Source organism: Streptomyces sp. NPDC021224, assembly GCF_044332905.1.
Classification (GTDB): Bacteria; Actinomycetota; Actinomycetes; order Streptomycetales; family Streptomycetaceae; genus Actinacidiphila.
Genome location: NZ_JBIRPW010000001.1, coordinates 632,610 through 745,402 on the forward strand (window position 1 = coordinate 632,610; position 112,793 = coordinate 745,402).

Annotated in this window: 100 protein-coding genes, 4 tRNA genes, 4 pseudogenes and 1 riboswitch (2 of these 109 cut by a window edge); of the genes and pseudogenes, 49 read left to right on the forward strand and 59 right to left on the reverse strand. The window is 73.2% G+C overall.

Annotated features, from left to right (window positions below):
- On the forward strand, positions 1 to 380 hold the 3' portion of the coding sequence (locus ACH4PY_RS02790; RefSeq protein WP_398175177.1) for an HAD family hydrolase. 268 nt of this gene lie to the left of the window's left edge; the window shows 380 of its 648 coding nt (coding positions 269-648); its start codon lies off the left edge, out of view; it ends in the stop codon at positions 378 to 380.
- 60 nt (positions 381 to 440) lie between these two features.
- Here ACH4PY_RS02790 and ACH4PY_RS02795 read toward each other — a convergent pair whose 3' ends face one another.
- Positions 441 to 3,764, reverse strand: coding sequence for a discoidin domain-containing protein (locus ACH4PY_RS02795; protein ID WP_398175179.1), 3,324 nt, complete (start codon positions 3,762 to 3,764; stop codon positions 441 to 443).
- 226 nt (positions 3,765 to 3,990) lie between these two features.
- Between ACH4PY_RS02795 and ACH4PY_RS02800 the strand changes: the two genes are divergently transcribed.
- Together ACH4PY_RS02800 and ACH4PY_RS02805 are read left to right on the forward strand one after the other, a co-directional pair.
- Entirely contained in the window at positions 3,991 to 4,941 is a 951-nt protein-coding gene (locus tag ACH4PY_RS02800; RefSeq protein ID WP_398175181.1) for a class I SAM-dependent methyltransferase, read from the forward strand.
- Positions 4,942 to 5,084: 143 nt separating this feature from the next.
- Positions 5,085 to 6,497 (forward strand): serine hydrolase domain-containing protein, encoded by a 1,413-nt coding sequence (locus ACH4PY_RS02805; RefSeq protein WP_398176048.1) that lies wholly within the window; start codon positions 5,085 to 5,087, stop codon positions 6,495 to 6,497.
- Here ACH4PY_RS02805 and ACH4PY_RS02810 read toward each other — a convergent pair.
- From ACH4PY_RS02810 to ACH4PY_RS02830, 5 genes are all read right to left on the reverse strand, one after another.
- Positions 6,436 to 8,025, reverse strand: a complete 1,590-nt coding sequence (locus tag ACH4PY_RS02810; RefSeq protein WP_398175183.1) for a DHA2 family efflux MFS transporter permease subunit — start codon at positions 8,023 to 8,025, stop codon at positions 6,436 to 6,438. The genes ACH4PY_RS02805 and ACH4PY_RS02810 overlap by 62 nt on opposite strands.
- A 136-nt stretch (positions 8,026 to 8,161) precedes the next feature.
- Positions 8,162 to 8,674: a MarR family winged helix-turn-helix transcriptional regulator gene (locus ACH4PY_RS02815; RefSeq protein WP_398175185.1), complete on the reverse strand. Its 513-nt coding sequence runs from the start codon at positions 8,672 to 8,674 to the stop codon at positions 8,162 to 8,164.
- A gap of 85 nt (positions 8,675 to 8,759) precedes the next feature.
- Positions 8,760 to 9,266, reverse strand: a complete 507-nt coding sequence (locus tag ACH4PY_RS02820; RefSeq protein ID WP_398175187.1) for an NUDIX domain-containing protein — start codon at positions 9,264 to 9,266, stop codon at positions 8,760 to 8,762.
- 135 nt (positions 9,267 to 9,401) lie between these two features.
- Entirely contained in the window at positions 9,402 to 10,601 is a 1,200-nt protein-coding gene (locus ACH4PY_RS02825; RefSeq protein WP_398175188.1) for a cystathionine gamma-lyase, read from the reverse strand.
- Positions 10,598 to 10,975, reverse strand: coding sequence for a phage holin family protein (locus tag ACH4PY_RS02830; protein ID WP_398175189.1), 378 nt, complete (start codon positions 10,973 to 10,975; stop codon positions 10,598 to 10,600). The genes ACH4PY_RS02825 and ACH4PY_RS02830 overlap by 4 nt, the downstream gene beginning before the upstream one ends.
- A 78-nt stretch (positions 10,976 to 11,053) precedes the next feature.
- Here ACH4PY_RS02830 and ACH4PY_RS02835 point away from each other — a divergent pair, with 78 nt between their 5' ends.
- The 3 genes from ACH4PY_RS02835 (at position 11,054) to thiC (ending at position 13,774) form a co-directional block, all read left to right on the forward strand.
- Complete coding sequence (locus tag ACH4PY_RS02835; protein ID WP_398175191.1) at positions 11,054 to 11,371, forward strand: cupin domain-containing protein; 318 nt, start codon at positions 11,054 to 11,056, stop codon at positions 11,369 to 11,371.
- Positions 11,372 to 11,504: 133 nt separating this feature from the next.
- Positions 11,505 to 11,717, forward strand: coding sequence for a DUF5326 family protein (locus tag ACH4PY_RS02840; RefSeq protein ID WP_031512659.1), 213 nt, complete (start codon positions 11,505 to 11,507; stop codon positions 11,715 to 11,717).
- 150 nt (positions 11,718 to 11,867) lie between these two features.
- Positions 11,868 to 12,021: riboswitch (TPP riboswitch) on the forward strand.
- The gene (gene thiC / locus ACH4PY_RS02845; protein WP_398175193.1) at positions 12,014 to 13,774 is read left to right on the forward strand and encodes a phosphomethylpyrimidine synthase ThiC; all 1,761 of its coding nucleotides are present in this window, start codon (positions 12,014 to 12,016) and stop codon (positions 13,772 to 13,774) included. (Overlaps the previous riboswitch by 8 nt.)
- Before the next feature lie 79 nt (positions 13,775 to 13,853).
- Here thiC and ACH4PY_RS02850 read toward each other — a convergent pair whose 3' ends face one another.
- The 4 genes from ACH4PY_RS02850 to ACH4PY_RS02865 all read right to left on the reverse strand — a co-directional run bounded on the left by ACH4PY_RS02850 (position 13,854) and on the right by ACH4PY_RS02865 (position 18,436).
- Positions 13,854 to 14,213: a hypothetical protein gene (locus tag ACH4PY_RS02850; RefSeq protein WP_398175195.1), complete on the reverse strand. Its 360-nt coding sequence runs from the start codon at positions 14,211 to 14,213 to the stop codon at positions 13,854 to 13,856.
- Between the two features lie 142 nt (positions 14,214 to 14,355).
- Positions 14,356 to 15,252, reverse strand: coding sequence for a hypothetical protein (locus ACH4PY_RS02855; protein WP_398175197.1), 897 nt, complete (start codon positions 15,250 to 15,252; stop codon positions 14,356 to 14,358).
- A gap of 357 nt (positions 15,253 to 15,609) precedes the next feature.
- Positions 15,610 to 17,001, reverse strand: coding sequence for a metallophosphoesterase (locus ACH4PY_RS02860; protein WP_398175199.1), 1,392 nt, complete (start codon positions 16,999 to 17,001; stop codon positions 15,610 to 15,612).
- A gap of 328 nt (positions 17,002 to 17,329) precedes the next feature.
- Positions 17,330 to 18,436 (reverse strand): LacI family DNA-binding transcriptional regulator, encoded by a 1,107-nt coding sequence (locus tag ACH4PY_RS02865; protein ID WP_398175201.1) that lies wholly within the window; start codon positions 18,434 to 18,436, stop codon positions 17,330 to 17,332.
- Positions 18,437 to 18,885: 449 nt separating this feature from the next.
- On the opposite strand from ACH4PY_RS02865, the gene hisC reads away from it, so the two are divergent.
- The 7 genes from hisC (at position 18,886) to ACH4PY_RS02900 (ending at position 28,927) form a co-directional block, all read left to right on the forward strand.
- Positions 18,886 to 19,968, forward strand: coding sequence for a histidinol-phosphate transaminase (gene hisC, locus ACH4PY_RS02870; protein WP_398175203.1), 1,083 nt, complete (start codon positions 18,886 to 18,888; stop codon positions 19,966 to 19,968).
- A gap of 147 nt (positions 19,969 to 20,115) precedes the next feature.
- Positions 20,116 to 21,645 (forward strand): cytochrome ubiquinol oxidase subunit I, encoded by a 1,530-nt coding sequence (locus ACH4PY_RS02875; protein ID WP_398175205.1) that lies wholly within the window; start codon positions 20,116 to 20,118, stop codon positions 21,643 to 21,645.
- A 19-nt stretch (positions 21,646 to 21,664) separates the two neighbouring features.
- On the forward strand, positions 21,665 to 22,696 hold the full coding sequence (gene cydB, locus ACH4PY_RS02880) for a cytochrome d ubiquinol oxidase subunit II (RefSeq protein ID WP_398175207.1): 1,032 nt from the start codon (positions 21,665 to 21,667) through the stop codon (positions 22,694 to 22,696).
- 43 nt (positions 22,697 to 22,739) lie between these two features.
- Positions 22,740 to 26,360: a thiol reductant ABC exporter subunit CydD gene (gene cydD / locus ACH4PY_RS02885; protein WP_398175209.1), complete on the forward strand. Its 3,621-nt coding sequence runs from the start codon at positions 22,740 to 22,742 to the stop codon at positions 26,358 to 26,360.
- Between the two features lie 155 nt (positions 26,361 to 26,515).
- A complete protein-coding gene (locus tag ACH4PY_RS02890) occupies positions 26,516 to 26,806 on the forward strand; it encodes a DUF3303 family protein (protein WP_398175212.1) in 291 nt (96 codons plus the stop codon).
- Positions 26,807 to 27,039: 233 nt separating this feature from the next.
- Complete coding sequence (locus ACH4PY_RS02895; RefSeq protein WP_398175214.1) at positions 27,040 to 27,669, forward strand: DUF6344 domain-containing protein; 630 nt, start codon at positions 27,040 to 27,042, stop codon at positions 27,667 to 27,669.
- A gap of 448 nt (positions 27,670 to 28,117) precedes the next feature.
- Entirely contained in the window at positions 28,118 to 28,927 is an 810-nt protein-coding gene (locus ACH4PY_RS02900) for an HAD family hydrolase (protein WP_398176050.1), read from the forward strand.
- Positions 28,928 to 28,973: 46 nt separating this feature from the next.
- On the opposite strand, the gene ACH4PY_RS02905 is transcribed toward ACH4PY_RS02900, so the two are convergent.
- From ACH4PY_RS02905 to ACH4PY_RS02925, 5 genes are all read right to left on the reverse strand, one after another.
- Positions 28,974 to 29,756, reverse strand: coding sequence for a VOC family protein (locus ACH4PY_RS02905; RefSeq protein ID WP_398175216.1), 783 nt, complete (start codon positions 29,754 to 29,756; stop codon positions 28,974 to 28,976).
- Positions 29,757 to 29,994: 238 nt separating this feature from the next.
- On the reverse strand, positions 29,995 to 30,822 hold the full coding sequence (locus tag ACH4PY_RS02910) for an NAD(P)H-binding protein (RefSeq protein WP_398175218.1): 828 nt from the start codon (positions 30,820 to 30,822) through the stop codon (positions 29,995 to 29,997).
- 115 nt (positions 30,823 to 30,937) lie between these two features.
- A complete protein-coding gene (locus ACH4PY_RS02915) occupies positions 30,938 to 31,843 on the reverse strand; it encodes an LLM class flavin-dependent oxidoreductase (protein ID WP_398175220.1) in 906 nt (301 codons plus the stop codon).
- A 252-nt stretch (positions 31,844 to 32,095) separates the two neighbouring features.
- Positions 32,096 to 33,088, reverse strand: a complete 993-nt coding sequence (locus ACH4PY_RS02920; protein ID WP_398175222.1) for a MerR family transcriptional regulator — start codon at positions 33,086 to 33,088, stop codon at positions 32,096 to 32,098.
- A gap of 110 nt (positions 33,089 to 33,198) precedes the next feature.
- On the reverse strand, positions 33,199 to 35,145 hold the full coding sequence (locus tag ACH4PY_RS02925) for an SDR family oxidoreductase (protein ID WP_398175225.1): 1,947 nt from the start codon (positions 35,143 to 35,145) through the stop codon (positions 33,199 to 33,201).
- A gap of 186 nt (positions 35,146 to 35,331) precedes the next feature.
- On the opposite strand from ACH4PY_RS02925, the gene ACH4PY_RS02930 reads away from it, so the two are divergent.
- From ACH4PY_RS02930 to ACH4PY_RS02950, 5 genes are all read left to right on the forward strand, one after another.
- On the forward strand, positions 35,332 to 36,288 hold the full coding sequence (locus tag ACH4PY_RS02930) for an ABC transporter ATP-binding protein (RefSeq protein WP_398175227.1): 957 nt from the start codon (positions 35,332 to 35,334) through the stop codon (positions 36,286 to 36,288).
- Positions 36,275 to 37,225, forward strand: coding sequence for an ABC-2 transporter permease (locus ACH4PY_RS02935; RefSeq protein ID WP_398175229.1), 951 nt, complete (start codon positions 36,275 to 36,277; stop codon positions 37,223 to 37,225). Before ACH4PY_RS02930 ends, ACH4PY_RS02935 begins: the two co-directional genes overlap by 14 nt.
- The gene (locus ACH4PY_RS02940; protein ID WP_398175231.1) at positions 37,222 to 38,139 is read left to right on the forward strand and encodes an ABC transporter ATP-binding protein; all 918 of its coding nucleotides are present in this window, start codon (positions 37,222 to 37,224) and stop codon (positions 38,137 to 38,139) included. The genes ACH4PY_RS02935 and ACH4PY_RS02940 overlap by 4 nt, the downstream gene beginning before the upstream one ends.
- A 12-nt stretch (positions 38,140 to 38,151) precedes the next feature.
- The gene (locus ACH4PY_RS02945; RefSeq protein ID WP_398175234.1) at positions 38,152 to 38,931 is read left to right on the forward strand and encodes an ABC transporter permease; all 780 of its coding nucleotides are present in this window, start codon (positions 38,152 to 38,154) and stop codon (positions 38,929 to 38,931) included.
- 75 nt (positions 38,932 to 39,006) lie between these two features.
- Positions 39,007 to 39,819: a rhomboid-like protein gene (locus tag ACH4PY_RS02950; RefSeq protein ID WP_398175236.1), complete on the forward strand. Its 813-nt coding sequence runs from the start codon at positions 39,007 to 39,009 to the stop codon at positions 39,817 to 39,819.
- Here ACH4PY_RS02950 and ACH4PY_RS02955 read toward each other — a convergent pair.
- From ACH4PY_RS02955 to ACH4PY_RS02995, 9 genes are all read right to left on the reverse strand, one after another.
- On the reverse strand, positions 39,752 to 40,597 hold the full coding sequence (locus ACH4PY_RS02955; protein WP_398175238.1) for an HAD family hydrolase: 846 nt from the start codon (positions 40,595 to 40,597) through the stop codon (positions 39,752 to 39,754). The genes ACH4PY_RS02950 and ACH4PY_RS02955 overlap by 68 nt on opposite strands.
- The gene (serS, locus tag ACH4PY_RS02960; RefSeq protein ID WP_398175240.1) at positions 40,594 to 41,901 is read right to left on the reverse strand and encodes a serine--tRNA ligase; all 1,308 of its coding nucleotides are present in this window, start codon (positions 41,899 to 41,901) and stop codon (positions 40,594 to 40,596) included. Before serS ends, ACH4PY_RS02955 begins: the two co-directional genes overlap by 4 nt.
- A gap of 602 nt (positions 41,902 to 42,503) precedes the next feature.
- Positions 42,504 to 43,433, reverse strand: coding sequence for a prephenate dehydratase (pheA, locus tag ACH4PY_RS02965; protein ID WP_398175242.1), 930 nt, complete (start codon positions 43,431 to 43,433; stop codon positions 42,504 to 42,506).
- Positions 43,434 to 43,513: 80 nt separating this feature from the next.
- On the reverse strand, positions 43,514 to 44,737 hold the full coding sequence (gene efeB / locus ACH4PY_RS02970) for an iron uptake transporter deferrochelatase/peroxidase subunit (RefSeq protein WP_398175244.1): 1,224 nt from the start codon (positions 44,735 to 44,737) through the stop codon (positions 43,514 to 43,516).
- A gap of 290 nt (positions 44,738 to 45,027) precedes the next feature.
- A complete protein-coding gene (locus tag ACH4PY_RS02975) occupies positions 45,028 to 47,175 on the reverse strand; it encodes a copper resistance CopC/CopD family protein (RefSeq protein ID WP_398175246.1) in 2,148 nt (715 codons plus the stop codon).
- Between the two features lie 7 nt (positions 47,176 to 47,182).
- Positions 47,183 to 47,626 (reverse strand): copper chaperone PCu(A)C, encoded by a 444-nt coding sequence (locus ACH4PY_RS02980; protein WP_398175248.1) that lies wholly within the window; start codon positions 47,624 to 47,626, stop codon positions 47,183 to 47,185.
- A gap of 44 nt (positions 47,627 to 47,670) precedes the next feature.
- Positions 47,671 to 48,339 carry an SCO family protein gene (locus tag ACH4PY_RS02985; RefSeq protein WP_398175250.1) on the reverse strand — a complete coding sequence of 223 codons (669 nt, stop codon included), beginning with the start codon at positions 48,337 to 48,339 and terminating at the stop codon, positions 47,671 to 47,673.
- Between the two features lie 87 nt (positions 48,340 to 48,426).
- On the reverse strand, positions 48,427 to 49,212 hold the full coding sequence (locus ACH4PY_RS02990; RefSeq protein ID WP_398175252.1) for a YcnI family protein: 786 nt from the start codon (positions 49,210 to 49,212) through the stop codon (positions 48,427 to 48,429).
- Between the two features lie 378 nt (positions 49,213 to 49,590).
- The gene (locus ACH4PY_RS02995; RefSeq protein ID WP_398175254.1) at positions 49,591 to 50,349 is read right to left on the reverse strand and encodes a hypothetical protein; all 759 of its coding nucleotides are present in this window, start codon (positions 50,347 to 50,349) and stop codon (positions 49,591 to 49,593) included.
- A 239-nt stretch (positions 50,350 to 50,588) separates the two neighbouring features.
- Between ACH4PY_RS02995 and ACH4PY_RS03000 the strand changes: the two genes are divergently transcribed.
- On the forward strand, positions 50,589 to 51,080 hold the full coding sequence (locus ACH4PY_RS03000; RefSeq protein ID WP_398175256.1) for an ATP-binding protein: 492 nt from the start codon (positions 50,589 to 50,591) through the stop codon (positions 51,078 to 51,080).
- Between the two features lie 66 nt (positions 51,081 to 51,146).
- On the opposite strand, the gene ACH4PY_RS03005 is transcribed toward ACH4PY_RS03000, so the two are convergent.
- Entirely contained in the window at positions 51,147 to 52,601 is a 1,455-nt protein-coding gene (locus tag ACH4PY_RS03005) for an aminopeptidase P family protein (protein WP_398176052.1), read from the reverse strand.
- 99 nt (positions 52,602 to 52,700) lie between these two features.
- A complete protein-coding gene (locus ACH4PY_RS03010; protein ID WP_398175258.1) occupies positions 52,701 to 54,293 on the reverse strand; it encodes a PP2C family protein-serine/threonine phosphatase in 1,593 nt (530 codons plus the stop codon).
- Positions 54,294 to 54,977: 684 nt separating this feature from the next.
- Between ACH4PY_RS03010 and ACH4PY_RS03015 the strand changes: the two genes are divergently transcribed.
- Both ACH4PY_RS03015 and ACH4PY_RS03020 read left to right on the forward strand, forming a co-directional pair.
- Positions 54,978 to 55,667: a bifunctional DNA primase/polymerase gene (locus tag ACH4PY_RS03015; protein ID WP_398175260.1), complete on the forward strand. Its 690-nt coding sequence runs from the start codon at positions 54,978 to 54,980 to the stop codon at positions 55,665 to 55,667.
- A gap of 583 nt (positions 55,668 to 56,250) precedes the next feature.
- Entirely contained in the window at positions 56,251 to 56,460 is a 210-nt protein-coding gene (locus tag ACH4PY_RS03020) for a hypothetical protein (RefSeq protein ID WP_398175262.1), read from the forward strand.
- 456 nt (positions 56,461 to 56,916) lie between these two features.
- Here the strand turns inward: ACH4PY_RS03020 and ACH4PY_RS03025 are convergent, their stop codons facing one another.
- From ACH4PY_RS03025 to ACH4PY_RS03035, 3 genes are all read right to left on the reverse strand, one after another.
- Positions 56,917 to 57,900: a DUF5926 family protein gene (locus tag ACH4PY_RS03025; RefSeq protein WP_398175264.1), complete on the reverse strand. Its 984-nt coding sequence runs from the start codon at positions 57,898 to 57,900 to the stop codon at positions 56,917 to 56,919.
- Between the two features lie 216 nt (positions 57,901 to 58,116).
- Positions 58,117 to 58,752: an ATP-binding protein gene (locus ACH4PY_RS03030; protein WP_398175266.1), complete on the reverse strand. Its 636-nt coding sequence runs from the start codon at positions 58,750 to 58,752 to the stop codon at positions 58,117 to 58,119.
- Between the two features lie 423 nt (positions 58,753 to 59,175).
- A complete protein-coding gene (locus tag ACH4PY_RS03035) occupies positions 59,176 to 60,075 on the reverse strand; it encodes a glycerophosphodiester phosphodiesterase (protein WP_398175268.1) in 900 nt (299 codons plus the stop codon).
- Between the two features lie 166 nt (positions 60,076 to 60,241).
- Here ACH4PY_RS03035 and ACH4PY_RS03040 point away from each other — a divergent pair, with 166 nt between their 5' ends.
- Both ACH4PY_RS03040 and ACH4PY_RS03045 read left to right on the forward strand, forming a co-directional pair.
- Positions 60,242 to 62,026, forward strand: coding sequence for a S1C family serine protease (locus ACH4PY_RS03040; RefSeq protein ID WP_398175270.1), 1,785 nt, complete (start codon positions 60,242 to 60,244; stop codon positions 62,024 to 62,026).
- Between the two features lie 51 nt (positions 62,027 to 62,077).
- A tRNA-Ser gene (locus ACH4PY_RS03045) sits at positions 62,078 to 62,164 on the forward strand.
- A 167-nt stretch (positions 62,165 to 62,331) separates the two neighbouring features.
- Here ACH4PY_RS03045 and ACH4PY_RS03050 read toward each other — a convergent pair.
- Positions 62,332 to 62,727 (reverse strand): annotated as a pseudogene (locus ACH4PY_RS03050) (hypothetical protein); the annotation flags it as partial.
- An 83-nt stretch (positions 62,728 to 62,810) separates the two neighbouring features.
- On the opposite strand from ACH4PY_RS03050, the gene ACH4PY_RS03055 reads away from it, so the two are divergent.
- Positions 62,811 to 63,599: a GntR family transcriptional regulator gene (locus tag ACH4PY_RS03055; RefSeq protein WP_398175272.1), complete on the forward strand. Its 789-nt coding sequence runs from the start codon at positions 62,811 to 62,813 to the stop codon at positions 63,597 to 63,599.
- A gap of 5 nt (positions 63,600 to 63,604) precedes the next feature.
- Positions 63,605 to 64,390, forward strand: a complete 786-nt coding sequence (locus tag ACH4PY_RS03060) for a glycosyltransferase family 2 protein (RefSeq protein ID WP_398175274.1) — start codon at positions 63,605 to 63,607, stop codon at positions 64,388 to 64,390.
- A 58-nt stretch (positions 64,391 to 64,448) separates the two neighbouring features.
- Here the strand turns inward: ACH4PY_RS03060 and ACH4PY_RS03065 are convergent, their stop codons facing one another.
- The 3 genes and pseudogenes from ACH4PY_RS03065 to ACH4PY_RS03075 form a co-directional block, all read right to left on the reverse strand.
- A complete protein-coding gene (locus ACH4PY_RS03065) occupies positions 64,449 to 65,084 on the reverse strand; it encodes an SMI1/KNR4 family protein (RefSeq protein WP_398175276.1) in 636 nt (211 codons plus the stop codon).
- A gap of 138 nt (positions 65,085 to 65,222) precedes the next feature.
- The gene (locus ACH4PY_RS03070) at positions 65,223 to 66,455 is read right to left on the reverse strand and encodes an FG-GAP-like repeat-containing protein (protein WP_398175278.1); all 1,233 of its coding nucleotides are present in this window, start codon (positions 66,453 to 66,455) and stop codon (positions 65,223 to 65,225) included.
- Between the two features lie 222 nt (positions 66,456 to 66,677).
- A pseudogene (locus ACH4PY_RS03075) lies at positions 66,678 to 67,437 on the reverse strand (GntR family transcriptional regulator).
- Between ACH4PY_RS03075 and ACH4PY_RS03080 the strand changes: the two are divergent.
- The gene (locus ACH4PY_RS03080) at positions 67,376 to 67,819 is read left to right on the forward strand and encodes an ATP-binding protein (RefSeq protein ID WP_398175280.1); all 444 of its coding nucleotides are present in this window, start codon (positions 67,376 to 67,378) and stop codon (positions 67,817 to 67,819) included. The pseudogene ACH4PY_RS03075 and the gene ACH4PY_RS03080 sit on opposite strands and share 62 nt — an antisense overlap.
- 212 nt (positions 67,820 to 68,031) lie before the next feature.
- Here ACH4PY_RS03080 and ACH4PY_RS03085 read toward each other — a convergent pair whose 3' ends face one another.
- Positions 68,032 to 68,955 carry an FkbM family methyltransferase gene (locus tag ACH4PY_RS03085; protein WP_398175282.1) on the reverse strand — a complete coding sequence of 308 codons (924 nt, stop codon included), beginning with the start codon at positions 68,953 to 68,955 and terminating at the stop codon, positions 68,032 to 68,034.
- 105 nt (positions 68,956 to 69,060) lie between these two features.
- Between ACH4PY_RS03085 and ACH4PY_RS03090 the strand changes: the two genes are divergently transcribed.
- Together ACH4PY_RS03090 and ACH4PY_RS03095 are read left to right on the forward strand one after the other, a co-directional pair.
- Positions 69,061 to 69,621: a hypothetical protein gene (locus tag ACH4PY_RS03090; protein ID WP_398175284.1), complete on the forward strand. Its 561-nt coding sequence runs from the start codon at positions 69,061 to 69,063 to the stop codon at positions 69,619 to 69,621.
- A 390-nt stretch (positions 69,622 to 70,011) separates the two neighbouring features.
- Positions 70,012 to 70,236, forward strand: coding sequence for a DUF6011 domain-containing protein (locus ACH4PY_RS03095; RefSeq protein WP_398176054.1), 225 nt, complete (start codon positions 70,012 to 70,014; stop codon positions 70,234 to 70,236).
- A 4-nt stretch (positions 70,237 to 70,240) separates the two neighbouring features.
- Here the strand turns inward: ACH4PY_RS03095 and ACH4PY_RS03100 are convergent, their stop codons facing one another.
- The 3 genes from ACH4PY_RS03100 to ACH4PY_RS03110 all read right to left on the reverse strand — a co-directional run bounded on the left by ACH4PY_RS03100 (position 70,241) and on the right by ACH4PY_RS03110 (position 72,227).
- On the reverse strand, positions 70,241 to 70,675 hold the full coding sequence (locus ACH4PY_RS03100; protein ID WP_398175286.1) for a hypothetical protein: 435 nt from the start codon (positions 70,673 to 70,675) through the stop codon (positions 70,241 to 70,243).
- A gap of 214 nt (positions 70,676 to 70,889) precedes the next feature.
- Positions 70,890 to 71,099 carry a hypothetical protein gene (locus tag ACH4PY_RS03105; protein ID WP_398175288.1) on the reverse strand — a complete coding sequence of 70 codons (210 nt, stop codon included), beginning with the start codon at positions 71,097 to 71,099 and terminating at the stop codon, positions 70,890 to 70,892.
- Positions 71,100 to 71,747: 648 nt separating this feature from the next.
- A complete protein-coding gene (locus ACH4PY_RS03110; protein ID WP_398175290.1) occupies positions 71,748 to 72,227 on the reverse strand; it encodes an RrF2 family transcriptional regulator in 480 nt (159 codons plus the stop codon).
- A gap of 124 nt (positions 72,228 to 72,351) precedes the next feature.
- Here ACH4PY_RS03110 and ACH4PY_RS03115 point away from each other — a divergent pair, with 124 nt between their 5' ends.
- The 5 genes from ACH4PY_RS03115 to ACH4PY_RS03135 all read left to right on the forward strand — a co-directional run bounded on the left by ACH4PY_RS03115 (position 72,352) and on the right by ACH4PY_RS03135 (position 77,463).
- On the forward strand, positions 72,352 to 73,092 hold the full coding sequence (locus tag ACH4PY_RS03115) for an SDR family oxidoreductase (RefSeq protein WP_398175292.1): 741 nt from the start codon (positions 72,352 to 72,354) through the stop codon (positions 73,090 to 73,092).
- Between the two features lie 264 nt (positions 73,093 to 73,356).
- Positions 73,357 to 73,671: a hypothetical protein gene (locus ACH4PY_RS03120; protein WP_398175294.1), complete on the forward strand. Its 315-nt coding sequence runs from the start codon at positions 73,357 to 73,359 to the stop codon at positions 73,669 to 73,671.
- A 360-nt stretch (positions 73,672 to 74,031) separates the two neighbouring features.
- Positions 74,032 to 74,808, forward strand: a complete 777-nt coding sequence (locus tag ACH4PY_RS03125; protein ID WP_398176056.1) for a DUF1906 domain-containing protein — start codon at positions 74,032 to 74,034, stop codon at positions 74,806 to 74,808.
- Between the two features lie 356 nt (positions 74,809 to 75,164).
- On the forward strand, positions 75,165 to 75,689 hold the full coding sequence (locus ACH4PY_RS03130; RefSeq protein ID WP_398175296.1) for a SigE family RNA polymerase sigma factor: 525 nt from the start codon (positions 75,165 to 75,167) through the stop codon (positions 75,687 to 75,689).
- A gap of 121 nt (positions 75,690 to 75,810) precedes the next feature.
- The gene (locus tag ACH4PY_RS03135) at positions 75,811 to 77,463 is read left to right on the forward strand and encodes a long-chain fatty acid--CoA ligase (protein ID WP_398175298.1); all 1,653 of its coding nucleotides are present in this window, start codon (positions 75,811 to 75,813) and stop codon (positions 77,461 to 77,463) included.
- Positions 77,464 to 77,713: 250 nt separating this feature from the next.
- Here ACH4PY_RS03135 and ACH4PY_RS03140 read toward each other — a convergent pair whose 3' ends face one another.
- Positions 77,714 to 79,258: a PLP-dependent aminotransferase family protein gene (locus ACH4PY_RS03140; protein WP_398175300.1), complete on the reverse strand. Its 1,545-nt coding sequence runs from the start codon at positions 79,256 to 79,258 to the stop codon at positions 77,714 to 77,716.
- A 47-nt stretch (positions 79,259 to 79,305) separates the two neighbouring features.
- Here ACH4PY_RS03140 and ACH4PY_RS03145 point away from each other — a divergent pair, with 47 nt between their 5' ends.
- Positions 79,306 to 79,848: a carboxymuconolactone decarboxylase family protein gene (locus ACH4PY_RS03145; protein ID WP_398175302.1), complete on the forward strand. Its 543-nt coding sequence runs from the start codon at positions 79,306 to 79,308 to the stop codon at positions 79,846 to 79,848.
- A 33-nt stretch (positions 79,849 to 79,881) separates the two neighbouring features.
- Here ACH4PY_RS03145 and ACH4PY_RS03150 read toward each other — a convergent pair whose 3' ends face one another.
- Both ACH4PY_RS03150 and ACH4PY_RS03155 read right to left on the reverse strand, forming a co-directional pair.
- Positions 79,882 to 83,880: a PAS domain-containing protein gene (locus ACH4PY_RS03150; protein ID WP_398175304.1), complete on the reverse strand. Its 3,999-nt coding sequence runs from the start codon at positions 83,878 to 83,880 to the stop codon at positions 79,882 to 79,884.
- A 477-nt stretch (positions 83,881 to 84,357) separates the two neighbouring features.
- Positions 84,358 to 84,789, reverse strand: a complete 432-nt coding sequence (locus tag ACH4PY_RS03155) for an SSI family serine proteinase inhibitor (RefSeq protein ID WP_398175306.1) — start codon at positions 84,787 to 84,789, stop codon at positions 84,358 to 84,360.
- A gap of 303 nt (positions 84,790 to 85,092) precedes the next feature.
- Here ACH4PY_RS03155 and ACH4PY_RS03160 point away from each other — a divergent pair.
- Positions 85,093 to 85,186, forward strand: a tRNA-Ser gene (locus tag ACH4PY_RS03160).
- Positions 85,187 to 85,390: 204 nt separating this feature from the next.
- Positions 85,391 to 85,463 (forward strand) — tRNA-Arg (locus ACH4PY_RS03165).
- Between the two features lie 140 nt (positions 85,464 to 85,603).
- On the opposite strand, the gene ACH4PY_RS03170 is transcribed toward ACH4PY_RS03165, so the two are convergent.
- Positions 85,604 to 86,668 (reverse strand): hypothetical protein, encoded by a 1,065-nt coding sequence (locus ACH4PY_RS03170; protein ID WP_398175308.1) that lies wholly within the window; start codon positions 86,666 to 86,668, stop codon positions 85,604 to 85,606.
- Between the two features lie 43 nt (positions 86,669 to 86,711).
- Here ACH4PY_RS03170 and ACH4PY_RS03175 point away from each other — a divergent pair.
- A pseudogene (locus ACH4PY_RS03175) lies at positions 86,712 to 86,813 on the forward strand (short-chain dehydrogenase); the annotation flags it as partial.
- Positions 86,814 to 86,855: 42 nt separating this feature from the next.
- On the opposite strand, the gene ACH4PY_RS03180 reads toward ACH4PY_RS03175, so the two are convergent.
- Entirely contained in the window at positions 86,856 to 87,587 is a 732-nt protein-coding gene (locus ACH4PY_RS03180; RefSeq protein ID WP_398175310.1) for a flavodoxin family protein, read from the reverse strand.
- A gap of 175 nt (positions 87,588 to 87,762) precedes the next feature.
- Between ACH4PY_RS03180 and ACH4PY_RS03185 the strand changes: the two genes are divergently transcribed.
- Positions 87,763 to 88,731 (forward strand): LysR substrate-binding domain-containing protein, encoded by a 969-nt coding sequence (locus ACH4PY_RS03185; protein ID WP_398176058.1) that lies wholly within the window; start codon positions 87,763 to 87,765, stop codon positions 88,729 to 88,731.
- Positions 88,732 to 88,757: 26 nt separating this feature from the next.
- On the opposite strand, the gene ACH4PY_RS03190 is transcribed toward ACH4PY_RS03185, so the two are convergent.
- The 3 genes from ACH4PY_RS03190 to ACH4PY_RS03200 all read right to left on the reverse strand — a co-directional run bounded on the left by ACH4PY_RS03190 (position 88,758) and on the right by ACH4PY_RS03200 (position 91,534).
- The gene (locus tag ACH4PY_RS03190) at positions 88,758 to 89,828 is read right to left on the reverse strand and encodes an alpha/beta hydrolase (RefSeq protein ID WP_398175312.1); all 1,071 of its coding nucleotides are present in this window, start codon (positions 89,826 to 89,828) and stop codon (positions 88,758 to 88,760) included.
- Positions 89,829 to 90,005: 177 nt separating this feature from the next.
- The gene (locus ACH4PY_RS03195; protein WP_398175314.1) at positions 90,006 to 90,653 is read right to left on the reverse strand and encodes a DUF4291 domain-containing protein; all 648 of its coding nucleotides are present in this window, start codon (positions 90,651 to 90,653) and stop codon (positions 90,006 to 90,008) included.
- Positions 90,654 to 90,754: 101 nt separating this feature from the next.
- Positions 90,755 to 91,534 carry a class I SAM-dependent methyltransferase gene (locus ACH4PY_RS03200; RefSeq protein WP_398175316.1) on the reverse strand — a complete coding sequence of 260 codons (780 nt, stop codon included), beginning with the start codon at positions 91,532 to 91,534 and terminating at the stop codon, positions 90,755 to 90,757.
- Positions 91,535 to 92,023: 489 nt separating this feature from the next.
- Here ACH4PY_RS03200 and ACH4PY_RS03205 point away from each other — a divergent pair, with 489 nt between their 5' ends.
- The 9 genes from ACH4PY_RS03205 (at position 92,024) to ACH4PY_RS03245 (ending at position 102,292) form a co-directional block, all read left to right on the forward strand.
- Positions 92,024 to 92,695 (forward strand): TetR/AcrR family transcriptional regulator, encoded by a 672-nt coding sequence (locus ACH4PY_RS03205; protein WP_398175318.1) that lies wholly within the window; start codon positions 92,024 to 92,026, stop codon positions 92,693 to 92,695.
- 257 nt (positions 92,696 to 92,952) lie between these two features.
- A complete protein-coding gene (locus ACH4PY_RS03210) occupies positions 92,953 to 93,600 on the forward strand; it encodes a hypothetical protein (RefSeq protein WP_398175320.1) in 648 nt (215 codons plus the stop codon).
- A 142-nt stretch (positions 93,601 to 93,742) separates the two neighbouring features.
- Entirely contained in the window at positions 93,743 to 94,339 is a 597-nt protein-coding gene (locus tag ACH4PY_RS03215; RefSeq protein WP_398176060.1) for a histone deacetylase, read from the forward strand.
- Positions 94,336 to 95,214 carry a PhzF family phenazine biosynthesis protein gene (locus tag ACH4PY_RS03220; protein ID WP_398175322.1) on the forward strand — a complete coding sequence of 293 codons (879 nt, stop codon included), beginning with the start codon at positions 94,336 to 94,338 and terminating at the stop codon, positions 95,212 to 95,214. Before ACH4PY_RS03215 ends, ACH4PY_RS03220 begins: the two co-directional genes overlap by 4 nt.
- Complete coding sequence (locus tag ACH4PY_RS03225) at positions 95,207 to 95,704, forward strand: GNAT family N-acetyltransferase (RefSeq protein WP_398175324.1); 498 nt, start codon at positions 95,207 to 95,209, stop codon at positions 95,702 to 95,704. Before ACH4PY_RS03220 ends, ACH4PY_RS03225 begins: the two co-directional genes overlap by 8 nt.
- Positions 95,705 to 96,104: 400 nt before the next feature.
- Positions 96,105 to 96,944, forward strand: a complete 840-nt coding sequence (locus ACH4PY_RS03230; protein WP_398175326.1) for a response regulator transcription factor — start codon at positions 96,105 to 96,107, stop codon at positions 96,942 to 96,944.
- Between the two features lie 119 nt (positions 96,945 to 97,063).
- Entirely contained in the window at positions 97,064 to 98,686 is a 1,623-nt protein-coding gene (locus tag ACH4PY_RS03235; RefSeq protein ID WP_398176062.1) for an ATP-binding protein, read from the forward strand.
- A gap of 25 nt (positions 98,687 to 98,711) precedes the next feature.
- Positions 98,712 to 100,130 (forward strand): glycosyltransferase, encoded by a 1,419-nt coding sequence (locus ACH4PY_RS03240; RefSeq protein ID WP_398175328.1) that lies wholly within the window; start codon positions 98,712 to 98,714, stop codon positions 100,128 to 100,130.
- The gene (locus ACH4PY_RS03245; protein ID WP_398175330.1) at positions 100,127 to 102,292 is read left to right on the forward strand and encodes a glycosyltransferase family 39 protein; all 2,166 of its coding nucleotides are present in this window, start codon (positions 100,127 to 100,129) and stop codon (positions 102,290 to 102,292) included. Before ACH4PY_RS03240 ends, ACH4PY_RS03245 begins: the two co-directional genes overlap by 4 nt.
- Positions 102,293 to 102,331: 39 nt before the next feature.
- On the opposite strand, the gene ACH4PY_RS03250 is transcribed toward ACH4PY_RS03245, so the two are convergent.
- Positions 102,332 to 102,793, reverse strand: coding sequence for a PPOX class F420-dependent oxidoreductase (locus ACH4PY_RS03250; protein WP_398175332.1), 462 nt, complete (start codon positions 102,791 to 102,793; stop codon positions 102,332 to 102,334).
- A gap of 217 nt (positions 102,794 to 103,010) precedes the next feature.
- Positions 103,011 to 104,495, reverse strand: a pseudogene (locus ACH4PY_RS03255) (MDR family MFS transporter); the annotation flags it as partial.
- Between the two features lie 265 nt (positions 104,496 to 104,760).
- Between ACH4PY_RS03255 and ACH4PY_RS03260 the strand changes: the two are divergent.
- On the forward strand, positions 104,761 to 104,958 hold the full coding sequence (locus ACH4PY_RS03260) for a hypothetical protein (RefSeq protein ID WP_398175334.1): 198 nt from the start codon (positions 104,761 to 104,763) through the stop codon (positions 104,956 to 104,958).
- 57 nt (positions 104,959 to 105,015) lie between these two features.
- Here the strand turns inward: ACH4PY_RS03260 and ACH4PY_RS03265 are convergent, their stop codons facing one another.
- The 8 genes from ACH4PY_RS03265 to ACH4PY_RS03300 form a co-directional block, all read right to left on the reverse strand.
- Entirely contained in the window at positions 105,016 to 105,855 is an 840-nt protein-coding gene (locus ACH4PY_RS03265) for an RNA polymerase sigma factor SigF (protein WP_398175336.1), read from the reverse strand.
- A gap of 174 nt (positions 105,856 to 106,029) precedes the next feature.
- Entirely contained in the window at positions 106,030 to 106,869 is an 840-nt protein-coding gene (locus ACH4PY_RS03270) for an RNA polymerase sigma factor SigF (protein ID WP_398176064.1), read from the reverse strand.
- 220 nt (positions 106,870 to 107,089) lie between these two features.
- Positions 107,090 to 107,383 (reverse strand): Dabb family protein, encoded by a 294-nt coding sequence (locus ACH4PY_RS03275; RefSeq protein ID WP_398175338.1) that lies wholly within the window; start codon positions 107,381 to 107,383, stop codon positions 107,090 to 107,092.
- Between the two features lie 19 nt (positions 107,384 to 107,402).
- A complete protein-coding gene (locus ACH4PY_RS03280; protein ID WP_398175340.1) occupies positions 107,403 to 107,567 on the reverse strand; it encodes a hypothetical protein in 165 nt (54 codons plus the stop codon).
- 208 nt (positions 107,568 to 107,775) lie between these two features.
- Positions 107,776 to 107,862: transfer RNA gene (locus tag ACH4PY_RS03285), tRNA-Ser, on the reverse strand.
- Between the two features lie 41 nt (positions 107,863 to 107,903).
- Positions 107,904 to 108,350 (reverse strand): nucleoside deaminase, encoded by a 447-nt coding sequence (locus ACH4PY_RS03290; RefSeq protein ID WP_398176066.1) that lies wholly within the window; start codon positions 108,348 to 108,350, stop codon positions 107,904 to 107,906.
- A gap of 155 nt (positions 108,351 to 108,505) precedes the next feature.
- A complete protein-coding gene (locus ACH4PY_RS03295; RefSeq protein WP_398175342.1) occupies positions 108,506 to 109,048 on the reverse strand; it encodes a hypothetical protein in 543 nt (180 codons plus the stop codon).
- A gap of 279 nt (positions 109,049 to 109,327) precedes the next feature.
- The gene (locus tag ACH4PY_RS03300) at positions 109,328 to 109,513 is read right to left on the reverse strand and encodes a hypothetical protein (RefSeq protein ID WP_398175344.1); all 186 of its coding nucleotides are present in this window, start codon (positions 109,511 to 109,513) and stop codon (positions 109,328 to 109,330) included.
- 156 nt (positions 109,514 to 109,669) lie between these two features.
- Here ACH4PY_RS03300 and upp point away from each other — a divergent pair, with 156 nt between their 5' ends.
- Positions 109,670 to 110,305, forward strand: coding sequence for a uracil phosphoribosyltransferase (gene upp, locus ACH4PY_RS03305; protein WP_398175346.1), 636 nt, complete (start codon positions 109,670 to 109,672; stop codon positions 110,303 to 110,305).
- 345 nt (positions 110,306 to 110,650) lie between these two features.
- Here the strand turns inward: upp and ACH4PY_RS03310 are convergent, their stop codons facing one another.
- The 4 genes from ACH4PY_RS03310 to ACH4PY_RS03325 all read right to left on the reverse strand — a co-directional run.
- Positions 110,651 to 111,334, reverse strand: coding sequence for a LytR C-terminal domain-containing protein (locus ACH4PY_RS03310; RefSeq protein WP_398175348.1), 684 nt, complete (start codon positions 111,332 to 111,334; stop codon positions 110,651 to 110,653).
- 21 nt (positions 111,335 to 111,355) lie between these two features.
- Positions 111,356 to 111,652, reverse strand: coding sequence for a type II toxin-antitoxin system VapB family antitoxin (locus ACH4PY_RS03315; RefSeq protein ID WP_398175350.1), 297 nt, complete (start codon positions 111,650 to 111,652; stop codon positions 111,356 to 111,358).
- 91 nt (positions 111,653 to 111,743) lie between these two features.
- Complete coding sequence (locus ACH4PY_RS03320; protein WP_398175352.1) at positions 111,744 to 112,646, reverse strand: LysR family transcriptional regulator; 903 nt, start codon at positions 112,644 to 112,646, stop codon at positions 111,744 to 111,746.
- A gap of 61 nt (positions 112,647 to 112,707) precedes the next feature.
- On the reverse strand, positions 112,708 to 112,793 hold the 3' portion of the coding sequence (locus ACH4PY_RS03325; RefSeq protein WP_398175354.1) for a caspase family protein. 4,624 nt of this gene lie beyond the right edge of the window; only the last 86 of its 4,710 coding nucleotides appear in the window; its start codon lies beyond the right edge, outside the window; its stop codon occupies positions 112,708 to 112,710.

A 112,793-nucleotide genomic window follows, 5' to 3' on the forward strand; every position in this document is an offset into this window, starting at 1 on the left:
TGGACGGACTGCCCGAGGCGCTCGCGGCGATCGTGCTGCCGACCTGTGTGGCCTCCAGCGGCTCGCACGAGAAGATGTGGCACACCCTGGGACGTACCGGGCTCTACGAGCACTTCGCGGGGCGGATCTTCAGCGCCGCCGAGGTCGCCCGGGGCAAGCCCGCGCCTGACCTCTTCCTGCACGCCGCCCGGCGTATGGGGGTGGACCCCGCCGCGTGCGTGGTCGTCGAGGACAGTCGGCCCGGGGTCACGGCGGCGCGGGCCGCGGGGATGCGGGCTTTCGGGTACGCGGGCGGGCTCACCCCGGCCGAGCGGCTCGCCGGGCCCGGGACGACGGTCTTCCACGACATGCGGGAGCTGCCCGCGCTGCTCGCCGAATGACGGGACGCCCCCGCGGCCGCGGGGAGGCGGCTGCGGGGGCGTCGGTCGGCGGGGGAGGGATCAGGTGGTGGTCCAGACGAAGGTGGCCGAACCGGCGGCACCGGTCGTGGCCTTCGCCGTGACGGTGACGGTCCAGCTGCCCTTGGCGGTGGCCGCGCCGGTGAAGGTGCCGTCGGCGCTCAGCGTGATGCCGGGCGGCAGGCCCGTCGCGGTGTAGGTGTGGTGCGCGGCGGCGTCGGCCGGGTCGAAGGCCCAGTCGACGGAGGAGCGCACGGGGCTGCTCATGCCGTGCGGGTTGGGTACGGACAGCGCGCCCGCGGTCGCTGCGGGGGCGGAGTCCGCGGCGGCGGCCTGCGGGGACAGGGCCGCCGCGATGGCGCCGTTGACCGTGGTCGGCACGTTGAGCGTGCCGGTCACCGGCAGGCTGCGGGAGGAGTCGCCGACCAGGATCTGGTAATTGCCCGCGGCCGTTGTCCAGTTGTTGCTGCCGGTGCTCCAGGACGCCAGGTCATGGGTGCTGACGGTGAACGTCAGCGTCTGCGACTGGCCCGGGTTCAGCGTGACGCGCTGGTAGCCGCGCAGCTGGTGCGGCGGTTCACCGGACGCGGCCGGGAAGCCGACGTAGAGCTGCGCCACGTCGGTACCGGCCCGGGACCCGGTGTTGGTCACCGTGACGTGGACCGTCGCGTTGCCGCCGCTGAGCGCACCGACCTGGAGGTTGCTGTAGCCGAAGGTGGTGTAGGACAGCCCGAAGCCGAACGGGAAGAGCGGCTCGATGTTCTTGGCGTCGTACCACCGGTAGCCGACGTTCAGGCCTTCGCTGTACTGCACCTGACCGTTGGTGCCGGGCCACTGGGCCGGGGTGTTGGCGGGCACGTCGGCGATCGACTTCGGGAAGGTGACCGGCAGCTTCCCCGACGGGTTGACGTCGCCGAAGATCAGCGCCGCCATCGCCGTGCCGATCTGCTGGCCGGGGTAGAAGCCCTCGAAGACGCCCGCGACCTGGTTCAGCCACGGCATGTTGATCGCCGAGTTGTTGTTGAGCACCACGATGGTGTGCGGGTTGGCCGCCGCGACCTGCGCGATCATGTCGTTCTGCTTGACCGTGCTGCCGCCGTTGTTCGGCAGGTCCAGCGTGGTGGTGTCGTGCTCCTCGTTGCCGTAGTTGTCGCTCGCGAAGACGATCGCGACATCGGAGCCGCGTGCCAGCGACACCGCGGAGTCCAGGTTGGTGGCGTCGTTGTACTGGACGGTGGTGCCGGTGCCCGCGACCCGGTTCTGGATGCCGGTGATGGGCCAGACCGTGCCGGAGCTGGTGACGGTGGCGCTGCCGCCGCCGATGGACTGCACGCCCGCGCCGCCGTCCCAGCCGATCACCGCGATCGACTTGGTGGTGGCGGTGGACAGCGGCAGGATGCCGTTGTTCTTGAGCAGCACCGTGCCCTCCTCCGCGCCCTGGAGCGCGACCTGCACATGCGCCGGGGTGGTCACGGTGGCGTCGCGGTTGCCGCTGGGCGCCTTGTCGAACAGGCCGAAGGCGAAGTACTGCGTGAGCAGCCTGCTGACCATGGTGTTCAGCGTGGCCTGGCTGACCGTCCCGGCGGCGACCGCCTGGGCCAGGAAGTCCGCGAAGAAGTACCCGTTGGGCATCTCCACGGTGAGTCCGGCGTTGGCCGACTCCACCGTGGAGTGGGTGCCGCCCCAGTCGCTGGTGATGAAGCCGCCGAAGTTCGCCTGCTGGTAGAGCCCGGTGTTCATCAGGTCCGGGTTCTGGCACGCCGGGACGCTGTTGACGATGCTGTACGCGCACATCGCCGCGGCGGGCGCGCCCTGCTGCGCCGCCGCCTGGAAGGCCGGCAGGTACAGCTCCTGCATCGTCCGCTTGTCGACGACGACCGTGCCCGCCGGGTTCTCGATGTTGTAGACGGCCACATGCTTCATCTCGGCCATCACACCCTGGCTCTGGATGCCCTTGATGTCGGCGGTGGCCATCTGCCCGTTGAGGTACGGGTCCTCGCTGAAGGTCTCGAAGGACCGGCCCCAGCGCGGGTCGCGCACGATGTTGAGCGTCGGACCGAGCGCGACCTGCACGCCCTTGCCCGCGAACTCCTGGCCGATCGCGGCGCCGTACTGCTGCTCCAGCGCGTTGTCCCAGGTGGCCGCCGACAGGTTGGCCGAGGGCATCTGGGTGACGCCGCCGAGGCCGTCACCGACGCCGTGCGGGCCGTCCTGGAGGCCGATGGCCGGGATGCACAGCGAGGCGATACCGCTGATGTTGCCGATGTAGGGCGAGGAGTTGTTGTTGCCGTGCAGGATGGAGACCTTCTGCGCGTTCGTCATCTGCGCCATGACCTGGGAGACCCGGGTGGAGACCGGTGCGGTCGAGCCGACCCAGGGGCAGTTGCCGTCTCCGCCGCTGGGCGGCGGGGTCGTGGTGCCGCCGCTGCCGGGGGTCAGGATCGTGAACTCCCAGAGCGAGTAGCCGTACTGGGTGGCGCGGGCGGTGCCGTACATGCGCACGTAGCGGCCGGTGGCGGTGAAGGAGAGGTTCTCCACCCCGCCCTTGCCGGCGGTCGTGGAGTAGACGGTGTTCCACGTGGAACCGTTGTCCGAGACCTGGATCTGGTACGCCGTCGCGTACGCCGTCTCCCAACTGAGCTGGGCTCCGCACAGTGACTGCGACGAGCCGAGGTCGACCTGGACCCACTGCGGGTCGGAGGCCGCGCTGGACCAGCGGGTGCCCGCGTTGCCGTCGAAGGCGGCGGAGGCCGGTGTGCCGGCGTTCTCGACCGAGGAGGCCGTGGCGGGCTTGCCGAGCGCCGCGGTGGTGGTGCCGCACACGGCGGGCGGGGTGCCGCCGCCTCCCGAGCCGCCGTAGACCTGGAACTCCCAGAGCGAGTAGCCCCACTGGGTGCCGCGGGCGGTGCCGTACATCCGCACGTAGCGGCCGGTCCCGGTGACATTGAGGGTCTGGACGCCGCCGGTGCCGGTGGTCGTGGAGTAGACCGAATTCCACGTCGACCCGTTGTCCGACACCTGGATCTGGAAGGCCTTGCCGTAGGCGGTCTCCCAGTTCAGCACGACCTGGGTGATCGGCTGGCTGGAGCCGAGGTCGACCTGGAGCCACTGCGGATCGGACGCGGCACTGGACCAGCGCGTGCCGGGGTCGCCGTCGACGGCCGCGTTGGCGGTGAAGGCGTCCTGCACGGAGGAGGCGGTGGCGGGCTTGCCCTGGGAGAGCAGGACAGGGCCGGCGGCGTGGGAGGAGGACGCCACGATCGACAGATACGCCGATGCGATCATGACCAGCACCAGCAGGACGACGCCCTGCGGGGATCGGAAACGTTTACGGGACAGGGAGAGCCCTTGTGGGGTGACCCTCATGTGTCTGCTCCTGTGTGTCGACTGCACAACGGGTGGGGGGTGAAGCAGAGGCGGGGCACCAGGAGCCTGAGAGCGCTCTCTGGCAGGGGATGTCTACGCCCGGCCCCAGGGGGTGTCAACCTTTCTGGCAGGGCGGCGGGCGCGGAAAACGCTTGCTTTGCGCCGCCGTTGACATGGGAGCGCTCCCGTCCCCCCTGCACGCCCCCGGCGGTGGCAGCCTGGGGTCATGGACGAGCACGACGAGTGGGACGGGAACGAGCAGCACGGGCAGGGCGGGGACGACCGGACCGGGGACGGACAGGGCGGCGGCGGCGAGCGGATCAAGGTCGCGCTCGACGGTGTGCCCGAGACGCTGCTGTGGAATCTCTACCAGCGCTCGGTGGAGGCCGCCCGTCCCGAGGGGCGGGTGCTGGACGATCCCCGGGCGGTGGAACTCGTCGAGCGCATCGACTACCCGTTCTCCCGGTTCGGCGGCGCCGGGCTGGCCCAGTGGCACGCGCTGCGGATCGCCTGCCTCGACGCCGAGGTGCGCCGCTTCCTAGCCGCGCATCCGGGCGGCACGGTGGTGGCCCTGGGCGAGGGCCTGGAGACGCAGTTCTGGCGGGTCGACGACGGGCTGGTGCGCTGGCTGTCGGTCGACCTGCCGGAGACCGTGGCCGTACGCGACCGGCTGCTGCCCCCCGACCCGCCGCATCGCCGCACGCTCGCCTGCTCGGCGCTCGACCTGCGCTGGATGGACGAGGTGGAGCCCGGCATACCGCCGCAGAACGTGCTGGTGACCGCGCAGGGGCTGCTGATGTACCTGCCGCCGCGGGACGTCAGGAAGCTGATCGCCCGGTGCGCCGAGCGCTTTCCCGGCGGGAGCTTCCTCTTCGACGCCGTCCCGCGGGCGATGGTGGCCCGCAGTCAGGCCGTTCAGGAGCGTGGCGCGGAGAGCGGGGACGGCTACCGCGCCCCGGCGTGGCAGTGGGGGATGAACGCCGGGGAGTACCGCAAGGTGGCCAGCGCCTCGCCGCGGATCGCGGAGGTGCGGCGGCTCGTACTGCCGCGCGGCCGGGGGCTGTTCGCGATCGCCCCGGTCTCCCATCTGGTGCCCGGACTGCGCTCGGCGCGGATGTCGATCGTGTCGGTGCGCTTCGGCCCGGCCGACTACCGTAACGGGGTCGCGCGCGGCTGACAGCGGGCGCGTGGTGGGCAAAACAAAAGCAGCAGGGCGAGTTCGGTTCGGCGACGGAAGGACGTGGACGGGTGACGGTGGAAGCCGGGTCCGGGGAACGGTCGGGCGGCAGCGGGCAGGGCGGTGCGGCAGCGGGCACGGAGCTGCTGCCGTCCACCCGCAGGGCGCTGCTGCACCGGGTGGCGGTGGGGCAGCGGGACGGCCGGGCGCCGTCGCTGGTCGGCGCGGTGGTACGGGACGGGGCGCTGGTCTGGTGCGGCTCGCGCAGCATGATCGAGGGTCATGCGCCGGACGGGGACACCCAGTACCGCATCGGCTCGATCACCAAGTCCTTCGTCGCGGTGCTGGTGATGAGGCTGCGGGACGAGGGCCTGCTCGACCTTGCCGACCCGCTGGCCCGCCACCTCCCGGAGACCGCGGAGCCCGTCGGGCAGAGCGGTGACGCGGCGGCGGGTGCCGGGCTGGACGCCGCGGGCCTGCGCGCGGCCGGGCGTCTGACGGTCGCCCAACTGCTCAGCCACACCTCGGGTATCGCCTCGGAGACCCCCGGCCCCTGGTGGGAGCGCACCCCCGGCGATCTGCGGCCGGAGCTTGCCGACCTGCTGGGCATCGACCCCGTCAAGCACCCCGCGGGACGCCGCTACCACTACTCCAACCCCGGCTTCGCCCTGCTCGGCGCTCTCGTGGAGCGGCTGCGCGGGACGCACTGGTACGAGGCGCTGCGGGTGGAGGTGCTGGAGCCGCTGGGGATGCGGCGGACGACGCTGCTCCCGCAGGCTCCGGCGGCGGGCGGCTTCGCCGTCCACCCGTGGGCGGACGTGATGCGGCCCGAGGCCGTACAGGACACCGGGCGGATGGCGCCCGCCGGGCAGTTGTGGTCGACGGCCGAGGACCTGGGGCGCTGGGCGGCGTTTCTGCTCACCGGGCGGGACGGGGTGCTCGGTGCGGCGACGCTGGAGGAGATGCGGCGGCCCGCCGCGCCCCCCGAGGAGCCGGACGCGGGGTACGGCCTGGGCCTCCAGCTCGCCCGCTTCGGGAAACGGCGCCTGGCCGGGCACACCGGCTCGATGCCCGGCTTCCTGGCCACGGTGTGGGTGAGCCCCGAGGAGGGCGTCGGCGCCGTCGCGCTGGCCAACGCCACCTCGGGGCCCGCGGTGGGAGCCGTCGCCGCGGATCTGCTGGCGATCACCGCCGACGCCGAGCCCGGCCTGCCGCGGGCCTGGCGCCCGGCCGAGACCCTCGCGCCGGAGCTGCTGGAGCTGGCCGGGCCCTGGTACTGGGGGACCAACGCCCATGCGCTGCGGGTCGACGCGGACGGCGGGCTGAGCCTCGCCCCGCTGACGGGCCAGGGCCGCAGCACGAGGTTCCACGTGGAACACCACGGGACGGGCGGCACCTGGACCGGGCGCGAGGGCTACTACGCGGGCGAGACGCTGCGGCCGGTACGGCGGGAGGACGGCTCGCTCAGCCATCTGGACATCGGGTCGTTCGTCTTCACGCGCGAGCCCTACGATCCGTCCGCTCCGGTGCCCGGCGGTTTCCCGGGCTGGAGCTGACGGCGGAACCGGCCGCCTCCACCGGGGCGGCCGCGGGTCCCCCGGCGTCCACCGGGTCGCCCGCGCCCGGCCGGCCCTCGGCGGCGAGCATTCCGCCGGGGGCGGGGGCCCGCAGCAGCACCGCGGCGGCGACCGCGGCCACCACCAGCAGTCCGGCGGCGACCAGGAAGGCCAGGTGGTAACCGCCGGTCAGGGCGCCGCGCAGCGGGTGGCCCGCCGCGGTGAGCCGGTCGGTGCGGGCGGCGGACAGCGCGGCCAGCACCGCGAGGCCCAGCGCGGCACCGATCTGCTGGGCGGTGTTGAAGACACCGGAGATCAGACCGGAGTCGGCCGGGGTGGCGTCGGCCATCCCGAGTGTCATCAGCGCGGGCATCGCGAGCCCGAATGCGGTGCCGAAGACGAGCGTCGCCGGGAGCACGTCGACCGCGTAGGTTGCATGCCCCGCGGGCAGCCGCGCCAGCAGCAGGAAGCCGAGGGCGAAGAGCACAAGGCTCGGCAGCAGCACCGCGCGCTCGCCGAAGCGGGCGCCGAGCCGGGCGGACAGCACGAGCGACATCACGCCGATGACCAGCCCGGTCGGTGCGATGGCCAGGCCGATCTCCAGCGGGTCGTAGCCCTGGACCTGCTGGAGGTAGAGCGAGACGGTGAACTGGAAGCCGAAGCCGCCCGCGACCATGAGCGCCTGCACGATGTTGGCGCCGGTCACCCGGCGGGAGCGGAAGATCCGCAGCGGCATGAGCGGCTCGGTCGCCCTCGTCTGGCGGACCAGGAAGGCCGCCAGCAGCACGAGCGACAGCACCGCGAGGCCGACGGTGGCCCCCGACGTCCAGCCGCGGTCGGCGGTGCCGACGATGGTGTAGACGCCGACCATCAGCGCGGCGGTGACCAGCAGGGCCCCGGGGGCGTCGAGGCCGCGCAGCCGGGCGGTACGGGCGGTGCTCTCGGTGCGGGCCGCGGGCCGGTCGTCGGGCAGCAGCCGCAGGCTCAGGACGGCGGCGGAGGCGCCGATCGGCAGGTTGACGAAGAAGATCCAGTGCCAGTTGACGGTCTGCGTGAGCACGCCGCCGGCCAGCAGTCCGATGACGCCGCCCGCCGACTGCACGAAGCTGTAGACGCCCATCGCCCGGCCTCGGGTGCCCGGGTCGGGGTAGAGGGCGATGACCATGCCCAGGCTGACCGCCGAGACCATCGCGCCCGCCGCGCCCTGGACGAAGCGGGCGGCGATCAGCAGGCCCGCGGAGTCGGCGAGGCCGCAGGCGAGCGAGGCGGCGGTGAAGGCGGTGAGCCCGCCGACCAGGATCCGGCGGCGGCCGAGCAGGTCGCCGAGCCGTCCGGACAGCAGCAGCAGGCCGCCGAACGCGATCAGGTAGGCGTTCACCACCCAGGCCAGCGCGGACTGGGAGAAGCCGAGGTCGTGCTGGATGGACGGCAGGGCGACGGTCACGATCGTGCCGTCCAGGATGATCATGAGCGTGCCCGCACTGAGGACGCCGAGGGCGGCGCTGCGGGATCGGGAAGACAGTGGCATGAGGTCGCCTCCTGGCGGGTGGGGATGCCAGGATCGACCGTAGCAGAAGGTTTTGTTGGGGACTATCTTTTACGGACCTAGCTTCACGAAGATCCGTCGGCCTGCCCCGTCACCGGCAACCCGCCCGTGGCGGCGGCTACTTGCGGGACTGCCGCGGGCGGCGCACCACCTCCGGGCAGTCGACCGGCTCCGCGAGCAGCCCCGTCGCCAGTGCGTTCAGCGCCGCGACAAAGGCGGCACGCTGGGGCTCCGGAAGGACGTCCAGCACCTCCTGGTGCACCCGGTCGACGATCGCCTGCCCCTTGCGCACCACCTCGGCGCCGCTCTCCGTGACCCGGATGATCCGGGCCCGGCGGTCGGTCGGCGACGGCACGCGCTCGGCGAGCCCGGCCTTCTCCAGGTGGTCGACGGTGACGACCATCGTCGTCTTGTCCAGGTCGGACAGGTCGGCGACCTGCGCCTGGGTGCGGTCCTGCTGGGCGGCGTGCGCCAGGACGCAGTGCTCGCGCGGCGACATGCCGATCTCGGCGAGGGCCGCGGTCATCCGCGTGGTGAGCACGTGCGCGGTGTGCTGGAGCAGGTAGGAGACATCCGTGGTGGCGCCGAGCGCGCCTCCCGGCGGGGCGGCGGCGGGGGCTTGTGCGGTCATACCGTCGAGCGTAGCAAAATAGGTCCGCTACGGGATCGTCCCGTAGCGGACCTACTTGGGGGAGCGGTCGCGGAGCGGCGGCCGCTCAGCCCAGCTCGGGGCCGAGCAGGCCGAGCACGCCCTCGATGTTCGCGTCCAGGTAGTGCCGCAGCGTCAGCGGCACGATGTCGACCGAGGCGATGCCCTGCCGGGTGAACGGCACCCGCACCACGTCGTACTCCCCGCAGGGGTCGTCCACCTCGGGCCCGTGCCGCAGCGACAGATCCATCGACTCCAGGCGGCAGGCGAAGAAGTACTGCACCTTCACCCCGTGCGACCCGTCCCCGGCGACGTGCTCGACGGTGTCGACGAAGGCCGGGACCACGTCCGTGACCTTCGCGCCCAGCTCCTCGTCGACCTCGCGGTGCATGGCGGCGACGATGCTCGCGTCGTCGTCCTCCACCCCGCCGCCCGGGGTGACCCAGTAGGGGGCGATGCCCGGCTTGGTGCGCTTGATCAGGACGAGCTGGTCGCCGTCCAGCAGCAGGGCGCGGGCGGTGCGTTTCACGACCGGGCGGGTGGTGGCGTGGCTGGGGTGCGTATCCGGAGGCATGCCAGTCATCTGCCGCGGCCGGAAGCGGGGCAAACGTGCGCACCGCCGGGAATCGGAGCGTGCGGGCCGGCCGTGCGCGTCCGGCGACCGCGCCCGACCGCCCACCCCGTCGCGCCCGGCGGCGGGCCCGTCACGTCAGACGGCCGCCGCCTCGTCCAGCGCGTGCAGCACATCGGCCACGATGTCCTCGGCGTCCTCGATCCCGACGGAGAAGCGGACGAATCCCGGCGGCACCGCGTCCCCGCCCCAGCGCGCGCGGCGCTCGGCGGTGCTCTGGATGCTGCCGAAGCTCGTGGCCTCCGACGTCATCCGCAGGGCCGCCAGGAAGCGTTCGGCGTGCGCCCGGTCGGGCAGGGTGAAGGACACCACGCTGCCGAAGCGGCGCATCTGCCGGGTGGCGACCTCGTGCGAGGGGTCGTCCGGCAACGCCGGGTGCCGCAGATTCATCACTTCGGGGCGTTTGAGCAGAGCCGTGGCAAGAGCCAGGGCGTTCGTGGACTGCTTGTCCACGCGCAGCGCGAACGTCGCGATCGAGCGGTGTGCGAGCCAGGCCTCCATCGGCCCGGGGATCGCGCCGACCGTCTTGCGCCAGTAGCGCACGCTCGCCGCGAGCCCGGCGTCACGCGTGCTGACGTACCCCAGCAGCAGGTCGCCGTGGCCGCTGAGCGCCTTGGTGCCGCTGGCCACCGAGAAGTCGGCGCCGAGCGAGAGCGGCCGCTGCCCCAGCGGTGTGGCCAGCGTGTTGTCGACGGCGACCAGCGCGCCGGCGGCGTGGGCGGCGTCGGCGAGGCGGCGGATGTCGCACACGTCGAGCCCCGGGTTGGACGGGGTCTCCAGCCACACCAGCGACACCCCGTCCAGCGCCGCGAGCTGCGCGTCGCCCGCGGTCGGCGCGAACCGCACCGCGACCCCGTACGACTCCAGGCGCTCGCGCAGCGCGCGCGTCGTCTGGTAGCTGTCGGACGGCAGCAGCACCGTCTGCCCGGCCCTGACCTGCGACAGCAGGACCGCGGCGACGGCCGCCATGCCCGAGGCGAAGACCGCGGTGCCGACCTCGGGGTCGCCCGGTGCCTCCAGCTCGGAGATCGCCGCCTCCAGCCGCTCCCACGTCGGGTTGTCGTCGCGCCCGTAGACGTACGGCCCGGTGGGCTCGCCGGGCAGGTGGTAGTGCGAGACGAAGACCGGACCGGGCAGCGACGGCTCGTACGCCGTGGCCGGCGGCCGCCCCGCGTGCACGCTGCGCGTGCTGTCCCCCGGCCCGGCGGCGTCCCCCCGGCCCGTGGCGTCCTCGGAAGAGTGCGTGGAAAAGTTCGTGCCCCCCGGCTCGGCCGTCACTCGTCGTCCGGGAGGACGACGTGCAGGGCCCAGGACACGATGCTGACGATCAGGCCGCCGACGATCGCGGTCCAGAACCCGTGCACATGGAAGTCCAGGTTCAGCTTGCCCGCGAGCCACGACGTGAGCAGCAGCATCAGGGCGTTCACGACCAGCGTGATCAGCCCCAGCGAGAGGATGAACAGCGGGAAGGACAGCACCTTGACGACCGGCTTGACCAGCCAGTTCACGACGCCGAAGACCAGGGCGACCAATATCAGGCTGAGCACCTTGCGGGCGTTGGAGTCACCGGTGAGGGTGATGTCCTTGATCACCCACGTGGCCACGCCGAGCGCTGCGGCGTTCGCCAGCGTTTTGACGATGAAATTCTTCATGGTGTGATCGTCGCAGACTCAATCGGCTGGACAAGAGACAGAGCGAAACCGTAGCCCGACCGCAGCGGAGGAGTGGCGATGAAGGTGTTCCGGCTGGACGACCTGGACGCGGAACGGGCCGCGAATCAGGGCGCTTACCTGCGCTTTCTCAAGGAGCGCACGATGTCCGCCGGGTTGTACGCGCTGCGCGCCGGTGAGACCGATACGCAGGCGCCGCATGCCCAGGACGAGATCTACCTCGTCGTGAGCGGGCGCGCGGCGCTCACGGTGGGTGACGAAACCACGACCGTCGCGCGCGGCAGCGTCGCCTTCGTCCCGGCCGGCACCCCGCACCGCTTCCACCACATCACCGAGGATCTCAGGGTCATGGTGGTCTTCTCCCCGCCCGAGCCCTAAGGGTGCAGTCAGGGTCGGATCCGGTCTCCTGGGGCCCCGCACGGGGTAGCAGTGGCCCTACAGTCGAAGTACCGGCGGATGCGCCGCCGGAAGGACCGGACCCGAAGAGGGGACGAAGGAGAGTCAAGGCGTCATGGACAAGCTGCTGAAGGGCCTGCCGTGGTGGGTCAAGTGGGTCGCGGTCCCGGTCATCGCGCTGGTGATCTTCGGCTCCCTCGTCGCGGCCCTGGTGAGTTTCGTCATCGGGCTGCTGTTCAAGGTGATCGTGTTCGTGATCCTCGTCGGCGCCCTGGTGCTGGTCGTCAAGCGCTTCACCTCCGGCGGGTCGTCCAAGCGCGACTGGTGACGGCGCCCGCGCCGTACCCCGCCCCTCCCGTACGTCTCCTCCGCCGCCGGTGGCCCCGCCACCGGCGGCGGTCGTGTGCCGGGGGCGCGGCGGCAGTGGCGTGAGACCCCCTGGTCCGGCGGCGCAGGCGGCCGCTACCGTGGGGGCTGCTTTTGCACACGCGGGAGCTCGGAGCACCGGGCTGAGAGGGCGCTGAGGAGCGGGCGCGGGCGTACACCGGTACGCCGGAGCCCCGCCGTCGCTGCGCCGACCGCCGAACCTGTTACCGGGTAATGCCGGCGTAGGGAGTAGGTCTCATGACCACGCAGGACTCACGCACGCACGCCATCGGCTGGCACAAGGACTACGTCACCGGGCCGCGGCCCGGCGTACGCGTCCCCGTCCGCCGGGTGCACCTGACCACCGGGGACGACGTGACGCTGTACGACACGTCCGGCCCGTACACCGACCCCGCGGCGGACACCGACGTCCGGCGCGGCCTCGAACCGCTGCGCGGCGAGTGGATCGCCGCCCGCGCGGACACCGAGGAATACCCGGGCCGCCCGGTCCGGCCCGAGGACGACGGCCGCAAGGCCGCTTCCGGCGGGGACCTCCGCAACCTCGACGCGGTCTTCCCCGGCCGTCCCCGGCTCCCCCGGCGCGGTCTGCCCGGCCGTCCGGTCACCCAGCTCGCGTACGCGCGCCGCGGGGAGATCACCCCCGAGATGGAGTTCGTGGCGCTGCGCGAGAACGTGGCGCCGCAGACAGTGCGCGACGAGATCGCCGCCGGGCGGGCGGTGCTGCCGGCCAACGTCAACCACCCGGAGATCGAGCCGATGATCATCGGCAAGAGCTTCCTGGTGAAGGTCAACGCCAACATCGGCAACTCCGCCGTCACCTCCTCCATCGAGGAGGAGGTCGAGAAGATGACGTGGGCGACCCGGTGGGGCGCCGACACGGTCATGGACCTGTCCACCGGCCGCAACATCCACACCACCCGCGAGTGGGTGCTGCGCAACTCCCCCGTGCCCATCGGCACCGTGCCCCTCTACCAGGCGCTGGAGAAGGTCGACGGCCGCGCCGAGGAGCTGAGCTGGGAGATCTACAAGGACACCGTCATCGAGCAGGCCGAGCAGGGCGTCGACTACATGACCGTGCACGCCGGCGTCCTGCTGCGCTACGTGCCGCTCACCGCGCGCCGCAAGACCGGCATCGTCTCGCGCGGCGGCTCGATCATGGCGGCGTGGTGCCTGGCGCACCACCAGGAGAACTTCCTCTACACGCACTTCGACGAGCTGTGCGAGATCCTCGCCGCCTACGACGTCACCTACTCGCTCGGCGACGGCCTGCGCCCCGGCTCCATCGCCGACGCCAACGACGAGGCGCAGTTCGCCGAACTGCGCACCCTCGGCGAGCTCAACACCGTCGCCCGCGGGCACCAGGTGCAGACGATGATCGAGGGCCCGGGCCATGTCCCGATGCACAAGATCAAGGAGAACATCGACCTCCAGCAGGAGATCTGCGACGGCGCGCCCTTCTACACCCTCGGCCCGCTCACCACCGACATCGCGCCCGCCTACGACCACATCACCTCGGGCATCGGCGCCGCGATGATCGCGTGGTGGGGCACCGCGATGCTCTGCTACGTCACGCCCAAGGAGCACCTGGGCCTGCCCGACCGTGACGACGTCAAGACCGGTGTGATCACCTACAAGATCGCCGCCCACGCCGCCGACCTCGCCAAGGGCCACCCCGGCGCGCAGGCCTGGGACGACGCGCTGTCCGACGCGCGCTTCGAGTTCCGCTGGGAAGACCAGTTCAACCTGGCCCTCGACCCGGACACGGCCCGCGCCTTCCACGACGAGACGCTGCCCGCCGAACCGGCCAAGACAGCGCACTTCTGCTCCATGTGCGGGCCGAAGTTCTGCTCGATGAAGATCAGCAAGAGCATCACGGAGCGCTTCGGCGGCGACGCGGATCCGTCCGTCTCCGACGAGGAGGTGGCGGCGGGGATGCTCAGGAAGTCCGAGGAGTTCGCCGCCGCGGGCAACCGCGTCTACCTGCCGCTGACCGACTGAGCCCACGGTCCGGCGCTGCCCCGGGAGCCCGTCCGCTTCCGGGGCGGCGCCTTGTGCACGCGCGCCACCTCCGCGCCCGTCAGGCGGCGGGGACCGGGGGCGGCCAGCCGACGGTGGAGAAGCTGCGCCACAGGCCGAGGTCCAGGACCGTGGTCGCGGACAGCGAGGTGGCCAGGTACGAACTGGGACGGCCGGGCGGGTCGGTGCAGTTGGCGCCCTTGTGCAGGACGATGTCGATGCCGGTGTTGTTGCTGACCTGGTCCACCCCGCTCGGCGCGAAGGAGTGGCACTTGTCGTGCACCGGGTCCTGGATGGACTGCCGGAAGGTCAGGCCGCGCGTGCCGATGACCTGCCCGCCGGAGGAGTCCGAGCAGCCGCTGGCCGCCCAGACCAGCGGGGCGAGCGCGCACAGGGCGGCGAGCGTACGGCGGACACGCATGGACTTCTCCCGTCTGACCGACCCGCCTGATCAGGTATGGGACGAGTCAAACGCCGCCGGACCGCGCCCGCGAGCGGGGGCGGGCCAACCGGGTGCCGGCACGTCACGGCACCCGGGCCGCTGCGGGCGGGCCGGGGGCGGCTCACTCCGGGGCGTGGTCGGGGCCGCCGAAGTCGGGGCTGGAGAAGTCCGGGCTGCTGAAGCGCGGCGCCGTACGCGGCGGTGATTCCTGCGGGGCGCCGAAGTCGGGCCGGGAGTAGCCGAGCCGCGGGGTGCGGCGCAGCGTCGGTGCGGCGGCGGCGGGCGCGGCGCCCGCGGTCGCCGGGTCGCTCAGCGCTTCCGTCAGGAAGGGCAGCATCCCGCGGGCGAGCAGCGCCTCGTGCCAGGCGTCGCGGGCCGCGAGCACCTCGGGCGGCATGCCCTCCGCCGAGTCGTGGATGGCGCCCGAGCCGTCCCGCAACGCCGTCACCAGCAGCCCTATCGCGCCGACCAGGACGGATGCCGCGGTGACCGCAGCGAAGAACCACCCGGCGGTACGCAGCGGTGAGGCGATGGCCGGCTGCGGGTCCACGGCGGACATCGCGTAGCCGATGAGCAGGAAGATCAGCGCCGCCGCGCCCGCGAGCAGCGGGGTGAGGACGGCGATCACGGCCAGCAGCCCGGCGCCCGACCCGGCGCCCTCCGCGACGCCCATCGCCGCGTACCCGAAGGCCCGGCTCTCCCGCGAGCGGGCGGCCTCGCGCACAGCGGTGCGCGCGTCGGCGCGCAGGGCGCGGTAGTCGTCGTACTCGGCGGCGGCCCGCACGCATATCCGGTCCGCCGCGGCGAGCGCGAGCGTACGCAATTGCTCGGCGTTCAGCGGACTTCCGGCCTCGTCCGGGCCGGTGTCCGCGCCCGCCTCGGCGCCGCCGGTGCGGCCCGTACCTCGGGGGCCCCCGGTGTCGTCCTGGTCGAGGACGATGCGCAGGGCCCGGTCCAGTACGTGCTCGAAATCGGGGCGGTCCTCGTTGAGCAGGTGTGGAGCGGTGGTCATGTGCATCCCCCGATGCTCCGACTCCCCGTACGAGGCCGGTGTTCCGGTGACGGAACGGGCTCGGCCGACCGGATGTGCGGGGAGCGGTGTGCCTACGGATAAGCCGATGGTAGAGCGGGGAGGTGAGAGCGTGACAGGGTGCAACCGCGAAACGGGAAGAAATTGCGGCAGCCGGGTTCCGGCAGAGCTACGGCAAGGGCGGACGGGAGCAACGGGGCACCGGCGCGCAAAACCGAACGGGAGCACTGCGGCACCGGTACGGAAAACCGCACGCCGAGGGCCGGCCGGCCGCGGGAATCGCCGGTGGGTACGACGGGTGGGTACGACCGGTGGCCGCGGAAATTGCCGTGGAAGGCCCTGTGACTAACCGATGAGCGGGAGTTGGGCGACCAGTAGCCGGCCGTCCATCGTCACGCCGCCGTCCATCGCGACCGCGAGGCTGTCGGCGTAGATCATCGGACCGCTCACCTGGTGCCCGTGCTCCTCGCCGTCCTGCGGCCCCTCGCCGCCCGCCTCGCCGAGCAGGTACGGGATCGGGCTGTGGCCGTGCACGACCCGCTGTCCGCCGTAGACACCGAGCAGTTCGCGGGCCGCCTCCGCACCACCGTCGCCGCGGAAGGCGAAGCGCTTGGTGAACTTGCGGAAGAGGTCCCAGCATTCGTCGGCGTCGTTGCGCTGGAGCACGCCGGTGACGGCGTCGTTCATCTCCTCGATGCTGCTGCCGTAGTCCAGGTACGCGGTGGTGTCGGAGTGCACCAGCAGGTGGCCGTCGGTGAGATGGGCCGCGTCCAGCCGGGAGATCCAGGTCAGGTGCCGGTCCTCCAGCCGCTCCATGTCGGAGGGCTGGCCGCCGTTGAGGCGCCAGGCGGCGAGGAAGGAGGCGGTGCCGCCGGTGGAGTTGACCGGCTGGTCGCCGAAGCGGTGGGCGCCGAGCAGCAGCAGTTCGTGGTTGCCCATGAGGGCGCGGCAGTAGCCGCCGGCCGCGGCCGCCTCGGCGGACAGCTGCATGACCAGCTCGATGACGCCGATGCCGTCGGGGCCGCGGTCGGTGAAGTCGCCGAGGAACCACAGCCGGGCGTTGCCCGCCGACCAGTGGCCCGCGTCGTCGACCAGGCCGCGCTCGCCCAGCGCGGCGAGCAGCTCGCCGAGGTAGCCGTGCACGTCGCCGACGACGTAGAGCGGTCCGGGGCGTTCGGGCCGGTCGCCGGGAATCTCCGCGGGCTCGGCGATGACGGGCAGGTCGTGGGCGGTCGGCGTGTACTCGGCGGGGACGAGCGGGGCGTCGCGCTGGGTCGGTTCGTACGGCCGGGGCGGGGCGGGCACCGCGGGGACGTGCGGGGGCGCGGGCGGCGCGCCGTCGAACGAGGCGGAGGGCGCGGAGGCGGGCGCCGGGTAGCCGCCGGGGGCGTGCTCGTGGCCGTAACCGGTGGCGGGCTCGGGTTCGAAGCCCGCGGAGGGGGCGTACGCGGCGGGCGCAGGGCCGAAACCGCCGGACGGCTCGTACCGCGCGGCCTGCTCGGGGCGCGGCTCACGGCCGAGTTCACCGGCGGGGACGTGGCTGGGTCCGTGGCCGGGTCCGTGGCCGTGCTCGCGCAGCGGCTCGCGGCTCGGCCCGCGCTCCGCGGCCTGCTCGTACGCCGGGGCGGACAGCCCGCCCACCGCGTGCTCGTAGCCTGCCGCGCGCTCGAATCCGGGCTCGGGACGCCAGCCTTCCGCGGTCCCGGGCTCGGCCCCCTGACCTGCCCCCTGAGTCATCGACCCCTCCACGCTCGCGCCGCCATCCGCCCATCATAGGAATGACGCTGTCGCGTTGTGACATACCCGGGCAGCTGGATTTCGCAGGGTACAGACAAAACACCGCGTAGTCCCCATGGGAATGCCAAGCCTTGACGAAGGTTGTCCGGGCGCGGTCCGCGGCCCGGTCGTGCGGGGCCCGCGGGCGGATCCGGGACGGCCTGCCGGCGGCCCGGCGCAGGGCTCCGGAGGAGGCCCCGGAAGAGGCCTCCGGGGAGCCCGTGGAGGGGCCCTTCGCCGAGGGGGCCCCTGCGGAGGCCCCGTCCGTACCGTTCCCGGGGAGCGGCGGTCAGCCCTCCCCCTGGCTCGGCCCGCGCGGCGGGCTCACGGTGGTGCGGTGCGGACGCCGCTGCGACGAGGTGCGGACGATCAGCTCGGTGGGCATCACCTGCTGCACCGGGTGGGCGGGTCCGACGCCCTCGATGGCGTCGATGAGCAACTGCACCACGGCGGTGCCGATCCGGCGCGGCTTGAGCGACAGCGTGGTGATCGGCGGTTCGGTGGCGGCGTATCCGGTGCTCTCGCTGCAGCAGACCAGCAGCAGGTCGTCGGGCACCCGCAGACCGTAGCGGCGGGCGGCGGCGAGCAGGTCGGTGCCGTTGGGGTCGAAGAGCCCGTAGACCGCGTCGGGACGGTCCGGGCGCGCGAGTAAGCGGTCGGCGGCGACCGAGCCGGCACACGGATCGTGCGCGGGATAGGCCTCGTAGACCGGCTCCTGCCCGACGCGCTCGCACCACTCCAGGTAGGCGGTCGTCGACAGCCTGGTGTACGTGTCGGTGCTGGTGCCGGTGAGCAGCCCGATGCGGCGGGCGCCGGCGTCGGCGAGGTGGTCGAGGATGCCGAGGACGGCCTCCTCGTGGTCGTTGTCGACCCAGGCGTGCACGGGCAGACTGCCCGCCGGGCGGCCGTCGCTGACCACCGGCACGCCCTGTCGGACGAGTTCGGTGACCACCGGGTCCTGGTCGGAGGGGTCGACGACGACCGTGCCGTCCAGCGCCACATTGCCCCACACGTCGTGCCGCGAGGACGCGGGCAGGATGACCAGGGCGTAGCCGCGGGCGAGCGCGGCGGACGTGGCGGCTCTGGCCATCTCCGCGAAGTACGCGAACTCGGTGAAGGTGAACGGTTCTTCGCCGTATGTCGTCACCGTCAGGCCGATCAGGCCCGACCTGCCGGTGCGCAGAGTGCGGGCGGCGGCGGACGGGCGGTAGCCCAGCCGGTCGGCAACCTCGCGGACATGGCGGCGGGTGGCATCGGGCAGTCGGCCCTTGCCGTTGAGCGCGTCGGAGACGGTCGTGATCGAGACGCCGGCCGCTGCGGCGACGTCCCTGATGCCCGCCCGCTCCAGCCGGCGTCCGATGGACCGGCTCGCCTGGTGATTACCTGCTGCTGTCATGGCGTGCCGATAGTAGGGCGGCGTTGGTCCGTCCGGTGGCCTTCCCGACAGGAGTAGGGAAGAAAGGTTTCTCCATGATCGAAGTCGTTATGCGAGGTGGAATATGCAGGCGGCAGGCCGGGAGTTGGCGGAATACATCCGCGTGGGCGCGATTCCATCGGCCAATGGCCCAGTGCAAGCAGGAGCGGCAACTCACTCCTACGGGGGATGCGCGCCACCCAGCGCGCCACCGGAGCATGGTGCGGCGCACACTCCCGACGCAACTTCCGGCACGCCGAGACCCGGGTGGCGTGGGCCGATGCGCGCGCCACCCCGCGCCGATGCCGCGCCGGTGGCGCGCCACCCCCACCGCGCCACCCCCGCGGCAGGACAGGGGTGGAACAGGGGGTGGGCCGACCGGGTGACGTACCGCACTCCCCAGCGGCGCGGCGCCCTCGTAGGGTGTGGCCATGAGCCCCGAGACCCCCAAGCTGCGCGCGGAACTGGACGGTATCCCGACCTACAAGCCGGGACGCCCGGCGGCGGCCGCCGCCGGCGCGCCCGCCTTCAAGCTGTCCTCGAACGAGAACCCGTATCCGCCGCTGCCCGGCGTCCTGGAGGCGGCGACGGCCGCCGCGGCGTCCATCAACCGCTACCCGGACCTGGCCTGCTCGGAGCTGACCGCGGAGCTGGCCGAGCGTTTCGGGGTGCCGACCGCGCACGTCGCGACGGGGACGGGCTCGGTGGGGGTGGCGCAGCAGCTGCTCCAGGCGACGTCCGGACCGGGCGACGAGGTCATCTACGCCTGGCGGTCCTTCGAGGCTTATCCGATCATCACCCAGATCAGCGGGGCGCGGGCGGTGCAGGTGCCGCTGGACGCCGCGGAGAAGCACGATCTGGACGCGATGGCCGACGCCGTCACCGACCGGACCCGGCTGATCTTCGTGTGCAACCCCAACAACCCGACAGGCACCGTCGTGCGCCGCGCCGAGCTGGAGCGGTTCCTGGACCGGGTGCCGGGCGATGTGCTCGTCGTACTGGACGAGGCCTACCGGGAGTTCATGACCGACCCGGAGGTGCCGAACGGCATCGACGTCTACCGGGACCGGCCCAATGTCGCGGTGCTGCGCACCTTCTCCAAGGCCTACGGCCTCGCCGGGCTGCGCATCGGCTTCGCGATCGCGCACGAGCCGGTCGCCGAGGCGCTGCGCAAGACCGCGGTGCCCTTCGGGGTGAGCCAGCTCGCCCAGGACGCCGCGGTCGCGAGTCTGCGGGCCGAGCCGGCGCTGCTGGAGCGGGTCGCGGGGCTCGTCGCGGAGCGGTCCCGGGTGGTGGCCGAGCTGGCGGCGCAGGGCTGGACGGTGCCGGAGACGCAGGCGAACTTCGTCTGGCTGCGGCTGGGGGAGCGCACCTCGGACTTCGCGGCGGTGTGCGAGCGGGCCGGGGCGACGGTCCGGCCGTTCGCGGGCGAGGGCGTCCGGATCACGATCGGCGAGACCGAGGCCAACGATCTGCTGCTGCGGACGGCGGCCGACTTCCGCAAGGAGCTCTGACCGAGCCCTTCCGGCCACCGAAAAACAACCTCTGACCTGCTCTTTCGCCCTCTGACCACCCCCCGGTGGCAGGGGGCGAACGCATGTGCGCGATACTGCTTGTGAATGAGTTCACGTTCACAAGCGCGACGCAAAAGGAGACGTATCGTGCAGCTCGCACTGGAGCCACTGAACGTCGCCAGGTGGCAGTTCGGAATCACGACGGTCTACCACTTCCTGTTCGTTCCCCTGACGATCTCGCTGTCCGCGCTGACCGCGGGACTGCAGACCGCCTGGGTGCGGACCTCCAAGGAGAAGTACCTCCGGGCCACCAAGTTCTGGGGCAAGCTTTTCCTGATCAACATCGCCATGGGCGTGGTGACGGGCATCGTCCAGGAGTTCCAGTTCGGCATGAACTGGTCGGACTACTCGCGCTTCGTCGGCGACATCTTCGGCGCCCCGCTGGCCTTCGAGGCGCTCATCGCGTTCTTCTTCGAGTCGACCTTCATCGGGCTGTGGATCTTCGGCTGGGACAAGCTGCCGAAGAAGATCCACCTGGCCTGCATCTGGATGGTCTCGCTCGGCACGATCCTGTCGGCGTACTTCATCCTCGCGGCCAACTCCTGGATGCAGCACCCGGTCGGCTACCGCTACAACCCGGTGACCAAGCGGGCCGAGCTGACCGACTTCTGGGCCGTGCTGACCCAGAACACCGCGCTCGCGCAGTTCTTCCACACCATCTCCGCGGCCTTCCTCACCGGCGCCGCCTTCATGATCGGCATCGCCGCCTACCACCTGGCGCGCAAGCGGCACATCGCCGTGATGCGCTCCTCGCTGCGGCTCGCGCTGGTCGTCGCCGTGGTGGCCGGGGCGCTCACCGCGATCAGCGGCGACCAGCTCGGCAAGGTGATGTTCAAGCAGCAGCCCATGAAGATGGCCGCCGCGGAGGCGCTGTGGGACGGCGAGAAGGGCGCGCCCTTCTCGATCTTCGCCGTCGGTGACGTGAACAAGGGCCACAACGAGGTCGCCATCGACGTCCCCAACCTGCTGTCCTTCCTGGCCACCGACAACTTCGGCTCGTACGTGGGCGGCATCAACGACGTCGAGAAGGCCGAACAGCAGAAGTACGGTCCGGGCGACTACCGGCCGAACATTCCGGTCGCCTACTGGGGCTTCCGCTGGATGATCGGCTTCGGTGTCGTCTCGATCGGCGTCGGCGCGGCCGGGCTGTGGCTCACCCGGCGCCGGCTGTGGGTCGCGCCCGAGCACCGCACCGGCCCCGACGAGGTGCCGAACCTGATGCTCACCCGCTCGACCCGCTTCGGTCCGGCTCTGTCCCGCTGGTACTGGCGGGTGGCCCTGCTGACCATGGGCTTCCCGCTGCTCGCGAACTCGTGGGGCTGGATCTTCACCGAGACCGGCCGTCAGCCCTGGGTCGTCTACGGCGTGCTGCGCACCCGCGACGCCGTCTCCCCCGGTGTGACCACCGGCCAGGTGCTGACCTCGCTCGTCGTCTTCACCGCCCTCTACGGGATCCTCGCGGTCGTCGAGATCGGGCTGCTCGTGAAGTACGTCAAGGCGGGCCCGCCGGAGCTGAGCGAGGACGACCTCCGGTCCCCCACCCGGATCGGCGGCGGCGGCGGTACGGCCGACGGCGACGCCGAGGACGCCGACCGGCCGATGGCCTTCTCGTACTGAGCGGCAGGAGGAAAAGATCATGCAGTTGCACGACGTCTGGTTCGTACTCATCGCCGTTCTGTGGACCGGCTACTTCTTCCTGGAGGGCTTCGACTTCGGCGTCGGAGTGCTCACCAAACTGCTCGCACGGGACCGCACCGAGCGGCGCGTGCTCATCAACACGATCGGCCCGGTCTGGGACGGCAACGAGGTGTGGCTGCTCTCCGCGGGCGGCGCCACCTTCGCTGCCTTCCCCGACTGGTACGCGACGCTCTTCTCCGGCTTCTACCTGCCGCTGCTGGTCATCCTGGTGTGCCTGATCGTGCGCGGGGTCGCCTTCGAGTACCGCGCCAAGCGGGACGGCGAGCGCTGGCAGCGCAACTGGGAGCACGCGATCTTCTGGACCTCGCTGGTGCCCGCCGGGCTCTGGGGCGTCGCCTTCGCCAACATCGTGCACGGTGTGAAGATCGACGCGCACAAGGAGTACGTCGGCGGCTTCTGGGACCTGCTGGGCGGATACGCGCTGCTGGGCGGCCTGGTGACCCTCGTGCTCTTCACCTTCCACGGCGCGGTGTTCGTCTCGCTCAAGACGGTCGGCCCGATCCGGGAGCGGGCCCGAGCCTTCGCCACGCGGGTGGGCGCGCTCGCGGTCGTCCTGGCGCTGGCCTTCCTGATCTGGACCCAGGCCGCGAGCGGCAACGGGCGCAGCCTGGTCGCGCTGGTCGTGGCCGCGGTCGCGCTGCTGCTCGCGCTGGGTGCCAACGCCGTGGGACGGGAGGGCTGGTCGTTCGCCTTCTCCGGGGTGACGATCGCGGCGACCGTCGCCCTGCTCTTCCTGAGCCTGTTCCCGAACGTGATGCCGTCGTCGCTGGACAGCGCGTGGAACCTGACGGTGACCAACGCTTCGGCGACCCCGTACACGCTGCGGATCATGACGTGGTGCGCGGCTGTCGCCACCCCGCTGGTGCTGCTCTACCAGGGCTGGACCTACTGGGTGTTCCGCAAGCGCATCGGGACGCAGCACATAGCCGGGGCGCAGCCCACGAGCGTCCCGGCGGCGGGAGCGCGGTGATGTTCCACGTGAAACGCATACGCGACGCAAGGGGGTGTTCCACGTGAAACCGGTCGATCCGCGTCTTCTGCGGTACGCGCGCACCACCCGGGTCTTCCTCGCGGGCACGGTGGCGCTCGGCCTGGCGGGTGCCGTGCTCATCGTCGCGCAGGCAACGCTGCTCGCGGACCTGGTGGTCGGCGGCTTCCAGCACGGTGAGGGCACCGGCCGGCTGGGCAACGACCTGCTGTGGCTGGCGGCCGTGTCGGTGGGGCGGGCGCTCGTGGCCTGGCTGACCGAGCTGTGCGCGCACCGCTCGGGGGCTGCGGTCACCTCGCAACTGCGGGGCCGCCTGCTGGAGAAGGCCACCGCGCTGGGACCGGCGTGGCTGACCGGGCGGCGCAGCGGTGAGCTGACCACCCTGGCCACCCGCGGTATCGACGCGCTGGACGACTACTTCGCCCGCTACCTGCCGCAACTGGGCCTCGCCGCGGTGGTGCCCGCCGTGGTGCTGGCCCGCATCGTGCTGGCGGACTGGATCTCGGCGCTCACCATCGTGCTGACACTCCCGCTGATCCCGCTGTTCATGGTGCTCGTCGGCTGGGCCACCCGGGACCGGATGGACCGGCAGTGGCGGCTGCTGGGCAGGCTCTCCGGGCACTTCCTCGACGTGGTCGCCGGGCTGCCGACGCTCAAGGTCTTCGGACGTGCCAAGGCACAGGCCGAGAACATCCGCGCCATCACCGGCGACTACCGCAAGGCCACCCTGCGCACCCTGCGGATCGCCTTTCTGTCGTCCTTCGTGCTGGAACTGCTGGCGACGATCTCGGTCGCACTCGTCGCCGTCGACATCGGCATGCGCCTCGTGCACGGTGAACTGTCGCTGCGCACCGGGCTGCTCGTGCTGATCCTCGCGCCCGAGGCGTATCTGCCGCTGCGGCAGGTCGGGGCGCAGTACCACGCTGCCGCGGAGGGCCTGGCCGCCGCCGAGCAGGTCTTCGAGGTCCTGGAGACCGAGCCCGCCGCCCGGCCCGGCACCACCCCGGCGCCCGACCTCGCCACCGCGACCGTACGGGCCGACGGCCTGGCCGTCCGCAGCGAGGGAGTGCTCGCGCCGACCTCTTTCACCCTCGCGCCCGGCGAGACGCTGGCCGTCACCGGGCCCAGCGGCGTCGGCAAGAGCACGCTGCTCAGTGCACTGCTCGGCTTCGCCCCCGTGGCGCAGGGCAGCGTCACGATCGAGGCCGCGGACGGCACGGCGGTCGACCTGCGCACGATCGACCCCGCCTCCTGGCACCGGCAGATCGCCTGGGTGCCGCAGCGTCCGCACCTCTTCCCGGGCACGGTCGCGGACAACGTCCGGCTGGTACGGCCCGACGCCCGCGACGCCGACGTGGACGCCGCACTCGCGGCAGCCGGTGTGCTGGGCTTCGCCGCCCCCGACGACCTCGTCGGGGAGGACGGCGCCGGACTGTCCGCGGGCCAGCGGCAGCGCCTCGCCCTGGCCCGCGCCTTCCTCGCCGACCGCCCCCTGCTGCTGCTCGACGAGCCGACCGCCAACCTCGACGGTGACACCGAGGCCGCGCTCATCGCGACGCTGCGCGAACTGACCCACGGCCGCACGACGGTCCTGGTCGCACACCGTCCGGCCCTGCTGCCGCTCGCCGACCGGGTTCTCGCGCTGGAGCCCGGGGAACCGGGGACGGCGTACGGCGTCATGGCGGCTGCGGGGGAGACCGGACGGGCGCGCGCCGCCGCGGTGGCCGCACCGGTCACGGGCGGTGCCGACGGGTCTCGCGCGGATGCGGGGCAGGAGCGGGGCGGGGACACGGCCGGTGCCGCGGGTGCCCGCACCGGTGCTGTGCCGCAGACCGGCGACGACGAGACGGGTCCGCTGCTGCGCGGACGCGGGCTGCTGCCGATGGCGCGGGCACGCGGATTCCGCGGGCGGTTCGCCGCGGCGTGCGGGCTGGGCGCGCTCGCGCTGCTCTCGTCGGTGGGGCTGATGGCGACGTCCGGGTGGCTGATCAGCCGCGCGTCGCAGCAGCCGCCGGTGCTGTACCTGATGGTGGCCGTGACCGCGACCCGCGCCTTCGGCATCGGGCGGGCGGCCTTCCGCTACGGGGAGCGGCTGGTCGCGCACGACGCGGTCTTCCGCGCGCTGGCGGGCGTACGGGTCGCCGTCTACCGGCGGCTGGAGCGGCTCGCTCCCGCGGGGCTGCGTGAGCGGCGGCGCGGCGATCTGCTGTCGCGGCTGGTCGCGGACGTCGATGCCGTGCAGGACCACTACCTGCGCTGGCTCCAGCCCGCCGTCACCGCCGGGCTCGTGGTGCTGACCTCCGCGGCCTTCGCGGGCTGGCTGCTGCCCGCCGCGGGAGTCGCGGTCGGTGCCGGGCTGCTGGTCGCCGGGGTCGCTGTGCCCGCGCTGGCCGGAGCCGCTGCCCGCCGGACCGAGGCCCGGCTCGCCCCGGCCCGCGGGGAGCTGTCGGCCCGGGTGCTGGCCCTGTTCACCGGCACCGCGGAGCTGACCGTGGCCGGTGCGCTCGACCGGCGCCGCGCGCAGGCCGCCGACGCCGACCGCACCCTCACCGCGATCGCCGCCCGGTCCGCCGCGGTGACCGCGCTGGGCGCCGGTCTGACCACGCTGGCCTGCGGTCTGACCGTGACGGCCTGCGGCTGGCTCGGGGTACGCGCGGTGGTGGCGCACCAGATGCCGGGGGTGGCCCTCGCGGCGCTGCTGCTGGCGCCGCTCGCCGCCTTCGAGGCCGTCAACGGCATGCCGCTCGCCGCCCAGCAGCGGCAGCGCAGCCGCCGGGCGGCCGAGCGGGTGAACGACGTGCTCGACGCCCCGCTGCCGGTCAGCGAGCCCGAGCACCCCGCGGCCCCGCCCGCCTCGCCCTTCCCGCTGGTGGTCCGCGACCTGACCGCGCGCCACCCCGGCCGCGGGGAGGCGGCACTCAACGGTGTCGACCTCACCCTCACCGCGGGGCGCCGGGTGGCGGTCGTCGGCCCGTCCGGCGCGGGCAAGACCACGCTGGCCCATGTGCTGCTGCGCTTCCTGGACGCCGAGTCCGGCACGTACACCCTGGGCGGTGTGCCCGCGGCCGACTGCGACGGCGACGACGTACGGCGCCTGGTGGGCCTGTGCGCGCAGGACGCACATGTGTTCGACAGTACGGTCCGGGAGAACCTGCGGCTGGCCAGGCCTGGCGCCGGGGACGACGAGCTGCGTTCTGCGCTGGCCGCCGCCCGCCTGGACCTCGACCTGGACGCGGCCGTCGGCGAGCACGGTGCCCGGCTGTCGGGCGGCATGCGCCAGCGGCTCGCGCTGGCCCGCGCCCTACTCGCCGGTTTCCCCGTGCTGGTGCTCGACGAGCCCGCCGAGCACCTGGACACCGCCACCGCCGACGCGCTGACCGCCGACCTGCTGGACGCGACCCGCGCGCACGACCGTACGACGCTGATCGTCACGCACCGGCTCGCCGGGCTCGCGGACGGCGCCGTCGACGAGATCGTGGTGCTGGACGCGGGCCGGGTCGTGCAGCGCGGCTCCTACCGCGAACTGGCCGAGGCGGACGGCCCCTTCCGCCGCACCCTGGAGCGCGAGCGGACCGCCGACGCGGCAGCCGCTTGCGGGGCGTCCTCGGCATCCGCCGCGGGGGCGCTGCTGACCGCCGCGGCCTGACACCCGGCGGAGGTGGGCGGGGATCCTGCGGCCCGGTTGCAGCGGTATCCGGGCCGCAGGACGCTGAAAAGGACGGCGCGGCCGCGTTTTTCCGTGCGCGCGCAGAGCGCAGAGCGCAGACCGCCGGCCGTGCACTGCCGGAAGGGTGAATCCCCATGCGGATGCTGCTCACCGCGAGGATGGACACCGAGGCCGCGAACCAGGCGGTGGACGACGGCACGATGTCCAGGACGATGCAGGAAATGGCCGAGGAGCTGCGGCCGGAGTCCGCCTATTTCACGGCGTCCGAAGGCGACCGCTGCTGCTACATGGTTTTCGACATGAAGGACAGCGCGCAGATGCCGCCGATGCTCGAACCGTTCTTCCATGCCGGGGCGAAGGTCGACCTGCGGCCCGTGATGACCATGGACGACCTCCAGACCGGGCTCTCCCGTCTGGGCCGCTGACCTGGGTCCGGCCGGTCCGCCCCGGCCGTCCGGAAAGAATCCGCAGCGCGCTCAGGAGATCCCCGAAATCGCCGCCGCACCACCCGCGCCACCCTCCGCCGCAGGCGCATATTGCGCCAGGGGGGTGGCGTTGGTCTGAATATCGGCGAACTCGGGGTGCGGATCCGGCGAATCCGTGCTCGTTTCCTCATCATCGGATTAGTCAGCTCGATGGATAAGAAACGAGAGAGGTCATGGCTGCCACCACTTCCCGGATCAGCGCCCTCTGGGTCGCTTTCCTGAACCTCCTGATCACCTGCATCGGCGCCCTGGGCTTCACCGCCCCGGCCCGTCTGCGCGCCGCCGTGTCGGCCGCCCCCGCCGCCCCCACGGCCCCGGCCGTCCCCGCCGCCCCGGGTGTTCCGCCCCTCCCTTCGGCCGCGCCAACCGTGCCGGCCGGACGCCCCGCCGCCGGGCCGCCGCCGCAGGCGCCCGTGCGCGCCGGGTTGACCGCCGTACCGCAACAGGCGGTGGCCGGACGCGGGCGGACGGCTGCGCTGCCGGCGCAGGCCACGGCTTCGCCGGAACCGCGGGCCGGTGCGCCGGCCCGCCGGAAGAAGACCGCCGCGCAGGACCGCCCCGCCGCGCCGTCCGCCCGGACGTCCGTGCCCGCACCGCGGCCGTACGGGCGGGAGCGCACGCTGCCGCCGACGATGAAGCAGCGCATCGGGGCCGAAGCGCACGGCGCCTCCCCCAGCGCGCGCAGCGTGGCCGAGCCGTTCGACCTCGCCTTCGGCCCGCTCGTCTCCACGGCCGCCGCAGGTCAGGGCGAGGCCCGGATCCCCGCCGCCCGCCGTCGCCGCGACCGTGCGCTGTGCGGCTGAGCGCTGTGCGGCCGAGCGCGCGCACCGTGCGCCGCAGCACCGCCGCGGTCGAGTGGCCGGACGTCCCGGTGTCCGGGTCCGGCGCCCCGCACAGCACGCCCCGCTCCACCCCGCAGGCCCGGCCGGCACACGCCACCGCGCCACCACGGCGCCTTTCCGCGGCGACGGCGACCGGCCCGTGCGGGAGACCGGTGACCCCGGCGCTCTCCGCACACCAGTAGTCTCGTGCAGTACCTGTAATCCCGGAAACACCAGCAGCATCGCACCGTGCAGGACCCGTAGCACCCCGGACCACCGGCTCTGCTGAGCACGTATCCGCACCTTTGTGCGGGACAAGCACGGCGGATACGGGAGTATGGGGTACGTGACCCAAGCAATCGGTGCCCCCGGAGGGCATTCCCGCTCCACGGGCGCGCACCAGCAGCCCCACGCACACGACGACATCGCCATGGCCTCGCCGCGGCTGATCGCCACCGACCTGGACGGAACGTTGCTGCGCAACGACCGGACCGTGTCGGAGCGTACGGTCGCCGCTCTCGCCGCCGCGGAAGCGGCCGGCATAGAGGTCTTCTTCGTCACCGGGCGGCCCGCCCGGTGGATGGGTGTCGTCGCCGAACACCTCGCAGGCCACGGGATGGCGATCCTGGCCAACGGCGCAGCGGTCTTCGACCTGCGCGCCGGCCGGCTGATCGAGGCCTTCCCGCTGCCCGAGGACGACGCCCTGGCCGTCGCGCGCGATCTGCGCGCCGCGCTGCCCGGCACCGCCTTCGCGGTCGAGCGCGCCTTCCGTTTCCGGCGCGAACCCGCGTACGCCCCCGTCGAGCCCGATGGTGCTCCGGCGGCGTCGATCGAGGTGCTGCTCGCCGAGGACCGCGCGCAACCGCTGCTGAAACTGCTGGTCAAGCACCCCTCGATGGATCCCGACGGCTTCCTCGCGGCGGCGTTGGACGTCGTCGGCGGGCGGGCCGAGGTCACCCGCTCCAGCGACTACGCGCTGCTGGAGGTCAGCGGCGCGGGCGTCAGCAAGGCGACCACGCTCGCGCGCTGCTGCGCCGAGCGGGGGGTCACCGCGGCAGAGGTCGTGGCCTTCGGCGACATGCCCAACGACCTGGCGATGCTCGGCTGGGCCGGCACCTCCTACGCCGTCGCCAACGCCCATCCCGCCGTCCTGGCCGCCACCACCCGCAGGACGGCGGCGAACGAGGACGACGGGGTGGCGCGGGTGATCGAGCGGATCGTCGCGGCCCGCCGCAACTGACCGCCCTCCGGCCACCGGGCCACGTGCGGAGGGCCGGGCGGCGGGCTTACGACGCCAGCGGGGCGACCACGGAGAAAACCGCGCCCTGCGGGTCCTGGACGACGGCCATGCGGCCGACCTTGTCCATGTCGAAGGGCGGTGCGAGCACGTTGCCGCCCGCGTGCACCACCGCGTCGACGATGCTGTCGGTGCTGTCCACCGCGAAGTTGACGAGCCAGTGCGGCGGGGTGTTCGGGGGCAGGTTCTCCATGCCCTGGACACCGCCGACGGTGCGGCCGTTGACCTGGATTCCGGTGAATTCCGGCATCTCGGGCATCGGTCCCGCGGTCACGCCGAGGACGGCCGAGTAGAACGCGCCCGCCGCCTTCGGGTCGGGAGTCTGCAGCTGGTTCCACACCAGTGCGCCGTGCTCGTTGACGATCTCGGCGCCCTTGAAGTCGCGCGGCTCCCACACGCCGAAGACCGCGCCCTGCGGATCCGCGGCGACGAACATCCGCCCCAGCGTCATCACGTCCATCGCGGGCATGATCACGGTGCCGCCGTTCGCGGCGACCTTCGCCGCCGTGTCGTCGGCGTCGAGGACCGAGAAGTACGTGGTCCAGGCGGTGGGCGGGGTCGGCTGGCCCTCCTGGGTCATGGTCTTCATCAGACCGGCGACCGGCTTGCCCTTCTGCAGGCAGACCGAGTAGCCGCCGTACTCCTCCGGCCCGATCTCGGCCTGCCAGCCGAAGAGGTCGCGATAGAAGTCGAGGCCGGCCTGCTGGTCGGGCACCATCAGGTCGATCCAGCACGGCGTGCCGGGGTCGTAGGGGCCGGTGACTTCGGGCATCTGGCGTCTCCTTGCGTGGTGCGGGCGCCGGACGGGCGCCCGGCGGACGTCTCCCCGGTCCGGCCGGACGGCCGGGCCGCCCCCGCGGGCGAACCACCCCCGGCTTCCACCCTCCCCGCCGCCCGCCGCTCCCGCTACCCGAGCACGCCCGGTCCCGCCGCCCGCCTTGCCCGAGGGCTTCCGTGCGAAGGCGGTCGGCCGACGGGGCGGGCGGGACGCGGCCCGGCGGGGCGGCAGGTCAGCGGAAGGCCGGGGCGTGGACCGCGGCCCAGTCGGCGTAGGAGCCCGCGGGGCGTCCCAGCAGCCGCTCGACGTCACCGGCGACCGCCTGCTCGGCCGGCAGCGGACTGCCGAGAATGCCGAGGGTGGCGTCCACGACCGGTTCCGGCATGAAGGTGAGCATCCGCGCGCGGGCCTCGTCCCGGCTCTGCTCCACGAAGCGCACCTCCTCGCCGAGCGCCGCGCCGATCGCGCGGGCCTGCTCGCGCGGGGTGACGGCGGCGGGGCCGGTCAGCTGGTACGTCTGCCCGGCGTGGCCCGCGCCGTCGCCCGCGAGCACGGCCGCCGCGGCCGCGGCGATGTCCGCGGGGTCGATGACGGGCAGGGCGACGTCGCCGAAGGGCGCGACGACGGTGCGCTCGGCGCGGACCGACTCGGCCCAGCCCATGGAGTTGGTCGCGAAACCGCTCGGGCGCAGCACCGTCCAGTCCAGGCCCGAACCGCGGACCGCCGCCTCGAAGGCCGCGGGGTGGGCGTACGCCTCGGGGCGGGTGCCGGCGCCTTGCGAGGAGAGCAGGACGACACGGCGGACGCCCGCGGTCTTCGCCGCGTCGAGCACCTCGTGCGGCGCGTCCCCGGCGACGAGCAGGAAGAGCGCGTCCGCCCCGTCGAAGGCGTCCCGCAGGCTGCCGGGCTCGGCGAGGTCGCCGCGTACGTTGCGGACGCCCGCGGGCAGGTCGCCGGACTGCGGCCCGCGGGACATCGCCGTCACCTGCTCGCCGGCCGCGGCCAGCGCCTCGACCACTCGGCGGCCGACGTTTCCGGAGGCTCCGGTCACCACGATCATGATTGCTCCCCAGGTCTGCGCAGGCCCGTTCACCTGCTGACCCGACGAAGCTAACATCGTGTGGATAGTAGGTACCTAGGAGAAAGTATTGGCCGAACGGGCTCGGCGTCCAGGCTCAGGAGGCTGCGGCGAGCTGCGCCAGGCCCTCGGTGGCGATGCGGGTGAAGACACCGTGGTCGGCGGCGAATTCGGAGTCCGGGATCGGGCGGTGCAGCACGATCTCGGTGATGCCGAGCTCCGCGTGCCGGCCGGCGAAGTCCACGAAGGCGTCGACGGAGTCCAGCATGGCGTTGCGGTCCGGGGTGAAGCCGGTGAGCAGGATGCGCTCCAGCTCCCCGGGATCCCGCCCGGCGGCCGCGCACGTCGCGCCGAGCCGTTCGATCTGGCCGCGGATCGCCGCCCGCGACTGCTCCGGGGTGCCCTCGTCGAAGAGCGCCGGGTCGCCCGTCGTCACCCACGCCTGGCCGTACCGGGCGGCGAGCGCGAGGCCGCGCGGCCCGGTCGCCGCGACGGCGAAGGGCAGCCGCGGCTCCTGCACGCAGCCGGGGATGTCGCGCGCCTCGTCGGCCGTGTAATACGTGCCGCGCTCGGTGACCGCCCCGTGCGTGAGCAGCTTGTCGAGCAGCCCCACGAACTCCCCGAACCGCGCCGCCCGCTCCCGCGGCGACCACGGCTCCTGCCCCAGCGCGGTGGCGTCGAACCCGGTGCCGCCCGAGCCGATACCGAGCACGACCCGCCCGCCGGAGATGTCGTCGAGCGACATCAGCTCCTTCGCGAGGGTGACCGGGTGCCGGAAGTTCGGCGACGTCACGAGGGTGCCGAGGCGGATCCGCTCCGTCGCGCCCGCAGCGGCGGTCAGCGTCGGCAGCGCCCCGAACCACGGCTTGTCCCGGAACGTCCGCCACGACAGGTGGTCGTAGGTGTAGGCGGCGTGAAACCCCAGCTCCTCGGCCTCCCGCCACACCTCCCGCCCCTGCTCGTGCCAGCGGTAGATGGGCAGGATCACGGTGCTCAGTCGCATGAGGACGACCCTATGGCGGATCGCGGGGCCCGGCCCGCAGGAGTTGCCGTCCGCCACCCCGTTACGGCACGTCCTACCGTGCGCCCACGGCTGCTCCTCGCCCCGGACACCCGCGTGACCAGCGTGTCCTTGCGCGCCGAGAGGATTCGAGCGCACCATGCGCGCCACCGTGGCGAGGCCCCGTCAGCGGAACTCCGCGGTCCGACGACCCCGGAGCCCCCGCGCTGTCGTGCCTCGTCGTCCGCCGTACGGTCAGGGGCCTTCGCGGTCGGGTGGCCGGGAGTCCGTCGCGAGGGTGTCCATGCGGCGGGCGGCAACCTCGCGGTCGGCGGCCGCCGCGACGAACGCCGCGACGTGCTCCGCGCCGACCAGCTCGCGGACAGCGTTCACGGTCGCGGCGGGGAGGGGCACCGCCAGGCCGTCCGCCGGGGCCGGAGCCGGGGCGGGCTGCGGTACGGGCTCGGGCTCGTGGTCCGGGGCGGTGGCGGGCAGCACCGCGTCGCCGAGGTGGCGCCGTACGTGCGCGGTGGCGCGCAGCCGCATCGCGCGGGCCAGTTCCGCGTCGACCGTCTGCTGGGCCAGCGGGCGCAGCCGCCGCACCAGGGTGGCGGCCTCGGCCGCCTCGGTGTCGCTCGGCGGGTGCTGGAGGAAGCGCTGGAAGACATATTCGGTGGTGAACTCCAGAAAGCGCTCCGAGATGTGCTCCACCTGTCCGCGCAGCTCCCGCAGATGCCCGGTGATCGCCCCCAGCGGCACCCCGGCGGCGTGCAGCTCCACCGCCACGGCCAGCTCCTGCGGGCTGGGCACCGTGTACTCGTCCTCGCTGCCCGGCACCGGTTCCAGCACCCCGAGCCGCACCGCCTCCCGCACCGCGTTCGGGTCGGGGCTCCCGCCGAAGGCCTCGGTCAGCTCCTCCGGCCCGATGCGCGCGGGCCGCTCGTCCGACCAGGGCCGGTCCACCTCGCCGACCAGCCCGAGCACCCCGCCGAGCCCCGTGCCCGCGTCCCACGCGGCCAGCAGCTCCTTGATGCTGGCCAGCGTGTAGCCGCGCTCCAGCAGATCCGCGATCCGCCGCAGCCGCTCCAGGTGGGTGTCGTCGTAGACGTTCGCCCGCCCGCGGCGCTCCGGTTTCGGCAGCAGCCCGCGATCGGTGTACGCCCGGATGGTGCGGACCGTCGTCCCGGTGATCCGGGACAGGTCCTCGATCCGGTACGCGCTCCTCCCGGTGTCGGCGTCGCTGCTCACCCGCTGGCCCTCATGTGCTTCCGCTCGGCTGCTCGTCCCCGTCGTCCGGGCCCCGGGGGCGTGACCGCCACCGGGCCCGTACCGCTCCCGCCTGCACCGTACGCCACCGGCTACAGCGGGGGGTCGACCCGGGCGAGGGCCCGTATCGCGCCCGGGGACAGCCGGCTGAGCAACCGGGCGCCGCGGGCCTCGGGTGTCACGGGCACGACCGCGGTGTCCCGCAGCACCGCCCGGACGACCGCGCGGGCGACCTTCTCCGGCGGGTAGTTGCGCAGCTTGTACAGCCGCGCGGACCTGGCACGGCGGCGCTGCTGCTCCTCGTCGCTCACCCCGGTGTGCCGGGCGCTGGCGGTGATCGGGGTGTTCACCGGGCCCGGACAGATGGCGCTCACGCCGATGCCCAGCGGCGCCAGCTCGGCCCTGAGGCATTCGCTCAGCATGAGCACGGCGGCCTTGGAGGTGCTGTACGCGGGCAGGGTGCGCGAGGGCAGGAAGGCCGCCGCCGAGGCGGTGTTGACGATGTGTCCGCCCTCGCCCCGCTCGGCCATCTGGCGGCCGAAGAGGCGGCAGCCGTGGATGACGCCCCACACGTTGACGTCCAGTACCTGCTTCCAGTCCTCGGCGGTGGTGTCGAGGAAGCGGCCGGCCAGGCCGATGCCCGCGTTGTTGACCACCACGTCGGGCACCCCGTGGTGCTCGCGGGTGCGCGCGGCCAGCTCCTCCATCGCCGGGCCGTCGGACACGTCGACCGCCTCGGCCCAGGCGCCCGGCGCCCCCGCCTCGCGCGCCAGTTCCGCGGTGTGCGCGGCGCCCGCGCCGTCCCGGTCCACGGCGACGACCCGCGCACCCGCCTCGGCGAACGCCACCGCGGTGGCGCGCCCGATGCCGCTGCCCGCGCCCGTGACCAGCACCAGCTGCCCGGCGAAGCGCTCACCGGCCGCCCGCAGCTCCCGGCCCAGCACGGACCGTGCCCCCTTGCCGCCCTTCGCCGGGCGACCGCTCGCGATGCCGGACTGCGCCGGGGCGCCCTCCTGCGTCGCCGCGGCGAACTCCGCGATCCAGCGGGCCATCTGCTGCGGGCGGGAGCGCGGCACCCAGTGCTTGGCGGGCAGCGTGCGCCGGGTCAGCCGGGGCGCCCAGCGGTCCAGGTCGTCGTACAGCCGCTCGGACAGGAAGGCGTCACCGGTCGGCGTGACGAGCTGCACGGGCACCTGCGCGTACGCGTCCGTCCGGGGGTGGCCCAGACGGCGGCGCACGTTGTCCCGGTAGAGCCAGGTGCCGTTCGCGGCGTCGCGCGGCAGGGAAGCGGTGGGATACCCGTCGGACGGCAGCTTCTCCGCGCGCGCGAGCATCCGGGGCCATTGCTTGCCGAGTGGGCCGCGCCACGCCATCTCGGGCAGGACGGGGGTGTGCAGCGCGTAGATGTACCAGGACTTGAGGCCCTGGCCGAGGACCTGGGCCGCGCGCCGCGGGGTGGGACGGCGCACCCGGCGCCGGATCCAGTGGCCGAAGTGGTCCAGGCACGGGCCGGAGACGGAGGTGAAGGACGCGATCCGCCCCGCGGTCTCCGGCACGGTGACGAACTCCCAGCCCTGCACCGAGCCCCAGTCGTGGCCGACCAGGTGGACGGGCCGGTCCGGGCTCACCGCGTCGGCGACGGCGAGGAAGTCCTGCGTCAGCTTCTCCAGCGTGAAGCCGCCGCGCAGCGGATCCGGGGCCTGCGAGCGCCCGTGCCCGCGCACGTCGTAGCGGACCACGTGGAAGCGGTCGGCGAGCAGCCCGGCCACCTCCGACCACACCTCCTTGCTGTCCGGATAGCCGTGCACCAGCACCACGGCCGGCAGCGCGGGATCACCGGACTCGGCCACGCACAGCCGGACCCCGTCCGCTCCGGTCACGAACCGCTCGGCCGTCCGCGACTCCCCGCCCGCGCCCGCGCTCCCCCCCGCCGCAGCCCGCTCCCGCTGCCGTTCCTCGTTCTCGCCGGCTCCCTGCTTACCGCCCGTCCCGTTCATCCCGCTCACCCGCCCCTTCGTCCCGCCATCCGAAGCTGACATCACTCACTGTGACATCGCTCGATGGGACGGTCAAGGGCCGGTCACTCCCTGTGGACAACCCGCCCCCACCGCCCGGCGGCAGACCCCGGTCGTACCGACCCCTACGGGTGGTCAGCCCCGAGGAGTACATGAATCCGCGACCTCGGGGGGACGCCAGGGTGCGCCGCGGACCACTACGGTCGTCCCGTGACTGTGATCTCCACCGAAAGCCTGAGCAAGCGGTACCCGGGCGTGACCGCTCTCGACCGGCTGTCCGTGGCCGTCACCCCCGGCGTGACCGGGCTGGTGGGGGCCAACGGCGCCGGGAAGTCGACGCTGATCAAGATCCTGCTGGGCCTGTCCCCGGCGACCGAGGGCAGGGCCGCCGTGCTCGGGCTCGACGTTGCGAAGGAAGGACCGCAGATCCGCAGCCTGGTCGGCTACATGCCGGAGCACGACTGCCTGCCGCCCGACGTGTCGGCGACCGAGTTCGTCGTGCACATGGCCCGGATGTCGGGGCTGCCGCCGTCCGCCGCGCGCGAGCGCACCGCGGACACGCTGCGTCATGTCGGCCTGTACGAGGAGCGGTACCGCCCGATGGGCGGCTATTCGACGGGCATGAAGCAGCGGGTCAAGCTCGCGCAGGCGCTCGTGCACGACCCAAAGCTGGTGCTGCTCGACGAGCCGACCAACGGCCTGGATCCGTCCGGTCGGGACGAGATGCTCGGCCTGATCCGCCGGGTGCACACCGACTTCGGCATCTCGGTGCTGGTCACCTCCCATCTGCTCGGTGAACTGGAGCGCACCAGCGACCACATCGTCGTCATCGACGGCGGCAAGCTGCTGCGCGCCTCCTCCACCAGTGACTTCACCCAGACCACCGCATCCCTCGCGGTCGAGGTCACCGACCGCGAGGAGGAGCTCCGCGCGCGGCTGACCGACGCGGGCCTGACCACCCAGGCGCAGGGCCACCTGCTGCTGGTCGACATCGCGGACGACGAGACGTACGACATCGTGCGCGACGCGGTCGCCGGACTCGGGGTCGGCCTGGTGCGCATGGAGCAGCGCCGGCACCGGATAGCCGAACTGTTCGTCGACGACGACACCACCCCGGCAGGGGACGACGCCCACAGCACGGAAGGAGACGGCCGTGAAGCAGCCTGACGTCGCCGCACCCGGCGGCACGCCGGCCGCCGCCGCGGATGCCCGCACCACCGGTTCACCGCCCGACGTCATCCACGACATCGGCTACCGCAACTACACCGGGCCGCGTCTCGGCCGCGGCTACGCGCGCACCTCGCTGTTCGTCCAGAGCCTGCGCGGTGCGTACGGCCTCGGCCGCAGCGGCAAGTCCAAGGTGCTGCCGATGATCCTGCTCGGCGTGATGTGCCTGCCCGCGCTGATCATGGTCGCCGTCGCAATCTTCGCCGACGGCACCGACCTGCCGGTCGCGTACACGCGCTACGCCGTGGTGCTCCAGGCGGTCATCACGCTTTTCGTCGCCGCCCAGGCCCCGCAGTCGGTCAGCCGCGACCTGCGCTTCAAGACCACGCCGCTGTACTTCTCCCGCCCCATCGAGCGGGTCGACTACGTGGCGGCCAAGTACGCGGCGCTGGCGGCCGCGCTCTTCCTGCTGACCGCGATCCCGCTCCTCATCCTCTACATCGGCGCGCTGCTGGCGAAGCTGGGCTTCGCCCACCAGACCGCCGGGTTTGCGAAGGGCCTGGTGTCCGTCATATTGCTCTCCCTGCTCTTCGCAGGGATCGGCCTGGTCATCGCGGCGGTCACGCCGCGCCGCGGCTTCGGCGTGGCAGCGGTGATCGCCCTGTTCGTGATCACCTACGCGGCCGTCTCCAGCGTCCAGGGCGTGGCCGGGGCGCAGGAGCACTACGACGTCATCGGCTGGATCGGGCTCTTCTCACCGATCACCCTGATCGACGGCTTCCAGACCTGGTTCCTCGGCGCCCACTCCGCCTTCCCGCAGGCCGCGGGCCCGCCGAACGCGGCGGCAGGCCTCGCCTACCTGCTGGTCCTCGTGGGTGTCATCGCGGGCACCTTCGGGCTGCTGATGCGGCGCTACCGGAAGGTGGGCCTGTCGTGACCACGATCACCATCGACAACGTCTCGCGCTGGTTCGGCAACGTGGTGGCGGTCAACGACGTCACGATGACCATAGGACCGGGCGTGACGGGCCTGTTGGGCCCCAACGGCGCCGGCAAGTCGACGCTCATCAACATGATGGCCGGCTTCCTCGCCCCCTCCAGCGGCGCGGTCATGCTGGACGGCAGCGTCATCTGGCGCAACGAGCAGGCCTACCGGGAGATCGGCATCGTGCCCGAGCGCGAGTCGATGTACGACTTCCTCACCGCCCGCGAGTTCGTCGTGGCCAACGCCGAGCTGCACGGCCTGCCCGATCCCGGCGCCGCCGCCCAGCGGGCGCTGGCCACCGTGGGGATGGAGTACGCGCAGCACCGCCGGATCGAGACGTACAGCAAGGGCATGCGGCAGCGCGCCAAGATGGCGTCCGCGCTCGTCCACGAGCCGTCCGTGCTGCTGCTCGACGAGCCGTTCAACGGCATGGATCCGCGGCAGCGGCTGCACCTCATGGAGCTGCTGCGGCGGATGGGCGCCGACGGGCGCACCGTGCTGTTCTCCTCGCACATCCTGGAGGAGGTCGAGCAGCTCGCCCACCACATCGAGGTCGTGGTGGCCGGCCGCCATGCGGCCTCCGGCGACTTCCGCAAGATCCGCCGGCTGATGACCGACCGACCGCACCGCTACCTCGTGCGGTCCAGCGACGACCGGCGGCTGGCCTCCGTCCTGATCGCGCACGCGTCCACCGCCGCGATCGAGCTGGACCAGCGGGAGAAGGCCCTGCTCATCCAGGCGGTCGACTTCGCCGGCTTCACCGAGTTCCTGCCCCGGATCGCCCGCGACCACGGCATCCGGCTCTTCACGGTCTCGCCGTCCGACGAGTCCCTGGAGAGCGTCTTCTCCTACCTGGTCACGGCGTAAGGAGCGACCGACATGACCGTCACCACCGCCCCGCCCGGCCGCGGCGCCGCGCCGCCGTCACCGGGCCCCCGGTTCTACCATCCGACCGTCGCCCGGCTCACGTACGGCGCGCTGCTCGGCCGCCGCCGCGCCCTGCTGCTCTTCGGCCTGCCGCTGCTGCTGCTGATCATCGCGGCCGCGGTCCGGCTGCTCGGCGGCGCCGACGACTCCACGGCGAACGACGTGCTCCAGGGCTTCGGGCTGAGCGCCATGGTGCCGCTGGTCGGCGTCATCGCCGGCACCGGCGCGATCGGTCCGGAGATCGACGACGGCGCGATCGTCTACCTGCTGGCCAAGCCCGTCAAACGCGGCACGATCGTCCTCACCAAGCTGGTCGTGGCCATCGGCGTCAGCCTCGCCTTCACCGCGATCCCCATGCTGCTCGCCGGATTCATACTCAACGGCAACGGGCAGAACGTGGCCGTCGCGTACGCCGTCGGCTCCGCCGTGGCCTGCGTCGCGTACTCCGCGATCTTCCTGCTGCTGGGCGTGGTGACACGGCACGCGGTGGTCGTCGGCCTGGTCTACGCGCTGGTGTGGGAGGGCACGGTCGGCAACGTGGTGCCGGGCGCCCGCAAGCTCAGCGTGCAGCAGTGGGCGCTGGCGGTCGCGGAGAAGTCCGCGCACGGCGATGTCGTCAGCTCCGACGTGGGCCTCACCGCGAGCGTGGTGCTGCTCGTCCTCGTGACGGTGGCGGCCACCTGGTTCGCGGCCCGCAAGCTGCGCACCCTGAAGCTCTCCGTCGAGGAGTGACCCGGCGCCGCTGACGCACATGTGCGCATGCGCGTCGCCGGGCGGGGGAGCACGGCGCGGTGAAGACTGAGGGCGATGCCCCCGCAGACACCGCAGGCGGCGCGGCCGGCACCTGACCGGATCCGCGCCGCGGCGCTCCGGCTCCGCCGCGTCACCCCGCGCGACGCGCGCCGCTTCGCCGTGCGGTGGGTGCGCTCCTCGCCCGGCACCCACATCTGGCTGGCCACGCTCGCCGTGACCAGCGTGGTCGTGGCGGTCGTCGCCCCGCAGACCCGCTCGGCGCTGCTGCACCACTACAGCACCAACCTCGTCGAACTGCACCGTCACCCGGTCCGCGTACTGATCGGCAGCGCGTTCTGGATCCAGACGCCGTCGGCGTTCGCCTTCTACGGCGTGCTCTTCGTGCTGGTGCACGCCCCCGCCGAACGCTGGCTCGGCACCTGGCGCTGGCTGTTCACCGCCGCCACCGCGCACGTCGGCGCGACGCTCGTCAGCCAGAAGGCGGTCTTCTTCGGGATAAGGGACGACCGGCTGCCGCACTCCCTCGCGCACACCGTGGACATCGGGGTGAGCTACGGCCTGGCCGGGATCGTCGGGGTGCTCGCCTACCGGGTGCCGTTTCCGTGGCGCTGGGGGTATCTCGCCGCGCTGCTCGGCTTCTTCGCCCGGCCGGTGCTCAACGGCGGCACGTACACCGACCTCGGGCACCTCACGGCCTTCCTGCTCGGGCTGTGCTGCCACGCGGCGACCCCGCTGCCGGCGTCCCGCGGCAGGGCGGGGGCGGGAGCGGCAGGATCAGGGGCGGGCGGCGGCGGACCGTTCAGAGCAGCGGGCCGAAGAGCCTTTCCAGGACCGGCACGATCCCGTCCTCGTCGTGGGACGCGGTGACCTCGTCGGCGACCGCCTTCAGCTCCGGATGCGCGTTGGCCATGGCCACGCCGTACCCGGCCCACGCGAACATCGGGATGTCGTTGGGCATGTCCCCGAAGGCGATCGTCTCGGCGGCCGTCACGCCCAGCCGCCGCGCGGCCAGCGACAGCCCGGTCGCCTTGCTCAGGCCCAGGGGCAGCAGCTCGACGATGCCCGCGCCCGCCATGGTCGCGCTCACCATGGTGCCCGCGACCTCCGTGGCCACCTGCGTCAGCTCGTCGTCCGTCAGCTGCGGATGCTGTATGTAGAGCTTGTTGAGCGGCTCGGCCCACAGCTCCTGCGGGCCGGAGATGTGCACGACGGGCAGCTCGGGATTGTGCACGTACCCCGGGCCGACCAGTACCTCGCCGGTGAGCCCGTCTCGGCTCGCGGCCACCGCCAGCGGGCCGGTCTCCGCCTCGATCTTGGCCAGCGCGAGCGCACCGAGCTGCCGGTCCAGCGTGACCGAGGTCAGCAGCCGTCCCGATCCGGCGTCGTAGACCTGCGCGCCCTGGGCGCAGACGGCGAGCCCCTGGTAGTCGAGGTAGTCCAGCACGTGCCGGACCCACGGGACGGCCCGGCCGGTCACCACGATGTGGGCGGCGCCCTTGGCGGCGACCGCCGCGAGCGCGTTCCGCGAACGGGGCGAGACGGTGGCGTCGCTGCGCAGCAGCGTGCCGTCCAGGTCGGTCGCGACCAGCCGGAAGGGCAGCTCCCCCACGGCCGCCGCGGCGGCGGCCCGGTCCGGCGCGCTCACTTGGCGGCGGCCGGCGCGGTGGCGGACACGGTGCCGGCGGGCTCCAGGACCTCGCGCCCGCCCAGGTACGGCCGCAGCACCTGCGGGACGCGCACCGAGCCGTCGGGCTGCTGGTGGTTCTCCAGGAGGGCGACGATCGTGCGCGTCACCGCGCACAGCGTGCCGTTGAGGGTGGCGAGCGGGCGGGTGCCGTTCTCGTCGCGCAGGCGCACGCTCAGCCGCCGGGCCTGGAACTCGTCGGTGTTCGACGTCGACGTCAGCTCGCGGTACTTGCCCTGGGTCGGGATCCACGCCTCGCAGTCGAACTTCCGCGACGCGGACATGCCCAGGTCGCCCGAGGCCAGCTCGACCACCTGGAAGGGCAGCTCCAGCGAGGTCAGCCACTCCTTCTCCCAGGCCAGCAGCCGCTGGTGCTCGGCCTCCGCCTCCTCGGGAGTGGTGAAGACGAACATCTCGACCTTGTCGAACTGGTGCACCCGGAAGATGCCGCGGGTGTCCTTGCCGTACGAGCCGGCCTCGCGCCGGTAGCAGGACGAGAAGCCCGCGTAGCGCAGCGGCAGCCGCCGCGCCTCGATGATCTCGTCCATGTGGTAGGCCGCGAGCGGGACCTCGGAGGTGCCGACCAGGTACAGGTCGTCCTTGTCGAGGTGGTAGACGTCGTCCTCGGCCTGGCCGAGGTAGCCGGTGCCGGCCATGGCGGCGGGCTTGACCAGGTTCGGCGTGAGCATCGGGGTGAAGCCGGCGGCGGTGGCCTGCGCCATGGCCGCGTTGACCAGGGCCAGCTCCAGCAGCGCGCCGATGCCGGTCAGGTAGTAGAAGCGCGAACCGGACACCTTCGCGCCGCGCTCGGTGTCGATGGCGCCGAGCAGCTCGCCCAGCTCCAGGTGGTCGCGCGGGGTGAAGCCCTCGGCGGCGAAGTCGCGCGGGGTGCCGTGCTGCTCGACGACGGCGAAGTCCTCCTCGCCGCCGATCGGGGCGTCGGGGTGGACGATGTTGCCGATCCGGAGCAGCAGCTGCTGGGCCTCCTCGGCGGCTTCGTGCTGCTCGGCGTCGGCGGTCTTGACCGCGGCCGACAGCTCGCCTGCGCGACGCAGCAGCTCGGCCTTCTCGTCGCCCTGCGCCTTGGGGATCAGCTTGCCCAGCTGCTTCTGCTCGGCGCGCAGCTCGTCGAAGCGGGTGCCGGAGGAGCGGCGGCGCTCGTCGGCGGACAGCAGGGAGTCGACGAGCGCGACATCCTCTCCACGGGCACGCTGCGAGGCGCGCACACGGTCGGGGTCGTCACGGAGCAGGCGAAGGTCGATCACGGCTACAGGCTACCGGGGCGGGGCGCGCGGGCGCGACAACTTAGCGGCTTTATGCCCGATATGAGAGCTTCACGACATAAGCGCGGGAAATCCGTAGTAGGGGCGAAAAAATGGCGCGTCAACCATATTGCGGGCGACCTACCGGCAGGTGCATCCGGCTTGTGGAGAACCGGAGTTGATCATCGCTCCCGGGGTGAGTTATCCACAGGCCTGCGGAAGATCTCCGCAACTTGTCCACAGGGTGTGGGGAAGTTCTGTGGAGGAAGACGAGATCATTCCCGGGGCGGGATGATCGGCTATGGATTCCCCGTCGAAACTCGCCCCACACTCACTTTCGAGTGAGAAATACTCCCTCGGACGAGTGGGCCGCGCGAAATGGGCTGACGAGGTGCACCCTGTGCCGCTCTGTGGTGTGCCGGTGTCTGTGTACCGATTTGTCGATGACGTCGGCTTCGCCTGTCGACTTGTCCCCACGTTACCCACAGGCTCGCAGCACCCCCTGTGGATAACTCGCGGGTAGCTGTGCAGAACAGTGCAGAACCTCTGTGCGGGGCCGGTGTGCCGCAGTCGCGGGGCCGACACCGCCCGCCGCGCGGAACCGCTCAGCCGCGGCCGTCGAGCGCGCGGTTCAGCCAGTCCGAGGCCTCGGCGAACTCCGTGTCACCCGTGCCGCGCGCGACGGCCCCGGCCACCTCGTCCGCCCGCGGGTACGACCCGAGGAAGCGCACGTTCAGGCAGCGCCGCCGCAGCCCCATCAGCGTCTCGCCGACCCGCCGGTCGGTCAGGTGCCCCTCGGCGTCGACCGAGAAGCAGTAGCGGCCGAGGCCCTCCCCCGTCGGGCGGGACTCGATCCGCATCAGGTTCACACCGCGGATCGAGAACTCCTGGAGCAGCTCCAGCAGTGCGCCCGGGTGGTCGTCACGCAGCCAGAAGACCGCCGACGTCTTGTCCGCGCCGGTGGGCGCCGCCAGCCGCGCGGGGCGGCCGACGAGCACGAAGCGCGTCGTCGCGTTGGCCGCGTCGGCGATGTCCGTCGCCAGCGGCTCCAGCCCGTACGTCGGCGCGGCGAACTCCCCCGCGAAGGCCCCGTCGAAACGGCCTTCCTGCACCAGCCGCGCGCCGTCCGCGTTGGACGCCGCCGACTCCCACACCGCGTCCGGCAGGTGGTCCGACAGCCACTGCCGCACCTGTGCCTGCGCGGCCGGGTGCCCGGTGACCGTCTTCACCGACGACAGGTCCGTGCCGGGCCGCACCAGCAGCGCGAAGGCGATCGGCAGCAGCACCTCGCGGTAGATCATCAGCGGCTCGCCGAAGGCCAGCTCGTCGAGGGTCGCGGTGATGCCGCCCTCGACGGAGTTCTCGATCGGCACCAGCGCGCCGCCCGCCTCGCCCGCGCGCACCGCGTCCAGCGCGGCCGGCACCGACACCATGGGGACGAGTTCGCGCGTCGCCGCCTCGGGCAGCGACCGCAGCGCGGCCTCCGTGAAGGTGCCCTCGGGACCCAGGTACGTGTAGCGGCTCGCTGACGACATGTACGCAGCCTAACGGCCCGCGCGCACTGCTCCGTACGGGTCACGCACCGTCACGCCGTCCGCGGTATCCTCCGGCGCGCTCATCCCTCCAGCAGCCGCTGACCCACGTATTCCCCGGGTCCCGCGCCGCCCGGCACCGCGAACAAACCGCTCGCCTCGTGCCGCAGGAAGCGCGACAGCCCGTCCGCGCCGTCGAGCTTGCGCTGCACGGGCACGAAGCCCCGCATCGGATCCGCCTGCCAGGCCACGAACAGCAGCCCGGCGTCCGGCGTTCCGTCCGCGCCGATGCCGTCGTGGTACGAGAACGAGCGCCGCAGCATGGCCGCGCCGCCGTTGGACGCGGGGGCCGCGACGCGGATGTGGGCGTCGCCCGGGATCGCGAGGGTGCCGTCCGCGCCGAACCGCGCGAGGTCGACCGGTGTGGTCTCGGTGCCGCCCGACAGCGGTGCCCCGTCCGACTTGCGCCGCCCGATCACCCGCTCCTGGCGCGGCACCGGGAGGTGGTCCCAGTCGTCGAGCAGCATCCTGATCCGCCGCACCACCGCGTACGACCCGCCCGCCATCCACGCCGGCAAGCCGTGCGGCGGCACGAAGACCCGGGCGGCGAAGTCCGCGTCGGAGGGCTTGGGGTTGTTGGTGCCGTCGATCTGGCCCATCAGGTTGCGGCCGGTCATCGGCCGGGCCGTCGCGCCGGGGCTGCGGGTGAAGCCGTTCATCTGCCAGCGCACCACGGCCCGGTCCCGCGCCGCCTTCTCGAGCACCCGCAGCGCGTGGAAGGCCACCAGTGCGTCGTCGGCGCCTATCTGCACCCACACGTCGCCGTCGCTGCGCCCGGCGTCCAGCCGGTCGGCGGGGAAGTGCGGCAGCGGGGCCAGCGCCTCGGGCAGGGCCGAGGCGAGCCCGGTGCGCGCGAAGAAGCCGCGGCCGAAGCCGAAGGTGACGGTCAACGAGGCCGGACCGGCGTCGTCCGCGATCTGGTCGTCGTACGCCGCGGGGGCCGCGGGGCGGTCCTGCCGGGTCATCGTGCGCACCGCGGCCGACCAGCGGCGCATCAGTGCCGCCGCGCCCCGCCGTCCGGCGTCCGGCAGCAGGTCGAAGGCCACCAGGTGGCCGCGGGCCTGCGCGGGCTGCACGATGCCCGCCTGGTGGGCGCCCTCGAAGGGGATGTGCGCGGAGCCGACCGTGCCGAGCGCGACAGGGTCCGTGCGCGCCGCGCCCGCGCCCGCCGCCCCGGCCGCGCCTCCGGCGACCAGCCCGGCGGCGCCCGCGGCCCCCGCGGCGCCGAGGAGGCGGCGCCGGGTCATCGGCGCGGCAGGGTGCCGGGCCGTACGGTCCTCGGCACATACTGCCGGTCCGTCGGCGGGCGGGACGTCTGTGCCGGGCGGGGGCGTCTGGGGGACGTCTGTGCCGGGCGGCGCCGGCTGCCCGTCTGCCGTGGGGCCGTGGGCGGTGTGCGGGGCATGCGCCTCCGGGCGAACGGCGGATCCGCGGTCTTCTGCCGCGGATCCGCCGCCTCCCTTTCCCCCTGCGGGGCCGGTCCTGCCTGTTGTGCTCATCTGTGCTCGCTCTTGCCGTGGCTCGGTGATGCCGGTGCTCAGGAGGTGATCTGCACGGTCCGCGTCACCGTGACCTCGTCGATGTCGGAGGTGCGCACGGTGAGCGCGAGCTGCCAGGCGCCCGCGAGCGGCAGCCGTACGCCGGTCGCGATCCAGTGCCCGGCGGTGAATGCGCCGACCTTCGCCTGGAGCGGGCCCAAGTGCTGCGCGGGCAGCGTGAAGGCGAGCCGTACCTCGGGTGCCTTGATCGGCTTGCCCGCCGGGTCGGTCAGCTCCAGGTGCACCTCGGCGTCCTTCCCCGCGCGCGGCGGGGCGAGGGTGAGGGACGCGGTGCCCTTGCCTCCGGCGCCGCCCGTGTCGAAGGGGATGCTCAGGCTGACCTGCTGCGGCGCGGTGGCGGCCGGGGCGCTCGCGCCGGGGGCGGCCGGTGCCTTGCCGAGGTTCTTCTGCTCCTCCGCGGCCCGGCCTGGCTGGCTGCCGGTGAGGATCGTGGTGACGGTCAGCAGGACGACGGCGATGCCCGCCTCGATCAGCACCGAGCGGCGCAGCGCCACCCGCGCGGGGTCGGCGTCGCGCACCTTGCGCTCACGCGCGGCGGCCCGTACCTCCTGCTGCCTGCGCAGCTGAGCCGCCCGCCGTGGGTCGCCCCCGGCGGCGCCGTCCGGGGCCGGGTCCGCCGAGGAGGAGTCCCCCGTCCCGGCTGCCGCGGAGGCGTTGTCTGTGCCGCCCTGCGGGCCCTGGGCGGGCTCCTGGGGGCCTCCCGTGTCCGTCACGGCCTCCGGCCCGCCCGCCGCGGCCACGACGGCCTGACGGGCCGTCCGGCGCGTTTCCCGCTCCCGCCCGGCCGCGCGCTCCTTCTGCCGCCCGACCTTCGAGCCCCGGCCCGCGGCCGCCGCCGCGGGCACCGCCTCGCCGAGGGACTGCGTCCAGCGGCGCGAGAACCACGCCGTGCCCACGAGGCAGCACACCAGCCCGATCTTGATGAGCAGCAGCCGCCCGTACGAGGTGTCGGTGAAGGCGCGCCAGGTGCCGATCTGCCGCCAGGCCTGGTACGTGCCGGTGCCGACCAGCGCGGTGATCGCGGTCAGCGCGATCGTGGAGAAGCGGCGTACGGCGGCGCGTTCGAGGGCGGCTGCCGCCGAGGGCACGCTGAGCGCGGTGAGCAGGGTGATCAGGCCGCCCAGCCACACCGCCATGGACACCAGGTGGACGACGTCGACCGGCATCGCCACCTTGCGCTGGATGCCGACCGAGGCGTGCTCGGCCATCGCCCAGGTGGCGGCGATGCCCACCGCGACGACGCTGCCGCCGATGCCCAGGCCCCAGGCCAGGTCGGCGCGTTCCTCCGGGTCCTCGCGCTCGGTGAAGCTGCCGAAGAGCACGGCGAGGAAGACCGCGGCGGCGGCGAGCAGCAGCAGCCGGGATACCAGCGCGGCGCCCGGCCGGGTCTCCAGCTGGGTGCGGATCACGTCCAGGTCGAAGGCGTCGCCGAGCCCGGTGCCGTTGGCGTAGGGGCCGCGCAGCATGATCAGCGCGATGGTCGCGGCGACCAGCGCGACCCAGCCGCCGGCCGCGAGCCGCTTCATGGGGCGCAGTTTGGCGCCCTGCGGCCAGCACACCGACAGGAAGACGCAGCCGCCGACCAGCAGGGCGAAGCCGCCGTACGCGACGTAGCGGGCGACGCCGTAGAGCGTGCCCGCGGCGCCGCCGCCCACCGCGGCCTCCGCCGACACGTCGACGGTCGTCCGGGAGGGCGCGCCCACCGAGAAGGTGAAGGCGCCCGCGACCGGGTGGCTGTCCTGCGAGACGGCCTTCCACGCCACGGTGTACGTGCCGTTGCCGAGCCCGGTGCGCAGTCCGACGGTGGCCGTGGACCCGGAGTCCTTGCCGTCGGCGTGCGCGGGGGTGCCGACGGCGACGTTCACGCCCTGCGGGTCCAGGACACGCAGCGAGTCGGCGGACAGGAGCACGCCCTCGGAGAAGGTGAGCACCACCCGCTGCGGCGCGGTCTGCACGACCGAGCCGTCGGCGGGGTCGGTGCGCAGCAGCGCCGCGTGCGCGGACGCGGGCGTGGCGGTGCCGAGCAGCACGGCGACGAGTGCGCCCAGCGTGGCGAGCACCGCCGCCGCGGCACGGCGCGGCATGGTCCGCCGCTCGTGCCGCCGTGCGGGAAGCCGTCTGTTCATCGGTGGATCAGCCCCTCGGGTCGTACGCCGTCGGCCGTACGGGCACGGTGACCGTGACCGTGGCGGGCGAGGCGTGGGTGAAGTGGAGTCGCAGGGTGATCTGCTCGCCCACCGAGGGTTTGTGGGTGAGCCCTTCGAGCATCATGTGGGCACCGCCGGTGCCCAGGGTGAGTCTGCCGCCCGCGGGCACGGTGAGTGCGCTCACCTGGCGCATGGTGGTGCCGGTGGTGGTGTGCAGGGTGACGTGCGCGGCGAGCGGCGTGGTCACCGACGTCAGCTCGGCGTCGGTGCCGCCGGTGTTGGACACCGTCACATAGGCGGCGGCCTCGTCGGTGAGCAGCGGCTGGGGAATGTACCCGCCGCTCACCTCGAGCCGTGCGCCGCCGGAGCCCTTGCCCGTGTCCGGCCGGTGCCCGGCCAGGCCCGCCGCCGCACCCGTTGCCGCGGCCACTGCCACGACTCCGCCTATTGCGCCCAGAAGTGCCCGCCGCCGCTTCACGGCGCCTCGCTCCTGATGAGCTTGGGCAGGTCGTGGGCGAACTGGGCGGCGGTGGTGCCGGACATGTACAGCACGTGGGCCTTGTCGTCCTTCGGCCAGAAAGCCAGCACCTCTGCGCCGTGGGTGACCGTGATGCTGCCGTCCTTCTCCTTCACCGGCGGCGCGATGCCGACCCCGACCGACCGGGCGGCGTTCTCGATCGTGGTGAAGTCGCCGGTCAGGCCGATGAAGCTCTTGTCCATCGCGCCCAGCCACTCGGTCAGCCGGGCCGGGGTGTCGCGGTCGGGGTCGGTGGAGACGAACACGACCCGCAGCTTGGCCTGGTCGGCCGCGGGCAGCTTCGCCTTGGCCAGGGCGATGTCGCTCATGGTCGTCGGGCAGACGTCGGGGCAGTGCGTGTAGCCGAAGAAGAGCAGCACGGGGTGCCCGGCGGTCTGCTTGACGAGGTCGAACGGCTTGCCCTGGTTGTCGGTCAGGTGCAGCTGCGGCTTGGTGAAGGGTGTGTCGAGCAGCGTGCCGGGCTGGCTCGCCTCCGTGGACACGTCGGCGGCGGGGCGGGAGTCCTGGCCGGAGGAGCCGGAGCTCCCGGAGCCTCCGCAGCCGCCGAGCAGGAGGGCACAGGCGGCGGCGAGGGCGACGGAGGCGGTTTTGACGGTGGTACGCATGGATGGTCCCCAGGGTGCGATGGCGAAGGCCGGGCGGCCGCGGAGCCGCGGTGTGCGGGCGCGGCCGCCCGGCGTCTTGCGGGTGCGTCAGTCGGTGGCCGTGCTGCTGCCGGAGCCTGCCGCCGCGGCGGCACGGCGCCGTCCGGCGAGGACGCCGAAGCCGACTCCGGCGGCGCCGACGACGATGCCGGCGATGCCGAGGGCCCGCGCGGTGTCGTCGCTGTCACTGCCGGACGCGGCGGCCTGCGGTGCGGAGGTGCCCGAGCCGCTGTCGGCGGCGGGGGCGGGCGCCGGGGTGCCGGTGGCGGCCCCGGCGTCGTCGGAGGCGGCCGCGGTCAGCTTCAGGGTCGGCGCCGGGTTCTGCGGCTCGGCCTGGCCCGCCTGCGGGACCTCGATCCAGCGGACGACGTCGTCGTTGTCGTAGGTCTGGAGCGTCTTGAACGACAGCGCGTCGGTGTCGGAGGGCAGCGGTCCGAAGGAGACCGGGAACTGCTGGAACTGCCCGGGTGCGATCTTCCCGCCGGACCAGGTGATCTTGGTGACGGCCTGGTCGATGGTGCCGTCGTCGGTCTTGATCGGCGTCGTGAGCTTCGACTTGGTCACCTGCGCGGTCCAGCCCGGCACCGGCTGGAGGGACACCGAGGCGATCGGGTGGTCGGTGGGCAGGTTGACCTCGATCTTCACGGTCGAGGCGGTGTCCTGCTCGTTGGGCACCTTGAAGGCGACGGTGGTGTAGCCGCCCTTCGCGGCGGACGTCGGCTGCACGGTGACATGGGCGAAGGCCGGCACCGCGGCCAGTACGACGGTCGCGCCGGCGATCGCGGCGACGGTTGCGGCACGGCCGCGCAGGCGGGACATGCGGGAAGTGCTCATGACAGGGCTTCTCCACGGTGAGGGATGCTGCGGACGGAAGGCTGTACGGGGCGGGCCGGGCAGCCGGCAACGGCCGCGGGACGCACGGGCGTACGGGGCCGGGCGCCGCGGCCGTGGGCGGCGGGCGGCGGATACGGGCGTACGCGGGTGCGCCGCCGGTGTGCTGCTGCGGCGGCCGCGGCGGGGCGGACCGCGCGCCGCCCGCCCGCCACCCGGCCGCACCTCCCGACGGCAGCCGGGGCCGTCCGCGCCGTCACCGCCGGGTCACGGCACCTGAGGCACCGGAAGGTCCGGTGGCATCGGAATGCCGGAAACGGGAGGAACGCGGATGAGCCCGGACAAACCGGGTGAGTGTGGGCGGGTGGAGCCGACGCCGCGTCAGGCCGACAGGACCACCGGTGGCCCGCGCCGGGCCAGCGAGTGCCGCAGCAGCACCGTGCGCCAGGCGGCGTCCGGTGTCCTCCCGGCGTGCGGCGGGCCGTGCCGCGGGGCGCCCGCCGGGCAGCCGGTGAGCGCGGCCAGCAGCGCGTAGGCACGGCGTACGGCGGCGGGGCTGAAGCCGGTGAGCTCCGCCACGCCGCGCGCCGAGAGCCTGACCAGCCGCCAGAGCGCGGCCTCGCCGCTCCGCAGCAGCCAGCCCGCCACCAGTGCGGCCAGCAGGTGCGCGAGCAGCATCGGCAGCGAGCACAGCGGCAGCGCGGCCAGTACCGAGCGCGCGGTGAGACCGGCCTGCGGCGTCATCCCCGGCATGCCCGCGTGCGGGCCGAGGCCCGCGGCGGACACGATCTGCTGCGCGCTCTGCGGGGTCAGCGCCGTCGCGTGGGTGCCGCACACCAGCCGGGCGGCCACGGTCAGCAGTCCGCCGCCACCGCCACTCGAAGGAGTGAGTCCCGGCGTGGCGCACATCTGACCCGCGCCGAAGACCATGTGCAAGGTGAGCTGTCCGGCAGCCAGGCTCGCGGTGATGCCCGGCAGCGTCCGCTCCCGGCCCGCCAGCGGCGCCACGACGGCGACGACCCCGAGCCACCCCAGCGCCAGCGACCAGGCCGGCACCGCGGTGCCGGAGGCCAGTGTGTGCCCGGCGGCGGCCAGCACGACGCAGACCGCGGCGAAGAGCGCGGCCCTCAGCAGTCGCATGCCGGCGCCTGCGCGCACAGCGGCGGGGGTAGCCATGACGGCCGTCATCTTCTCACCACGGGCCCCATCCGTGAACAAGGGGGTGCCCGGCTCGCGGGGGTGTGTCCGGTGGCCTTTTACACCCGTATGCCGGGTGCGGGCATCCGCCGAATGAGCGGTGTCACGTCAACACCGCGCTTACGGGGCGCCCTTCGCGGCAATACGTAGTCGTATGTCGAGCCGCAGCCAGGAGGCTGAGCATGAGCATCTGGTGGTCACTCCATTTGCGGCGCGAGGCTGCGAGCGTCCCGCTCGCCCGGAAGCTCCTGATGGGGACGATGGAGACCGCCGGGGTCGATCCCGACATCTCCTTCGACCTGTCGGTGGCGCTGTCCGAGGCGTGCGCGAACGCCGTTGAGCATGCCGGAGAGGCGACCGGCTACTGCGTCACCGCCCACATCGACGGTGACTGCTGCCGGATCGAAGTCGCCGACTCCGGGCCCACGACCTCCCGCGACCGCACTACCGTTTTCGAGCACTCACCCGACCTCGACCGAAAACCCGACTGGATCCTGCACCCCACCCGCACGCTGCCGCACCGCGGGCAGTACGCCGAGCACGGGCGCGGGCTCATCCTGATCGAGGCCCTGGTCGACCATGTGCGCTTCCACGACCGGCCCGGGGTGGGCACGGCCGTGTCCTTCGACAAGATCCTCAAATGGCGCGACGACGCCCTCCTCAGGGCGTCCTGACACGCTGAGGAGGGCGACCGTGGGACGTGTCCGGCGGGGCTCCGCGGCGGAGCCCCGCACGGCCCGCTAGCCGCGCAGTGCGGCCATCCAGGACTCGACCTCGGCCGAGGCGCGGGGCAGGGCCGCGGACAGATTGCGGTTGCCCTCCGCGGTGACCAGGATGTCGTCCTCGATGCGTACGCCGATGCCGCGGTACTCCTCCGGCACGCTCAGGTCGTCCGCCTGGAAGTACAGGCCGGGCTCCACGGTGAGCACCATGCCGGGCTCCAGCGTGCAGTCGACGTACGCCTCGGTGCGCGCGTGCGCGCAGTCGTGGACGTCGATGCCGAGCATGTGGCCGGTGCCGTGCAGCGTCCAGCGGCGCTGCAGGCCCAGTTCGAGCACCCGCTCGACGGTGCCCTCCAGCAGGCCCCACGCGACCAGGTGCTCGGCGAGCACGCGCTGGGCGGCGTCGTGGAAGTCGCGGTAGGCGGCACCCGGCTTGACGGCCGCGATGCCCGCCTCCTGCGCCTCGTACACCGCGTCGTAGATCTTCCGCTGGAGCGGCGTGAAGCTGCCGTTGACCGGGAGCGTACGGGTCACGTCCGCGGTGTAGAGGTGGCGGGTCTCGACGCCGGCGTCCAGCAGCAGCAGGTCGCCGGAGCGCACCGGGCCGTCGTTGCGCACCCAGTGCAGCGTGGTGGCGTGCGGGCCGGAGGCGCAGATGGAGCCGTATCCCACGTCGTTGCCCTCGACGCGGGCGCGCAGGAAGAAGGTGCCCTCGATCCAGCGCTCCGACGTCGCCTCGGCCTTGTCGAGCACCTTGACGACGTCCTCGAAGCCGCGCGCGGTCGAGGCGCAGGCCTGCTCCAGCTCGGCGATCTCGAAGTCGTCCTTGACCAGGCGCAGCTCGGACAGGAAGACGGTCAGCTCGGTGTCCCGCTCGGCGGTGACCTTGTCGGCCAGCGCGGCCTCGACGCCCGCGTCGTGGCCGCGCACGACCCGGACCGGACCGGTGGCCTCGCGCAGCACGTCGGCGACGGTGCGCACGTCACGGCAGGGCAGGCCGAGCAGCTGCTCGCCCTCGGCCAGGCTGTTGCGGCGGCCGACCCACAGCTCGCCCTGGCCGTGCAGCCAGAACTCGCCGTTCTCCCGGTCGGAGCGCGGCAGCAGATACGCGGTGGCCTCGTGGCCGCCCTCCGCCAGCGGCTCCAGCACCAGGACGGCGTCCTCCGTCTGGTCGCCGGTGAGGTGGGCGTACTCGGTCGCGGCGCGGAAGGGGTAGTCCGTGTCGTTGGAGCGGCGGCGCAGATTGCCGGCCGGCACCACGATGCGCTCGCCGGGGAAGCGTGCCGACAGCGCGGCGCGCCGCGCGGCGGTCTGCCGGGCCTGCGGGATCGGCTCCAGGCCGCGCCGCTCGGTGTCCGCCCAGCCGGACTTCATGACGGCCGCCAGCTCGTCCGACACCGCCGGATACAGCCCGTTCTTGCGCTGCTTGACCGGCTTGTCCGCGGCCGCCTCGGGCTCCTGCGCCCCGGCGATCTCCTGCTCTTCCCCGTTCGTGCCCCGCTGCCCGTCGGCCTCCGTCACGTCCCTGCCTCCTCAAGATGAACCTTTCGTCCATCGTAGGCGGGGGGTGTGTCAGTCGAAACGGGCCACCATCAGCACCAGGTCCTCGGTGCCCGCGGTGCGGTCCAGGCCGCCGGGCAGCACGGCCCGCAGCAGGTGGTCGGCCAGCCGCCCGGGATCCTCCCGTACGGCGTCGGTCGCGCTGCGGGCGGCCGCGTGGACGCGGGCGACGGCCCGGTCGGCGCTGTCGCCGGTGCGGTGCAGCAGCCCGTCGGTGAAGAGCACCAGGCTCTCGCCGGGCCGCACCCGCAGCTCGACACTGGGCGCCTCCCAGCAGCTGAGCATGTTCAGCGGCGCCGACAGCGACGTCTCGACGAATTCGCAGCGGTGGTCGCCGACCAGCAGCGGCGGGCAGTGCCCGGCGCCCGCCAGCGTCACCCGGCGGCTCCCCGCGGACTGCGGGGCTCCCACGTGGCCGAAGAGCGCGGTCGCCGAACGGGCCGGTTCGGTCAGTCGCAGCAGCAGCTCCAGGTCGGAGAGCACCGCGACCGGGTCCTCGCCCTCCATCACCGCGTACGCCCGCAGCGACGCCCGCAGCCGGTCGCGCGCCGCCACCGCGCCGGGACCCGCACCCGTGACGCCGCCCACCGCCAGCCCCAGCGCGCCCTCGGGCAGCGGCAGGGCGTCGTACCAGTCGCCGCCGCCGCGCGGCCCGCACTGGTGCCGTACGGCCATGCGCACGCCGGGGACGCGCGGCAGCCGGGCCGGCAGCATCTCGGCGGACAGGGCGGCGGCGTCCCGCCGGGCGCGCTCCAGGTCCAGACCGCGGGCGAGGTGCTCGGCGGCGTAGCGCAGATACATGCCCGCCAGCCGGCGCTGCCGCACGGTCGGCGCGGCGGGCTCGTCGTAGAACCACACGACCGCGCCGAGGCGCCGCCGGGGCGGCATCGCGGGGGAGAGGACGGCGCCGCCCGCGGACGGAGCGGGCCCGGTTGTGGAGAAGTCGGGGAAGTCCTCGGCGGCGCGGTCGCCCGGGAAGGGGCCGGAGCCGGGCGCAGACGTGACGGGCTCCCGGTCGGCGGCGGAACAGGTGACGCCGTTTGTGGAGGAAGTGGCTGAATCAGGTGTGGATACGGTGCCGTCCTCCGGCCCCGCGGCGAGGCGGTCCGCGGCCAGCGCGAGCCCGTAGGCGGCTGCCACGCCGAGCTGCGCCGCCACCTCGTGGTGCCGCCCGTGCGCGCCCGTGCCCGGCCGCAGGTCGGGGTGCGCGGCCTCGTCGGCGCCGGGGGGCACCGCGCCGAAGCCGACGGTCTCCAGGGCGCCCAGGTCGGCGTGCCCGAGGCCGTGGCCGACGGTGGTGTCCGGGCCCAGGCCGTCGGCGGGCGCCAGGGTGACGAGGCCGCGCCGGGCGCCGACCAGGGCGTCCCCGGCCAGCACGACCTCGCGCAGCGCGTCGTCCAGCAGGGCCGTTCGGGCGAGTCTTCCGGTCAGTTCATGGAGCAGCGACAGGTCGCAGGCCCAGGACGCCAGCCCGTCCTGAAGGGCGGGAGCGCCTCCGGAAGCGTTGCGTCCCGGCAGGCCGGGGGCGGATTCCGCGGCGGGCGCGGACGCCGCGGCCGGGACCGCGGGCACCGCGGAGGACGCCGTGACAGGCGCGGTCGCCACGCCGGCGGGCGAAGCCGCGGTGGTGACAGGCGTGTTGGGAGTATGCGCCGCGGCGGGTCGCCGTGGCTCGCTTCCGGCCACTTTTCTGACCCGGGAGGGGTTCACCGCCCGCGACTTCCGGGCAGAGAACGGAGGGTGGGGCAATCCGAGCTTTTTGCCCGCGCAAGGCGGAGCACTCGCATGATTAGCATCGCAAACCCCCATGTGTGCTGCGCCGCTGCCGAGGACCCCACTTCTACACGGGCGATCGTGGGCATGTCCAGGATTGTCCCGATACCGGGAATGGTGTCGGGTCCCTTGCGTCCGCCGTGCCCGACGGCATACGTTGGCCGAAAAGAACCACCCCCGCCGTATGCGCGCTGTCGACTGATCCAAGCCAACAGCGCGTCATATTGCGGGCGATGGGTAGGAACCCGAAGTCTGGCTCAAGCGTCGTAAGTACGTAATCAGTTGACGGCCGACCCAACCCGAGTGGCAGGGGTGCTGGGCCCGAAGTGAGCCACGAACGAGTGGGTCACGATCAGGGCACCGCGAAGTGCCAAGCGCCGTAATCGCGCTAACCTCCGCCACGTTCCACGCTCGGCTGGCGGCGGCGTGTTGCGCTGCCTCGCAAGCGGTGTGCTCGACAAGTTACGTTGTGTAATGGGCAGATCCCTGGGCGTTAACGGAAAGGAACGAGCGCTGATGCGCGAGATCCTCGGAAGGCGACGCAAGCTCTCACTGCAGCGGAAGGAGCGGACCGCGTTGCTCAACGCGGCGCTCACTTACGCCGAACAGTGGCAATGGCGAGTCGTGCCCGGCGTCGGGTACGACCGGCGCGGAAGCTGGCGCGCGGCAGGTGCGCAGCCGTGCGCCTGTGCCCGCCCCAACTGCCCCGTACCCGGGGCCCATCCGCTCGACCCCGGACTCCTGGCCGCGACCCGCGACCCGCGCATGGTGCGCTACTGGTGGACCAGCAGGCCCGACGCACCCGTCGTCGTCGCCACCGGCGACCGCGTCTCGGCGGCGAGCCTGCCCGCCGTGGCCGGTGCGCGCGCCCTGGAGGCGCTGGAGGCCATGGGCGTACGGCTGGGGCCCGTCGTTGCCACCCCGACGCGGTATCAGCTGCTGGTCGCCCCCTACTCGCTCGCCGACCTCGGCGAGATCCTCGACAGTCATGAATGGGTCCCCACGTCCCTGCGTTACCACGGCGACGGCGGCTACGTGGGACTCCCGCCGTCGAGCAGCAGTGCCGGCCAACTGCGGTGGGTGCGCCCGCCGCAGCCCGACGAGCGCACGGGCGGGCAGCCGTGGCTGCCGCAGATCGGCACCCTGATCGACGCCCTGGTGCGGGCGGGACGCAGCATGCCGGGCAGCGACCGGCTGACCTACTGACGCCTGGACACCCTGACGCCCCGGCTGCACGCCGGGCAGGGCTGACAGGCACTCGGAGCACACCGGTGCCCGTGGGACGGTGCCGGACGGAGCCGTTCGAGCCGTATGCCCCGGCATATTGCCGCGGCGTACGGCTCCGCGCGCGCCACGGGACGGTGGCGGCGCCATGACACACCGGTCGCGTCGGCGGCAACAGGCCGCTGCCGCAGCCGCTTTGCCCGTTCCCGCGTGTTCCCGCGTGTCCGCGCAGGTTCGCGCGCGCTGTCGTACGTCCTTACGCGCTCCGCACGCGGTGTGGCGTACGGTCCGTCGTAGGACCGTGACGGGGACGACGGCGATGCGCAGGTGGCGGCGGGCACGCGACGGCGTACGGCCGGGGCGTGCGCGGCCCGCCGGAATCCCTCGTACGGGTGAACGCGCGTCCTGGTGTCACTCGTTCGGGCAGCGGCCGACCCCGGGTGACCTGGCCCGTGGCGGCGGATGGGCGGGAGGGTCCGCCACCTGACCGCTATGTTCTCTTTCGTGGCACATTGCGTCGTGCACGTCGGGCGGCGATCCGGCATGAGGAGGAGGGGAGCGGCGAATGGCAGCACACCGCCCGTCGGCACAGGACCCCGGCGACCGGCTGCGGCTCATCGCGGCCGCGAGCGCCGTCGCGCTCGCCGTCGTCCTGCCCCTGGCCGCGGTGACCGCCGACCACCACGACGGCGCCCCGCGCCGCCAGGCGGGCCACAGCACTCCGCACGACGCGCCGGACGCGGGCCGGAGGGGCGGCCCGGCGGACGGCGACTGACCGCTGGCGGCGGGCGGTGCGCCGGGACGCTGTGCTCGGGACGATCCGGAAGGTCCCGCGGTGCCTGGCGCGCCTCGTCCGCGGCCGCTCCGGGGTGGGCGCGGGTGCCGCACGGGACGCCGTCCGCGGGCCGCTGACCTGGGTCAGGACATGGAAAACCCGGTCGCTGACGACGGGGGATGCATCAGCGACCGGGCTGACTAAACGGTAACAAGACTTCGTCCGATCGCAAATTCCCCACAAGCGGAGGCACCGCCGATTCCTGCGGATTCTGCGGGAGTTGTGACCGGAATCACTGACCAACCGCTCAGTCGGACACGGTGTGCGGCGGCGCGATTCCGCGTGACCGCGACGGCCTGACCGCGACGGCCTGACCGCGACCGCGTGTGCGCCGGCGCGCACGCTGTCACGAACCCGCGGCGCCGGTGTCCGCCCGGACACCGGCCCCGGCGGGCGTCAGCTCAGGGTGATCTGGCGGTTCATGAAGCCGCTGCGGGCCCGCCGCTCCTCCGCGGTCAGCGGCTCGGTGCGGGCCAGGGTCTCCGCCAGGCGCTCGCCGAAGGCGGCCGCGGGCTTCTCGACCTCCTCAGCGACCATGCCCACCGGCAGGTCCCACACCGGCACGGTCAGGCCGTGCGCGCGGAAGGAGCCGACGAGCCGGGTGCCCTCGCCGAGCGAGGACGCGCCCGCGACGTGCAGCCGGGCCATCGCGTCGAGGAGCGCCTCCTCGGGGTGCGGCATGACCCACCGCAGGTGGTTCTTCTCCGGTGTCTCGCACCAGTACGCCGCCTCGACGCCGTTCAGCCGCACGGTCGGGATCACGGCCTCGTTCGCGCGCTCCAGCGACGCGGCCACCTCGCCGGTCGCCGTCTCCGCGTCCTCCAGCCAGAACTCGAAGCCCGTGTGCACCTCCGGCACGAACGGCGCGTCCAGGTCCAGCAGGTCCTGCAGCCGCGGCCCGTCCGGGGCCGTCCTGCGGCCCTCCACCGGGTTGCCGGGCTCGGCGGTGAGCGCGCGGGACAGGGTGTCGGCGAGGTCGCGGCTGATGTCGCCGGACGGGGTGTCGCTCTGCAGGCCGAGCAGTACGGCGCCGGTGTCGCGGCGCAGCCCGGGCCAGGCCATCGGCAGCACGGTGCCGAGCGTGACGGAGGGCACGCCGTCGGGCAGCGTGGCCTTGAGGGTGAGCGGGGCGGTCGCCGCGGGCACGAGCTCGCGCAGCGCCACCCAGTCGCACTCGCCGGGCAGGCCCTCGAAGGGGCGCTTGACCAGCTCCGTCACCGCGTGCGCCGCCTCCCGGCCGTGGCAGGCCTTGTAGCGGCGGCCCGATCCGCACGGGCAGGGCTCGCGCGCGCCGACCACCGGCACTGCCGCGCCCTTCGCGGTCCCGGCCGCCGGTGCGGCCCCCTTGCTCCTGGTGGCGGTCGCGCGCTTCTTGGCCATGGCTCGGTCTCTCCCGGTGCGGCGTTGTTCCCGGCCGCGAGCCTAGCGCCCGGCGGCCCCCCGCCCGACCACGACGGGCGGTACGGGAGGGGCTGTTGCCACGCGTGCGGGTTCGGTGGGGTGCGCGCCCTTGGCCGGTGCCCGCGGGCCTGCGTCCGCGTCCAGGCCTGCGTACGAGCCCGCGCGGGCCTTCACGGCCGCCCCGCGGGACTGGGCTCAGATGCGGTCGTCCAGGGACTCGGCCAGGTCCAGCGGGAGGCCGAGGGGAACCCCGCGAGGCAGGCCGATGCCCGTACCGCCCGGGGCCAGGTCGTCGCGGCGGGCGTGCCGACCGCGTACCGGCAGGAGGGCCCAGACGGTGACCTCGCCGGGCGCGTAGTCGCCCACGCCCCAGCGGAGCGCGAGACTGCCGACGATGCCCAGGCCGCGGCCGCCGTGGGCCGTCAGGGAGGGGCTGGAGGGGCGCGGCCTGGTGGGCCCGCCGCCGTCCGTGACCTCGATCTTGAGCAGTCCGTCGTCCCCGACCGCCCACCCGGCCCTTATCCCGCCGTCCGCGTCCTCCGGACCGGCCTGACCGGCAGTCGTGCCCGCGCCCGAGCCCGCTCCTGTGCCCGGGCCCATGACGCCCGGCATCGCGGTCTCCGCCGCGTCGCCCAGCGGGCGGGCGTGCCGGCACGAATTGCTGAGCAGTTCGGAAAGGATGAGCACCGCGTCGTCCACGACCGGCTCCGGCACGCTCTGCGCGTACAGATCCCGGCGCATACGCCGACGTGCCTCCGCGACGCCGCCGGGACCATGGGGCAGGGCCATGGTCGTGGACGTCGGCACCTCCTGTGCGACCATCAACGACACCCCCGTGACCTCCTTCACCCCACGCCACGGGATGGATGCCCTCTGGGACTGGACCGGAAACAGGCCAACCGCGATCTATTGACGCACTCCTTACGTCCCGGCAAAAGCCCCTGCGCCATATGTAGGGAAAACCCTGCCTTCCCGCGCGCCCCGCGCCCGCACCGCATCCGGCGCCCGCCCGCGTACGCCCTCCAGCTCAGACGATGTACCGCTGCCGGCTCCGCGGACCGCCGCGACCCGGGTGACGGGTTCCCGTCCGGTCGCGGTCCCACGGCGTATTGCCGTGCCGACGCCATATGCAAGGTGGATATCCCGCCACCCGCCCCCGGTGGCCCGCGCCGCGTACGCGGTACGGCCCGTGCACCGGGACGGACCCGGCCGCGCGCCCCTTCCGTGCTCCGCCCGCGCTTCCCCCGCGCCGGTTCAGCGCCGGAGCCCGCCGGTGCCGTCGAGCCCGCCCGCGCCGCCCATGGCCGCGAGCTGGGCACCCACCTGCCGAGGCCGGTTGGTGATGACGGCGTCGACGCCGAGCCGGGCGCACAGCTCCACGTCTGCCGGGTCGTCGACCGTCCAGACGTGGACGCGGTTCCCGGCGCGGTGCAGCCGCGCCACATACCCCGGATTCGCCCGCACGATGCGCATGCTGGGCCCGGCGATCCGCACCCCCGCCGGGATCCGGCCGTCGCGGTGCCGCGGCGACACGTACTGCATGAGGTAGACCGTCGGCAGCGCGGGCGCCGCGAGCCGCACCCGGCGCAGCGAGCGTGACGAGAAGCTCATCACCCGCACCTGGGAGGGCGCGCCCGCCGTCGCGGGCCGGTCCAGCCCGAAGTCGCGCAGCAGCTCGATCAGCCGCTCCTCCACCTGTCCGGCCCAGCGCGTCGGGTGCTTGGTCTCGATGGCCAGCTCCACCCGGCGGTCGGTGTCGGCCACCAGCTCCAGCAGCCGCCGCAGGGTCAGCACACGGCTGCGTTCCTCGGGGTCGCCGGGATCCCCCAGCGGGTCCCGTTCCGGCGCCTCCGGGTCGGCCTGCCGCCCTTTCCAGGATCCGAAGTCCAGCGCCGCGAGGTCGGCCAGCTCCAGCGAGGAGACCGCTCCGCGCCCGTTGGACGTACGGTTGACGCGCCAGTCGTGCACGCACACCAGCTCGCCGTCCGCCGTCAGCCGGATGTCGCACTCCAGGGCGTCGGCGCCGTCCTCGATGGCTTTCCGGTACGCGGCGAGCGTATGTTCTGGTACATCTTCGGAAGCACCCCGATGGGCGACGACCTGGACAGGTCGCCCCTGCGGGTACGCCTCCGGGACCGCGCGCACATGTGTCACCGGTTCATGGTGCCACCGCCTCGGCGGGCGTCACGCGAACCGGCTCCCGGCGCACGCGTCCCTGACATGCACAGCTCCCGCTTACGGCGGTCCGACACGCCGTGGGAAATGCTGTGTTCGGCCCACCACTTTGTCCTGAAGCTGTCCTGAACCGAGGAGAAACGCTGTGAGCACCGAAAACGAAGCCGGTTCCGTCCCGGCTGCGGAGTCGGCGGCGGCCGCACCCGGCGGTGCGGCGTACGACGGTGCCTCGGCGGCACAGGCTCCCACTCCTCCGGCGGCCCCGCCGGCGCCCACGGACGACGCCGCGCGCACCGAGGTGCTGCCGGCGCAGGCGCCTCCGCCGGTGGGACCGCCGTCGCCGTACGGCCCGCCGCCGGCCGCGCTCGCCCACCAGCAGCCGCAGGCCGCCCCGGCGTACGAGCCGACGGCGCCTGCCGCGCCCGCCACCCCCGCGTACGAGCCCACGGCCCCCGCCGCTCCCGCGTACGACGCCAAGCCGCCCGCGTACGACGCCCCCGCGGCCGCGCCCGTACCCGCGCAGCCTCAGTCTCAGCCCCAGGCGCCCGCCGCCGACGCCCAGCCGCCGGTGGTGCCGGCCCAGCCGCAGGGCTACGGGCAGCACGCCGCGTTCGGCGCGGAGCCGCCGCACCAGGCCCCGCAGCCGCCGCAGAGCCCGCAGCCGCCGCAGGACCCGTACGCCGTGCCGGCCACCCCCTCGTACGCCACCGGCGGCCAGCCCCCGCAGACCCAGCCCGGCTACGGCGCCCCCGGCGGCCCCGAGGGCCCGGTGTGGGGCCAGCCCGCGCCCGTTCCCCCGGACGGCGGACGCAAGCGCCGCGGCTTCGGCGGCCTGGTCGCCGCGGTCCTGGTGGCCGCGCTGGTCGCCGGCGGAGTCGGCGGCGGCATCGGCTACTGGGCGGCGGAGCACAACGACAAGAACGACACGAGCAGCTCCACCACCGTCGCCGACGGCGGCAGCCAGAAGGCCCTCAACCGCGCCCCCACCTCCGTCGCCGGCATCGCCAACAGCGCGCTCCCCCGCGTCGTGACGATCAAGGCGAGCGGCAGCCAGGAGAGCGGCACGGGCACCGGCTTCGTCTACGACACCCAGGGCCACATCCTCACCAACAACCACGTCGTCGCCCCCGCCGCCGACGGCGGCAAGCTCACCGTCACCTTCTCCGACGGCAAGACGTACGACGCGGAGGTCATCGGCCGCGCCCAGGGCTACGACGTGGCCGTGGTCAAGCTCAAGAACGCCTCGGGCGTCAAGCTCTCGCCGCTCCCGCTCGGCAACTCCGACAACGCGGCGGTGGGCGACGCCACGATCGCGATCGGCGCCCCCTTCGGCCTGTCCGGCACGGTGACCACCGGCATCGTCAGCGCCGTCCACCGCCCGGTCGCGTCCAGCGACGGCCAGGGCTCGCAGGCGTCCTACATGAGCGCGATCCAGACGGACGCCTCCATCAACCCCGGCAACTCCGGCGGCCCCCTCCTCAACGCCAACGGTGCCGTGATCGGCATCAACTCCGCGATCCAGCCCGGCGGCAACACCCAGCCCGGCAGCCAGGGCGGCAGCGTCGGCCTCGGCTTCGCCATCCCGATCAACCAGGCCAAGCGCGTCGCCGACGAACTCATCAAGACCGGCAAGCCCGTCTACCCGGTCATGGAGGTCCAGGTCGACAGCCAGTACCAGGGCGACGGCGCGAAGATCGCCAGCGGCTCCGACGGCGTCACCGCGGGCGGCCCCGGCGACAAGGCGGGCCTCAAGCCCGGCGACGTCATCACCGAGTTCGACCACACGATCGTCGACAGCGACGAGACCCTGATCGGCGAGATCTGGCAGCACCAGCCCAACGAGAAGGTCACCGTCACCTACACCCGCGACGGCTCCGCCCACACCACCACCGTCACCCTCGGCTCCCGCGTCGGCGACTCCCCGCAGTAGGCTGACCCCCGCAGCGCCCCACCCCCCCACCGGGGACCCGGGGCACCGCGGGGAGGCTTGCCCGAGCGGCCGAAGGGAACGGTCTTGAAAACCGTCGTGGCAGCGATGTCACCGTGGGTTCAAATCCCACAGCCTCCGCACTGACGGTGAAAGCGCAGGTGAGGGCGGGTCTCGGACTTCCGAGACCCGCCCTCACCTGTTGTACCGTCCCGCCCGTGTCCCGCTGATTCCCGCTCGCGACCAGTGCGTGTGGTCAACCTGTGGTCAGGTTTTCGGCGGGCGGCCGACCGTTACGCTTCGCTGTTCGCTATCGCCCGAGCGGTGGCACGGTCGCAGGTGATCTGGGCGGCGTCCCGGCGCCGCTCGGCGACACCCAGCCGCGCGAGCAGCCGCTTGCGCACCTCGCGGGCGACGAGCGAGCCGAAGCCGTTGGACTACGCCTCCGGCCGGTGGTGCCGCAGCTCGATGCCCATGGCCAGGTGCCAGAGAACGGCGGCCATGACCGGCCCGATCACCGCCCGCACCGTTCCGCCGACCGGCCCTGACTCGGCGTACGCCGGGATGACCTGCACCCCCGCAATCGCCCAGGTCGGGCCCGGGGCGCCGGGCGCGCCGTTCGGGCCGTTGAGGTTCTGCCGCGCCATGAGCGCGGTCGCGAAGAGCGCCAGCTCGGCGGCTGCGAACACTGCCGCGCGCTCAGCCCGAACCCGCATACCTCAACTCGTCAAGAGCTCTTGAGGACTTGCTATGCTGTGGCCCGCCCGATGATCAGGACGGTGAGCCGGTGGCGAAGGCGTACGAACGGATCGCAGACGATCTCCGAGAGCGCATCCGCGCAGGTGAGCTGGGTCAGGGCGACCGCCTCCCGTCGGAGACGGCGATGGCCGAGCACTACGGCAACTCCCTGCCGACCTTGCGCCAAGCGCTCGGGCTGCTCCAGGCCGAGGGCCTGATCGAGAAGCAGCACGGCCGCGGCAACTTCGTCCGCAAGCTCCGCACCCCTGTGCTGCGCACCAACCTCCGCCACCAGTGGGAGAAGGACCGCGCCCTCGTACCCGAGGACGAGCGCAAACAGACCGGCGCGACCGAGCACGACACCGGCCTCGACATGGACGATCTGGTTTTCCACGCCGAATACGACGAGGTCGAGGCGGGCGAGGAGCTGGCCGAGATCTTCGACGTCCCGGTCGGCACGGTCATGGTCGAGCGCACCTACCGCACCCGCTACCGGGCCGAGGAGCACCCCTTCAGCCTGGTCGAGTCCTACCTCGTACGGGACGTGGTCGCCGCCAACCCCGCTCTCCTCGACGCTTCGAACGAGCCCTGGCCCGGCGGCACGCAGAACCAGCTGCACACCATCGGCATCGAGCTGGACCGGATAGAGGAGCGCGTCCTCGCCCGCCCGCCGTCCCCCGATGAGGCGTTCGAGCTGGGACTTCCCCCGGGCTCGGCGCTGCTCGTCCTCGGCAAGACGTCGTACGACACGACCGGCCGCGTCGTGGAGCACTCCTTCGTCCGCATGCCGGCCGACCGCACGGAACTGACCTTCGTCACCCCGCTGGAAAGGTGGTGACCGCGGTGGCGGATCGCCGGGAGCGCCGCATAGACGTCATCACGGCCGTGCACGCCCCCTCGGCGCCCTACCTCGCGGACGCGTACAAGTCGCTGTGCGCGCAGGAACTGCCCGAGGGCTGGGAATGGCACTGGATCGTCCAGGAGGACGGCTTCGGCGACGCCGTACGCCCCCACGTCCCGGACGACCCGCGCGTCACCTTCCACCAGGGCCGCCCCGGTGGTCCCGGCGTGGCCCGCACGATGGCGCTGGCGTACACGTCCGGCCCGTACGTGAAGGTGCTCGACGCCGACGACCAGTTGACCCCCGGCGCCCTGGCCCGCGACCTGGCCCTCCTCGAAGCCGACCCCGCCCTCGGCTGGACGACCTCCCGCGTCCTGGACCTGCTCCCCGACGGCTCGACGGCCGGCTTCGACGGCGACCCGGACGACGGCCCCCTCGCCCGCGGCGTGGTCTTCGACTACTGGAAGGCCAACGGTTACCGCGCCCAGGTCCACCCGGCGACCCTCTGCACCCGCCGCGACCTCCTCCTCGCCCTGGGCGGCTGGATGGCCCTCCCCGCCTCCGAGGACACTGGCCTCCTCCTGGCCCTCAACGCGGTGTCCCCCGGCCACTTCACCCGCGAGTACGGCCTCCTCTACCGCAAGTGGGCTGGCCAGGCCACAGCCCAGGCCAGCCACACCGACACAGCCGAGCGTGAGGCCCGCATGGCAGTCGTCGAGGCCCGAACCAGGACTTTGGCGGACTCCGCGTGGGCGTATGCCGCGCACGTCGGCAGTGACCGAGCCTGATCGCGGATGCCGCGACCTTCAATGCGGCTGGATCTCTCCCCCCGCCGCCCCGTAGCAGTCAGGAATTGTCGCGGAAGTCTCGGTACTCATCGTTCATCAGGTCCCAGAAGGAGCGGTAGCGGACGGCCCCCGGCAGCCAGTGGGCGAGATACCAGGCCTCCCATTCGCCTTCCGGGGTGACGACGCACGTGTTGAGGAGGTACACATCAGTGGCGTTCGGTGTATGACTGATCTTCAGTGTCTGCGGCAGGTATTCGGGACGCAGTGATGTCGAGTCCTGGGAATCGCCGTAGAGAAAATATTCCTCGTCGCTGGCCCGGATGTCACCCACGCCTGCCTCGTCGTCCGTCCAAGCGGAGACGAGTGCCGGGTCCAGGTCCCGAGTCCACCCCACCTCCTGAACCGGCAGAACACGGTCGATGCCGTGCGTTGTTCTGAGCCAGCCGTTGCTGGTCAGGAGAAACTGTCGATAACTCGGCGGCAGGGCGCACCCGAGGCGCTGTTCGAGCGTCTCAAGTTCCTCGTTGGTGGCGCCGGTGGCGCCCAGCCATCGGGCCCTCCGCACCTCCTCCGGGAAGGGCTCGGCCAGTTCCTGCTCGTGCAGGACAGGGTCGAGCCACTCGTCACTCCATCGCTGCAACAGGTCCCGCCATTTGTAAGTGCAGCCATTTGCCTGGTCTGGTGTGCCTCCCATGGCGGGAGAGCATAGGCGAGCACTGGCATGGGCGGGGTGGATTTGGCGGCATGGGCTTTTTGTTCTGCTCTGTTCAGGTCTCGGTCGGCAATGGCCCAGAGGGCTGACTCCAATGCCGATCAGTCGACCTCGGGTGCTCTAGAAGAGCCCATCCCCGTAATCCAGATACCCTTCGGCTGAACCACTGCCGAGACGGCCGCCGCTCAAGCCGTCGTAGATGCGCACGGTGCCCTCTATGTCCTCGGCTGTGACGTCCTGAGCTGCAAGAAGGTCCGGATAGGGGGTCGTCGGGAAGTTTCCGACACCGAGCAGGGTGGTGTAGGGGGTCCAGCCGCGCGTTCCGATCATGGTGCGGCTACCGAAGGCGCTCTTTCCGTTACCCGGGTACAGCCACAGCCGTCCTGCGGTGTCGCTGACGATAAGGTCGCTGTGGGTATCGCCGTTGAAGTCACCCGGGGCGGCGAAGGCTTGCATGGTGTTCCATCCGCCGCCGATGAGCTTCCGGGTGTTGAAGGCTCCCTTGCCGTTGCCGGGGTACATCCACAATTTCCCTGAGGTGTCCCGACTGACCAAGTCGCCCTTGCCGTCGCCGTTCAGGTCGCCCATGGCCTGAATTCGGGTCATGGTGTTCCATCCGCCGCCGATGAGCTTCCGGGTGTTGAAGGCTCCCTTGCCGTTGCCGGGGTACATCCACAACTTCCCTGAGGTATCCCGCGCGAGCAGGTCCTCCGTGTTGTCGCCGTTGAGGTCGCCGTGGCGAGTGAGAACGGTCATGGCGTTCCAGCCGCTACCGATCAGCCGACCCTTCTCATCGCCACGCAGAAACCAGAGCCTGCCGGAGTAGGTGCGGTTGAGCAGGTCGGAGGTGCCGTCACCATCGAGGTCGCCGAAAGTCTGGGCCGCCACTCCCGAAGGAATCCCGTAGGGGGCCGACCACAGGAAGGGTTCGGGTTGGCCAACGCATTTCCTGCCGGTGTGTGCCCAGCGGAACGAACGGAGGCTGTTGTTCAACCGTCCGTCCGTCGTGGCGTAGGAAAGGGTCATTTTGCTGCTGGCGCCGCTGAGGATGACCTGAATGTCTTTTGTGTTCGTGTACTCGTACTGGTAATTTTCCTGGTTGTACAGGCATGCGTACTGATAGCCGGTATGGTTATAGACGGAAGAGACCCTGGTCGACCACGAGCCTAGGTTGGGTTGAGGAGCGGAATATGAGGTCATGGCGCCTTGCCCCTCCGCTCCGTCGAAGACGCAGAATTTTCCCTTTGGGCACCGGTCGTAGCCGGTTGCCGCGTACGCCGGGCTTACACCGCCGGCGGCCAGGCCGAAAATGGCGGCGGTTGCTATCAGAGCAGTACGGATCGAGGTCCGCATGGATGATCCCCCCAGGAACATCTTTCGCCTGCACGAGCGTGCGGGGTAAGAGAGCTTAGCGCTCGGTGCTGACGGTCAGTCGTGGGCGGGGTGGTTGTCGCGCTCTCGCCGCTGAGGGCGTTGGCCCACGCTGACCCGCCTCCCTGGCGGTCGCGTCCAGGGGGTCGGTCGGGATTTGCAGCGAGCTCAACCAGCCCGGATGAGTACGGAACGGGGCCTGGCTCATGGGGAGGTGACGGGCACCTCGTAGACGATCTCGCACACTGTTGACGGCACCACCACATCCGCGGTCTCCACCGCCTGCCCGTCCTCGGCGTAGTACGTCCGCTGGATGTGCGTGGCCAGTGTGCTGCGCTGGACGCCCAGGAGCGTGGCCTCCTCCGGCGTCACCGTCCGCGGCTCCGGTCGCTCCACGGCCCGGGTCACGGTGATGCCGATCTCCGCCATGCGGCGGACGACGCCGATTCCCGCGTGCGGGCCGGCCTCCGGGAGGACGACGAGCGTGCCCGCCGTCAGGGCGTACGGCTCCCAGCTCGTCGAGAGCTGCACCGACTTGCCGTCCGCCAGGAATTCGTACGCCGTGCGCACGCACAACTCGCCCTCGGCGATGCCGAGTCGGGCGGCGATGTCGGCCGGGGCGGGCACCTTGGCGTCGGTACGGCTCTCCCACGTCCCGCGGCGGCCGAGCGCCGCCATGTCCGCGGCGAAGGGCGAGCCGCCCGCCTGCTCGCGGTAGAGGGAGCGCACGATGCGCAGCCGTTCGCGCGGCTCGGCCACGTACGTGCCGGAGCCGGCGCGGCCCTCCAGGACGCCCATGGAGATCAGCATCTCCTGCGCGCGCCGTATGACGTTCTCGCCGACCCCGTACTCCTGGCCCAGCTCGGCGCGCGGGGGGCAGGCGGTCGCCGGGCGTCCACTCGTTGCTCGCGACACGGGCGCGTAGCAGGTCGGCGACGCGGAGATACGGCGGCTGGTCAGGCAAGCGGTGCGTCGGTACGGCGCGGCACGACCTCCGCCGGGTGCTGGCGGCCTGGGAGTTGGGCGACCTCGCCGACCGTGCTGAACTCGTCCTCTCCGAGTTGCTGTCGAACGCCCTCCAGCACGCAGATACTCCGCCGGACGGTGAGGTCGAGACGCGGTACGAGCGGTTGCCGAAGGGCATCCGTATTGAGGTCCACGACGTGGACGACGCGAAGCCGCGTGTGCAGCCCCTCTCGGCGGAGGCCGAGTCGGGCCGCGGGCTCGCCCTCGTCCACGCGCTGACCGGCGGGGAGTGGGGCGTCGGGCCCCGAAGAAAGGGAGTGGGCAAGCGGGTGTGGGCCGACGTGACGTCGGACGAAACGGCGTGGCAGGCGACCGCGTGACGCCCCAGGAACCGCCGGACGAGCAGGTACTCGGTCCTCCCCTGGATCTCTGTACGTCCGCGGACGCCACCTCACGCCCCGGGGCTCCGGCATACCTGGGCATACGTCCCAGGTCCCGCACCTGCCAGCACGTCTGAACGTACTGCTCCCTCCGCCCGCCGCGGGCTCGTCGCGGCGACGGAGGGTGCAGTGCGTTCAGCCCCTGGCTACGCCTACGGCAGCGTCTCGGCGTCGACCCGCGAGAAGATGAGGTCGCTCTCGTCGGTGACCGGGCGGCGCCAGCGGACGGGTACGGCGGCCGGCCCGTGGAGGGCGGTCGGGTACGTGGCGGCGGCGTACTCGTTGGCGAGCCGGTAGACGTGGAAGCCGTGTTCGCGCATGGTGGCGAGCAACTCCTCGACGGAGTCGCCGAGCTGGGCCATACGGTCCGGCGTGACCTCGACGGTGATCTCGGCGTCGGGCCGCAGGCGTTCCAGCAGCGGGGCCATTCCGCGTACGACGCTGCCTTCGGCGCCTTCGACGTCCACCTTGATGACGCGGGCCTTGGCGATCTCGTCGGCGTCGAGGACGTCGGGCAGTGGGAAGGCCTCGATGTCGAACTGCGACTCCACCGGCCCGTCCCACGGCACGATGCTGTTGGCGCCCATGTTGGCGGAGCTGGCGAGGATGAAGGTCAGCGTCTGCTGCTTGTCGGAGACGGCGGTCTGGGCGACACGGATGTTGGCGCAGCCGTTCAGCCGGGCGTTCAGCGCAAGCTGTGTGGTGAAGTCGCGCGAGGCTTCTATCGCGACCACTCGCCCCTGCGGGCCGACGAGTTGGGAGGCCAGCACGCTGAAGTAACCGATGTTGGCGCCGACATCGACGAAGGTGTCCCCGGGCTGGAGGCGGTTGCGCAGCCACTGCGTCATGCGCGGCTCCCACACCCCGAAGAGGTAGAGGTAGCGCTGGATGAGGTCCTGGGTGTCCACAGCGAAGCTCGCGCCAACCGCCGTCGCGGTGACGCGCCTTCGCGGATCGTCCTTCAGCCGCGGATTGAGGTAGCGCCCGGCGAGCAGTCCCTTCCCGACCGTGCCCGGCGCACTGCGGACGTACCACCGCCCGAGCGTGACCAGGGCCTCTGATGTGGGGTTGCTCATCCGCTCGCCTCTCCAACGCCGTCTTCGCCGCACCGTAACACCGTGCCCCGCCGCGCCCCCTAAAATCCTCAAGACGTCTTGATGACTCGGGGGCGGGGGAACGCCATGGGCACGTCCGAACAGCTCTTAACGATCGCCGCCGTCCTCCTCGGCGCCATGACCACGTACCTCACCAACTACTGGTCCGAACGCCAGAAGATCCGCCGCGAGCTGCTGACCCGCTGGGACGACCGCAAGCTCGACGCCTACGAGAACTACGTCGACCGCGTCCGCGCCGCCGTCTTCCTCGCGGTCGAGCTGTACGAGCACCGCGAGGGCATCCGCGAGAGCGACGACCCCGAGCCCCAGCTCCGCGCCCAACTCGCCGACGCCATCCGCCTACAAGGCCGCGCCTTCGAACGCATCATGCTCCTGGCCGGCGACGAGGTCATCGAGGCCGCCCACGACCTCAACGCGGCCTCCCGCGCGGTCGACTGGCAGGCCACGGGCAAACAGCCCGGCACCCTCACCGACTGGCGCGACCGCAACCGCGAGGTCTTCGCGGCGATCAACGCCTTCCACGAATCCGCCCGCACCGACCTGGGGGTCAGCGGGTCGGTTACAGGGGACACACACCCCGACCGCGACCTCCTGCTCCCGCCAGCCCGGAGGGGTGGAGGCGACTGAGGTCGGGCACCGCTCGGTCGGTCGTCGAGGCCCCATCCGCGAGGGTGAACCGCCATGGGTGATGTGCGGGAATCCGGGACGACCATGCAGCCCGTTGGAGGGGTGAACCGACGGCCTGATCTATGCCAGTCGCCGTGGTGCTGCAGTTCCGGCCAGTGTCAGACCCGTGGGATAACTTCGCTGCAGCGTCAACCCCCATATAGGAGAGACCCTGACAGTACGCCAAGAAGATGCCCGCAATGAGGCCGCCACGATGCTCTACGAGGCGATTCAGCAAGTACTCAAGTCCACGGAAGACGCGCAGTCGGTCGAGGTCCGTCTTGCGGCCGTTGAGCGTTGTGCCAACGCCTACGCTGCTGTCAGCTTCGGTTCCACAGCGCGGTAGCTATGATGCCCGCCGGTCACGCGCTGCTGCCCGGCCTCGCCACCGACGAGGAACTCCAAGCGGCTGGACGGCATGTTGTCCTCTGCGGGATGTGTAAGCGACCGCTCGTCTCCCGGGAGGCCCGACTTTACGGCCTCGGTGAGGGCTGCCGGCACAAGCTGGGTGGCGGCGTGACCGTTGGCCGATCGGGCAGGTTCGACGTTGAGCAAGACGAATTGCCAGGAGCGTAGCCACTTACCCCTTCAAGACATCCGGGTGGTCGTCTATGAAGGCGGCTACAACCTCAGGGCTGCGCCGCATCGCGGCGCGCAGTTGATTGATGCGGAACTTTTCCCGCTCACGATCGAGGACGGCCTTGTAGCCGTCCTTGCCCGCGGTCAGGCCTTCGCGGATCAGGAACTCGATCACGTCTTCGAGGCACGGCCGGAACCGCTTGCCACCCACAGGGAAGTGCAGCTTCACGGTTGGCTTGCCCGGTAGCAAGGCAGCCATTGCCTCGTCCTGCCCGGCGACCTGAAGATGCGCGTCCGGGTATCCGTCGCGCTTGTCCCGTTCGTAGTCGTAGTGAAAGAGCGCGTCCTTGCCATCCTCGGAGGGGAAGACGCCCACGAAGGAGCTTCGGACCGTCAGGTACTGGTCCCACTGGTCCATCTGGAGCTTGAAGCTCACGTCTAACCAGAGCTTCGGTGTCTTCGTCCCAGCGCGCAGTTGTAGGCGTGCCGGGATCACCTCCGTCTTCGAGACGCGATGCCCGACGATGAAGGTCCGCCCTGGGCCGGGACCGGGGAGCACCGAAGCTCTGATCATGGCGTGGCTGCACACCGTCTGAGTGAGAACGGACTGGATGTCCTCGGCAAACGCGTGGGCTTTGTTCCGTAGCGCATCACTGATCAAGTGGGTTACCGATCACTGTCCAGACGGAGTGGGCGCGGGAGGAGTCGAAGTCGTGGCGCCTTGCCTGCTCGGCGAGCTCTTCGTAGGTGAGACCGATCCGGGCCAGTGCGCGTTGTTTGGCTGCTTCGTACTCTTCTGGCGTCAGCTCGACTACTACCTCGTCATCGCTGGGCCGCTGCTCGTTGATAGTCACAGTCATCGCCTGCCCCCTTGATGGCTTCTAGTGACCCGAGTGTGTTCCATAGGTCTGACACTCTGCCGGGTGCGCCCGCTGACTGCGACGGTTGTGACAGTGTCCGCCGACTTGTTACCCAGGATGAGCGATCGGTAGCCTCGCCGATCCGGTCCGGGCCCTGACAATCGGCCTGGTCGCGAATCCCGTGCGGGTCCGGTCGGCGGTGCACTCCTACCCCAGCTTGTGCCGTGGTCAACCTGCGGCCCGGTCGGGGGCTCGGGCGACCTGCGGGCGGCCGTAGCGCCTGCTCACAGGCCCAGCGCGCCCACGCGCAGCAGGCGGGCTTGAAAACCGTCGTGGCAGCGATGTCACCGTGGGTTCAAATCCCACAGCCTCCGCACAGCTAGCGGTACGAGCAGACAAGAGCGGGTGCCCCGGAGTTCGGGGCACCCGCTCTGTGTGCGTGTGAGCGCGCCGTGCCGGGGTGGGCGCGGTTTCGGCGGGCTGTGCCGTCGGCGGTTGGCTGGTGCTGGTCGTCCGGTCTGTACGCCTGCCCCGTGCCGGGGGGCCTGCTGCCTTGGGGCACGTCCCACCAGGGCGGCTATTTCCTGTGGGCGACCGCAGGGCCGAGCTCGGGGGCGCTCCTGGGCGGTGCGGGGATGGCGGTCGGTGTCACTGGGGCGTGTTGAGCCAGGCGCCGATCGTGGGGAGTGTCTCGGGGCCGTAGTCGCCGGTCACGTCGGCGGCGAGGTCGGCGACGGATATGCCGCGTAGTGCCGTGCGCCATGCCGCGTCCGCGGTCGACATCGCGCGGGTGATGGCGCAGGGGCGGGTGCAGGCCTCGGGGGGTGCGGCGAGGGGGCCGCGGCGGCGGATCTCGGTGCAGGTGAAGGCGGGCTGTGCGCCGTCCACGGCGGTGACGACGTCCAGCACGGTGATCTGCGCGGGTGGCCGGGTCAGCGCGTAGCCGCCCGCCTTGCCCTGTGCGGATTGCACGAGGCCGGCCCGGGAGAGGGCCTGGAGCTGCTTGGCCAGGTAGCTCGGGGAGACGTCGTGCAGCTCGGCGAGCCGCGCGGCCGGGACCGGCTCGCTCGCGGTCGTCAGGACGACGCAGCAGTGCAGCGCCCACTCGACACCGCCGGAGATCTTCACGTCGGTTTCTTTCTTTTCGCGGAGAGACCCGCTGCCCTCGTTGACTCGGACAAAGACTATCCGACTATCATTTCGGACAAGGATTGTCCGAGTTGAAGCGTGGAGCACGCGAGAGGTGGCAGCCATGAAGTTCACCGTCATCGGTGGTACGGGTCTGATCGGGTCGCAGGTGGTCGCCGGGCTGCGGGAGGCGGGGCACGAGGCCGTGGCAGCGTCGCCGTCCACCGGTGTCGACGTCATCACCGGCGACGGCCTCGACAAGGCCCTGGAGGGCGCCGGGACGGTGGTCAGCCTGCTGAACTCGCCGACCTTCGACGACAAGTCCCTCGAATTCTTCCGCGCATCGTCGGACAACCTGCTCGCGGCGGGCGAGCGGGCCGGGGTGGGACACCAGGTGGTGCTGTCGATCGTGGGCGTCGACCAGGTGCCGGGGCTCGACTACTACCGGGCCAAGGCGTTGCAGGAGGAGCTGCTGCGGCAGGGGCCGACGCCGTACTCGATCGTGCGGGCCACGCAGTTCTTCGAGTTCGTGGACGCGGTGCTGTCGTGGACCTCGGACGAGCGGACGGTGCGGCTGCCCGCGACGCCGGTCCGGCCGATCGCGGCCGCGGACGTCGCGGCCGCCGTCCTGGAGGTCGCGACAGGGACACCGCTGGACGGCATCCGGAACGTCGCGGGGCCGGACGTCTTCACGCTCGACGACCTCGGCCGGCTCACGCTGGAGCTGAAGGGCGACAGCCGCGAGGTCGTCACCGACGACACGGCGGGGATGTTCGCGGCGGTCGACGGCGACGTCCTGACCGGCGGCGCGGACGTCCGGCTCGCCCCCACGCACTACCGCGACTGGCTTCAGAACCAGCTCTGACCTGCGATTTCGACGGACGTGGGGGAGGCGTGCGCGGCGGGCGCCCCGCGGCGGGCCGGCGACCCGAAAAAACGCATCAGGGGTGTTTGCGGACGGATCGTCACGCTTGGGAGGGAAAAGGAGTACGCGGGCGCATCGGGCGGAGCGTGGTGGGCAATCTGATCTTGGCGACGCCGCCGGAGGGGCGGGAGGAGCGGTCGGCCGGCCGTTTCGCCGCAGACAGCAGGTCCGATTTCGGAATTCTGTTTCCTGGGAGGGAACACCATGGCAAGCATCCGTACCGTCCGTGTCCTGGCCGCGGTGGCGGCACTGCCCGTCGCGGCGGTGCTGTTCGCGGCCGGCACCGCCGCGGCGGACGACGGCGCTTTCGCAGGTGGTCAGTCGGCCGCGACGGTAGTGAGCAACTCCGGGGGGAACGTCGTCGGGGACAACTTCGGCAACGTGACGACGACCCAGCAGGTGGCCACCGGCCCCGGTGCCTCGAACCGGAACAACCAGGCGAGCGTGGCCGGTTCCCCGTTCACCTCCGTCGACCAGAACACCGTGGACGTGCACTTCTCGCCGCTCTGGTTCGGGTGACCCTCCGATCGACCCGTCCCCGGTGTGCGAGCTGCTCGCCGACCGGCTGAGTCGGGTCCGGGCGCGCGACGGTCTCCCCGTGCCGTCGCGCGCCCATTGGGGCGTGGCCGTCGAGGCAGGTGTCCACAGGCTGTGGACGGCGGCGCCGGGAGGGAACGGTGAGGCCCGAGGGAGAGGAGGGTGCTTAAGGGGTGGTGGGGGCGGAATCCGCCGCAGACGGGTGTGCGGCGGCGTGTCTGCGTGTGCCGCGGGCCTTCCCCGCGTTGACTCGCTGAAATGAGCGACAGAAGTAGTTTCATCCGTTATGTACGCCACCTCCTGGTCGGCACCCTGACGGTGACCGGCCTGCTTCTCCCCGCGATGAGCGCCGCCGCCGCGTCGGACGCCTCAGGGGCGAACCGCGGCGACACCGCGCCCCGGCTCTTCCAGGGGCGCGGCTTCGACACGTGCCAGGCGCCCGATCTGGAGACGATGCGCGCCTGGCGCGCCTCCTCCGACTACCGCGCGGTCGGGATCTACTTCGGCGGGCGCGCCCGCGCCTGCAAGAGCCAGCTCCACCTCACGACCGACTGGGTGCGGCAGACCACGGCGGACGGCTGGAGCCTGTTGCCCATCTACGTCGGCTCGCAGAGCCCGTGCGTCAACGGTTCCAACAAGAACCCCTACCGGATCGACCCGCTCAGCGCCTCGGCGCAGGGCGGCACGGAGGGCGAGGACGCGGTCGCCGCGGCCAAGGCGCTGGGCCTGGGCAGGGGCAGCCCGCTCTACCTCGACATGGAGGCCTACGACACGCAGGACGCGGACTGCGCCGCCGCGACCCTCACCTTCGTGCGCGGCTGGGACCGCGCGGTCCAGGCCGCGGGCTACCTCGCCGGTTTCTACAGCAGCGCCGACTCCGGCATCCGGCACATCGAGACGGCCCGCCGTGCGGGCGTCGGCGACCTGCCCGACGTCGTCTGGTACGCCCGCTGGGGCGTGGACGCGACGCTCACCGACGAGCCCGTCCTTGCCGCCGACGCGTGGGCGTCGCACGCCCGGATCCACCAGTACACCGGCAGTGTGACCGAGACCCACGGCGGCAAGACGCTCACCGTCGACCGCGACCTGATCGACGCGCCGGTCGCGATCGTCGACTGAGCGGGCCTCGACTGAGCGGGCCTCGGCTGGGCGGGCTTCGGCCGCGGCGGACGTCGGTCGAGCGGACTACGGCCGGTGCCGACGGCGTGGACCTGCGCTGACCTGCGCGGAACCTGCCGGGACCTGTGCGGCTCGGGTGGCGGGGAGGCGGCCCCGGGAGGCCCCGCGCGGGCGCCGCGGATCCGGGCCGGTGGAGCGGGGTCCCGTACGACTGAGGGTGTATCCCGAGTCCGACCCTGAGGCCCGGCTCCCCCCTCGGGGGGTGGGGCAATCCCCCGGCCTACGACCTGAGGGTGATCTCCTTTCGGCACCTGCGGCCGATCCGCGCGGGCCACCCCGGCGCCTAGCGTGGAGCCATGACCACGCCCGTGTGCACCCGCGCCGGCACAACGCAGTTCACGGCCTACGTCCGGACCAAGGGCCCGACGCTGCTGCGCACCGCGCGCTCCCTGACCCCCAACCCTGCCGACGCGGAGGATCTGCTCCAGACGGCACTGACCAAGACCTACCTGGCCTGGGACCGGATCGACGACCACCGGGCCCTCGACGGCTACGTGCGGCGCACGCTGGTCAACACGCGGACCTCGCAGTGGCGCAAGCGCAAGGTCGACGAGTTCAGCACGGACGAGTTGCCCGAGCCCCCGACGGCGGGCACGCCCGACCTCACCGAGCAGCAGGCCCAGCGGGATGCGCTGCTGCGCGCGATATCCCGCCTTCCTCCGCGCCAGCGCGCCATGGTGGTGCTCCGCTACTACGAGGACATGAGCGAGGCCCAGACGGCCGAGGCGATGGGCGTCTCCGTCGGCACGGTCAAGAGCGCCGTCTCCCGCGCTCTCGGCAAGCTCAGGGACGATCCGGAACTGGAGCTCTGCGTGGCCTGAGGCCGCCGCGCCCCTGAGTCACGGCCGCCGTGGCCCCCGCAGGGGGTAGTGACATACCACCCGGTATGCCAGCACAATCGGGACACCCTCGCCGATCCCGTGAGCCCGCCGGAGGCCCGTTGTGCTGAGCACCATGCAGGACGTACCGCTGACCGTGACCCGCATCCTCGTGCACGGGACGCTGGTGCACGGCCGGTCGCGGGTGACGACGTGGACGGGCGAGGGCGAACCGCAGCGCAGGACCTTCCGGGAGGTCGGGACGCGGGCGGTGCAGCTCGCGAACGGCCTGCGGGACGGTCTCGGCGTGGTGGAGGGCGACCGCGTCGCGACCCTCATGTGGAACAACTGCGAGCATATGGAGGCATACCTGGCGATTCCCTCCATGGGCGCGGTGCTCCACACGCTCAACCTGCGGCTGCCCGCCGACCAGCTCACCTGGATCGTCAACCACGCCGCCGACCGGGTGCTGCTGGTCAACGGTTCGCTGCTGCCGCTGCTCGCCCCGCTGCTGCCGCGCCTGGAGCCGCTGGAGCACATCGTGGTCGTCGGGCCCGGCGACCGTACGCTGCTCGACGGCTGCCGTCCGGCCGTGCACGACTACGAGGAGCTGCTCGCCGACCGCCCGACCCGCTACGACTGGCCCGAGCTGGACGAACGCACCGCCGCCGCCATGTGCTACACCTCCGGCACCACGGGCGACCCCAAGGGCGTCGTCTACTCGCACCGCTCCGTCTACCTGCACTCCATGCAGGTCGGCAGCGCGGAGTCGATGGGGCTGACCGACCACGACACGAGCCTGCCGGTCGTGCCGATGTTCCACGTGAACGCGTGGGGGCTGCCGCACGCGGCCTTCATGAGCGGGGTCAACCTGCTCATGCCGGACCGCTTCCTGCAGCCCGCGCCGCTGGCCGAGATGATCGAGAGCGAGCGGCCCACGCACGCCGCCGCCGTGCCCACCATCTGGCAGGGCCTGCTCGCCGAGCTGACGGCCAAGCCGCGGGACGTCAGCTCGCTCAGCCGGGTGACCATCGGCGGCTCGGCCTGCCCGCCCTCGCTCATGAAGGCCTTCGACGAGCAGCTGGGCGTACGGCTCTGCCACGCCTGGGGCATGACGGAGACGTCGCCGCTCGGCACCGTCGCGCTGCCGCCGGGCGGCCTGGACAGCGAGGCGGACGAGTGGGCGTACCGCATCACGCAGGGGCGCTTCCCGGCCTCCGTCGAGCCGCGGCTCATCGGCCCGGACGGCTCCGTGATGCCGTGGGACGGCGAGTCGGCCGGTGAGCTGGAGGTGCGCGGGCCCTGGATCGCGGGGGCGTACTACGGGGGCGCGGGCGCGGAGCCGCTGCAGCCCGAGGACAAGTTCAGCCCCGACGGGTGGCTGCGCACGGGGGACGTCGGCGTCATCTCGCCGGACGGCTTCCTCACCCTCACCGACCGGGCCAAGGACGTCATCAAGTCGGGTGGCGAGTGGATCTCGTCGGTCGAGCTGGAGAACGTGCTGATGGCCCACCCGGACGTGGCCGAGGCCGCCGTCGTGGCCGTGCCCGACGAGCGCTGGGGGGAGCGCCCGCTCGCCACGGTGGTGCTGGTCGAGGGCTCGGGCATCGGTTACCAGGAGCTGCGGGACTTCCTCGCCGAGCGGATCGCGCACTGGCAGGTTCCCGAGCGCTGGGCGGTCGTCCCGGCCGTGCCGAAGACCAGCGTCGGGAAATTCGACAAGAAGGTGATCCGCAAGTCCTACGCGGACGGCGAGCTGGACGTCACACAGCTCTGAGGTCCTTCTCCGGGAGCCCCGGGCGGGGGCGGCGCCGGACCGCCGCTCGCCCGGGAGCGTCCACGTAACTCCCCCGGGGCGGGGCAGAGTTCGTCCGGCACTACGGCCAACTGGGTTGGCCCGCACACCATCACGCGCGTCGAGCCGCCCGAATCGCCCGGTCCGCAGAGGCGTTGACATGGCCGGGACCCCCACCGCCGCCGTGGCAAAGGGAGTTCGTCAACCCACCCGTCAGCAAGTCGAATTGTGCTCAGGGAGACGGCAACACCCCGCACAGCGCGGTCAGTGCGGCCGTGAAGGAGTGGTCCGGAGGGGCCGCGTACCCGACGACCAGGCCGTCCGCAGGGACGTCCGAACCGGTGGCCGAATCCCCTGTCCCCGGCGGCACATCGGGATGCAGGTAGTCCCCGAGCGCCCCCAGCGCCACGCCCTGGAAGGCGGCCGCCCGAGCCACCGCCGCCTCCGTGCCCGGCGGGAGGCGCAGCACCGCGTGCAGGCCCGCCGCGACCCCTGTCACCCGGATGTGCGGGGCCTTCTCCGCGAGCACGGCGGCGAGTTGGTCGCGGCGGCGGCGGTAGCGCTGCCGCATGCCGCGCAGATGCCGGTCGTAGCCGCCCGACTCGATGAAGGCCGCGAGCGTCAACTGATCCAGGGCGCTGGCCCATTGCTCCCGTTCGCCCTTCGCCGCCACCACCTCCGGCACCAGGTGCGCGGGCAGCGCCATCCAGCCCAGCCGCAGCGCGGGCGTGAGGCTCTTGCTCACCGAGCCCAGGTAGACGACCCGTTCGGGGTCCAGGCCCTGCACCGCCCCCACCGGCTGCCGGTCGTAACGGAACTCGCCGTCGTAGTCGTCCTCCAGCACCAGCCCGTCCGCCGCACGTGCCCAGCCCACCGCCGCCGCCCGGCGGTCCGGGTGCAGGGCCCCGCCGGTCGGGAACTGGTGCGCGGGCGTGAGGAGTACGGCCCCCGCGCCGGACGCCGTGAGCCCCGCCGGGTCGGCACCGTGGGCGTCCACCGGGAGCGGTGTGGTCCGCAGACCCGCGCCCGTGAGCAGGCGGCGGTGGAAGGTCAGCCCGTACGCCTCGACCGCGAGCGGCGCCGACCGCAGCTGCGGCAGCGACGCGAGCAGTCGCAGCGCGCCCGCCGTGCCCGAGCACACCACGATGCGCTCGGGCGACGTGCGTACGCCCCGGGCCCGCGCGAGGTAGTCCGCGAGGGCGCGCCGCAGCTCGACGCGGCCGCGCGGATCGCCGGGCCCGAAGGCGTCGTTGGGCGCGTCGGCGAGCGCCCGCCGGGTCGCCGCGAGCCATGCGGTGCGCGGGAAGGACGCGGTGTACGGGATGCCCTCGCGCAGGTCGTGCACGGGGCGGGAGCCGGGTGGCGGTGCGGCGGGCGAGGGGGGCGGACCGCTCGGTGCGATGGGCGGCGCGGCCCGGTCGGCGACCCGCGTGCCCGAGCCCTGGCGGGCGGACAGCCAGCCCTCGGCGACGAGTTCGGCGTACGCGTCCGCGACCGTGTTGCGGGACATGCCGAGGTCGGCGGCCAGCGAGCGGTACGGCGGCAGCCGGGTGCCCGGCGGGAGGCGCCCGCCGCGTACGGCCTCCCGCAGCGCCGCCGTCAGCGCGGCCCGCTTGCCGCCGGTCCGGCCCCCGCCGGATGCGGACAGCTCCAGGTGCAGGTCGCGCCCGAGGCCGCCGGCCGCCTCCGCCCAGCCGGACCCGTCAGCGTCGCCAGCGCCCGTATCCGCGCCCGCGCCCACGCCGTCCGGCAGCGAATTGACCCGCGAATCCGTCATGGAATTGCACTCTACGGCAGGTCACTATGCTTCCTAAGCTCATATGCATGACGACGACAACGACGCAGCAGCCCACCGCCACCAGCACTGCCACCACCGCCACCACCACCGAAGCGGCCCCCGGGCACAACCGGCTGCTGGAGCTGGCCCAGCACGCCCCCGCCGCCTTCAAGGCCCAGATCGCCTTCGACGCCGCCGCCCGCGCCGGGCTCGACCCGACGATCGCCGAGCTGGTCGAGATCCGCGCCTCGCAGCTCAACGGCTGCGCCTACTGCCTGCACCTGCACACCAAGGACGCGCGCAAGCACGGCGAGAGCGAGGAGCGGCTCTACCTGCTCGCGGCCTGGCGCGAGGCCCGGCACTTCTACACGCCCAAGGAGCAGGCGGCACTGGCCTTCACCGAGGCGGTCACGCTGGTCTCGCAGGGCGGCGTGCCCGACGACGTCTACGACGAGGCGGCGGCGCATTTCGACGAGACGGAGCTGGCGCACCTGCTGGCGAAGATCATCTCCATCAACACCTGGAACCGCATCGCGATCACCAGCGGGCGCCGCGCGGGCACCGACGTGCGGGTGGCCGCCCGGAGTTGAGCGCCGCTGTGAGGCCGCCGGGGCGGGGCGGCCTCACGTCCCGATCTTGCCCAGCAGATCGACGATCCGGGACTGCACGTCCGTGCTGGTGGAGCGTTCGGCGAGGAAGAGGACCGTCTCGCCGGACGCCAGCCGCGGCAGCTCGGCCGGGTCTATGTCGGCGGAGGTGTAGACGACCAGCGGTGTGGTGTTGAGCCGCTGGTGGCCGCGCAGCCAGTCGACGATGCCCTGCCGACGGCGGCGGATCAGCATCAGGTCCATCACCACCAGGTTGGGGTGGACCTGCGCGGCCTTCGTCATCGCCTCGGCCTCCGAGCCGGCGTGCGCGACCTGCATGCCGCGCCGCTCCAGCGTGGCGGCGAAGGCCTGCGCGATCGGCTCGTGGCCCTCGACGAGCAGCACCCGCGGCGGGTGCTGCTCGCTGTCGCGCGGGGCGAGCGCCTTGAGCAGCACGGCCGGGTCGGCGCCGTACGCGGCCTCCCGGGTCGCCTGCCCGAGACCCGCCGTGACCAGCACGGGGACGTCGGCGGCGGCCGCGGCCTGGCGCAGCGCCTGGAGCGCGGTACGGGTGATCGGCCCGGTCAGCGGGTCGACGAAGAGCGCGGCGGGCGGCTCGGCGACCTGCGCGTCCACCTCTTCGCGCGACCGTACGATCACCGGACGGTAGCCCCGGTCGGTGAGCGCCTGGCGCGTCGAGACGTCGGGCTCGGGCCACACCAGCAGCCGGCGCGGCTCGTCCAGCGGCTCTTCGAGCCGGTCGTCGGCTGCCTCGGTCATGTCGGTGACGTCGACCGCGCCGTTCGGGCCGTCCAGCGGCTCCGGCCCCTCCGCGGCACCGGCCGCGGGCGCGCCTATCGCGTACGACCGGCCCGGCGGCATCACGGGCGGCACGGCGACGGCCGCGGGCGCCGCCGGAACGGGTCGCAGCAGCGCCGTCTCCTCCTCCGGTGAGGGCTCGGGCGCGGCCTGCGGGGCCTGCTGCGGCTGGGCGGGGTGGACAGGCTGGCCGGGCTGGGCGTCGGGGCGGCGTACGGGCAACTGCCCGCTGTCCGGGTCCGCCTGCGGGTGCTGGCGGGCCTGGCCCTCACCGCCCGGACCGTGCGGCTGGCTCGGTACCTGCTGGATGAGGCTGCGGGTCGAGGGCGCGTCGTCGGCGGCCCGGTCGGGGCTCAGCCGGCGGCGCCGCCCGGAACCGCCCGCGGCGACCTCGGCGGGCAGGCCCTGCGGATCCGTCTGGCCGTTCGGGCCCGGGGCGAACACGCCCTGGCCGAGGGTGCGCACGCTTATGGCCCGCCCGTACGTGCTGTGCGTCGGATCCTGCGGCTGGCCCGCGGGCGGGCCCGGGAGCTGCGGCGGGGGCGAGGCGAGCGCCGGGCGGTTGCCGGGCGCCGCGGGCCACTCGGTGGGCGGCGGCAGCGCGGGCGTCCCGGCCGCCGGAGCCGCGGGTCCCCCCGGGGGCGTCGGGGCCGGGGCGGCAGGCTGACCGGCCGCGCTGGGCCAGGCCTGCGGGGAGGACGGCACGGCCTGCCCGGCGTCCGGCCACGACTGGGGGACCGGCTGCTGTACGGGCACGGCCTGCTGCGCGGGCGCGGGCACCGGGGGCTGGGGCTGCGGGGGTACGGGGGCGAGGCCCGAACCGGGAGCCGGGGCGAGGCCTGTGCCGGGGCTCTGGGCCAGGCCCGTTCCGGGAGCCGGGGCGAGGCCGGAACCAGGGGCCGGGACGGGGGGCCGCGCGTCGGCGGACGCGGGCGCGGGGCCCTCGGGGGCGCGGTGGGAGGCGCGGCGTCCGCCGGGGCGCGCGCTCTGGCCGTTCGCGCCCGTCTGTGCGCCGGAGCCGCCGACCGGGTCCTGACCGATGTGCGGGCTGCCGTGCGGGCCGACGTGCGGACCGCCCGGCGCGCCCGGCGCGTCGAGCTGGGGCTGCGCGCCCGGGGCGTCCTGGGCCGCGGCCGGGAGGGCGTTGGGGATCGGGACGGGCGGCAGCTCGGCACGTTCGGGCGCCGGGGCCTGCGGCTCCTCGGCGCGGGCCCGGCGGCGGCCGGTCGGCTGGGACTGCGGGAGCTGGGGAAGCTGCTGGGGCTGCTGGGGCTCCGTCGCGGCGGGCGCGGGCTCGGGTCGGCCCTCCGGACGGCGAAGCGCGCGCCGGCGCCCGGTGGGGGCGGCGTCCTGCTCGGGGGAGTGCGGGCCCTGCCCGTTCACCGGGTTCACCGGGCTCATCGGGTTCAGGCCCTGTGCCAGAGCGGCCTGGGCCTGTGCCTGGGCGGCGGCCTGCGCCTGGACCTGTGCCTGGACGTGCGCCTGGCCCTGCGCGGACCAGGCCGCCGCGTCGCCGCCCGGCTTGCCCGTACCGTCGCCGCCCGGGCCGTGCGTGCCGCGGACCGGCTCCGTCGAGACCGGCATCACGGTCGTCTCCGACTCGTGGGGGGCGCTCCCGTCGCCGGGTGCGCTGCCGCCCGCGCGCCGGGTGCCCCGGGGGGTGGCGTCCGCGCCGGCGTGCGCCTGCTCCGTGGCGGCCGGGGCCGCCTTCGTACCGTCGCCGTCCGCGTCGTCGGCGTCGTCCGTGCCGTCCGCCGGGCCGCCCTTGCCCGCGGGCACCTCCAGGACGTAGGCGCTGCCCGCGCCGGGGACCTCGTGGGTCTGGAGGACGCCGCCGTGCCGCTCGACGATGCCGCGGGCCAGCGGGAGGTGGACCGGGTCGCCGCCGGGGTGCGGGCCGCGCACGTCGATGCGGATGACCTCGCCGCGCGGGGCCGCGGCCACCACGATCGTCGAGTCGCCCGCGAAGGCCTGCGCGTTGCCGGCCGAGTCGATGCCTGCGACGTCCGCGATCAGGTGGGCCAGCGCCTGCGCCATGCGCTCGCCGTCCACCGCGGCCCGGATGGGCGGCGCGTGCACCGCGAACTGCGCGCGTCCGGGGCCGATCAGCTCGGTCGCACCCTCGACGGCCGCCGTGATGACCTGGTCCAGGCCGACGTCCGCGCGGCGCAGCTTCTCCTCGCCGCGGTCCAGCCGCTGGAAGGCCAGCACGTTGTCGATGAGCGTGGTGATGCGCGCGTAGCCCGCCGCGAGGTGGTGCAGTATCTGGTTGGCCTCGGGCCACAACTGCCCCGCCGGATCGGCCGCCAGGCCCACCAGTTCGCCGCGCAGCTCCGCGAGCGGGCCGCGCAGCGACGTGTCGAGCAGCGCGCGCAGTTGCGCCGTACGGGCGGCGAGCGCGTCGAAGGACGTGCGGTCGGTGAAGGTCATGACCGCGCCGACCAGCTGGTCCCCGTCCCGTACCGGCGCCGTCGTCAGGTCCACCGGGACCGCGGTGCCGTCCTTGCGCCACAGCACCTGGCCGCGCACCCGGTGCTTGCGGCCGCTGCGCAGCGTGTCGGCGAGCGGGGTCTCCTCGTACGCCAGCGGGCTGCCGTCCGGACGCGAGTGGTGCACCAGCGGGTGCAGCTCCTTGCCGCCCAGGTCGGTGGCGCGGTGGCCGAGGATCTGCGCCGCCGACGGGTTGACGAGCACGACCTTGCCCGCGGTGTCCACGCCCACCACACCCTCGGCGGCGGCGCGCAGGATCATCTCCGTCTGCCGCTGCTGGCGGGCGAGTTCGGCCTCGGTGTCGACGGTGCCGGTCAGGTCGCGGACGACGAGCATGAGCAGCTCGTCACCGGTGTAGTGCGGCACGCCGTCGCCGTACTCGGCGTACGGGGTGCGGCCGTCCTCCAGATTCGCGCTGGTCACCTCGACGGGGAACTCCGTGCCGTCGGTGCGCCGCGCGACCATCCGGGTCGGCTTGGTGCGGGTGTCCTCGGCGGCCTCGCGCGGGCTGCGCATGGAGCCGGGGATGCGTTTCGAGTCGAATCCCGGCAGCAGGTCGAGCAGGCCGCGGCCGACGAGCGCGGTGCCCGGCGACTCGAAAGTCTCCAGCGCTATGGCGTTGGCGTTCACCACGGTGCCGTTGACGTCGACCAGGAGCAGGGCGTCCGGGAGGGCGTCGAGTATGGAGGCGAGGCGAGCAGAGCCTCGGGATGGCCTGCTGCTCACGAGACGCGTCCTCTCTGGTCACCGCACTGCTCTCGCCCCGGGTGCCGGCACCGCACACGGCCGGTCCGCCACCCGGCCGCACCGGCCGGCGACGTCGGCTGTCCTTGGCCGATTTCCGGGCGGCCCATCTTGCCGCCACCCCCGGGTCATGTCACTAGAGCGAGTGTACGTGTCGGCCACGGGAGCGGGGCGGCGGATGCCCATGTGGGGCTGTGCGTATAGGGGTTCGGATGTGTGCGGGGTTTGTGTGGCGTCGGTCACGGCGTGCGCGGGGGCGCGGTGGGGGCGCGTGGTTTCGGGGCCGGGCGGGGTGGGGCGCAACGGGGCGCGGAGGGCGCGGCGGGGCGTGAGGCGCGCCCCGCCGCCGGGCCGCGCGGCTGACCCGGCGCGCATGCCGGATCGGGCGGCGCAGGCGACTCGCCGTCGGGGCCCCCGGGCGCGCTCGGCCCGCTCGGCTGCTCGGCCCGCTCAGGCCGCTCAGGCCGCGAGGGTGCGGGGCCCGCCCGCGGTGGGCTGGGGGATCGCGGGGACCATGCGCTTCCAGCGTGCGACCTCGCAGCCGTTCGTACGGCGGTACGTCTCGTCCACCGGCTCGCCCCGCCACATGCCCGTGACGTGCGCGGTCTGCGGGCCGCCGTAGATCATCGAGCACATCTGCCCGGCGGGCACGGGGGCGAGCGGGCCGCCCAGTGCGTCGAGCTGCCGGCACGCGGCGAGCTGCTCACCCCTGACCGCGCCGCCGCAGCTCAGGGTGTGCGTCCTGACCTGCCCGCTGCCGTCGTCGTACGCCACCGAGAGCCGGTCGGCACCTCCGGCGAGCGCGGACCAGGGCAGGCCGAGGGCGGCGGCCGGCCCGCCGACCAGCACACCCCCGGCGACGGCGAAGGCGAGGCCGAGCGCGCCGAGCACCCCGGCACGGTGACGCCCCCGGGCGGGACGGGGACGGCGGACGCGAGAGCCTGCGCGGCGGTGCGCGGCACGAGCACTGACAAGAGCCATACCCATCCTTTACCGCCCCGATACCCCCGGAGTGTCACTATTCACCCGTTCGTGGGCGATCCGCGGCGCGCGATCCACGTGGTTCCCCCGCCCCGACCGCCCAACCCCTTTGCCCTGCCGACCGGCGGCCTTGTACCGTAGTCTGCGATTGGTCGCAGCCCGCAGGGCTGTGTCATCATCTGCACACGCACCCGCTCACGCGGGTCGCGCGTTGGAGGCGTCGCCTAGTCCGGTCTATGGCGCCGCACTGCTAATGCGGTTTGGGCTTTACCGTCCATCGAGGGTTCAAATCCCTCCGCCTCCGCCATCTCCCCGGAACCCCGCTCGTCCCTCCCGGACAGCGGGGTTCCGCCGTTTTCCACCCCCTCCTCCCCACCCCGCCCCACCACCCCCTCTCCGGGCCTCCCTCGCAGCTCAGCCCCCCTCCCCCTTATCGATTTCACGTCCCGCCCCACCTCATGTAATGTTGTTCCCGCAACGCCGACCGGCCGAAAAGCCGCGAAGCAGACCCGCACTCGTAGCTCAACGGATAGAGCATCTGACTACGGATCAGAAGGTTGCAGGTTCGAATCCTGCCGAGTGCACACAGGTGAGAGGCCCCCGGGATCGTCCGGGGGCCTTTTGCGTTGCCCGCGTGGCGGTGGCGGCCGCCCCCCGACCGGCGCGCGGTGGCGGCCGCCCCCCCGACCGGCGCGCGGGGGCGGCCGGCAGTCCGGCGGGAGGGTCAGGAGGGGGACGGGGAGGTGTGGGCGGACCAGGCCGCGGTCTCGTCCGGGGGGAGGACGCGGGTCAGGGCGGCCGTGCCGGGCAGGTGCGGGAAGAAGCGGTCGGCGTTCCAACTGCGCTGGTAGGACGGCGTGTCGAGGACGAGGAGGCGGCGGCCCGCGACCACCGGGATGTCGTCGGGCAGTCCCTCGTTCCAGATGCGGGTGCCGTCCGGGGCGAGGAGTTCGAAGGCGCCCGTCGCGACGCAGTCGCTGCGGCCGCGGGCGGGCTCCGGGTCGGCGGCCAGCCGGACGCTCTCGGCGGAGGGCGGGGTGCCGGGTATGTGGCCGCCGCCGATCAGGACGTGTGCCAGCAGGGTGTGCAGCTGGAAGTTGTCGCCGATGCCGCCGATGCGTATCTCGAAGCCTGTTCCGGTGGGCCGGTGCAGGACGATCACGGGCTCGTCGTCCAGCACCGCGAGCGCGTAGGCGAGGCACTTGAGGTCGTGCCGGTCGAGGGCGGCCAGCTCGCGGCAGGCGGGGATCAGGGCGGCCGCGTGCAGGCGGCGTACGTCTGCGCTGCGGCACAGCACGGCCAGCGCGGGCGGCTGCCACTCCTGGACCGCGCACCAGGCCAGGGCCAGCCGGGTGGCTTCGTGCGGGTCGCCGCCGAGGCGGCTGATCAGGGCGTCGTCGATGATCTTCTCGTCCGGCTCGGGAAGCTCCTCCGCGGCCCCGCCGGTGGCCGTCCAGCGGCGGGCGAACTCCAGGGCGTCGCGCAGGTCGCGGTGCACGCCGTCGAGGATCGGCCCGGCGCAGGCCAGGGGGTCCGCGCCGGTCTCGACGCAGAAACCGGCGGCCATGGCCAGCATCGGCCGCGGGCCGGTGGGCGGGAAGGCGGGTAGGAGCGCGGCGAGCCGGGGTCCGGCCGCGGCGCGGGCGTCGTCCGGTGCGGACTGCACGCTCTGGATCATGGTGGTGAAGGCGTGTTCGGTGCGGTCGCCGTCACGCGCCGCGACCGCGGCCTCCAGCTCGGACACGGCGGTGGCGAGGCCCTGGGCCTTCTGCTTCCTCTTGAAGATCACCGGCTCACCCTAGGGCGGGCCGGGCGACATGGGGCGCGTCGGCGGCGCGCCCGACGAGGTCGCCGGGGCGGTCGCCTTCCTCGCCTTCGACGCGGCCTTCACCACGGGCGCCGAACCGGCCGTGGACGGCGGCGGCTCCCGGATCCGAGGTCCTGCGCCGGACCCGGGAGCCGCCCGCCCGCCGGGGTCAGGCCACGGGGGCCGCCGCGCGCTCCCGGAGGGACGCGGAGAGGGCGCGGGCCTCGTGCTCGGTCATCCGGGTCGTGGTGTACGGGACGGCGTTGACCCAGCGCTGGGTCAGCGCGGCGACGCGCTCGCCGTAGCGCTCGGCGGTGATCAGGTCGCCGGGGGAGCAGCCGTCCTCCGGGCCGAGGTCGGTGTGGCTCTGGCCCATCAGGCCGAGCCAGGAGCCGAGACGGTTGAGGTCGTCGCGGGAGCCGCCGCTCCAGTTGTTGCCGGGCATGTCGGCCACGCCGATCCACTGCATGCCCATCTGGGCGCCGAAGACGGCCAGTTGCTGGAGGACGGTGAGCTTGTCGCCGCTCTGCGACGCGGACATGGTGAAGCCGCCCGCCAGCTTGTCCTTCCAGCCCTGCGTCGTGAAGGGCGTGAACGCCGCCTCCATGAAGGCCTTGAACACCGCGGACACGCTGCCCATCAGTGTCGGGCAGCCGAACACGATCGCGTCGGAGCGGGCGAGCAGCGCCTCCGCCTCCGCGTCGTGCCAGCGGCCCGCGACAACGTCCTCGGGCCGCAGGTCGACGAGGTGGACCTGCGCGCCGGGGACGGTACGGGCGCCGGCCGCGAGGTGCTCGGCCAGCAGCCGGGTGCGGCCGTGCACCGAGTGGACGACCACCGTCACGGTGACGGTGGGGGATACGCCGGGGACGGGGACGGGGGCGACTGCGTTGCCGGTCATGTCTGTTCACGCTTCCTGGGGGCGGGGTGGGCGCCCCGCCTCCGGTCACGGCGGGAGGCGGGCGCTGCTTGCCCTGCCATCACAACCCGCCCGCGCCGCACCATCAACGCCGTACTTCGGCAGGCAGCGATCGGTCGCACCGATCGATCGGCGCTAGCCTTGCGGGGTGGACAGGATGGAGCTGGAAGCGTTCGTCGCCGTCGCCGAGGAACTCCACTTCGGCCGGGCCGCCGCGCGCCTGCACCGCGGCCAGCCGACCGTCAGTGACGCCGTGCGGCGGCTCGAAGCCACCCTGGGCGGACGGCTGTTCCACCGCACCAGCCGACGCGTCGCCCTCACCGAGCTGGGCGCCGCGATGCTGCCCGACGCGCACGCCGCGCTGGCCCAGCTGCGCCACTTCCAGCAGCGCGGCCGCGCCCTCGCCGCCGGTGACCGCAGCCGCACCACGCTCGTCGTGGGGCACGCCGAGTACACCGGCCACCAACTGCTGCTGCACTGCCTGCCGCAGCTGCACGACGGCTTCCCCGACGTCGCGATCGTGCCCGAGCCGATGCCGACGACAGCCCAGCTCGGCGCCCTGCGGACGGGCACGATCGGCCTCGGCATCGGCTGGGCGACGGACGGCTTCACCGGCGTACGGGCCCGGGTGCTCTCCGCGGAGCGGTTCATGGCGCTCGTACCGGTGGGGCATCCGCTCGCCGGACAGGCGGAGTTGAGCGCGGCCGAACTGTCCGCGACCGGGCTGCTCACCTGGCCGCACCAGATCAACAGCGGTCTGTGCGACCGGCTGCTGGCCGCCTTCCACATCGGCGGCGCCGATCTGCGCATCATCCGCACCGCCGACAGCGTGCACGCCATCGCCGCGCACGTCGCGGCCGGGGCGGGCATCGGCATCACCGTCGCCTCGGCCCTCGACCACACCCCGCCCGGCCTGCGCGTCATCCCGCTGACCGGCCCGTCGACGACCGCCGACCAGGTCGTCCTCACCCCCGCCGAGCCCACCCCCGCGGCCGTGGCGCTGCGCGAACTCCTGTTGAACGCCTCGGCACAGACGTGCGCTTCGACACAGACGCACGCCTCGACACAGACGCACGCTTCAGCACAGACGCACGCCCCGGCGCAGACGCACGCCGCCGCGAGCTGACGTCCCGGGCGCAGCGGCGGTCGCGGTCAGCGCCCGGTCGCCCAGCGGGCGAAGGCCTCGACGGCGTCGCAGACGGCATGCAGGCGCAGGGAGGGGAGGAAGTCGAAGTTGTGCTGGGTGCCGGGGAGTTCGGCATGGACGACGGGCGCGGTGGAGGTACGGGCGAGGTCGGCGGCGAAGGCGCGGGCATCCGTGGCCAGCACCAGGGTGTCGAGGGCGCCGTGCACGATCAGGAACGGCGGCGCGTCGGGATGGACATGGGCGTGCGGGGTGGCCGGGCCGCCGGACCGGCTGCCGCCGACCTCCCCGTAGTAGCCGTAGAAGCCGATCGCCGCGGACACCGCGCCGTCGGTGAGCGCGACGGTCGCGGCGAGGTGCGCGCCCGCCGATCCGCCCGCGAGGACCAGAAGTTCGGGGTCGGCGCCCAGTTCGTCGGCATGGGCGCGCAGCCACTCGACGGCCGCGCGGGCGTCGGCGAGGGAGTTCGGATAGGGCGTGCGCTGCCGGTAGTCGGCGCTCGCGCACACCCAGCCGTCCGCCGCGAGGCGGTAGAGGAGGGGGAGTCCGCCGAGGAGTTTGCTGCCGGCCGTGAAGCCGCCGCCGTGCAGGTAGAGCAGGACGGGTGCGCCGTGCGGCCGTTCGCGCGGGATATAGACGTCGAGGCGCTGCGCACGCGCCGTCCCGTAGCGGCGGTTGCGCAGTCTGCGGACACCGCGGCGCGGCACGAGGAAGGGCAGCAGCACGCGGAGCAGCGGGAGCCTGGTGCGGGGAACGCGCAGGCCCGGCACCTCGGCGAGAGCCGCCTCCAGGACTTCCCGCGCCGATCTGGTCCGTACCGCGAGCGCTGTTATGCCGCAGGCGACCGCGGCGGTGAGGGCTGCGGCGAGCCACCACATCGGGGTGCCGACGTCGGCGGCGAGCGTCGTGTACGTGTTGAGGGCGAGCACCGCCAGCCCCACGAAGGGCTGCTCGTTGACGAACCAGCCGAGCCAGAACCACAGGTCGGACGGGCTCGACCGGCGCGGCAGCGGGGGGCGGAGCGCCGCGAAGGTGCACAGCGCGAGGACCGCGACCGAGATGACGAAGCCGGTCTGCACGGCGTGTTCAGCCCGCGTCCGGTGCCATGGGTGACACCCGTGACCGCAGCCCGCACGGGCGCGCGGCCGCGGCGGGTGTGCGGCTCATTCCGTCCCCCTCCCCGGCCGGTGGCGGGGCGTCCGGCCCTGGTGCGCCCATCCTGGCCGCCCGCGGCGCGCCGGGAAGGCGGCGCGGGCTCAGCGGTGCAGGTGCGCCACGTCCGCGGGGTAGGGGCTCTCGCGTGGGAGAAGAGCGCGGGCCGCGTCGAGTTCGCCCGCGCGGACGTGGGCGTGGACGGTACGGGCGAGCGGGGTGACGTCGGTGATGCCGACGGTCCACTCGTCGGCGTAGCGGCGCACGGCCTCCCCGGACAGCCCCAGTTGCAGTGAGCGGTACGGCAACGGGCGCAGGTGGAGGTCGCGTTCGGGGTCCCACTGGACCCGGGCGGGCGAGCGCCTCAACTCCCGCTTCCAGGCGGCCCGGTCGGTGTGCAGCCCGGCGTCGTAGTGCGACAGGCACGCGTGCGCGAGTGCCCACGCGAAGCCCTCGCGGGTGATCTCGACGGCCAGGACGGTCTCCTGGCCCTCCTTCGTGCCCCATCCGCAGCGGTACATCATCCACAGGAACGACGGCTTGATCCACGTCATCCGGTCCCGCTTCCACACCGCGGGGAAGCGGCCCTCGCGCGCCGCCGCCAGGCCGATCTCCGGCCGGTACGCCTGGTAGACGGTGACGGTCGAGGCGGTGGCGAGGGCGCGGACGCGGTGGGTGGGCTCGGGCCTGGGGTCGGGGTCGGGGTCGGCGTCGGGCTCGGGGGCGTGCGGACGGACGGTGGGCTCGTGCATGGGCCCAGGGTGGGCGGCGCGGTGCGGGGGCCGCCAGCGAATTACCGGACGGGCGCGGCGGGCCTCTACCGGGGGGAGCCGCCGGGCGGTCCTGACAGGTGTCAGGACCGCAGGACCGCGGTCGTTGCCAAAGTGGTGAACGGCATCGTGAAGGCGCCGCCGAGGGCGTCGATCGCCGTGCCGACGTCGGAGAGGATCACGGACAGCTGGGAGGAGGTGAGCCGGGTGAGACCACCGGTCGTGGGGAGCAGAGCGAGCCATTCGTCACGGGTGTACGACCGCTGCCAGTCGTAGCGCCAGTGCTCGGGGGCGTCGAAGGCGCCGGTGTCGCGGATCGCGTCGCCGAACGTCGCGTAGAGGGCCTGGTAGGCGTCGAGCGGCCGGCGCGCGGGCTGGGCGCTCAACGGGGAGTCGGGGACGGCACGGCGGAGGGCTGCGGCGAAGGGCTCGGCGACTTCGGGGGGCGGCTCGTAGACGTGCCCGAAGACGGCGAGCCGGCCCCCCGGTCGCAGCGCCCGGGCGGCGCGGGCAGCACCTGCGGCGGGGTCCACCCAGTGCCAGGACTGGGCGGCGACGACGGCGTCGAAGGTGCGGCCCGCGGGCTCCCACGCCTCGAACGTCGAGACCTCGACGCGCAGCCCGCGCGACCGGGCGAAGCCGGCCATGCGCGGGTCGGGCTCCACACCGAGCACGGTGCATCCGGCGGCCTGGAACTGCCGGGCTGCGATACCGGTACCGCAGCCCACGTCCAGGACGTCGGGCCGGGCGTGACCGCCGTCGGGCGCCGGCGCACCGGCGGCGATCCGGGCGATCAGCTCGTCGGGGTAGCCGGGCCGGGCCGCGTCGTACTGCCCCGCGTTCTCGCCGAAGGACTCGGCCATACGGCGAGCTGTGTGGGGCGCCGCGCCGCCCCCGGCGACCGGCGAGCTACGGGGCCCGGCGCCGGTGGCCGGGGGCGGGCCGGGCGGGGGCTCGGCGGCGGGAGCCGTGCCTGCGGCGGGAGCGGGGGCTGCGGTGGGGTCCGCGCTCCCGCCCGGGGCGGGGCTCGCCTCCGGGGCCGCACCCGGGGCCGCACCCGGGGTCGCGCTCGGGGCCGCGCCCGGGGCCGTGGCGGGGCCCTGGTCCGGTGCTGCGGCCGGGGTGGGGCGGGGGGAGTCCGTGGCGGGCGGGGCCTGTTCGGGGGGCTGCGCCGGTAGAGTGGGCATGCGCCCACATTAGTGGGCGCATGCCCACTCGGCAACAATCGGCCGTTGGGTGATGTCCGACGGCGACGTCCGACGGCGACGTCCGACGGCCACGGCCAGGACCAGGAGCGGGACCGGGACCACGGCGGACCGTTCGCGGACCGGAGACGAGAGAGGGAGCGGCACGTGCCGACCGGTGTGCATCTGCGCGACGCGCGGCAGCAGCTCTTCGACGCCGCCGAGCGCATCCTGCTGCGGTCCGGGCCCAACGGGCTGACCAGCAGGGCCGTCACCGACGAGGCGGGCTGTGCCAAGGGCGTGCTCCACCGGCACTTCGCCGACTTCGACGCCTTCCTGGCCGAGCTGGTGCTCGACCGGGCGGCGGGGCTGGAGGAGCAGGCGCGGGCGCTGCGCGCGTCGGCCGGGGAGGGCAGCGTCGTCGACAACCTCACGGGGGCGCTGACAGCGCTGTTCGGGCCCGTGCCGGTGGCGATCATCCCGCTCATCACGTTCCGGGACGCCTTGCGGGCGCGGCTGCGGGAGGCCACGCCGGGCGGTGGGATCGCGATCCTGGGCCAGGCCACGGAGGCGGTCGGCGCGTATCTGGCCGCCGAGCGCGACCTCGGCCGGATCGCCCCGGGTGCGGACGTGGACGCGCTGACGCTCTCCCTCGTCGGCGGCGGCCACCTGATCTTCGCCGACCGCGAGCGGGCGGCGGGCGCGGGCCCGGACGGTACGGACGGGCCGGATCCGGCGGCCGTGCGCCGCCTCGTCACCGCGGTCGTGGCGGCGGCGACCGTGCCCGCGGGGCCCGATGGGCCGGGAAGGCCGGGGCCACCAGGGGCGTCCGGGGGGTGAGGGCCGGTCCCGGGGGAGCCGTCAACCCTGCGAGTGCGGTGGAGGCCGGGACGGGCACATGACCGCCTGGGCGTCGCGGCCCGGGACGGGGAGTACGACGGCTACTGCCGCAACGTCGTCCTCCTCGGGGCGTCCCCGGCATCGGCACCGCGAGCTGCACCGGCAGAAGCGCGGGCCGCCCGTCGCCGCCCGCGGAGCTCGGACGTACCGTCGCGGCAGGCTTGACACCCCGAGCCGCCCGGCCGCCTACTGCCGTCATGCCCGACGCCGATCCCGTGCCTGCCGCGCCCGCCGACGTCCCGGTGGCCCGCTTCCGGCAGCGGCGCCGCAGCAGGCGGATCGCCGCGGTCGTCGCCGCCGTGTCCACCGCGCTCACGGTGATCCCGGTCCTGGTGGTCGTGCCGCACTCCGACCCCGCCCCGGCGATGTTCACCGCGGGCCTGGCCGCCGGGTTCTGCCTCGTCCTGCTGCCGCACCTGTGCGTGGCCCGCGGCACCCTGCGGCGGCACGGCCCCGACCTCCGCTACCTCACCGCCCGCACCTGGACCGGCACCCGCACCCTCGACCTGCGCGAATTGCGCAGCGTGCGGACGTGGAAGGAGGTCGGCCGCGGCGGCAGCGAGACGTACCTCGTCCTCACCGACACTGCCGGGATCCGGCTGAGCTTCAGCGACACCCGGCCGGGCAGTGTGCGCCTCGTCCGCCGGTACGCGATCGAGCGCCCCGCGCGCGAAGGAGGCGGCGACGGCCCCGCCGCACGCGTGACCCGGCTCGCGCTCGCCGACCTGAACGTGCGGCCGCTACCGCTCGTGCTGTCCGGGCTGCGCTCGACGCTGTCCATTGCGCGCACCTGCCTCCTGCTGCTCGGCCCGATGACGGTGGCGGGCACGCTGATCACCCGCTGACGTCCGCGTCGCGCCCGCCGCCCGGCACGTCCGCCTGGTACGGGTGGAAGTCCGGGGGCCCCACGGCCACCGACGGCGAAGGGACGCGGGCGTGACCGAGGCGACGGGGGACCTGGTCTGGTATGTGGCGTACGGCTCCAACATGTGCGCCGCGCGGCTGCGCCACTACCTCGCGGGCGGCCGCCCGCCCGGCGCCTCCCGCACCTACCCGGGCGCGCGCGACCCGCGCATGCCCGCACGCTCGCGCCCCGTGGAACTCCCGGGCGCCCTCTACTTCGCCACGCACTCCCCCGTCTGGCACGGCGGCCGCGCCTTCTACGACCCCGACGCCCCCGGTACGGCATGGGCTCGCGCCCATCTGCTCACCGCCGCCCAGCTCTCCGACATCGCCGCCCAGGAGATGTACACGCCGCCCGGCCGCGACCTCGACCTCGTACCCGTCCTCACCACCGGCCGCCACACCCTCGGCCCCGGCCGCTACGAGACCCTCGTCAGCCCCGGCACACTCGACGGCCACCCGCTGCTCACCTTCACCGCGCCCTGGCACCTCGACGACGTCCCGCCCGTCCCGCCCTCCGCCCCCTACCTGCGCGCCATCGCCGCCGGACTGCGCGAGACCGGCCACACCCCCGAGGCCGTCGCCCGCTACCTCGCCGCCCGCCCCGGCGCCGCAGGCCACTGGACCCCCGCGCAGGTGGCCCGCCTCCTCGCCGCACCGGGTGGCAGCATGCCCCTGTGAACAGCCGACGGGGTGTGACGGTGGTACGGGCCTGTGTACGGGGCGGGCCGGGTCAGACCGGCGGCAGCCCCACCGCCGTCGTGGCCGAACGCGACGTCGCGGGGGCGAGCGACGCGGACCGCGCCGCCGTCGCCCCCGCCACAGGCGTCTCCCACACCGTTTTCGTCGACCCCACCCCCGACGGCGCCCACCTGCGCTTCTTCACCGCCGAGGGTGAACTGCCCGCCTGCGGCCACGGCACGGTGGCCGCCCTGGCATATCTCGCCGCACACGCCGACGGCCGCTTCACCGGGCAGCTCCGGGCAGGCGGCACGGCCTTCACCGGCCGGGCAGCACGCGACGGGACCGGCTACCGCGCCGCCTTCCGCACCCGCCGGATCGACCTGCGCGCGGCCACGCCGGACGAGGCAGCCGCCGTACGGGACGCCCTCGGGACCGGCCACCCCACCGCCGCCGTCATCGCCGCACTCGGCCGCGCCCGCATGCTGCTCCCCGTGCCCGGCCGCACCGAACTGCACGCCCTCGGCCCCGACCCCGCACGGCTGCGCGCCGCCTGCGACCGGCTCGGCCTGCTCGGCGTCTACGCTCACACCCCGCCCGACACGGCCGGGCGGCTCACCGCGCGCATGTTCGCGCCCTCCATCGGCGTGCCCGAGGACATCGCGAACGCCAACAGCACCGCCTGCCTCGCCGCCCACCTCGCGGGCCACGGCGTCCCCCGCGTCGCCGCCGACATGGGCGACACCCTCGGCGCCCCCGCCACGATCACCGCCACCGCCGAACCCGACCACCGCCACGTCCACGTCGGTGGCCACGCCGTCCTCGCGCCCGGGGCCGTTGTCGGACCCTCCCCCTATCGTGATCAACATGAGTGAGAACGTGACCCTCGCGGCCTGGTCCGAGGACGACTTCCAGCTGCTGGAGCGGACGAACGCCCCGGAGATGACGGACCACCTCGGCGGCCCCGAGACCCCGGACGCCCTGGCCGCCCGTCACCGCCGCTACCTCGACCTGGCCAAGGGCGGCATGTTCCGGATCGTGACGGCCGACGGCGAGACGGCCGGCTCGATCGGCTTCTGGGAACGCGAATGGCGCGGCGGCCCCGTCTGGGAGACCGGCTGGAGCGTCCTCCCCGAATTCCAGGGACGCGGCATAGCCGCAGCGGCCGCCCGGGAGATCATCCGCACCGCCCGCGACACCGACGGCAACCGCTACCTCCACGCCTTCCCGAGCGTCGACCACCCCGCGTCGAACGGCGTGTGCCGCAAAGCCGGTTTCGAACTCCTCGAAGAGGTCTCCTTCGAATACCCCAAGGGCACATGGATGACCTGCAACGACTGGCGCACCGACCTCCAGTCCCACTAGGCGCCGCCCCGGTGGGGGCTGAGCGCGCAGGTCCCCGCGCCCCCCACCGGCTGGCAGCCGCTGAACCGGCCTGGAGGGGGACGGTGCGGGGTGCCCCCGCAGGAATGCGCTGTCGGTGGCTCACCGACCAGGTACGGGGGTGAAGGCGCATTCCGAGGAGGTGCCCCGTGGCGGCCCCCGCCCCGCCCACCGGCGCGCCGCGTAAGGGGCGCGTGGGGGCACCTCCCAGGCGAAGCTCTGGGGGAGAACGGCGCGACCAGCCCCCGCAAAGGGAAGGTCGCGCGGCGAACCGCAACAAGCACCCCCGGAGCGCCCCCCACACAACAGAGCGCAGCGAATTCTCAGAGGATTCACAGATTCGACCAAGGCAGCTTTCATAGGCGCCCCACAGGCTGAACGCATGACGACGACACCCCCCGCTCCCGCCGCGCACGGCGCCGCGGCCGGTGGTGGCGCGCTGCGCGCCGCCAAGAGCTCCGTGAGCCACAGCGCGGCCACCACCACCGCCGGCCCCTCCGCGGCCGCGGATCTCGCGCGACCGGACGGCTCTCCCGTCCGGGTCCTGGTCGTGGACGACGAGGCCCCGCTGGCCGACCTGCTGTCGATGGCCCTGCGCTACGAGGGCTGGAAGGTGCGCACGGAGTGCGACGGCGCGAGTGCGCTGCGCGCCGCGCGCGAGGACCGGCCCGACGCGGTCGTGCTCGACGTGATGCTGCCGGACATGGACGGCTTGCAGGTGCTCGCCCGGCTGCGCCGCGAGACACCCGACGTGCCGGTGCTCTTCCTGACGGCGAAGGACGCCGTCGAGGACCGGATCGCGGGCCTGACGGCGGGCGGCGACGACTACGTCACGAAGCCGTTCAGCCTGGAGGAGGTCGTCGCGCGGCTGCGCGGCCTGCTGCGCCGTTCGGGCGCCGCGGCCGTCCGCAACGAGTCGCTGCTGACCGTCGGTGACCTGGTCCTCAACGAGGACAGCCACGAGGTCAGCCGGGGCGGCGCCAACATCCACCTCACGGCGACGGAGTTCGAGTTGCTGCGTTACCTGATGCGCAACCCGCGCCGGGTGCTGAGCAAGGCGCAGATCCTCGACCGCGTGTGGTCGTACGACTTCGGCGGGCAGGCGAACGTCGTCGAGCTCTACATCTCCTACCTGCGGCGCAAGATCGACGTCGGGCGTGCGCCGATGATCCACACCCGGCGTGGCGCGGGCTATCTGATCAAGCCCGGGGAGCCCGCGTGACCCTGCCGCGTCCCGGCAGGTTCGGCACCCGTACGGCCCAGGCCCGGGCACAGGCCCAAGCCCAGGCCCGGGCACAAGCCCAAGCCCAGGCGCAGCCGCATCCGCAGCCACGCCCGCGGATCTGGACGCGCTCGCGTCCGCGTCCGCGGTGGTCGCTGCGGCGGCGGCTGGTCGCGTCGTGCGTGGCGCTCGTCGCCGTCGTGTGCACGGTGATCGGCGCGGTCACGATCTTCGCGCTGCACGACTTCCTGTACGGCCAGCTCGACGGCAAGGTGCACGACCTGGCCGTCCGGGCGTCCGGCCCGCACGGCGGCCCCGGCGGCCCCCTCCCGGGCGCGAACGGCGCGAACAGCGGAAACGGCGCCGACACCGGTAGCGCCCCGCGCGGGGACCGCACCCCCGGCGGCGCCGCAGACACCGTACGGCTCGGCTTCCTCATCGGCGGCGGCCAGCCGCGCGAGACGGTCGGCGCGGTCGTGACCTCGTCCGGCGCGGTCGCGCAGGCCCAGGTGGGCGTGACGGACGCCGAGGACACCTCCGGCTCGTCCGGCGGCGCCCTGGTCGCCGCCCCGCTGACGTCCGCGCAGGCCGCGGTCTTCGCCGACGTGCCGCGCGACGGCGACCCGCACACCCTCGACGTCCCCGGCCTCGGCGGCTACCGGGTGGAGTCCGCGCAGCCCGGCACGGACGGCAGCACGGTGCTGGTGGGGCTGTCCACCAAGGGCACCGAGGACACCTTGTCGACCCTGATGTGGGTCGAGGTCTCGGTGTCGGCGGCCGGTCTGGTCGCCGCGGGCCTGGCGGGCGCGGCGCTGATGCGGATCGCCCTGCATCCGCTGCGCCGGGTCGCCGCGACCGCGACAAGGGTGTCGGAGCTGCCGCTGGACCGCGGTGAGGTCGCCCTGCACGAGCGGGTCCCGGAGTCCGACACCGACTCGCGTACCGAGGTCGGCCAGGTCGGCGCGGCGCTCAACCGCATGCTCGGGCACGTCGCGTCCGCGCTGCGCGCGCGGCAGGCGAGCGAGACCCGTGTGCGGCGCTTCGTCGCCGACGCCAGCCACGAGCTGCGCACCCCGCTCGCCTCGATCCGCGGCTACGCGGAGCTGACCCGGCGCGGCCGGGAGCCGGTGGGCCCGGACACCCGGCACGCGCTGGGCCGTATCGAGTCCGAGGCGTCCCGGATGACGACCCTGGTCGAGGATCTGCTGCTGCTCGCGCGGCTGGACGCCGGGCGCCCGCTGGACCCCGTGCCGACGGACCTGTCCCCGCTGGTCGTGGACGCCGTGAGCGACGCCCGCGCGGCCGGCGGCGAGCATCTGTGGCGGCTCGACCTGCCCGACGACCCGGCCGTGGTCGACGGCGACCCGCAGCGGCTGCACCAGGTGCTCACCAACCTGCTGGCCAACGCCCGCACCCATACCCCGCCGGGCACCACCGTGACCGCCCGCGTCACCCCGCTGCCCGGCGGCGGGGTACGCCTCCAGGTCGAGGACGACGGGCCCGGTGTCCCGGCCGAGCTCCAGCCGGTCGTCTTCGAGCGCTTCGCCCGCGGTGACGCCTCCCGCACCCGCACTCCGCGCAGCGGCGGCAGTACGGGCCTGGGCCTGGCGATCGTGCAGTCCGTGGTGGCCGCGCACGGCGGCAGCGTGGACCTCGCGAGCGTGCCCGGACGGACCGTCTTCAGCGTCACACTGCCCTCTTCGCACTCACAGGTCGCCCCCAGCCTCAGCACAACGTCGTGACAGGGCCCGAGCCGAGCCTCGGGGTATGCGAACCACACTCGGCAACCTGCCTCCCCGGCAGCACCTGCCGGTCGCGGACGCGGCGCCCGCCGAGGGCGTGAGCGGAGCGGCCGCCGTCCCGGTGCTGGACGTCGTGATCCCGGTCTACAACGAGGAGAACGACCTCGGTCCCTGCGTGCGCCGCCTGCACGCCCACCTGTCGGAGACCTTCCCGTACCCCTTCCGCATCACCGTCGCGGACAACGCCAGCAGCGACCTGACCCCGCTGGTCGCCGCGGAACTCGCCGCGCAGCTGCCCGAGGTCACGTCCTTCCGGCTGGAGCAGAAGGGCCGCGGGCGCGCCCTGCGCACCGTCTGGACCGCGTCCGACGCGCCCGTGCTGGCGTACATGGACGTCGATCTGTCCACCGACCTCAACGCGCTGCTGCCGCTCGTCGCCCCGCTCATCTCCGGGCACTCCGACCTCGCGATCGGCTCCCGCCTCGCCCGCTCCTCGCGTGTCGTGCGCGGCGCCAAGCGGGAGTTCATCTCCCGCGCCTACAACATGATCCTGCGCGGCTCGCTCGCCGCCCGCTTCTCCGACGCCCAGTGCGGCTTCAAGGCGATCCGCGGCGACGTCGCGCAGCGGCTGCTGCCGATGGTCGAGGACACCGGCTGGTTCTTCGACACCGAGATGCTCGTCCTCGCCGAGCGCGCGGGCCTGCGCATCCACGAGGTGCCCGTCGACTGGGTCGACGACCCCGACAGCAGCGTGGACATCGTCCGCACCGCGCTCGACGACCTGCGCGGTGTCTGGCGCGTCGGCCGCGCGCTGGCCACCGGCCACCTCGCCCTGGACCGGCTGCGCCGCCCCTTCGGCGACGACCCGCGCGACCGCGACCTGTCCGGCGTGCCCGTCGGACTCGCCCGCCAGCTCGTCGGCTTCTGCGTCGTCGGCGTCCTCAGCACCCTGGTCTACCTGGCGCTCTTCTCCCTCTTCCGGCTCGGCACGGGCTCGCAGGGCGCCAACGCGCTCGCCCTGCTGCTGTCCGCGCTCGGCAACACCGCCGCCAACCGCCGCCTCACCTTCGGCGTACGCGGCCGCGACCGCGCGATGCGGCACCAGGCGCAGGGGCTCGTCGTCTTCGCGATCGGCCTCGCGCTGACCAGCGGTTCGCTCGCCGCGCTGCACACGGCGACGGACGCGCCCTCGCACGGCAGCGAACTCGCCGTCCTCGTCGCGGCCAACCTCGCGGCGACGGTGCTGCGCTTCCTCCTCTTCCGCGCCTGGGTCTTCCCCGACCCGGCAGCCCCCGCGGCCGCCGCCGCACCCACCCCGTACGACGCGACACCCGCACCGCACCCGTACGACCCCGCGCCCGACACCACCTCCTACGGCATCGCGGACGGCGTTCACGCGCCGGACCGCGGGGCCCCGAACCCCTCCGACAGGAGTCCGCGATGACCGCGACGACCGGCTTCCCCCACGCGCCGACCGCCGCCCGACCGTCCACGGTGCAGGACCGCGCGGCGCGCCTGGCCCGCCGGATGTGGCGCGGCCGGGGCGCCGACCCGGCGTGGGCCCGCCCCGCGCTGCTCGCGCTCCTGCTCGGCACCCTCGTGCTCTACCTGTACGACCTGGGCGCCTCCGGCTACGCCAACTCCTTCTACTCCGCAGCCGTCCAGGCCGGCAGCCAGAGCTGGAAGGCCTTCTTCTTCGGCTCCTCCGACGCGGCGAACGCCATCACCGTCGACAAGCCGCCCGCCGCGCTGTGGCCGATGGCGCTGTCCGTACGGCTCTTCGGCCTCGGCTCGTGGCAGATCCTGGTGCCCGAGGCCCTCATGGGCGTCGGCACCGTGGCGCTGCTGAACGCCGCCGTACGCCGCCGGTTCGGCGCGGGCGCGGGCCTGCTGGCCGGGGCGCTGCTGGCGCTCACCCCGGTCGCCGCGCTGATGTTCCGCTTCAACAACCCCGACGCGCTGCTCGCGCTGCTCATGGTCGCCACGATCTACTGCGTGCAGCGCGCGCTGGAGCACGCCAGCACCCGGTGGCTGCTGGCCGCGGGCGGACTGCTCGGGCTCGCCTTCCTCACCAAGACCCTCCAGGCCTGGCTGATCGTGCCCGCGCTCACCCTCGTCTACGCCGTGTGCGCGCCCGCGCGGCTGCCGCGCAGGCTGCTGCAACTGCTCGCCGCGGGCGCCGCGATGGTCGTCGCGGGCGGCTGGTGGGTCGCGATCGTCGAACTGTGGCCCGCGTCCTCCCGCCCCTACATCGGCGGCTCGCAGGACAACAGCTTCCTGTCGCTGACCTTCGGCTACAACGGCTTCGGCCGCATCACCGGCAACGAGACCGGCAGCGTCGGCGGGGGCGGCGGAGGCCGCGGACCCGGCGGCGGGGGCGGCGGCATGTGGGGCCAGACCGGTATCGGGCGGCTCTTCAGCTCCGACATGGGCGGCCAGATCGCCTGGCTGCTCCCCGCGGCCTTCGCGCTGCTGCTCGCGGGCCTGTGGCTCACCCGGCGCGCCCGCCGCACCGACCTGATCCGCACGGACCTGACGCTGTGGGGCGGCTCGCTGCTCGTCACGTTCGTGACGTTCAGCTTCATGTCCGGGATCTTCCACCAGTACTACAACATCGCGCTGGCCCCCTACATCGCCGCGGTGTGCGCGATGGGCGGCACGCTGCTGTGGCGGCGCCGCGACGCGCTTCCCGCCGCGGCGGGCCTCGGCGCGGTCGTCGCCGGTACGGGCGCGGTCGCGTACGTGCTGCTCGACCGCTCCCCGGACTGGCACCCGTGGCTGCGCGCCGCGGTCCTGGGCGCGGGCGTCCTCGCCGCGGTCGCGCTCGTCGCGCTGCCGTACGTACAGAGCGCGGGCGTGGCCGCCGCCGCGGCCGTCCTCGGCCTCGTCGCCGTGCTCGGCGGACCCGTGGCGTACACGCTCGACACGGTGGCGACCCCGCACGAGGGCTCCATCGTGACCGCCGGCCCCGCGGTCGCCTCCGGCGGCTTCCCGGGCGGTGGCGGTGGCGGCCGCGGCGGCATGCCGGGTGGACCCGGCGGGCAGGGCTTCCCCGGCGGCCAGACCGGCCAGACCGGCCAGAACGGTGGCCAGGGCTTCCCGGGCGGCCAGCAGGGTCAGCAGGGCCAGGGGTTCCCGGGCGGCCAGAACGGCTTCCCCGGCGGCCAGGGCGGACTCCCGCAGGGCGCGGGCGAGGGCGGCTTCCCCGGCGGCGGCGGGGGCGGAGCCGGGGGCGGCGGCATGGGCGGCCTGCTCAACGGCGCGCAGGTCAGCGCCGCGATGACGTCCCTGCTCAAGGCGAACGCGGGCCACTACACGTGGGTCGCCGCCGCGGTCGGCTCGCAGAACCAGGCGAGCTACCAGCTCGCGACCGGCGAGCCCGTGATGTCCATCGGCGGCTTCAACGGCAGCGATCCGTCTCCGACGCCGGCCCAGTTCAAGAAGTACGTCGCCGAGGGCCGCATCCACTACTTCATCGGTGGGGGCGGTACGGGCGGCGGGAGCATGGGCGGCTCCGCCGCCGCGTCCGACATCGCTTCGTGGGTCGCGTCCACGTTCACCGCGAAGACGGTGGGCTCGACGACGGTGTACGACCTCACGTCGTAGCGCGCCCCGCCCGCAGGGGGCGTACCCGGCGCGCGAGTGTTACGCGAGCCGCGCCGGGAAGCCCCCCGTGGCCACGGGGGACCACCGTTCCGGGGTGACGCGGATCAGGGACTTGCCCTGGCGGACCATCGCTTCGCGATACTCCGCCCAGTCGGGGTGCTCCCCGCTGATGTTGCGGAAGTACTCGACGAGCGGCTCGACGGAGTCGGGCACGTCCAGGACCTCGGCGGTGCCGTCCACCTGGACCCAGGGGCCGTTCCACTCGTCGGACAGGATGATGACGCTCACCCGGGGGTCGCGCCGGACGTTGCGGGTCTTGGCGCGTTCGGGGTAGGTCGAGACGACGATGCGGCCGGAGTCGTCGACGCCGGCCGTGAGGGGGGAGCCCTGGGGGCGGCCGTCCGCGCGGGTGGTGAGGAGGATCGCCCGGTGCCGGGGGCGTACGAAGTCGAGGAGCTCTTCCCGCGAGACCGCGGTGTTGGTGGCGATGTTGGGGGCCATGCCCAGCACCTTACGTCGCTGCTCCCACGCCCGCCGGGCGTGGGAGCAGGGGATCCCGGCGGGCGGCGTCGGCCGTCCCCTGCCTCGGCCGCCGCCGGGACCCGTCACCCGTACCTCCGTGGCCTGGACCTCTCCGCTGCGGGCTCAGGACGGGTGGACGGGGGTTCATCGGTCGGGCGCGGAGCGCCCAGGGTGCTCAGTCGTCGGCGCTCTGCAGGCCGCTGCGGGTCTTGAGCGCGACCTCCTTGACGAAGATGACGAGCAGGAAGGACAGCAGGGCGAAGGGCGCCGCGTAGAGGAAGACGTCGCCGATGCCGTGCCCGTAGGCGCTCTCCACGACGCCGCGGACCGGCTTGGGGAGCAGGGCGACGTCGGGGATGCCGCCGCTGTCGCCGGAGCTGGGCTTGGCGTGGATGGCGGCGAGGCCGTCGCTCACGAAGTGCGTGACGCGGTTGCCGAGGACGGCGCCGAGCGCGCTGACGCCGATGGCGCCGCCGAGGGAGCGGAAGAAGGTCACCAGGGAGCTGGCGGCGCCGAGGTCCGCGGTGGTGACCTGGTTCTGCACGGCGAGGACCAGGTTCTGCATCATCATGCCGACGCCGAGGCCCAGCAGCGCCATGTAGACGCCGACCTCCCAGTAGGGGGTGTCGTAGCGGATCAGGCCGAGCATGCCGGAGCCCGCGGTGAGCAGCAGGCCGCCGGAGACGAGGAAGATCTTCCAGCGTCCGGTGCGGGTGATGATCTGGCCGGTCACCGTGGAGGAGATGAACAGGCCGGCGATCAGCGGGATGGTCATGATGCCGGACATGGTCGGGGTCTCACCGCGGGCCAGCTGGAAGTACTGGCTCAGGAAGACCGTGCCGGCGAACATCGCGACGCCCACGAAGAGGCTGGCCAGCGAGGTGAGGGTGATCGTGGCGTTGCGGAAGAGCCGCAGCGGCACGATGGGCTCGGCGGCGCGCGACTCGGTGTGGACGAAGAGCGCGCCGAGCAGGATCGCGACAGGCACCATCACGAAGGTCTGCCAGGACATCCAGGCGTAGTTCTGGCCGGCCAGCGACACCCAGATCATCAGCAGCGACACGGCCGCGGTGATGAAGAAGGCGCCGGTCCAGTCGATCTTCACCTGGCGCTTGACGACGGGCAGGTGCAGCGTCTTCTGCAGCACGATCAGCGCGATGATCGCGAAGGGCACCCCGACGTAGAAGCACCAGCGCCAGCCGAGCGCCGAGTCGACGATGACACCGCCGATGAGCGGGCCGCCGACGGTGGCGACGGCGAAGGTCGCGCCGAGGTAGCCGCTGTAGCGGCCGCGCTCGCGCGGCGAGATCATCGCGGCGAGGATCACCTGGGTCAGCGCGGACAGACCGCCGGCGCCGACGCCCTGGACGAGGCGGCAGCCGATGAGCATGCCGGGGCTGGTGGAGAAGCCGGCCACGACCGAGCCGAGCACGTAGATCACCAGCGAGAGCTGGATGAGCAGCTTCTTGCTGAAGAGGTCGGAGAGCTTGCCCCAGATCGGCGTCGTGGCGGTGACGGCGAGCAGTGAGGCGGTGACGACCCAGGTGTACGCGCTCTGGCCGCCGCCGATGTCGGAGAGGATGCGCGGCAGCGCGTTGGAGACGATGGTGGACGACAGGATCGCCACGAAGAGCCCCAGCAGCAGGCCGGAGAGCGCCTCCATGATCTGCCGGTGGGACATGGCCGCCCCGTCCGGGGAGCCCGGCGGGGCGGTGTGAGCTGAGGATCCGGTCGTACCGGAGTTGTCGGGGAGCTGCTTGTTGCTCCGTGTCGACGGGGTCGCCATCAGGCCTCCACTTAATTGCCTGAAGCAACCATACGACGAAATGGTTGTATTGGACAAACGCTGTGGGGGAGCTGTGGCGCACGCCACGTGCGCGTATTGCGCAGATGGGGGGGCCTGCGGGGGTGCGGCGGCCGGAGCCGACACGCTAGGGTCAGGCGGCATGTCGAGTAGCCAGCAAAGCCCTGAGAACAACTACGACCCGGCCGGCTCCACGCAGATGTTCCGGGCCTTCGTGGACGAGCAGCCGCAGGCCGTCGAGGTGCAGCGGGCGCAGGCCCGTCCCCGGGTCGGTCTGATCGTCGGCATCGTCGTCGCGGTGGTCGTCATCGTCGGAGTGGTCGTACTCGCCCTGAAGTAGCCCGCGGTCCTCGGTCGCCTCGGCGCTCCAGCAGAGGGGCCCGACCACTCCGTCCCGTCACGCCTCGGCCGTGAGGCCCTCGCGCAGCTGCGCCAGCGTCCTCGTCAGCAGTCGGGAGACGTGCATCTGCGAGATGCCCACCTCCTCGCCGATCTGCGACTGCGTCATGTTCGCGAAGAACCGCAGCATGATGATCTGCCGCTCGCGCGGCGGCAGTTGCGCCAGCAGCGGCTTGAGCGACTCGCGGTACTCGACGCCTTCGAGTGCCGCGTCCTCGTAGCCGAGCCGGTCGGCGAGCGAGCCCTCACTGCCGTCGTCCTCGGGCGGCGGGGAGTCCAGCGAGCTGGCCGTGTAGGCGTTGCCGACGGCGAGGCCGTCCACCACGTCCTCCTCGGACACGCCGAGGCAGGCCGCCAGCTCGCTCACGGTCGGGGAGCGGTCCAGCCGCTGGGAGAGCTCGTCGCTCGCCTTGGTGAGCGCCAGGCGCAGTTCCTGGAGCCGCCGCGGCACCCGTACCGACCACGAGGTGTCGCGGAAGAAGCGCTTGACCTCGCCGACGATCGTCGGCATCGCGAAGGTCGGGAACTCGACCCCGCGCTCGCAGTCGAAGCGGTCGATGGCTTTGATCAGGCCGATGGTGCCGACCTGGACGATGTCCTCCATGGGCTCGTTGCGGCTGCGGAAGCGCGCCGCCGCGTACCGCACGAGCGGGAGGTTCAGCTCGATGAGCGTGTCGCGTACGTAGGTGCGTTCCGGGCTGTCCTGCGGCACTTCTGCGAGGCGCAGGAAGAGCGAGCGGGACAGCGTACGGGTGTCGATGGCCTCGCCGTGATGAAGAGCATCGTGCGGTGCTGCGTCGGATTCGAGCACCTTGGGACTGCCCACCTGTACGGACATGCCACCCCCTTGAGGTCGCGGACGGGTGTCGCGAGCGACGTCTTCCGGTTGTTCCTCCACTGGAATACCGGCTGAGCGCGCGCGACAAACGCGGTATCCGCAGAATGTCACATGTCGGCAACACGCTGTAGCGCCATGTCGACATATCTGTGCAGGTGACTTAATCCTCTTCGGTTAGGGTTCGAGCTGGTTTGCGGACCGCAGCCGCGCGAAGCTGCGCGACAGCAGCCGGGACACGTGCATCTGGGAAACCCCCAGCTCAGCGCTGATCTGCGACTGCGTCAGGTTGCCGAAGTAGCGCAGCAGCAGGATCCGCCGCTCGCGCTCGGGGAGCTGCACCAGCAGATGCCGCACCAGATCGCGGTGCTCGACGCCCGACAGGGCCGGGTCCTCGTAGCCGAGCCGGTCCAGCAGTCCGGGGGCGCCGTCGCCCTCCTGGGCGGCCTCCAGGGACGTCGCGTGGTACGCCCGGCCGGCCTCCAGACACGCGAGCACCTCCTCCTCCGACAGCCCCAGCCGCTCGGCGATCTCGGCGGTGGTGGGCGACCTGCCGTGCAGCACGGTCAGATCCTCGATCGCACCGCTGACCTGCACCCACAGCTCGTGCAGCCGGCGCGGTACGTGCACGGTCCGCACGTTGTCACGGAAGTAACGTTTGATCTCCCCCACCACGGTCGGCATCGCGAAGGTCGGGAACTGCACCCCGCGGTCCGGGTCGAAGCGGTCGATCGCGTTGATGAGCCCAATGGTGCCGACCTGGACGACGTCCTCCATCGGCTCGTTGCGGCTGCGGAAGCGCGCGGCCGCGTACCGCACGAGCGGCAGGTTGACCTCGATGAGCGCCGCGCGCACCCGGGCGTGTTCGGACGTGCCCGGTTCAAGTGTGCGGATCTGTTCGAACAACACCTGTGTGAGGGCCCGTGCGTCCGCCGCGCCGGCGCTGGGGGTGCGTGTCCTGCCGCGGGGATAGGAGGTCGACGCGGTCGCCGCAGTCGACGCCGTACGGGCCGGCACCGGCACGTCCCACACCCCTCTTCGGTTCTTCGGTCACTCATCCGGCAAAAGCGGTCATAGCATCACAATTCATGTGTGGGGGTTCAAGCACCGCATAGTGCCGTGTTGTACGACCGGGGCCCCGCCCCCGCCCGCCGGACACGGCGGAGCCCCCCGCCGTGACGGCAGGGGGCTCGGGGACCGCTCCGCGCCGCGGCCGGGGCGGCCGCGGGGCGGCGGGTCAGAACTCGTAGTCGGCAATCACCCAGGTGGCGAATTCCGTCCAGGGCGCGACCGCGGCCTGGTGCGCCGGGTGTTCGATGTAGCGGCGCAGCGCATCGGTGTCCGCGACCGAGGAGTTGATCGCGAAGTCGTACGCGATGGGCCGGTCGGAGACGTTCCACCCGGTCTCCCACGACGCGACCTCGGGCACCAGCGCGCCCAGCTCGGCGAACGCCCGCGCGCCCGCCACCACCCGCGGCTCGTCCCGCGAGACGCCCTCGTTGAGCTTGAACAGGACCAGATGCCGGATCATGCCACCCTCGCTCGACTCGTCAGTTGGCCAAGTCGTGCATGAACTTCCCGATGCTCTTGGCCGCGTTCGATATTCCGACGAAGCCTACTTGGACCAGGTCGGCCGCCCGGGCGGGCTGGTTGATGATCGTGTAGAGCACGAAGATCACCAGCACGTACGTGGCGATCTTCCTCGCCTGCGCCATGCGCCTTGCCCTCCCCAGCCGCAGCCCCGCACCAACGGTCACAAGTGTGCAATCCGCAGAGTCTATCCGTCAGATGGCGCAAGAAGGCGTCCGCCGGACCTTTGATCCGATGAACGCCATGCCCGGTGATCCGGCCCCGGAAACGCCGAACGCCCGCCGACTCACGGGGAGTCTGCGGGCGATCGCTGCACGCTGTTCGCGCGGGAAGCGGTAGCGGTGGGATTTGAACCCACGGAGGAGTTGCCCCCTCACACGCTTTCGAGGCGTGCTCCTTAGGCCGCTCGGACACGCTACCGAGAGAGAGCTTAGCCCACGGCGGGCGTGCGCAGAAATCCGTTAGCGGTCCAGCGGGCGGCCGGAGCGGAAGAAGGCGGTCAGCAGGGCCGCGGCGGGCTCGGGCAGGACGCCGGCGATCACCTCGGGGCGGTGGTTGAGGCGCCGGTCGCGCAGCAGGTCCCACAGCGAGCCCGCCGCGCCCGCCTTGGCGTCGGTGGCCGCGTAGACGACCCGGTCGACGCGGGACTGCACCAGGGCCCCCGCGCACATCGCGCACGGCTCCAGCGTGACCAGCAGCGTGCAGCCGGTCAGCCGCCACTCGCCCACCGCGGCGGCGGCCCGGCGCACGGCCAGCACCTCCGCGTGCGCGGTCGGGTCACCGGTCGCCTCGCGCTCGTTGCGGGCGCGCGCCAGCACCGTCGTACCGTCCGCGGCCAGCACGACCGCGCCCACCGGGACGTCGCCGGTGAGCGGGGCCAGCTCCGCCTCCGCCAGGGCCAGCCGCATGGCGGCCGCCCAGGGGTCGCGTACGGGGTCGCGCACGCCGTCGTGCGGCCCCGCGGCGTCCCCCGGCGGCCGACCGGGTGGCTGGCCCGATGGCTGTCCGGGTGGCTGTCCCGGTGGAGGGGAGGAGGGTGCGGGTGGGTGCGGTGGGTGTGCTGTCAGCGGACCGCCTCCAGAACCTCGCCGCAGCCCAGGGCCTCGGCGATCTCACCCAGCGCCTCGCCGGTGAGCGCGCCGTCGCCGCTGAGTGCCAGCAGCTCCTTGCGGCTCATCCCGAGGTCCGCCAGCAGATCGGTCTCGCCGAGCGGGCCGGCGGGCACGTGGTCCTCGGAGAGGCCCGCGACGGACCCCTCCTCGTCCTCGTCCCCGTCGCCGTCCTCGGTGCCGTCGAGGTCGACGAGCCCGTCGAGGTCCTCCGGGTCGCGGCCCAGCACCTCGTCGGTGAGCAGGATCTCCCCGTACGAGCTGCGGGCGGCTGCCGCCGCGTCGGACACGTAGATCCTCGGGTCGTCCTCACCGTCCACGCGGACGACGCCGAACCAGGCGTCCTCCTGCTCGATGAAGACCAGAACCGTTTCGTCCTCGTCGCCGGCCGCGCGGGCCAGATCGCTCAGGTCGGCGAGGGTTTCCACATTGTCGAGATCGGGTTCGCTCGCTTGCCAACCGTCCTCGGTGCGCGCGAGCAGTGCGGCGAAGTACACCGTGACTCTCCCACAGGTCTCAGGCCGTCCGGACCGGGTGGGGCCGCCGCCGACATCTCTCGGCATTCCACGGTCCCGCCCATCGGCATCGTGGCAGAAACCGGGGCGTTGCGAAGGGTCTTCGGCACTGCGACGTGCCAGGTCTTCGTCACTTCTGCGGGATTCCCGGGCCGCGTACCGCCATTGCGGGGGTCCGGCGGTCACCCGAGCGCCACCAAGCGGTCACACTCCGCGCGCGCCGCGATCGTCCGCGGACACCCGCGGACCCCTCCCGGGCCCTCACCACCGGAACGTGCGCATCCGCATCTGCTGCCGCAGCCGTGCCGCCCGCGCCCGGCGCGGCTGCACCCGGTCCCGCAGCTCGCGCGCCTCGTCCAGTTCCCGCAGGAAGGAGGCGCGCTTGCGGCGCCGCTCCTGCTCGCCCCCGGCCTCGCTCCCGGTCCCGTCGCCGTTCCGGTCCGCCATGGCGCCACCGTCCCTGGGTCGCTTCACCCGGGTGACGCGCCCGGGCGTACAGACCCACTTTCCCCCGTTCGGGCGGTTTACCCCACCGGCGGCGCAGGAGCCGGGGGTGAAGCGGGGCTGGCAGGACCCCGGGGAGCTGCGGTTACAGTCGTCCTCATGCGTCTCCACGTTGTCGACCACCCGCTGGTCGCGCACAAGCTCACCACCCTGCGCGACGAGCGCACCGACTCCCCGACCTTCCGGCGGCTCGCCGACGAGCTGGTCACCCTGCTCGCCTACGAGGCGACCCGTGACGTCCGGACCGAGCAGGTCGACATCCGTACGCCCGTCGCCGCCACCACCGGGGTGCGGCTGTCCCACCCGCGCCCCATGGTCGTGCCCATCCTGCGCGCCGGGCTCGGCATGCTCGACGGCATGATGCGGCTGCTGCCGACCGCCGAGGTCGGCTTCCTCGGCATGGTGCGCGACGAGCACACGCTGGAGGCCAAGACCTACGCCACCCGCATGCCCGAATCCCTCTCCGGCCGTCAGGTCTACGTCGTGGACCCCATGCTCGCCACGGGCGGCACCCTCGTCGCCGCGATCAACCTGCTCATCGAGATGGGCGCCGACGACGTCACCGCGCTGTGCCTGCTGGCCGCCCCCGAGGGCGTCGAGACGATGGAGGCCGCGCTTGCGGGCAAGCCCGTCACGGTGGTGACCGCCGCGGTCGACGACCACCTCAACGACCAGGGCTTCATCGTTCCGGGCCTCGGCGATGCGGGTGACCGCCTCTACGGCGCGGTCAGCTAGCCGCTGGGGCTTTCAGGGGCCGCACGTGCCCCGCGGGGCACCCGTTTCTCAGCCTGCGGCTGGGCTGCGGGGTTCCCGTTTTTCAGGCCGCGCGTGCTGCGCCGGGCACCCGTTTTTCAGGGGCGCGGGGAACTGCGCGAGCAACCCACCACCGGCCGGTGGTCCGGATCGGACCGAAGAGACTTTTTGGGTCGGTATCCGACCCGCGCCCCGGTGGGGGCTTGTCGCGCAGTTCCCCGCGCCCCTAAAAACGCTCGCCCCGCAGCGCAGCTGTGCCCTAAAAACGCGTGCCCGGCAGCGCAGCCGGGACCAAGGGCGCTCACCCCGCGCGGCAGCGCGGGAGGCTTAGTGCCCGGCGCCGGCCGACCGCTTCGGCGCGGGAGAGGCCGAGGCGGAAGCACCGCACGCGGTGCCCGGCGGCGGGGGGTTCGCCGCCACCACGCGGGCCTTGGCCGCATCCGCCGGGCTCGCCATCGCGGTGTACGCGTTGCCGATCATGACGTCGATGTTCTTGTCCTTGCGCGCCGGATCGATCTTCACGGACGAGCCGGCGATCTGCGTGCCCGCCTCGCGGGCCGCCGCCTCCGCCGCCGGACCGGCGACGATGAGCGCCGTCTGGGTGACCTTCTTGTCGTACGGCGCCGAGGCGTTCCCGAACGACTTGACCTTGAAGCCGCGCTTGGCGAACTCGTCGGCGGTGGTCTTGGCCAGGCCGCCCCGCGTGGTGGCGTTGTAGACGTTCATCGTCACGGCGGCCGGCTGCGGCAGCACCATGGGCTTGAGCACGGGCGCGGGGCTCGCGGTGCACGGGTGGCTCTGCGGGGCCGCGTTCGCCTTGGTGTCGCCGTCGTCGCCCTTGAAGACGTCGAAGAGCTGGAGCGCGCCGTAGCCGAGCAGGCCCAGCACGACGACCGACGCGATGACCACGGCCACGAGGCGGCCGCGCCGCTTGGGCCGCCGCATCCGCGGATACTGGTCCCCGGTGATTCGGTATTTACCGCCCATCCCGGAGGGCGTCAGCATGCTCATGAGCGCAGCGTAAGCGGATTGTCAGTCCATCTCCAGGACCCGGGCATGCAGCACTTGACGCTGCTGGAGAGCGGCGCGTACGGCTCGGTGGAGGCCGTCTTCGAGATAGAGATCACCCTGCCATTTGACGACATGTGCGAACAGGTCGCCATAGAAGGTGGAGTCCTCGGCGAGGAGCGTCTCCAGGTCGAGCTGGCCCTTGGTCGTCACCAACTGGTCCAGCCGCACAGGTCGGGGTGCGACGTCCGCCCAGTCACGCGTACTCACCCGGCCGTGGTCCGGGTACGGCCGAGAGCTTCCGATGCGCTTGAAGATCACACGGAAAGCCTACCGGTCCGGCTTGTGCGGGCGCAGCACCCTGGGCTTCCTGCCCTGTGTCAAGCCCTGGGGTGCACATCTCGGGCGGGCGTTAGGCCGTCGCGGCGTACAGCAGCGCGCGGGTCGCCGGACGGGTGTCGGCGGACGGCGGCCAGACGAGGCGGAGCCGCAGCGCGGGGAGCGGCAGCGGGAGGGCGGTGAGGGTGCCCGCGGCCAGGTCGGCGGTGACCGCGAAGGCGGGCAGCAGCGCGACGCCGACCCCCTGCCGGGCCCAGGCCCGCATGACGGCGACGCTCCCGGCCTGCACGCGCTCGACGGCGGGCCCGAAGATGCGGGCCCCGGCGAGGGCGAAGGAGCAGGTGGAGGCGTTGTTGACCAGGAGCCGCCCGCCGTCGAGGTCGGCCGGTGCGAGGCCCGGCGCGGTGGCCAGCGGGTGGCCGGGGGCGGCGACCAGGACCAGCGGGACGGGGTCGAGGTCCAGGAAGTCCAGCTCGGGGCCGGGCGGCACCGCGAAGCCGAGGTCGCCGAGGGCCTGCCCGGTGTCGAGCAGCAGCGCGGCGTCCAGCTCCCCGGTGCGTACGGCGGCGAGCAGCGCGTCCCGCGAGGCCTCGGCGCGCACCTCCACGGCGAGGCCGGGACGGCGGGCGGCGAGCCGCTCCAGGATCCCGGGCACCAGCTCGGCGGCGATGGACTCCAGCGCCCCCAGCCGGACGACCGCGGCCTGCCGGGCGGCGGCGTCCGCGGCGACGACCTCGTGCCGGGCCCGTTCCGCCTGCTCCAGCAGCCGCCGGGCCCACCCCGCGAGCTCGGCCCCCGCCGCGGTGGTCCGCATCCCTCGCGCCCCCCGCTCGAAGAGCCGCACCCCGAGGTCCCCCTCCAGCGTCCGCACGGCCTGCGACACCGACGAGGGCGCCATCCCCAGCAGCACGGCCGCCTCGGTCACACTCCCGGCCCGCACGACGGCCTCGAAGCTCCTCAACTGCCGCAGCTCCATCGGCTCCGCCCCCTGTCCCCGTGACCTGCCCTTCCCCGGCCACCGTACCGGCGGGGGCCGGTCACCCGTTCGGCGTGAACCAGTCCGCGGCCTCGTTGGCGAGGCCCAGGGCGCGGGCCAGGTTCGCCGTCTCGCGCAGCTGCATGC

Coding starts and splice junctions, on each gene's coding strand:
- ACH4PY_RS03280 (WP_398175340.1), bottom strand. CDS start 107,567: ATGGCGCAGGCGAGGAAGATCGCCACGTACGTGCTGGTGATCTTCGTG.
- ACH4PY_RS03130 (WP_398175296.1), top strand. CDS start 75,165: ATGACCACGCCCGTGTGCACCCGCGCCGGCACAACGCAGTTCACGGCC.
- ACH4PY_RS03230 (WP_398175326.1), top strand. CDS start 96,105: ATGACGACGACACCCCCCGCTCCCGCCGCGCACGGCGCCGCGGCCGGT.
- efeB (WP_398175244.1), bottom strand. CDS start 44,737: ATGACCCGGCGCCGCCTCCTCGGCGCCGCGGGGGCCGCGGGCGCCGCC.
- ACH4PY_RS02990 (WP_398175252.1), bottom strand. CDS start 49,212: ATGAGCACTTCCCGCATGTCCCGCCTGCGCGGCCGTGCCGCAACCGTC.
- ACH4PY_RS03240 (WP_398175328.1), top strand. CDS start 98,712: ATGCGAACCACACTCGGCAACCTGCCTCCCCGGCAGCACCTGCCGGTC.
- ACH4PY_RS02905 (WP_398175216.1), bottom strand. CDS start 29,756: ATGCCCGAAGTCACCGGCCCCTACGACCCCGGCACGCCGTGCTGGATC.
- ACH4PY_RS02850 (WP_398175195.1), bottom strand. CDS start 14,213: ATGCGTGTCCGCCGTACGCTCGCCGCCCTGTGCGCGCTCGCCCCGCTG.
- ACH4PY_RS02860 (WP_398175199.1), bottom strand. CDS start 17,001: ATGACTCAGGGGGCAGGTCAGGGGGCCGAGCCCGGGACCGCGGAAGGC.
- ACH4PY_RS03290 (WP_398176066.1), bottom strand. CDS start 108,350: ATGCGGCTGGCCCTGGCGGAGGCGGAGCTGGCCCCGCTCACCGGCGAC.
- ACH4PY_RS02945 (WP_398175234.1), top strand. CDS start 38,152: ATGACCGTCACCACCGCCCCGCCCGGCCGCGGCGCCGCGCCGCCGTCA.
- ACH4PY_RS03095 (WP_398176054.1), top strand. CDS start 70,012: ATGCCCGCCGGTCACGCGCTGCTGCCCGGCCTCGCCACCGACGAGGAA.
- ACH4PY_RS02915 (WP_398175220.1), bottom strand. CDS start 31,843: ATGCGACTGAGCACCGTGATCCTGCCCATCTACCGCTGGCACGAGCAG.
- ACH4PY_RS03200 (WP_398175316.1), bottom strand. CDS start 91,534: ATGGCCGAGTCCTTCGGCGAGAACGCGGGGCAGTACGACGCGGCCCGG.
- ACH4PY_RS03275 (WP_398175338.1), bottom strand. CDS start 107,383: ATGATCCGGCATCTGGTCCTGTTCAAGCTCAACGAGGGCGTCTCGCGG.
- ACH4PY_RS03015 (WP_398175260.1), top strand. CDS start 54,978: ATGCGCGAGATCCTCGGAAGGCGACGCAAGCTCTCACTGCAGCGGAAG.
- ACH4PY_RS03300 (WP_398175344.1), bottom strand. CDS start 109,513: ATGGCGGACCGGAACGGCGACGGGACCGGGAGCGAGGCCGGGGGCGAG.
- ACH4PY_RS03140 (WP_398175300.1), bottom strand. CDS start 79,258: ATGACGGATTCGCGGGTCAATTCGCTGCCGGACGGCGTGGGCGCGGGC.
- ACH4PY_RS02840 (WP_031512659.1), top strand. CDS start 11,505: ATGGACAAGCTGCTGAAGGGCCTGCCGTGGTGGGTCAAGTGGGTCGCG.
- ACH4PY_RS02820 (WP_398175187.1), bottom strand. CDS start 9,266: ATGCCTCCGGATACGCACCCCAGCCACGCCACCACCCGCCCGGTCGTG.
- upp (WP_398175346.1), top strand. CDS start 109,670: ATGCGTCTCCACGTTGTCGACCACCCGCTGGTCGCGCACAAGCTCACC.
- ACH4PY_RS02985 (WP_398175250.1), bottom strand. CDS start 48,339: ATGCGTACCACCGTCAAAACCGCCTCCGTCGCCCTCGCCGCCGCCTGT.
- ACH4PY_RS03070 (WP_398175278.1), bottom strand. CDS start 66,455: ATGCGGACCTCGATCCGTACTGCTCTGATAGCAACCGCCGCCATTTTC.
- ACH4PY_RS03065 (WP_398175276.1), bottom strand. CDS start 65,084: ATGGGAGGCACACCAGACCAGGCAAATGGCTGCACTTACAAATGGCGG.
- ACH4PY_RS03185 (WP_398176058.1), top strand. CDS start 87,763: ATGGAGCTGGAAGCGTTCGTCGCCGTCGCCGAGGAACTCCACTTCGGC.
- ACH4PY_RS02900 (WP_398176050.1), top strand. CDS start 28,118: ATGGCCTCGCCGCGGCTGATCGCCACCGACCTGGACGGAACGTTGCTG.
- ACH4PY_RS02835 (WP_398175191.1), top strand. CDS start 11,054: ATGAAGGTGTTCCGGCTGGACGACCTGGACGCGGAACGGGCCGCGAAT.
- ACH4PY_RS03125 (WP_398176056.1), top strand. CDS start 74,032: ATGAGCGCCGCCGCCGCGTCGGACGCCTCAGGGGCGAACCGCGGCGAC.
- ACH4PY_RS03195 (WP_398175314.1), bottom strand. CDS start 90,653: ATGCACGAGCCCACCGTCCGTCCGCACGCCCCCGAGCCCGACGCCGAC.
- ACH4PY_RS02865 (WP_398175201.1), bottom strand. CDS start 18,436: ATGACAGCAGCAGGTAATCACCAGGCGAGCCGGTCCATCGGACGCCGG.
- ACH4PY_RS02800 (WP_398175181.1), top strand. CDS start 3,991: ATGGACGAGCACGACGAGTGGGACGGGAACGAGCAGCACGGGCAGGGC.
- ACH4PY_RS03245 (WP_398175330.1), top strand. CDS start 100,127: ATGACCGCGACGACCGGCTTCCCCCACGCGCCGACCGCCGCCCGACCG.
- ACH4PY_RS03310 (WP_398175348.1), bottom strand. CDS start 111,334: ATGAGCATGCTGACGCCCTCCGGGATGGGCGGTAAATACCGAATCACC.
- ACH4PY_RS02890 (WP_398175212.1), top strand. CDS start 26,516: ATGCGGATGCTGCTCACCGCGAGGATGGACACCGAGGCCGCGAACCAG.
- hisC (WP_398175203.1), top strand. CDS start 18,886: ATGAGCCCCGAGACCCCCAAGCTGCGCGCGGAACTGGACGGTATCCCG.
- ACH4PY_RS03180 (WP_398175310.1), bottom strand. CDS start 87,587: ATGACCGGCAACGCAGTCGCCCCCGTCCCCGTCCCCGGCGTATCCCCC.
- ACH4PY_RS03085 (WP_398175282.1), bottom strand. CDS start 68,955: ATGAGCAACCCCACATCAGAGGCCCTGGTCACGCTCGGGCGGTGGTAC.
- ACH4PY_RS03225 (WP_398175324.1), top strand. CDS start 95,207: ATGAGTGAGAACGTGACCCTCGCGGCCTGGTCCGAGGACGACTTCCAG.
- ACH4PY_RS03000 (WP_398175256.1), top strand. CDS start 50,589: ATGAGCATCTGGTGGTCACTCCATTTGCGGCGCGAGGCTGCGAGCGTC.
- ACH4PY_RS02995 (WP_398175254.1), bottom strand. CDS start 50,349: ATGCGACTGCTGAGGGCCGCGCTCTTCGCCGCGGTCTGCGTCGTGCTG.
- ACH4PY_RS02810 (WP_398175183.1), bottom strand. CDS start 8,025: ATGCCACTGTCTTCCCGATCCCGCAGCGCCGCCCTCGGCGTCCTCAGT.
- ACH4PY_RS02925 (WP_398175225.1), bottom strand. CDS start 35,145: ATGTCAGCTTCGGATGGCGGGACGAAGGGGCGGGTGAGCGGGATGAAC.
- ACH4PY_RS03105 (WP_398175288.1), bottom strand. CDS start 71,099: ATGACTGTGACTATCAACGAGCAGCGGCCCAGCGATGACGAGGTAGTA.
- ACH4PY_RS03210 (WP_398175320.1), top strand. CDS start 92,953: ATGCCCGACGCCGATCCCGTGCCTGCCGCGCCCGCCGACGTCCCGGTG.
- ACH4PY_RS03265 (WP_398175336.1), bottom strand. CDS start 105,855: ATGTCCGTACAGGTGGGCAGTCCCAAGGTGCTCGAATCCGACGCAGCA.
- ACH4PY_RS03090 (WP_398175284.1), top strand. CDS start 69,061: ATGGGCACGTCCGAACAGCTCTTAACGATCGCCGCCGTCCTCCTCGGC.
- ACH4PY_RS02910 (WP_398175218.1), bottom strand. CDS start 30,822: ATGATCGTGGTGACCGGAGCCTCCGGAAACGTCGGCCGCCGAGTGGTC.
- ACH4PY_RS02815 (WP_398175185.1), bottom strand. CDS start 8,674: ATGACCGCACAAGCCCCCGCCGCCGCCCCGCCGGGAGGCGCGCTCGGC.
- ACH4PY_RS02795 (WP_398175179.1), bottom strand. CDS start 3,764: ATGAGGGTCACCCCACAAGGGCTCTCCCTGTCCCGTAAACGTTTCCGA.
- cydB (WP_398175207.1), top strand. CDS start 21,665: ATGCAGTTGCACGACGTCTGGTTCGTACTCATCGCCGTTCTGTGGACC.
- ACH4PY_RS03115 (WP_398175292.1), top strand. CDS start 72,352: ATGAAGTTCACCGTCATCGGTGGTACGGGTCTGATCGGGTCGCAGGTG.
- ACH4PY_RS03020 (WP_398175262.1), top strand. CDS start 56,251: ATGGCAGCACACCGCCCGTCGGCACAGGACCCCGGCGACCGGCTGCGG.
- pheA (WP_398175242.1), bottom strand. CDS start 43,433: ATGTCGTCAGCGAGCCGCTACACGTACCTGGGTCCCGAGGGCACCTTC.
- ACH4PY_RS03025 (WP_398175264.1), bottom strand. CDS start 57,900: ATGGCCAAGAAGCGCGCGACCGCCACCAGGAGCAAGGGGGCCGCACCG.
- ACH4PY_RS03215 (WP_398176060.1), top strand. CDS start 93,743: ATGTGCGCCGCGCGGCTGCGCCACTACCTCGCGGGCGGCCGCCCGCCC.
- ACH4PY_RS03250 (WP_398175332.1), bottom strand. CDS start 102,793: ATGGCCCCCAACATCGCCACCAACACCGCGGTCTCGCGGGAAGAGCTC.
- ACH4PY_RS02975 (WP_398175246.1), bottom strand. CDS start 47,175: ATGAACAGACGGCTTCCCGCACGGCGGCACGAGCGGCGGACCATGCCG.
- ACH4PY_RS03145 (WP_398175302.1), top strand. CDS start 79,306: ATGACGACGACAACGACGCAGCAGCCCACCGCCACCAGCACTGCCACC.
- thiC (WP_398175193.1), top strand. CDS start 12,014: ATGACCACGCAGGACTCACGCACGCACGCCATCGGCTGGCACAAGGAC.
- ACH4PY_RS03120 (WP_398175294.1), top strand. CDS start 73,357: ATGGCAAGCATCCGTACCGTCCGTGTCCTGGCCGCGGTGGCGGCACTG.
- ACH4PY_RS02950 (WP_398175236.1), top strand. CDS start 39,007: ATGCCCCCGCAGACACCGCAGGCGGCGCGGCCGGCACCTGACCGGATC.
- ACH4PY_RS02830 (WP_398175189.1), bottom strand. CDS start 10,975: ATGAAGAATTTCATCGTCAAAACGCTGGCGAACGCCGCAGCGCTCGGC.
- ACH4PY_RS03320 (WP_398175352.1), bottom strand. CDS start 112,646: ATGGAGCTGCGGCAGTTGAGGAGCTTCGAGGCCGTCGTGCGGGCCGGG.
- ACH4PY_RS02855 (WP_398175197.1), bottom strand. CDS start 15,252: ATGCACATGACCACCGCTCCACACCTGCTCAACGAGGACCGCCCCGAT.
- ACH4PY_RS02895 (WP_398175214.1), top strand. CDS start 27,040: ATGGCTGCCACCACTTCCCGGATCAGCGCCCTCTGGGTCGCTTTCCTG.
- ACH4PY_RS03260 (WP_398175334.1), top strand. CDS start 104,761: ATGTCGAGTAGCCAGCAAAGCCCTGAGAACAACTACGACCCGGCCGGC.